The sequence below is a fragment of the Roseomonas marmotae genome (assembly GCF_017654485.1).
GTDB classification, from domain to species: Bacteria; Pseudomonadota; Alphaproteobacteria; order Acetobacterales; family Acetobacteraceae; genus Pseudoroseomonas; species Pseudoroseomonas marmotae.
Genome location: NZ_CP061091.1, coordinates 757,501 through 870,082, shown reverse-complemented (window position 1 = coordinate 870,082; position 112,582 = coordinate 757,501). Strand labels below are relative to the sequence as shown.

Annotated in this window: 99 protein-coding genes, 1 tRNA gene, 3 rRNA genes and 2 pseudogenes (2 of these 105 running past the window's edge); 45 read left to right on the top strand and 60 right to left on the bottom strand. The window is 68.7% G+C overall.

The genetic code is table 11. The annotated features are described in order from the left end of the window. Window positions 1-2,093: the 3' portion of a glucose/quinate/shikimate family membrane-bound PQQ-dependent dehydrogenase gene (locus tag IAI58_RS04075; protein WP_207446914.1), read on the top strand. The gene continues 409 nt to the left of window position 1, outside the view; only the last 2,093 of its 2,502 coding nucleotides appear in the window; its start codon lies off the left edge, out of view; the stop codon is at window positions 2,091-2,093. A gap of 6 nt (window positions 2,094-2,099) precedes the next feature. On the opposite strand, the gene IAI58_RS04070 is transcribed toward IAI58_RS04075, so the two are convergent. From IAI58_RS04070 to IAI58_RS04040, 7 genes are all read right to left on the bottom strand, one after another. Continuing rightward, entirely contained in the window at window positions 2,100-2,960 is an 861-nt protein-coding gene (locus IAI58_RS04070) for an HTD2 family dehydratase (RefSeq protein ID WP_207446915.1), read from the bottom strand. A gap of 10 nt (window positions 2,961-2,970) precedes the next feature. After that, on the bottom strand, window positions 2,971-4,140 hold the full coding sequence (locus IAI58_RS04065; protein WP_207446917.1) for an acyl-CoA dehydrogenase family protein: 1,170 nt from the start codon (window positions 4,138-4,140) through the stop codon (window positions 2,971-2,973). A 14-nt stretch (window positions 4,141-4,154) separates the two neighbouring features. Continuing rightward, window positions 4,155-5,549 (bottom strand): MmgE/PrpD family protein, encoded by a 1,395-nt coding sequence (locus IAI58_RS04060; protein ID WP_207446919.1) that lies wholly within the window; start codon window positions 5,547-5,549, stop codon window positions 4,155-4,157. A 12-nt stretch (window positions 5,550-5,561) separates the two neighbouring features. After that, a complete protein-coding gene (locus IAI58_RS04055) occupies window positions 5,562-6,746 on the bottom strand; it encodes a CaiB/BaiF CoA transferase family protein (protein WP_207446921.1) in 1,185 nt (394 codons plus the stop codon). A 91-nt stretch (window positions 6,747-6,837) separates the two neighbouring features. After that, entirely contained in the window at window positions 6,838-7,632 is a 795-nt protein-coding gene (locus IAI58_RS04050; protein ID WP_237182385.1) for an N-acyl homoserine lactonase family protein, read from the bottom strand. A 5-nt stretch (window positions 7,633-7,637) separates the two neighbouring features. Then, window positions 7,638-8,558, bottom strand: coding sequence for an NAD(P)-dependent oxidoreductase (locus tag IAI58_RS04045; protein WP_207446923.1), 921 nt, complete (start codon window positions 8,556-8,558; stop codon window positions 7,638-7,640). Beyond that, window positions 8,555-8,956, bottom strand: a complete 402-nt coding sequence (locus tag IAI58_RS04040) for a carboxymuconolactone decarboxylase family protein (RefSeq protein WP_207446924.1) — start codon at window positions 8,954-8,956, stop codon at window positions 8,555-8,557. Before IAI58_RS04040 ends, IAI58_RS04045 begins: the two co-directional genes overlap by 4 nt. A 161-nt stretch (window positions 8,957-9,117) precedes the next feature. On the opposite strand from IAI58_RS04040, the gene IAI58_RS04035 reads away from it, so the two are divergent. The 5 genes from IAI58_RS04035 to IAI58_RS04020 all read left to right on the top strand — a co-directional run bounded on the left by IAI58_RS04035 (window position 9,118) and on the right by IAI58_RS04020 (window position 13,713). After that, on the top strand, window positions 9,118-9,867 hold the full coding sequence (locus IAI58_RS04035; RefSeq protein WP_207446925.1) for an SDR family oxidoreductase: 750 nt from the start codon (window positions 9,118-9,120) through the stop codon (window positions 9,865-9,867). Between the two features lie 113 nt (window positions 9,868-9,980). Beyond that, a complete protein-coding gene (locus tag IAI58_RS04030; RefSeq protein ID WP_207446926.1) occupies window positions 9,981-10,685 on the top strand; it encodes a GntR family transcriptional regulator in 705 nt (234 codons plus the stop codon). A gap of 37 nt (window positions 10,686-10,722) precedes the next feature. After that, window positions 10,723-12,438, top strand: a complete 1,716-nt coding sequence (locus tag IAI58_RS04025) for a dihydroxy-acid dehydratase (protein WP_207446927.1) — start codon at window positions 10,723-10,725, stop codon at window positions 12,436-12,438. 184 nt (window positions 12,439-12,622) lie between these two features. After that, window positions 12,623-12,757 carry a hypothetical protein gene (locus tag IAI58_RS23255; protein WP_272874833.1) on the top strand — a complete coding sequence of 45 codons (135 nt, stop codon included), beginning with the start codon at window positions 12,623-12,625 and terminating at the stop codon, window positions 12,755-12,757. A gap of 77 nt (window positions 12,758-12,834) precedes the next feature. After that, the gene (locus tag IAI58_RS04020; protein ID WP_207446929.1) at window positions 12,835-13,713 is read left to right on the top strand and encodes a lytic transglycosylase domain-containing protein; all 879 of its coding nucleotides are present in this window, start codon (window positions 12,835-12,837) and stop codon (window positions 13,711-13,713) included. A gap of 16 nt (window positions 13,714-13,729) precedes the next feature. On the opposite strand, the gene IAI58_RS04015 is transcribed toward IAI58_RS04020, so the two are convergent. From IAI58_RS04015 to IAI58_RS03960, 12 genes are read right to left on the bottom strand one after another with little or no spacing between them, the layout of a single operon-like run. Next, the gene (locus tag IAI58_RS04015) at window positions 13,730-14,215 is read right to left on the bottom strand and encodes a hypothetical protein (protein ID WP_207446931.1); all 486 of its coding nucleotides are present in this window, start codon (window positions 14,213-14,215) and stop codon (window positions 13,730-13,732) included. Further along, window positions 14,212-14,769 (bottom strand): type II secretion system protein GspM, encoded by a 558-nt coding sequence (gene gspM / locus IAI58_RS04010; RefSeq protein WP_207446933.1) that lies wholly within the window; start codon window positions 14,767-14,769, stop codon window positions 14,212-14,214. The genes IAI58_RS04015 and gspM overlap by 4 nt, the downstream gene beginning before the upstream one ends. Further along, the gene (locus IAI58_RS04005) at window positions 14,766-15,857 is read right to left on the bottom strand and encodes a PilN domain-containing protein (RefSeq protein WP_207446935.1); all 1,092 of its coding nucleotides are present in this window, start codon (window positions 15,855-15,857) and stop codon (window positions 14,766-14,768) included. Before IAI58_RS04005 ends, gspM begins: the two co-directional genes overlap by 4 nt. Further along, on the bottom strand, window positions 15,854-16,456 hold the full coding sequence (locus IAI58_RS04000; protein ID WP_207446937.1) for a type II secretion system protein GspJ: 603 nt from the start codon (window positions 16,454-16,456) through the stop codon (window positions 15,854-15,856). The genes IAI58_RS04005 and IAI58_RS04000 overlap by 4 nt, the downstream gene beginning before the upstream one ends. After that, complete coding sequence (locus IAI58_RS03995; RefSeq protein ID WP_207446938.1) at window positions 16,453-16,827, bottom strand: prepilin-type N-terminal cleavage/methylation domain-containing protein; 375 nt, start codon at window positions 16,825-16,827, stop codon at window positions 16,453-16,455. Before IAI58_RS03995 ends, IAI58_RS04000 begins: the two co-directional genes overlap by 4 nt. Then, on the bottom strand, window positions 16,808-17,242 hold the full coding sequence (locus tag IAI58_RS03990; RefSeq protein WP_207447072.1) for a GspH/FimT family protein: 435 nt from the start codon (window positions 17,240-17,242) through the stop codon (window positions 16,808-16,810). The genes IAI58_RS03995 and IAI58_RS03990 overlap by 20 nt, the downstream gene beginning before the upstream one ends. A 4-nt stretch (window positions 17,243-17,246) precedes the next feature. After that, window positions 17,247-17,687, bottom strand: coding sequence for a type II secretion system major pseudopilin GspG (gene gspG, locus IAI58_RS03985; RefSeq protein ID WP_237182908.1), 441 nt, complete (start codon window positions 17,685-17,687; stop codon window positions 17,247-17,249). A gap of 13 nt (window positions 17,688-17,700) precedes the next feature. Then, window positions 17,701-19,134, bottom strand: coding sequence for a c-type cytochrome (locus IAI58_RS03980; protein ID WP_207446940.1), 1,434 nt, complete (start codon window positions 19,132-19,134; stop codon window positions 17,701-17,703). Beyond that, the gene (locus IAI58_RS03975; RefSeq protein ID WP_207446942.1) at window positions 19,122-19,739 is read right to left on the bottom strand and encodes an SCO family protein; all 618 of its coding nucleotides are present in this window, start codon (window positions 19,737-19,739) and stop codon (window positions 19,122-19,124) included. Before IAI58_RS03975 ends, IAI58_RS03980 begins: the two co-directional genes overlap by 13 nt. Window positions 19,740-19,742: 3 nt before the next feature. Next, window positions 19,743-20,366: an SCO family protein gene (locus tag IAI58_RS03970; protein ID WP_207446943.1), complete on the bottom strand. Its 624-nt coding sequence runs from the start codon at window positions 20,364-20,366 to the stop codon at window positions 19,743-19,745. Beyond that, on the bottom strand, window positions 20,363-22,237 hold the full coding sequence (locus IAI58_RS03965; protein ID WP_207446944.1) for a YncE family protein: 1,875 nt from the start codon (window positions 22,235-22,237) through the stop codon (window positions 20,363-20,365). Before IAI58_RS03965 ends, IAI58_RS03970 begins: the two co-directional genes overlap by 4 nt. A 35-nt stretch (window positions 22,238-22,272) precedes the next feature. Beyond that, window positions 22,273-27,489 (bottom strand): cupredoxin domain-containing protein, encoded by a 5,217-nt coding sequence (locus tag IAI58_RS03960; protein WP_207446945.1) that lies wholly within the window; start codon window positions 27,487-27,489, stop codon window positions 22,273-22,275. 415 nt (window positions 27,490-27,904) lie between these two features. Between IAI58_RS03960 and IAI58_RS23250 the strand changes: the two genes are divergently transcribed. From IAI58_RS23250 to IAI58_RS03925, 7 genes are all read left to right on the top strand, one after another. After that, complete coding sequence (locus IAI58_RS23250) at window positions 27,905-33,205, top strand: calcium-binding protein (protein WP_207446946.1); 5,301 nt, start codon at window positions 27,905-27,907, stop codon at window positions 33,203-33,205. Between the two features lie 268 nt (window positions 33,206-33,473). Further along, a complete protein-coding gene (locus IAI58_RS03950; protein WP_207446948.1) occupies window positions 33,474-34,031 on the top strand; it encodes a prepilin peptidase in 558 nt (185 codons plus the stop codon). Beyond that, window positions 34,016-35,722 (top strand): GspE/PulE family protein, encoded by a 1,707-nt coding sequence (locus tag IAI58_RS03945; protein ID WP_237182907.1) that lies wholly within the window; start codon window positions 34,016-34,018, stop codon window positions 35,720-35,722. The genes IAI58_RS03950 and IAI58_RS03945 overlap by 16 nt, the downstream gene beginning before the upstream one ends. 3 nt (window positions 35,723-35,725) lie before the next feature. Then, window positions 35,726-36,958, top strand: coding sequence for a type II secretion system F family protein (locus IAI58_RS03940; protein ID WP_207446950.1), 1,233 nt, complete (start codon window positions 35,726-35,728; stop codon window positions 36,956-36,958). Next, window positions 36,955-39,213 (top strand): type II secretion system secretin GspD, encoded by a 2,259-nt coding sequence (gspD, locus tag IAI58_RS03935; protein ID WP_207446953.1) that lies wholly within the window; start codon window positions 36,955-36,957, stop codon window positions 39,211-39,213. Before IAI58_RS03940 ends, gspD begins: the two co-directional genes overlap by 4 nt. After that, window positions 39,191-40,030: a type II secretion system protein GspK gene (locus IAI58_RS03930; protein ID WP_207446955.1), complete on the top strand. Its 840-nt coding sequence runs from the start codon at window positions 39,191-39,193 to the stop codon at window positions 40,028-40,030. Before gspD ends, IAI58_RS03930 begins: the two co-directional genes overlap by 23 nt. 195 nt (window positions 40,031-40,225) lie before the next feature. Beyond that, window positions 40,226-40,840 (top strand): PEP-CTERM sorting domain-containing protein, encoded by a 615-nt coding sequence (locus tag IAI58_RS03925; RefSeq protein ID WP_207446957.1) that lies wholly within the window; start codon window positions 40,226-40,228, stop codon window positions 40,838-40,840. Window positions 40,841-41,018: 178 nt separating this feature from the next. Here IAI58_RS03925 and IAI58_RS03920 read toward each other — a convergent pair whose 3' ends face one another. Continuing rightward, complete coding sequence (locus IAI58_RS03920; protein ID WP_207446959.1) at window positions 41,019-41,786, bottom strand: SDR family oxidoreductase; 768 nt, start codon at window positions 41,784-41,786, stop codon at window positions 41,019-41,021. 26 nt (window positions 41,787-41,812) lie between these two features. Beyond that, window positions 41,813-42,511 carry a GntR family transcriptional regulator gene (locus IAI58_RS03915; RefSeq protein ID WP_207446960.1) on the bottom strand — a complete coding sequence of 233 codons (699 nt, stop codon included), beginning with the start codon at window positions 42,509-42,511 and terminating at the stop codon, window positions 41,813-41,815. 102 nt (window positions 42,512-42,613) lie between these two features. On the opposite strand from IAI58_RS03915, the gene IAI58_RS03910 reads away from it, so the two are divergent. The 5 genes from IAI58_RS03910 to kce are packed head-to-tail and all read left to right on the top strand — an operon-like array spanning window position 42,614 to window position 49,187. Then, the gene (locus tag IAI58_RS03910) at window positions 42,614-43,852 is read left to right on the top strand and encodes an ABC transporter substrate-binding protein (protein ID WP_207446961.1); all 1,239 of its coding nucleotides are present in this window, start codon (window positions 42,614-42,616) and stop codon (window positions 43,850-43,852) included. Window positions 43,853-43,911: 59 nt separating this feature from the next. After that, window positions 43,912-44,787 (top strand): branched-chain amino acid ABC transporter permease, encoded by an 876-nt coding sequence (locus tag IAI58_RS03905; RefSeq protein WP_207446962.1) that lies wholly within the window; start codon window positions 43,912-43,914, stop codon window positions 44,785-44,787. Window positions 44,788-44,800: 13 nt separating this feature from the next. Then, the gene (locus IAI58_RS03900; RefSeq protein WP_207446963.1) at window positions 44,801-47,326 is read left to right on the top strand and encodes a branched-chain amino acid ABC transporter ATP-binding protein/permease; all 2,526 of its coding nucleotides are present in this window, start codon (window positions 44,801-44,803) and stop codon (window positions 47,324-47,326) included. Then, window positions 47,323-48,252 (top strand): 3-hydroxyacyl-CoA dehydrogenase, encoded by a 930-nt coding sequence (locus tag IAI58_RS03895; RefSeq protein ID WP_237182906.1) that lies wholly within the window; start codon window positions 47,323-47,325, stop codon window positions 48,250-48,252. Before IAI58_RS03900 ends, IAI58_RS03895 begins: the two co-directional genes overlap by 4 nt. 5 nt (window positions 48,253-48,257) lie before the next feature. Beyond that, window positions 48,258-49,187: a 3,5-dioxohexanoate:acetyl-CoA acetone transferase gene (kce, locus tag IAI58_RS03890; RefSeq protein WP_207446965.1), complete on the top strand. Its 930-nt coding sequence runs from the start codon at window positions 48,258-48,260 to the stop codon at window positions 49,185-49,187. A gap of 29 nt (window positions 49,188-49,216) precedes the next feature. Here kce and IAI58_RS03885 read toward each other — a convergent pair whose 3' ends face one another. Continuing rightward, window positions 49,217-49,564 (bottom strand): Mpo1-like protein, encoded by a 348-nt coding sequence (locus tag IAI58_RS03885; RefSeq protein WP_207446966.1) that lies wholly within the window; start codon window positions 49,562-49,564, stop codon window positions 49,217-49,219. Window positions 49,565-49,815: 251 nt separating this feature from the next. Here IAI58_RS03885 and IAI58_RS03880 point away from each other — a divergent pair, with 251 nt between their 5' ends. The 3 genes from IAI58_RS03880 to IAI58_RS03870 all read left to right on the top strand — a co-directional run bounded on the left by IAI58_RS03880 (window position 49,816) and on the right by IAI58_RS03870 (window position 52,769). Next, window positions 49,816-50,799 carry an MDR/zinc-dependent alcohol dehydrogenase-like family protein gene (locus tag IAI58_RS03880; RefSeq protein WP_237182905.1) on the top strand — a complete coding sequence of 328 codons (984 nt, stop codon included), beginning with the start codon at window positions 49,816-49,818 and terminating at the stop codon, window positions 50,797-50,799. Beyond that, window positions 50,796-51,812, top strand: a complete 1,017-nt coding sequence (locus tag IAI58_RS03875; RefSeq protein WP_207446967.1) for a Gfo/Idh/MocA family protein — start codon at window positions 50,796-50,798, stop codon at window positions 51,810-51,812. The genes IAI58_RS03880 and IAI58_RS03875 overlap by 4 nt, the downstream gene beginning before the upstream one ends. Before the next feature lie 351 nt (window positions 51,813-52,163). Continuing rightward, complete coding sequence (locus IAI58_RS03870; protein ID WP_207446969.1) at window positions 52,164-52,769, top strand: PEP-CTERM sorting domain-containing protein; 606 nt, start codon at window positions 52,164-52,166, stop codon at window positions 52,767-52,769. A gap of 39 nt (window positions 52,770-52,808) precedes the next feature. On the opposite strand, the gene IAI58_RS03865 is transcribed toward IAI58_RS03870, so the two are convergent. From IAI58_RS03865 to kdsA, 3 genes are read right to left on the bottom strand one after another with little or no spacing between them, the layout of a single operon-like run. Beyond that, window positions 52,809-53,795 (bottom strand): KpsF/GutQ family sugar-phosphate isomerase, encoded by a 987-nt coding sequence (locus IAI58_RS03865; RefSeq protein WP_207446971.1) that lies wholly within the window; start codon window positions 53,793-53,795, stop codon window positions 52,809-52,811. A gap of 46 nt (window positions 53,796-53,841) precedes the next feature. Beyond that, on the bottom strand, window positions 53,842-54,591 hold the full coding sequence (locus IAI58_RS03860) for a 3-deoxy-manno-octulosonate cytidylyltransferase (RefSeq protein WP_207446973.1): 750 nt from the start codon (window positions 54,589-54,591) through the stop codon (window positions 53,842-53,844). Window positions 54,592-54,601: 10 nt separating this feature from the next. Continuing rightward, window positions 54,602-55,459: a 3-deoxy-8-phosphooctulonate synthase gene (gene kdsA, locus IAI58_RS03855; protein ID WP_207446975.1), complete on the bottom strand. Its 858-nt coding sequence runs from the start codon at window positions 55,457-55,459 to the stop codon at window positions 54,602-54,604. A gap of 256 nt (window positions 55,460-55,715) precedes the next feature. On the opposite strand from kdsA, the gene IAI58_RS03850 reads away from it, so the two are divergent. Continuing rightward, entirely contained in the window at window positions 55,716-56,078 is a 363-nt protein-coding gene (locus tag IAI58_RS03850; protein WP_207446977.1) for a DUF6496 domain-containing protein, read from the top strand. Between the two features lie 44 nt (window positions 56,079-56,122). Next, window positions 56,123-56,728 carry a PadR family transcriptional regulator gene (locus IAI58_RS03845; RefSeq protein WP_237182386.1) on the top strand — a complete coding sequence of 202 codons (606 nt, stop codon included), beginning with the start codon at window positions 56,123-56,125 and terminating at the stop codon, window positions 56,726-56,728. Between the two features lie 58 nt (window positions 56,729-56,786). On the opposite strand, the gene IAI58_RS03840 is transcribed toward IAI58_RS03845, so the two are convergent. Both IAI58_RS03840 and IAI58_RS03835 read right to left on the bottom strand, forming a co-directional pair. Further along, on the bottom strand, window positions 56,787-57,218 hold the full coding sequence (locus IAI58_RS03840) for a DUF1810 domain-containing protein (protein ID WP_207446979.1): 432 nt from the start codon (window positions 57,216-57,218) through the stop codon (window positions 56,787-56,789). Between the two features lie 33 nt (window positions 57,219-57,251). Further along, on the bottom strand, window positions 57,252-57,551 hold the full coding sequence (locus IAI58_RS03835) for a hypothetical protein (protein ID WP_208776019.1): 300 nt from the start codon (window positions 57,549-57,551) through the stop codon (window positions 57,252-57,254). A gap of 27 nt (window positions 57,552-57,578) precedes the next feature. Here IAI58_RS03835 and IAI58_RS03830 point away from each other — a divergent pair, with 27 nt between their 5' ends. Continuing rightward, window positions 57,579-57,950 (top strand): hypothetical protein, encoded by a 372-nt coding sequence (locus IAI58_RS03830; protein ID WP_207446983.1) that lies wholly within the window; start codon window positions 57,579-57,581, stop codon window positions 57,948-57,950. Between the two features lie 489 nt (window positions 57,951-58,439). Beyond that, complete coding sequence (locus IAI58_RS03825) at window positions 58,440-60,386, top strand: hybrid sensor histidine kinase/response regulator (protein ID WP_207446985.1); 1,947 nt, start codon at window positions 58,440-58,442, stop codon at window positions 60,384-60,386. A 10-nt stretch (window positions 60,387-60,396) separates the two neighbouring features. Here the strand turns inward: IAI58_RS03825 and IAI58_RS03820 are convergent, their stop codons facing one another. The 6 genes from IAI58_RS03820 to IAI58_RS03795 form a co-directional block, all read right to left on the bottom strand. Beyond that, window positions 60,397-61,071: a GntR family transcriptional regulator gene (locus IAI58_RS03820; protein ID WP_207446986.1), complete on the bottom strand. Its 675-nt coding sequence runs from the start codon at window positions 61,069-61,071 to the stop codon at window positions 60,397-60,399. A 313-nt stretch (window positions 61,072-61,384) separates the two neighbouring features. Then, entirely contained in the window at window positions 61,385-61,522 is a 138-nt protein-coding gene (locus IAI58_RS23380) for a hypothetical protein (protein WP_336512358.1), read from the bottom strand. A gap of 185 nt (window positions 61,523-61,707) precedes the next feature. Next, entirely contained in the window at window positions 61,708-62,217 is a 510-nt protein-coding gene (locus IAI58_RS03810) for a MaoC family dehydratase (protein WP_207446988.1), read from the bottom strand. Window positions 62,218-62,219: 2 nt separating this feature from the next. Next, entirely contained in the window at window positions 62,220-62,660 is a 441-nt protein-coding gene (locus IAI58_RS03805) for a hypothetical protein (protein WP_207446990.1), read from the bottom strand. An 18-nt stretch (window positions 62,661-62,678) separates the two neighbouring features. Further along, on the bottom strand, window positions 62,679-63,452 hold the full coding sequence (locus IAI58_RS03800) for an enoyl-CoA hydratase/isomerase family protein (protein ID WP_207446992.1): 774 nt from the start codon (window positions 63,450-63,452) through the stop codon (window positions 62,679-62,681). A 5-nt stretch (window positions 63,453-63,457) separates the two neighbouring features. Next, a complete protein-coding gene (locus IAI58_RS03795; protein ID WP_207446994.1) occupies window positions 63,458-64,429 on the bottom strand; it encodes a Bug family tripartite tricarboxylate transporter substrate binding protein in 972 nt (323 codons plus the stop codon). A 250-nt stretch (window positions 64,430-64,679) separates the two neighbouring features. Here IAI58_RS03795 and IAI58_RS03790 point away from each other — a divergent pair, with 250 nt between their 5' ends. Beyond that, entirely contained in the window at window positions 64,680-65,600 is a 921-nt protein-coding gene (locus IAI58_RS03790) for a LysR family transcriptional regulator (RefSeq protein WP_237182904.1), read from the top strand. A 145-nt stretch (window positions 65,601-65,745) separates the two neighbouring features. Continuing rightward, window positions 65,746-66,726, top strand: coding sequence for a Bug family tripartite tricarboxylate transporter substrate binding protein (locus tag IAI58_RS03785; protein WP_207446996.1), 981 nt, complete (start codon window positions 65,746-65,748; stop codon window positions 66,724-66,726). Between the two features lie 16 nt (window positions 66,727-66,742). On the opposite strand, the gene IAI58_RS03780 is transcribed toward IAI58_RS03785, so the two are convergent. The 5 genes from IAI58_RS03780 to IAI58_RS03760 form a co-directional block, all read right to left on the bottom strand. Further along, entirely contained in the window at window positions 66,743-66,946 is a 204-nt protein-coding gene (locus tag IAI58_RS03780) for a hypothetical protein (protein ID WP_207446998.1), read from the bottom strand. 134 nt (window positions 66,947-67,080) lie between these two features. Continuing rightward, on the bottom strand, window positions 67,081-67,830 hold the full coding sequence (locus IAI58_RS03775) for an SDR family NAD(P)-dependent oxidoreductase (RefSeq protein ID WP_207447000.1): 750 nt from the start codon (window positions 67,828-67,830) through the stop codon (window positions 67,081-67,083). Between the two features lie 91 nt (window positions 67,831-67,921). Further along, the gene (locus IAI58_RS03770) at window positions 67,922-68,950 is read right to left on the bottom strand and encodes an ABC transporter permease (protein ID WP_207447003.1); all 1,029 of its coding nucleotides are present in this window, start codon (window positions 68,948-68,950) and stop codon (window positions 67,922-67,924) included. 10 nt (window positions 68,951-68,960) lie between these two features. After that, window positions 68,961-70,466 (bottom strand): sugar ABC transporter ATP-binding protein, encoded by a 1,506-nt coding sequence (locus IAI58_RS03765; protein ID WP_207447005.1) that lies wholly within the window; start codon window positions 70,464-70,466, stop codon window positions 68,961-68,963. A 13-nt stretch (window positions 70,467-70,479) separates the two neighbouring features. Continuing rightward, window positions 70,480-71,496 carry a sugar ABC transporter substrate-binding protein gene (locus IAI58_RS03760; RefSeq protein WP_207447007.1) on the bottom strand — a complete coding sequence of 339 codons (1,017 nt, stop codon included), beginning with the start codon at window positions 71,494-71,496 and terminating at the stop codon, window positions 70,480-70,482. 227 nt (window positions 71,497-71,723) lie between these two features. Between IAI58_RS03760 and IAI58_RS03755 the strand changes: the two genes are divergently transcribed. Next, on the top strand, window positions 71,724-71,918 hold the full coding sequence (locus IAI58_RS03755; RefSeq protein WP_207447009.1) for a hypothetical protein: 195 nt from the start codon (window positions 71,724-71,726) through the stop codon (window positions 71,916-71,918). Between the two features lie 12 nt (window positions 71,919-71,930). Here IAI58_RS03755 and IAI58_RS03750 read toward each other — a convergent pair whose 3' ends face one another. Continuing rightward, entirely contained in the window at window positions 71,931-72,911 is a 981-nt protein-coding gene (locus IAI58_RS03750) for a S1C family serine protease (protein ID WP_237182387.1), read from the bottom strand. Window positions 72,912-73,050: 139 nt separating this feature from the next. On the opposite strand from IAI58_RS03750, the gene IAI58_RS03745 reads away from it, so the two are divergent. The 4 genes from IAI58_RS03745 (at window position 73,051) to IAI58_RS03730 (ending at window position 76,674) form a co-directional block, all read left to right on the top strand. Further along, entirely contained in the window at window positions 73,051-74,163 is a 1,113-nt protein-coding gene (locus tag IAI58_RS03745) for a DNA glycosylase AlkZ-like family protein (RefSeq protein ID WP_207447011.1), read from the top strand. 901 nt (window positions 74,164-75,064) lie between these two features. Further along, the gene (gene radC / locus IAI58_RS03740) at window positions 75,065-75,862 is read left to right on the top strand and encodes a RadC family protein (RefSeq protein ID WP_419555849.1); all 798 of its coding nucleotides are present in this window, start codon (window positions 75,065-75,067) and stop codon (window positions 75,860-75,862) included. 325 nt (window positions 75,863-76,187) lie between these two features. Continuing rightward, window positions 76,188-76,403 carry a hypothetical protein gene (locus IAI58_RS03735; RefSeq protein ID WP_207447015.1) on the top strand — a complete coding sequence of 72 codons (216 nt, stop codon included), beginning with the start codon at window positions 76,188-76,190 and terminating at the stop codon, window positions 76,401-76,403. 79 nt (window positions 76,404-76,482) lie between these two features. Next, window positions 76,483-76,674 carry a hypothetical protein gene (locus tag IAI58_RS03730; RefSeq protein WP_207447017.1) on the top strand — a complete coding sequence of 64 codons (192 nt, stop codon included), beginning with the start codon at window positions 76,483-76,485 and terminating at the stop codon, window positions 76,672-76,674. 66 nt (window positions 76,675-76,740) lie between these two features. Here IAI58_RS03730 and IAI58_RS03725 read toward each other — a convergent pair whose 3' ends face one another. Beyond that, entirely contained in the window at window positions 76,741-77,184 is a 444-nt protein-coding gene (locus IAI58_RS03725) for a DUF6481 family protein (protein WP_237182903.1), read from the bottom strand. 51 nt (window positions 77,185-77,235) lie between these two features. After that, entirely contained in the window at window positions 77,236-78,858 is a 1,623-nt protein-coding gene (locus tag IAI58_RS03720; protein WP_207447019.1) for an ABC-F family ATP-binding cassette domain-containing protein, read from the bottom strand. A gap of 505 nt (window positions 78,859-79,363) precedes the next feature. Here IAI58_RS03720 and IAI58_RS03715 point away from each other — a divergent pair. The 9 genes from IAI58_RS03715 to IAI58_RS03675 all read left to right on the top strand — a co-directional run bounded on the left by IAI58_RS03715 (window position 79,364) and on the right by IAI58_RS03675 (window position 92,485). Next, the gene (locus IAI58_RS03715; RefSeq protein WP_207447021.1) at window positions 79,364-82,972 is read left to right on the top strand and encodes an indolepyruvate ferredoxin oxidoreductase family protein; all 3,609 of its coding nucleotides are present in this window, start codon (window positions 79,364-79,366) and stop codon (window positions 82,970-82,972) included. A gap of 5 nt (window positions 82,973-82,977) precedes the next feature. Then, a complete protein-coding gene (locus IAI58_RS03710; RefSeq protein ID WP_207447023.1) occupies window positions 82,978-84,135 on the top strand; it encodes an isovaleryl-CoA dehydrogenase in 1,158 nt (385 codons plus the stop codon). A gap of 92 nt (window positions 84,136-84,227) precedes the next feature. Then, a complete protein-coding gene (locus IAI58_RS03705; protein WP_207447025.1) occupies window positions 84,228-85,142 on the top strand; it encodes an ABC transporter permease subunit in 915 nt (304 codons plus the stop codon). Next, window positions 85,139-86,449 carry a high-affinity branched-chain amino acid ABC transporter permease LivM gene (livM, locus tag IAI58_RS03700; RefSeq protein WP_207447027.1) on the top strand — a complete coding sequence of 437 codons (1,311 nt, stop codon included), beginning with the start codon at window positions 85,139-85,141 and terminating at the stop codon, window positions 86,447-86,449. The genes IAI58_RS03705 and livM overlap by 4 nt, the downstream gene beginning before the upstream one ends. After that, window positions 86,449-87,276 (top strand): ABC transporter ATP-binding protein, encoded by an 828-nt coding sequence (locus tag IAI58_RS03695; RefSeq protein ID WP_272874835.1) that lies wholly within the window; start codon window positions 86,449-86,451, stop codon window positions 87,274-87,276. Before livM ends, IAI58_RS03695 begins: the two co-directional genes overlap by 1 nt. Then, the gene (locus IAI58_RS03690) at window positions 87,273-87,989 is read left to right on the top strand and encodes an ABC transporter ATP-binding protein (protein WP_207447029.1); all 717 of its coding nucleotides are present in this window, start codon (window positions 87,273-87,275) and stop codon (window positions 87,987-87,989) included. The genes IAI58_RS03695 and IAI58_RS03690 overlap by 4 nt, the downstream gene beginning before the upstream one ends. Before the next feature lie 100 nt (window positions 87,990-88,089). Next, window positions 88,090-89,220: a branched-chain amino acid ABC transporter substrate-binding protein gene (locus IAI58_RS03685; RefSeq protein WP_207447031.1), complete on the top strand. Its 1,131-nt coding sequence runs from the start codon at window positions 88,090-88,092 to the stop codon at window positions 89,218-89,220. Between the two features lie 587 nt (window positions 89,221-89,807). Beyond that, window positions 89,808-90,143: a hypothetical protein gene (locus IAI58_RS03680; protein WP_207447033.1), complete on the top strand. Its 336-nt coding sequence runs from the start codon at window positions 89,808-89,810 to the stop codon at window positions 90,141-90,143. A 509-nt stretch (window positions 90,144-90,652) separates the two neighbouring features. Next, entirely contained in the window at window positions 90,653-92,485 is a 1,833-nt protein-coding gene (locus IAI58_RS03675; protein ID WP_207447035.1) for an SLC13 family permease, read from the top strand. Between the two features lie 54 nt (window positions 92,486-92,539). Here the strand turns inward: IAI58_RS03675 and IAI58_RS03670 are convergent, their stop codons facing one another. The 6 genes from IAI58_RS03670 to IAI58_RS03645 all read right to left on the bottom strand — a co-directional run bounded on the left by IAI58_RS03670 (window position 92,540) and on the right by IAI58_RS03645 (window position 98,834). Next, window positions 92,540-93,775 carry an NADH-ubiquinone oxidoreductase-F iron-sulfur binding region domain-containing protein gene (locus IAI58_RS03670; RefSeq protein WP_207447036.1) on the bottom strand — a complete coding sequence of 412 codons (1,236 nt, stop codon included), beginning with the start codon at window positions 93,773-93,775 and terminating at the stop codon, window positions 92,540-92,542. Then, window positions 93,772-95,391 carry an FAD-binding protein gene (locus IAI58_RS03665; RefSeq protein ID WP_207447037.1) on the bottom strand — a complete coding sequence of 540 codons (1,620 nt, stop codon included), beginning with the start codon at window positions 95,389-95,391 and terminating at the stop codon, window positions 93,772-93,774. Before IAI58_RS03665 ends, IAI58_RS03670 begins: the two co-directional genes overlap by 4 nt. Then, window positions 95,388-96,062 (bottom strand): 2Fe-2S iron-sulfur cluster-binding protein, encoded by a 675-nt coding sequence (locus IAI58_RS03660; protein WP_237182388.1) that lies wholly within the window; start codon window positions 96,060-96,062, stop codon window positions 95,388-95,390. The genes IAI58_RS03665 and IAI58_RS03660 overlap by 4 nt, the downstream gene beginning before the upstream one ends. A gap of 501 nt (window positions 96,063-96,563) precedes the next feature. Beyond that, a complete protein-coding gene (locus IAI58_RS03655; RefSeq protein ID WP_207447038.1) occupies window positions 96,564-97,070 on the bottom strand; it encodes a GAF domain-containing protein in 507 nt (168 codons plus the stop codon). Between the two features lie 4 nt (window positions 97,071-97,074). Next, window positions 97,075-98,070 carry a Bug family tripartite tricarboxylate transporter substrate binding protein gene (locus IAI58_RS03650; RefSeq protein ID WP_207447039.1) on the bottom strand — a complete coding sequence of 332 codons (996 nt, stop codon included), beginning with the start codon at window positions 98,068-98,070 and terminating at the stop codon, window positions 97,075-97,077. 68 nt (window positions 98,071-98,138) lie between these two features. Then, window positions 98,139-98,834, bottom strand: coding sequence for a FadR/GntR family transcriptional regulator (locus IAI58_RS03645; protein ID WP_207447040.1), 696 nt, complete (start codon window positions 98,832-98,834; stop codon window positions 98,139-98,141). A 147-nt stretch (window positions 98,835-98,981) separates the two neighbouring features. Between IAI58_RS03645 and IAI58_RS03640 the strand changes: the two genes are divergently transcribed. Further along, window positions 98,982-100,763, top strand: coding sequence for a gamma-glutamyltransferase family protein (locus IAI58_RS03640; protein ID WP_207447041.1), 1,782 nt, complete (start codon window positions 98,982-98,984; stop codon window positions 100,761-100,763). A gap of 102 nt (window positions 100,764-100,865) precedes the next feature. On the opposite strand, the pseudogene IAI58_RS03635 reads toward IAI58_RS03640, so the two are convergent. From IAI58_RS03635 to tnpA (IAI58_RS03620), 4 genes and pseudogenes are all read right to left on the bottom strand, one after another. Further along, window positions 100,866-101,093: pseudogene (locus IAI58_RS03635) on the bottom strand (ATP-binding protein); the annotation flags it as partial. Window positions 101,094-101,134: 41 nt separating this feature from the next. Further along, window positions 101,135-102,306, bottom strand: a protein-coding gene (locus tag IAI58_RS03630; RefSeq protein ID WP_207451582.1) for an IS3 family transposase whose coding sequence is annotated in 2 segments (ribosomal slippage) — window positions 101,135-102,042 and window positions 102,042-102,306 — 1,173 coding nt in all. Because the reading frame shifts where the segments join, the coding sequence is not laid out codon by codon here. A gap of 63 nt (window positions 102,307-102,369) precedes the next feature. Further along, window positions 102,370-102,552 carry an IS66 family insertion sequence element accessory protein TnpB gene (gene tnpB / locus IAI58_RS03625; protein WP_207450346.1) on the bottom strand — a complete coding sequence of 61 codons (183 nt, stop codon included), beginning with the start codon at window positions 102,550-102,552 and terminating at the stop codon, window positions 102,370-102,372. After that, window positions 102,549-102,944: an IS66-like element accessory protein TnpA gene (gene tnpA, locus IAI58_RS03620; RefSeq protein WP_208776017.1), complete on the bottom strand. Its 396-nt coding sequence runs from the start codon at window positions 102,942-102,944 to the stop codon at window positions 102,549-102,551. The genes tnpB (IAI58_RS03625) and tnpA (IAI58_RS03620) overlap by 4 nt, the downstream gene beginning before the upstream one ends. 130 nt (window positions 102,945-103,074) lie before the next feature. Between tnpA (IAI58_RS03620) and IAI58_RS03615 the strand changes: the two genes are divergently transcribed. After that, window positions 103,075-103,272: a hypothetical protein gene (locus IAI58_RS03615; RefSeq protein WP_208776009.1), complete on the top strand. Its 198-nt coding sequence runs from the start codon at window positions 103,075-103,077 to the stop codon at window positions 103,270-103,272. Here IAI58_RS03615 and IAI58_RS03610 read toward each other — a convergent pair. Continuing rightward, window positions 103,253-104,473, bottom strand: coding sequence for an IS256 family transposase (locus IAI58_RS03610; protein ID WP_207451421.1), 1,221 nt, complete (start codon window positions 104,471-104,473; stop codon window positions 103,253-103,255). The genes IAI58_RS03615 and IAI58_RS03610 overlap by 20 nt on opposite strands. A gap of 136 nt (window positions 104,474-104,609) precedes the next feature. Here IAI58_RS03610 and IAI58_RS03605 point away from each other — a divergent pair, with 136 nt between their 5' ends. Then, entirely contained in the window at window positions 104,610-104,807 is a 198-nt protein-coding gene (locus IAI58_RS03605; protein ID WP_208776009.1) for a hypothetical protein, read from the top strand. Here the strand turns inward: IAI58_RS03605 and IAI58_RS03600 are convergent. Next, the gene (locus IAI58_RS03600) at window positions 104,788-106,008 is read right to left on the bottom strand and encodes an IS256 family transposase (RefSeq protein ID WP_207451421.1); all 1,221 of its coding nucleotides are present in this window, start codon (window positions 106,006-106,008) and stop codon (window positions 104,788-104,790) included. The genes IAI58_RS03605 and IAI58_RS03600 overlap by 20 nt on opposite strands. Before the next feature lie 99 nt (window positions 106,009-106,107). Here IAI58_RS03600 and IAI58_RS03595 point away from each other — a divergent pair, with 99 nt between their 5' ends. After that, window positions 106,108-106,377, top strand: coding sequence for a hypothetical protein (locus IAI58_RS03595; RefSeq protein ID WP_207451419.1), 270 nt, complete (start codon window positions 106,108-106,110; stop codon window positions 106,375-106,377). Window positions 106,378-106,380: 3 nt separating this feature from the next. Here IAI58_RS03595 and tnpC read toward each other — a convergent pair. The 7 genes and pseudogenes from tnpC to IAI58_RS03560 form a co-directional block, all read right to left on the bottom strand. Then, window positions 106,381-107,912 (bottom strand): annotated as a pseudogene (gene tnpC / locus IAI58_RS03590) (IS66 family transposase). A 46-nt stretch (window positions 107,913-107,958) separates the two neighbouring features. Continuing rightward, a complete protein-coding gene (gene tnpB / locus IAI58_RS03585; RefSeq protein WP_207451417.1) occupies window positions 107,959-108,303 on the bottom strand; it encodes an IS66 family insertion sequence element accessory protein TnpB in 345 nt (114 codons plus the stop codon). Continuing rightward, window positions 108,300-108,701, bottom strand: a complete 402-nt coding sequence (gene tnpA / locus IAI58_RS03580; RefSeq protein WP_207451415.1) for an IS66-like element accessory protein TnpA — start codon at window positions 108,699-108,701, stop codon at window positions 108,300-108,302. The genes tnpB (IAI58_RS03585) and tnpA (IAI58_RS03580) overlap by 4 nt, the downstream gene beginning before the upstream one ends. A gap of 303 nt (window positions 108,702-109,004) precedes the next feature. Continuing rightward, window positions 109,005-109,081: transfer RNA gene (locus tag IAI58_RS03575), tRNA-Met, on the bottom strand. A gap of 49 nt (window positions 109,082-109,130) precedes the next feature. Continuing rightward, window positions 109,131-109,245, bottom strand: a 5S ribosomal RNA gene (gene rrf, locus IAI58_RS03570). A 138-nt stretch (window positions 109,246-109,383) separates the two neighbouring features. Further along, window positions 109,384-112,122: ribosomal RNA gene (locus IAI58_RS03565) — 23S ribosomal RNA — on the bottom strand. Window positions 112,123-112,525: 403 nt separating this feature from the next. Then, window positions 112,526-112,582, bottom strand: a 16S ribosomal RNA gene (locus tag IAI58_RS03560); it runs 1,430 nt beyond the window's last position. The 16S, 23S and 5S rRNA genes sit together here with 1 tRNA gene alongside, the layout of an rRNA operon.

The window sequence follows — 112,582 nt, the reverse complement described above, 5'->3', positions numbered from 1 at the left end:
TGGTGGCCGCCGGCATGGCGCTGACGAACGACCCGGGCCGCATCGACGGCCGCCTGCCCGGCCCCCGCACCACGAATGTGGCGGAGGAGGCGATTCCGGAAGGTGAATGGCATGCCTATGGCCGCACCGGCCATGGCCAGCGCTACTCCCCTCTGGCGCAGATCACGCCGGAGAATATCAGCCGGCTGGAGGTGGCCTGGACCTACAACACCGGGGATCAGCGCGGCCGCCCCGGCGACCCGGAGGAGACGACCTTCCAGGTCACGCCGCTGAAGATCGGCGACCGCCTCTTCCTCTGCACGCCGCACCAGAACGTCATCGCCCTGGATGCGGATACGGGGCAGGAGGTCTGGCGCTACAGCCCACGCATCCAGAACGAGCTGGCCTTGCAGCACCTGACCTGCCGGGGCCTCTCCTACCACGAGGCCTCCGGCGATGCGCCGGCCCCGGCGGCCGCGCCCTCCGGCACGCCGCAGGCCCCGGGCGGTGCCCAGGTCGATGCCGCCCCGCAGCAGGCCGCGCCGCCCCTGCGCCTGCCCGCCGCGGCGGATGGCGCCCGCACCGTGGCCGATTGCCCGCGCAGGCTCTTCATGCCGACGGCCGACGGGCGGCTGATCGCGCTGGACCCGGAGAGCGGTGGCGTCTGCACCAGCTTCGGCGACGGTGGGCAAATCAACCTCTGGACCAACATGCCGAATGTGAAGCCGGGCGGCTATTACTCCACCTCGCCCGTCGTGGTGACGCGGAACCTGGTGATCGTCGGCGGCACGGTGCTGGATAATGTCTCCACCAACGAGACCTCCGGCGTCATCCGCGCCTTCGACGTCAATACGGGCGCGCTGGTCTGGAACTGGGATTCCGGCAACCCGGAGCAGACCGCGCCGCTGCCGCCCGGCCAGACCTATACTCCAAATTCCCCCAATAGCTGGTCCATCTCCGCCGTCGATGAAGATCTGGGCATGGTCTATGTGCCGCTGGGCAACCAGCCGCCGGACCAGTGGGGCGCCGACCGCAGCGAGGAGGTCGAGCGCTTCTCCTCCTCCGTCGTGGCGCTGGATCTCGCCACCGGGCAGGTGCGCTGGGTCTTCCAGACCGTGCATCACGATCTCTGGGACTATGACGTCCCATCCCAGCCCAGCCTGATCGACCTCACACTCGATGGGCAGCGCGTGCCGGCGCTGGTCCAGCCCACCAAGCAGGGCGAGATCTACGTGCTGAACCGTGAGACCGGGCAGCCGGTGCTGCCGGTCACGGAGACGCCGGTGCCGCAGGGCGCCGTGGAGGGCGACCGCACGGCGCCGACGCAGCCGGTCTCCAGGCTCTCCTACGAGCCGCCGCCGCTGACGGAGGCGGATATGTGGGGTGCCACGCTCCTCGACCAGATGGCCTGCCGCATCGCCCTGAAGCGTCTGCGCTACGAAGGGCGCTACACGCCCCCCTCGCTGCAGGGCACGCTGGTCTATCCCGGCAATTTCGGCGTCTTCAACTGGGGCTCGGTGGCCGTGGACCCGCGGCGGGAGGTGGCCTTCACCACCCCCACCTATCTCGCCTTCGTCTCCCGCCTGGTGCCGCGCCCGGATGCCACCAGCCTGATGGTGCAGGGGGGCGAGCGGCCCGAGGGCAGCCTGCCGGCGCTGAACGAGAATTTCGGCGCGCCCTACGCCGTGCAGCTCTATCCCTTCACCTCGGTGCTGGGCCTGCCCTGCCAGCAGCCGCCCTGGGGCTATGTGGCCGGGGCCGACCTGCGCACGGGCGAGATCCTGTGGCGGCGCAAGAACGGCACCACGCGCGATGCCGCGCCCGTGCCGCTGCCCTTCCCGATGGGCGTGCCCAATCTGGGCGGCCCGATCATGACGGCGGGGGGCGTCGCCTTCCTCTCCGGCACCATCGACAACTATGTGCGCGGCTATGACGTGACGGATGGACGGGAGTTATGGCGGGCCCGCCTGCCGGCCGGCGGGCAGGCCACGCCCATGACCTATGCCGGCCGTGACGGACGGCAATACCTGCTGGTCGTGGCCGGCGGCCATGGCTCGCTGGGCACCAAGGCCGGCGATGCCGTCATCGCCTATGCCCTGCCGTCCGGTGGATGACGGGCGTCAGCCGATGCGGGCCTCGGCCCGCATCGCCAGCCCGCCCGCCGGGTTGGTGGCCCAGAGCATGATGCGCCCTTCCGCATCCGGCGGCGTGCCGTGCAGCGTCACGGGCGCGCCGTCAAACAAGGGCGAGAGCGCGCGGAAGGAGAAGTGGGAGACGCCGGCCTCCGGCATCCGCCGGCGCAGCAGGTCCAGCAGCAGGGTCGCCACCAGGGGCCCATGCACGATAAGCCCGGGATAGCCTTCCTCCCGCGTCACATAGTCCCGGTCGTAATGGATGCGGTGGCCGTTGAAGGTCAGCGCCGAATAGCGGAAGAGCATCACCGCATCAGGCACCAGGCTGCGCTGCCAGGCGCCGGGCGGCGGGGCCTCCGGCGCGGCTTTCACGGCCGCGGCCTCGCCCGAGCGGTAGACGATGTCATGCTCCTCCGCCAGCAGCACGGCATCCTGGCCATCCTCGCGGATCTCATGCCGCACCGTCACGAAGACCAGCTCTCCCGATGCGCCCGCGCGGCGGGAGACATCGGCGATGGTGGAGCTGCGCGTGACGGCCATGCCGACGCGCAGCGGCGCGTGGAAGGACAGGCGCCCGCCGGCCCACATGCGGCGCGGCAGGTGATGCACCGGCGGCAGGAAGCCGCCGCGCGCCGGATGCCCGTCCAGCCCCAGGCTGGATTGCCGCGCATCCGGCAGGAACATGATCCAGTGGGAGAGAGGCGGCGCCGCGTCGCCCGCCGTGGCGGGCGGGTCCTCGCGGTCCAGGGTGGCGGCGAGGCGGTCCAGGGGGCCGGCGGCGACGATGTCCCGCTGCTGCTCCCGCCGGCCGATCCAGGCGGCGTAATCGCCTTCGGTCTGCTGGCTCATGCCGCCGCCCTCAATAGGAACGCGGCATGCCCAGGACATGCTCGCCGAGATAGGAGAGGATGAGGTTGGTGCTGATCGGCGCCACCTGATAGAGCCGCGTCTCGCGGAACTTGCGCTCGATATCGTATTCCTCGGCGAAGCCGAAGCCGCCATGGGTCTGGATGCATGCCTCGCCGGCGGCCCAACTGGCCTCGGCGGCCAGCATCTTGCCCATATTGGCTTCCTCGCCGCAGTTCTCGCCGCGCTCGAATTTCTGCAGGCCCTTCTGCACGATGGCCTCCGCCGCGCGCATCTGGGCATAGGCGCGGGCGATGGGGAACTGCACGCCCTGGTTCTGGCCGATCGGACGGCCGAAGAGCACGCGCTCCTTCGCGTAGTCCACCGCCTTCCGGATGAACCACTTGGCATCGCCGATGCATTCGCTGGCGATCAGCAGCCGCTCGGCATTCATGCCGTCGAGCACATAGCGGAAGCCCCTGCCCTCCTCGCCCACCAGATTCGCGGCCGGCACCTCCATGTTGTCGAAGAAGACCTCGCAGGAATTGTGGTTCATCATGGTGCGGATGGGCCTGATGGTCAGGCCCTTGCCCAGCACGCTCCGCATGTCGACGATGAAGGTCGAGAGGCCCTCGGTCTTCTTCGCCACCTGGTCGCGCGGCGTGGTGCGGGCCAGCAGCAGCATCAGGTCCGAATGCTCGGCCCGGCTGGTCCAGATCTTCTGGCCATTGACGATGTATTTGTCGCCCTCGCGCCGCGCGGTGGTGCGGAGCGCGGTGGTATCGGTGCCGCTGGTCGGCTCGGTCACGCCGAAGGCCTGGAGGCGCAGCTCGCCGCTGGCGATCTTCGGCAGGTATTCCTGCTTCTGCGCCGCGCTGCCATGCCGGAGGATGGTGCCCATGATGTACATCTGCGCGTGGCAGGCGGCGCCGTTGCAGCCCTGGCGCTGCACTTCCTCCAGGATCGCCGCCGCCGCCGAGAGGCCGAGGCCGGCACCGCCATATTCCTCGGGGATCAGCGCGCCGAGATAGCCGGCCTCCGTCAGTGCCCGCACGAAATCGGTCGGATAGCCGCGCACCTCATCCAGCCTGCGCCAGTATTCGCCAGGAAAACGGGCACAGAGCTTGGCGACCTCCGCGCGCAGGTCGGCATAGGGATCGGCGGCGGCCGTGGTCTCGTCCATCTTCGTCTTCCTGTTCAGGCTGCGGCGCGCCCGGCGCCACCGGGCACCGCGCGGCGGAGCAGCGTGGCGGCCTCGTTCAGATGATCGAGCCGCAGCACCTCCTCGGCCAGCGCGGCGGCGGGGCCGGCGCCCAGCACGGCATCGGCCAGGCCGGCGAACTTGGCGCGCAGCTCGGCGTCGGTCGGGAAATTGGAGGGCTCGCCCTTCGGCACCACCACCTTGCGGGTGAAGCTCTGCCCGCGCGCGCGCAGCGTCAGCTTGCCGGACATGTTGGCAGGGAACTCGGCCTCGATCTCCTCGTCATGCACGCAGGCTATGCGCGGCAGCAGGGCGCGGATGCCGGGGTCCCGCAACAGGGCGTAGCTGTCCCAGTCCATCCGCCCCGTGGCCAGGGCGGCCGCGATGACGAAGGGGCCGCTGAACTGCCCGTCCACGACATTCTGCGGGTCGGCCTTGCGCGCCGCCGGCTCCCCCACCAGCAGCAGCGCGGCGCGGGAGAGGCCGAGCGTCGCGCCCTCGATCTCCTCCGGCTTCAGATCCAGCTCGGCCCGCAGCGCCAGGGCGGCATCGATGCCGGCATGGCCCCAGCGGCAGGAGGGATAGGGCTTCACGCCCGTCGCCATCAGCTCGTAGAACTGGCCGAGATCCCGCAACACGCGCCCTGGCTGAGGCGCGGGGGCATAGGCGTTGAGGAAGCCGTGCTTGCCCTCGATGGCATCGGAAGCGCCCTTGAAGCCCTCCCGCGCCAGGGTGGCGGCGGTGAGCCCGGCCATGCCGGCCCAGCCCACCTGGAAGCGCTTGGTCCAGGCGCCATTGGCCAGGAACTGAAGGCTGCCCGCGCTCTGGCTGAGCGCGATGCCCAGCGCCGAGGCGATGCCGGCGCCATCCAGCCCGAAGACCCGCCCCGCCGCCGCCGCCGCGCCGAAGACACCGCAGGTGGCGGAAGGATGGAAGCCCCGGTCGTAATGCGCCCCCGCCGGCAGGGCCAGCGCCAGCCGCAGCGCCACCTCATACCCCGCGACGATGCCGGCCAGCGCCTCGGCGCCCGAGGCCCCGGCCATTTCGGCGGCGGCCAGGGCGGCGGGAATGACGGGGGCGCCGGGATGCAGCACCGCCTCGGCATGGGTGTCGTCGAAGTCCAGCGAATGGCCGAGCGTGGCATTGACCAGCGCGGCCCCGGCGGGGGCGTAGCCGGCCTCGTCGCCGAAGACGCGGGCTTCGCCCTGGGCCAGCCCCAGGGCCCGCACCGCGGCCAGCAGGGCGGGCGTGCTCTCCGCGTCCCGCCGGGCCCGCAGGGCGTTGCCGACGAGGTCCAGCACCAGCAGCCGGGCGCGGTCCAGGACCTCCGGCGGCAGGGCCTCGGTCCGCAATCCCGCGACGAAGGCGGAGAGATCCGTGGTGATGCTCATGGGGGCGTCTCCTCAGGCGGCCTGCGGAACGGCGAATTCGGCGCGGATCAGCGCGTCATGCTCGCCGATCCCGGGCACCGGGCCCAGCACCGGCGCGGCGCCGTCATGGATGGCGGGTGGCGCGACGATGGAGGCCAGGCCGCCGGGCGTGGCGACCTCCACCCGCCGCAGCGCCGGATGGTTCACCAGGTCAGCCACCTCGTTGACGAAGCCATAGGCGGTGCCGGCGGCATCCAGCCGCGCGGCCGCCTGCTGCCGCGTGAGCGTGGCGAAGAGGCGTGCGACGCGCGCATCCACCTCCGCCCGGTTGGCGACGCGGGCCGTGTTGCTCTCGTAGCCGGGCGCGCGCGGCAGCTCGGGCGCCTCCAGCACGGAGGCGCAGAACCTCGCCCATTCCCGCTCGTTCTGGATGGAGAGCAGGACCAGCGCGCCGTCCGAAGTCTCGAAGGCCCCGTAAGGGCAGATGGAAGGATGCGCGAGGCCGACGCGCTGCGGCGCCTTGCCCGTGCCCTCGAAATAGAGCAGCGGCACATTCATCCAGTCGGCCATGCCGTCGAAGAGGCTGACCTCCAGCCGGCGTCCCTCGCCGTTGATGGAGCGGGCGATCAGCGCCTCCAGCACCGCCGCGTAGGCGGACATGCCGCAGGCGATGTCGCAGACCGAGACACCGACGCGCCCCGGACCCGCCGGATGCCCGGTGATGGCGGCCAGCCCGCTTTCCGCCTGCACCAGCAGGTCATAGGCCTTCATGCCCGCATAGGCATGGCCCGACCCATAGCCCGACACATCGACGGTGATGAGGCGGGGATAGCGCCGCCGCAATTCCTCCGCGCCGAAGCCCGCTCGCGCGGCGGCACCGGGGGCGAGGTTCTGGATGAAGACATCCGCCTTCTCCAGCATCCGGTGCAGCAGCGCCGCGTCATCGGGGCTCTTGATATCGGCCACCAGGCTCTGCTTGCCGCGGTTGAGCCAGACGAAATAGCTGGAGAGGCCGTGCACTGCGGCGTCGTAACCGCGCGCGAAATCGCCTTCCGGTCGCTCGATCTTGATAACGCGCGCACCGGCATCGGCCAGCCGGCTGCTGCAATAGGGCGCCGCCACCGCCTGTTCCAGCGACACCACCAACAGGCCTTCCAGCGGCCTCCGGGCGTCGCGGCTCCGGCTGGCGGTGGACTCCGCTGGGCTGGATGGCGTCATGCGCGAGATCCTCCGAACATCGTGCCGCTTCAGCGGCTTTGCCGGAAGTCTGGCACCGATCGGGCCGCCGGTCCAATCGGTGCCGGGCCGTTCATGCCAGGGGCGGCAGGTGCAGGCAGGCGACCTCGCCTCCGCTGCCGGGCAGTTTCGGAAAGCGGCGCAGCACCTCCGGGTCATGGCCCGGGATGATCAGGCTCTCATCCCCCTCCGCCAGCCGCCGCGCGCGGCGCCAGCCCTGCGTCATCTCGCCGAGATCGAAGACGATGGGAAAGGGGTTCCCCCGCTGCATATTGGCATAGTAATGCGCGGCGTCGCTGGCCAGCACCAGCGGCCCGCGCTCCGTCCGCACCCGCACCATCTGCAGGCCCGGCGTATGGCCGCCGACGCGGTGCACCGTCACGCCCGGCGCCACCTCTCCATCGCCCTCATGGAACTCCACGCGGTCGGCATAGAGCGCGCGCACCATGGCGACGACATCCTCCACCTCGAAGGTCGCGCGGAGGCAGCCGGCGCACATATGGCGGCCGGTGGCGAAGCCCATCTCCTGCTCTTGCAGATGGAAGCGCGCTTTGGGAAAGAGCCCGATATTGCCGGCATGGTCGTAATGCAGATGAGTCAGGATGATATCGCCGACCGTAGCGGGGTCGGTGCCCATCGCGTTCAGCACCTCCGGCACCGTGCGGGTCAACCCGCGCTGCCGCGCGGCGCTCACCTCGGGCGAGAAGCCGGTATCCACCACGATCTCCCGCCCCGCCGCGTCGCGCAGCAGCCAGACGAAGTAATCCATCGGCATCGGTGCGTCATGCGGGTCGGTTGGCTGCAGGAAATTCATCCGCGCCGGCCGGTCCTCGTGATGCGCGTAGCGGAGCGCGAAAACCTCCCACATCACCGTCACTCCGCCCCGCCCTGATTGCCGCCGCCCAGCGCCTGCCCGCCGAGCTGCTCCACCAGCTGCGCCACCGCCGTATGGTCCTGGCCCGGTCCCAGCAGCACGCCCGCGCTGCTCCAGAGTTCCCGGCAGAGCGCGGCGAAGGGCGTGGGCGTGCCGGTCTCCCGTCCCACTTCCATTGCAATGGAAAGGTCCTTGATCATGAGATCGAGGCCGAAGCCGGAATCGAAGCGGCGCGACAGCACGAACTGTTTGAACTTCTTCTGCGTGCTGTTGTTCATGCCGGTCGAGGCATTCAGCACATCGACCATCAGCGCCGGGTCCAGGCCGAATTTCTGGCCGATCAGCAGTGCCTCGACGCCGATCAGGAAGCCGCCTGCGGAGACGAGGTTGTTCAGTGCCTTCATGGCCTGGGCATTGCCGATGCCGCCGCAGCGGTGGATGGCATTGCCCATCGCCCGCAGCACCGGATCGACGCGCGCCAGCGCGGCATCCTCGCCGCCCACCATGATCGACAGCTCGCCGGTCCTGGCACGCGGCACGCCGCCGGAGACCGGGCAATCCACCATGGCGCAGCCCAGCTTCGCCAGATCCTCCGCCAGCTGCCGCGTGACGCCGGGCACGCCAGAGGACATCTCGACGACGACGGCGCCCGCCGTCAGGGCGGGGGCGATCTCCGCCACCACCTCGGCGACATGCCTGCTGGTGGGCAGGATGGTGATGACGGCATCGGCCCCGCGCGCGGCATCGCCGGCATCCGCGGCGGCACCTCCGCCCACCTCCCTCGCGAACCGGCCGGCGCGGCCGGGCGCCGCATCGGCCACCACCACTTCGAAGCCGGCCTTCAACAGATTGGCCGCCATGGGCCAGCCCATATTGCCGATGCCGATGAAGCCGATGCGCCGGATGACCCCGCCGCTCATTCGGCGGGTTTCTCCGCCAGCGCGCCCTCGGCCTGCAGCACCTCATGCGCGGCCTTGAAGGCATCGAGCCCGGCGGGGATGCCGCAATAGACGGTGGCGTGCAGCAGGATCTCCTTGATCTCCTCCACCGTCAGGCCGTTGTTCAGCGCGCCCTTCACGTGCAATTTGATTTCCGGCGTGCGGCCCAGCGCCGTCAGCATCGCCAGGTTCAGCATGCTGCGCGTCCTCGGGTCGAGTCCCGGGCGGTTCCAGGCATAGCCCCAGCACCATTCCGTGGTGATGCGCTGGAAGGCCATCATGAAGTCATCGGCCCTGGCGAGGCTGCCATCGACATAGTCACTGCCGAGCACCTTGCGGCGCATCTCCAGGCCTTTCTGGAACATCTCGCTCTCGGCCATGGCCCGCTTCCCCTTTTGATCTTATGGCCGGCAGCTTGCGGCACTCCGCCGGCGCCGGTCAATCGAGCAGGCTTGCGTTCCTCGCTGGGAGGACCATGATCTTCCTGCACGGCCAGGCCGGGCACGTCGGGAATGAAAAGAACAGAAGGGAGGCAACAGGCATGCGTCTCGCAGGCAAATCCGCGCTCGTCACGGGCGGCGCCTCGGGTTTCGGGGCCGGCATCGCCCGCCTTTTCGCGGAGCAGGGCGCCAAGGTGACCATCATGGACCTGAATGGCCCGGGCGCCGGGGAGGTGGCGGAATCCATCGGCCCCGCCGTCACCGCCATCCAGGGCGACATCACCTCCCGCGCCGCGACGGATGCGGCGGTCCAGCGCGCCATCGCGCATGGCGGCAGGCTGGATATCGTCGTTAACAATGCCGGCTGGACGCATCGCAACAAGCCGATGCTGGAGGTGACGGAGGAGGAATTCGACCGCGTCTATGCCATCAATGTGAAGTCGCTCTTCCACATGACGAATGCGGTGGTGCCGGTGATGCGCGGACAGGGCGGCGGCGTCATCATCAATATCGGCTCCACCGCCGGCATCCGCCCACGCCCGGGCCTGACCTGGTACAACGGCACCAAGGGCGCGGTGAACCTGCTCTCCCGCTCCATGGCGGTGGAACTGGCGCCCGACAGGATCCGCGTCAATTGCGTGGCGCCGGTGATGGGTGCGACCGGGCTTCTGGAATCCTTCATGGGCCTGCCGGATACGCCGGAGAACCGTGCGAAATTCCTGGCCACCATTCCGCTCGGCCGCCTCTCCAGGGCGGAGGATATCGCCGGGGCCTGCCTCTACCTCGCTTCGGACGAGGCCAATTTCGTCACGGGCGTGGTGCTGGAGGTGGATGGCGGCAGGACGATCTGACGCCGGCACCGCACCCCGGGACAGGGCGGCGGGATTGTCGACAATCCTGTCGAAAATCCCTGGACAGGCATGGACGAGGGCTGGATGCTGGTTCCCGAGGGACAGGACCCGCCATGCCCAAGCCCGCGCGAGCGGCCAGCACCGAGAGCCCAGAGAGCGGCGGAAGGCTTGCGGAGGACAGTCCGGCCTCCGTCGCCGCCATGGTCGCGGCGCTGGAGGAGGATATCGTCCTCGGCCGCCTGCACCCGCGTGAGCGGCTGATCGAGGAAGAGCTGATCCTGCGCTTCCGCGCCTCGCGCCACGCCATCCGGCAGGCGCTGGCGGAGCTGGACCGCATGGGCATCGTCGCGCGGATTCCCAATCGCGGCGCCCTGGTCCGCAGCTATACCCGCGCGGAAGTCGAGCAGCTCTATGCCTTGCGGGAGCTTCTGGAGACCGAGGCCGCCCGGCTGATCCCCCTGCCCCCGCCTGCCCAGGCCCTGGCCGAGCTGAAGGCCGTGCAGACCCGGCACGACGCGGCCGTGGCGGCAGAGGACATGGCCGCCATCTTCCGCGCCAACCTGGCCTTCCACCGCGGGCTCTTCGGCCTCTGCGGCAATGCTTTCCTGGCCGATGCCATCGAGGCGGCGGCGCAGCGCGCGCATGGCATCCGCTTCCTGGCCCTCGGCGGCGCGGAGGAACGGGAGAAGGCCCGCCGCGAGCACCACGCGATCATCGAGGCGATCGGGCGTCGCGACCGCGACGGACTGATCCGGCTCTGCCGGGACCACCTGCCCGCCTCGAAGGCCGCCTATCTGCGCGCCTTCGGGCATCGATAACCAAGACAGCACCGGCACACGGCAGCGGAGGAACACCATGAGCGACGCAGATCAACCAGTCGGCCTCTCCCGCGGACTGACCAATTACGGCGACCCCGATTTCGCGCGCTATCTGCGCCTCTCCATGGCACGGGCCATGGGCTATTCCACCGATCTGCTGCGCAAGCCGGTGGTGGGCATCGCCAGCACCTACAGCGAATTCAACAACTGCCATCGCGGCGTGCCGGAACTGGTGACCGCCGTGAAGCGCGGCGTGCTGGCCGCCGGGGGCCTGCCCCTGGAATTCCCGACCATCTCGCTGGGCGAGGTCTTCCTCAACCCCACCAGCCTCTTCTTCCGCAACCTCATGTCCATGGACACGGAGGAGATGATCCGTGGCCAGCCGATGGATGCCGTCGTGCTGGTGGGCGGCTGCGACAAGACCGTGCCGGCGCAGCTGATGGGCGCCGTCTCCGCCGGGCTGCCGGCAGTGCAGGTGGTGACGGGGCCGATGATGACCAGCCGCTGGCGTGGCGAGCGGCTGGGCGCCTGCACGGATTGCCGCCGCTTCTGGGCCAAGTACCGGGCGGGCGAGATCGATGACGGGACCGTCGAGGAGGTGGAGGGCAACCTGGCCACCACCGCCGGCACCTGCGCCGTGATGGGCACCGCCAGCACCATGGCCTCGATCGCCGAGGCGCTGGGCATGATGCTGCCCGGCACCGCCGCCATCCCCGCCGTGCATGCCGACCGCATCCGCGCCGCCGAGGCCTCGGGCGCCGCCGCGCTGGCGCTGGCGCGGGCGGGCACCACCATCCGCGACATCGTCACGCCGGAATCGGTCGAGAATGCGATGCGCGTGTTGCTGGCCATCGGCGGCTCCACCAATGCCATCATCCACCTGACGGCCATCGCCGGCCGCGCGGGGATCGAGATCGACCTGAAGCGGCTGAACGAGCTGTCGGACACCACGCCCGTGCTGGTGGACCTGAAGCCGACCGGCCCCTTCTACATGGAGGACCTGCACGCCGCCGGCGGCATCGGCGCCGTGCTGCGGGAGCTGAAGCCGCTGCTGCACCTGGACTGCAAGACCGTGGCCGGCCAGACCCTGGGCGAGCGGCTGGACGCCGAGCCCGGCTATGTCGACCGCAGCGTGGTGCGGCCGCTGAACGAGCCGCTGCAGCCGCAGGGCGGGCTGGTGGCGCTGTTCGGCAGCCTGGCGCCGCGCGGCGCCATCCTCAAGCGTGCCGCCGCCGACCCCAAGCTCTTCGAGCAGGAAGGGCGCGCGGTGGTCTTCAATTCGCTGGAGGACCTGTCCAGCCGGATCGATGATCCGGACCTGGATGTGCGGCCCGAGGATTTCCTGGTGCTGCAGAATTCCGGCCCGCTCAGCCCCTCCGGCATGCCGGAGTCCGGCTATCTGCCGATTCCGCAGAAGCTGGCGCGGGCGGGGGTGAAGGACATGGTCCGCATTTCCGACGCGCGGATGAGCGGCACGGCCTATGGCACCATCATCCTGCATGTCAGCCCCGACGCGGCCTCCGGCGGCCCGCTGGGCCTGGTGCGGAATGGCGACCGCATCCGCCTTTCCGTGCGGGATCGCCGCATCGACCTGCTGGTGGATGAGGCGGAGCTGGAAAAGCGCCGGGCGGGGCAGCCCTCGACGGCGGTGAAACCGGCGCGCGGCTATGCCCGGCTCTACAGCCGCGAGGTGCTGCAGGCCGACCAGGGCTGCGATTTCGACTTCCTGCGCGCCAATCCGCAGAAGGAATAGCCCTGTGCGGCGCGGGGCGGCCTTCCCCGCGCCGCCGGCTGGCAGGCGTCACGCCGCCGTCGCCCCGGTGCCGGGCGCAGGATGGCGGGGATCATCCCGCCCGCGCGGATCAGCGAGACCTCCCGCGCCGTCTCCAGCAGCGCATCCGCCGTGCCCCTACCGGCAGGCGCGCGAGCATCTGGCCATGCTCGACCTGCTGCAGGCCGGGCGGAATGCCGAGGCGGCCGAGGCGATGCGGGCGCATCTGGGCGCGGTGGTGATGAGCCTGCGGCGGGTGCGCGGCCTGCTGGAATCAGGGGAAGGCAGGAACGGCGGGTAACGACTCCGGATTATCTTCTTCCAGGCCGTTACCGCCATCTTTAAGCTTTCCTCCGGCATCGCCGGAGGCCGTGACGCATGGGGCGATGGCCTCTTCTCCTCGCCATCGCGCTCATGCTGCCCGGCGGCAGGCTACAGGCGCAGCCGGCGGGGGGAGAGGATCGGGCCGCCTGCCGCCAGGCCATCGAGGCGGCGGAACCGGCATCGGGCCTTCCCCCCGGCCTGCTCCGTGCCATCGCCCTGGTGGAGAGCGGCCGGCGGGACAGCAGCAGCGGCCGCACGGAACCCTGGCCCTGGTCCTACAACGCCGCCGGCGAAGGCCGCGCCGCCCCCAGCAAACAGGCCGCCATCGCCGAGGTCTCGGCCCTGCTGGCGCGCGGCCTGCGTTCCGTCGATATCGGCTGCATGCAGGTCAATCTGCTGCACCACCCGGGGGCCTTCGCGAGTCTCGACGAAGCCTTCGATCCCCGGGCCAATCTTCGCTATGCCATCCGCTTCCTGAAAGAATTGCGGGAGCGCCACGGGGACTGGGGGCAGGCCATCGCCCATTACCACTCCGGCGAGCCGGAACGCGGGCGCGCCTATGCCCGCCGCGTCGCCACCATCGGGGCCGGGGGCGCCGGCATGACACGGGCGGCGCCCCCGGCGCCGGCGCCACCCGCGCCCGACAGGGTCGAACGGGTGCCGGGGCTGACGGCGGCGGAGCAGCGGATGCTGGAGCGTTACGCCCGGGGCCAGGACGAATGGACCGCCCTCCGCGCCCTGGCCGCCACCGACCCCGCCGCCGCCCTGCGGGCCCTGTCGGACCCGCGCCTCTACCGCAACCTCATGACGGAGCAGCGGGAGGCCATCACCGGCCTCGCCCGGCTGCGGGTGGAGATGCAGGAGATGCGCCTCCAGGCGCGGTCCAGGCTGGCGCGGCCTTCCGCCGGTGGCCGCACGGCCCTGCCGGAATAAGCACCGTTCCGGAGCGTCACTCCGAACGCAGCAGGCCATCCGCCATGGGTACCCGCGCGGCCAGCATGACGCTGCGGTCGCCCAGCGTCATTTCCACGCCCTCCGCGCTGATCCGCCCGACTCGCCATCCATCCACCTCGTCGCCGGTGGCGGCGCGCACGGACTGGCCATTCGCCAAGCGCAGCAGCGCCAGGGCATGGCCGTTCCGCAGCACCACGCCGGAGGCCGCCACCGGCGGCAGCGGCTCCGGCGCGGCGGCGGCGGCGGTTTCCGTCACCTCCTCCTCCGGCGGGCGGCGCGTGACGGCGAAGAGCGGGCGCCCCGTCTGTTCCACCCAGGGCCCGGAAGGCGGCGCGGGCGGCGGCTGGATGGCGGCGGCCGGCTTCGGCCCGGTCTGCGCGTCGCGCGTCAGCGGGCCCGGTACCATCACCTCCGCCTCCCGCAGCGAGGCATAGGCCAGCACGGCGCAGGCGGCCAGCAGCAGCGGCAGGCGGATCATCATCGCGCGGCCTCCTCCCGCCGGGGGCCGCGCAGGTCGAGCTGCACATCCAGCAGCCGGCTTCGGCTGATGCCCACCGATGCCAGTGACAGGGAATGCACCTGCAGCAGCGCCTTGCCGGTCTCCAGTTCCGCCAGCAGCCGCTGCAAACCCTCGGCATCCGTCTGCAGCCGGGCGCGGACGCCGACCATGCCATCGCCGGCCCGGCCCTCCGGCATGGTCTCGATGCTGCTGAGGCTGCCGCGCGCGCGCCCGGCGGCCTCCCGCAGCCGGCGCTGCAATTCCGCGCCGGCCAGGGCATAGCTGCCCGAGGCCGGCAGGTCGGCCACGCCCGAGAGCGCCTGCCGCAGCGCCCCCCCCTCCTGCCGGAACTCCAGCTCGCGCCCCGCGAGGGACAGCGCGCGCATCTCCACGGCCAGGGCGCGCTCCATGCGCTCGGAAAGCCGGGCATGCTCATCCATCCAGGGCTCGGCCAGGAACATCCAGAGCAGGGCAGGCGGCAGGGCCAGGAGCACGAGTGCCAGCAGGCGCCGCACTGGCCGCGAGAGCGTGTTCATGGCCGCGCCACATGCGCGGAGGCCTGCTGCGGCTTTCCGGCCGGGGCGACGCGCAGCGCGATCTGGAAACGGTCCGCCGGGTCGCGCGCCCCGCGCGTCACCGGCGCCGTGAAGCGCGCCTGATGGAAGTTTCCGGCGCCGTCGAGCATTTCCAGAAGGCGGTCGGACCGGACGGCGAAGCCCGACAGCAGCAGCTGGTCCTCCGACAGGCGCAACTCCGTCAGCCAGACATCGTCCGGCAGCCGCTGGGCGAGTTCCTCCAGGATGGCCACGGCGGGCGGGCGGGCACCGCGCAACTCGGTCGCCGCGGCCAGCCGCGCGCGCAGGCCCGCCGTCTCGCTCTCCAGTGCCAGGACACGCTCGGCGGCGTCCCGCGCCCGCGCCGCCCGGGCCTCGACCGCCGCCACCGCCTCCTCCTGCCGCCGCAGCTCGGCCTGCCCGAGTTGCAGGCCCAGCAGCAGCGCGGCCAGCGCGAGGCCCAGTTCGATGCGCCGGCGCCAGCGGGTTCGGGGGGGTGCCAGGAGATCAACCGGCACTTCCGGCCATTCCGCGTCCAGATCCGCCCGCGCGACGAGATGCGCCGTACCCGCCACCCGCCGGAGCTGCGCCGCCAGCGGCGCGACCACCGCGCGCGGCAGCACCGCGACTTCCACCTCGATCCGCTGCGCCTCCGGCAGGCGGCGCAGCAGGCGCGTGCTCCAGACCATCTCCTCGGCCGGGAAGGGCAGATGCTGCTCCAGCTCGAAGCCCAGCACCGCGGCCAGGCGCGGCTCGGCGGCGGCGGGCAGTTGCAGCACCCGGCGCAGGATCCAGGAAGACGGGACCAGCAGCACGATCTCGCGCTGCGCCGCCAGCGCCCGCAGCGCCCGCCCCTGCCCCGCCAGGTCCCGCACCGCGAAGGTTACGATATCCTGAAGGCCGGAGCGGGAAGGTTTCGCGATGCTCGCCGTCTGCCCATCCAGGCGGAGGACGCTGCGCGGGCGGCGGCGCAGGCGCCGGGGCAGCAGGCCGCGCAGCTCCTCCCGCCACCAGTGCAGAAAGCCGGTGGCGTGCAGGCCCAGGGCCGGCAGGCTTGGCAGGGCCGTCATTCCGCAGATCCTTCCCTGGAGGCGGCGAGCCGGGGCGCGACCACCAGAGGCGGCCAGCGGCGCGGATCGCCCTCATGGAACAGCACGGTCATCTCGATGGCGGCGGGCAGCGCCGCCGCATCGGACCAGTTATCGCGCCAGCCTACGACATCGGCCGAGCGGGGCGCGCCGAAATAGCGCAGGCGCAGGGCGGCGACGCGGTCGAGCAGCAGGCGCCCCGCCCCGCCCTCGCCCCCCGCGGCCCCGAAGAGCGGGCGCCAGAGCAGCCGCAGCCCCTCCTCCTGCCGCCGCAGTTCCACCAGCGCGGGGCCCGGGACGCCGAAGCGCGCCGGCAGTTCCGCCACGAAGACCATCCGCTCCCCCTGCCCCTCGAAGACGACGGCGGGGCGGCCGGCCTGGCCTTCCATCACCACGGGCATGGTGCCGAGCAGCCGCAGTCGTATCAGGTCCTGGACCGTGACCATCGCCGCCGGGTCGCCCGCCGCCGCCGTGCCCGCGCGGGTGACGAGATGCAGGGAGGACAGGCCGATGGTCATGACGAGGCCCGTCACCACCAGCGCCAGCAGCGTCTCCACCAGGGTCATGCCGGGGCGGCTCATCGCGCCGGCTCCTCGGCCGGGCCGGGGCGCAGCGCCTCCAGCGTCACGGCGCGCAGCACCACGCGCACGGGGCGCAGCGCCACGCCCGGCGCGCCGGCCTCACCGGGGCCGATCTCGATGCTCCAGGGGCCAGCGGGCGAGTTGCCCTGCCAGCGCCCCGGCCGCGCCGCGCCGGGCGGCGCATAGGCTTCCAGCAGCGACTGCGCCATCAGCACGCCGGCGAGGTTCGCCTCCCGCTCTGCCTTGGCGCGCAACATGGTTCCGAGCAGGGGCGTCACCGCGCTGGCGGCGCCTGCGACGACGACCAGCGCGACCAGCGCCTCGACCAGCGTGAAGCCGGGGGCCTGGGCGCTACCGGGCCGTGCGGACATGGCCGGTCATCCAGTCCACTTCCACCAGATAGACGCTGCGCCCCTGTGCCACGCGCAGCCGCCCGCCGGTGGAACCGCCCTCGCCATCGAAGCGGATGGCCACCCGCCCCGCCTCATCGGCCTCGGTCGCCACGCCCTCCACCGCCAGCACGGCGCCGGAGGGCAACCGCCCCGTGCGGCCGCCCCGGGCGGCGCGATAGGTGCCGAGCGCGGTATCGAAGACCACCCGCGTATCGCGCCCCGTGCGCCGCGCCTCGGCCCGGGCCTCGCGCAGCATGGCGGCGGCGTCATTGGCGGCGGCGCGCAGCAGCCCGGACTGCCCCGCCCCCCAGAGGCGCGGCACCGCCATGGCGGCGAGGCCGAGGATCAGCAGCACCACCAGCACCTCCATCAGGGTGAAGCCGGGGCGGTGCATGGCGCTACCAGCTCGTCACGTCGCGATCCTCCCCCGCGCCGCCGGAACGGTCGTCGGCGCCGAGGGTGAAGAGATCGAAGGCGCTGTGCTCGCCGGGCGCGCGGTAGCGGTAGGAGCGGCCCCAGGGATCGACCAGCTGCTCCGCCTTGCGGACGTAAGGGCCGTTCCAGCGCTCCAGCCCGCCCGGCGCCTGCAGCAGCGCGCCCAGCCCCTCGTCGCGCGAGGGATAGCGGCCGACATCCAGGCGGAAGAGATCGACGGCCGTGATGAGCCCCTGCAGTTGCAGCTTGGCCGCGTCATGCTTGGCGCTGCCGAGATAGCGCATGGCCTGCGGCGCGGCGATGGAGGCGATCAGCCCCAGGATCACCAGCACCACCAGCAGTTCCACCAGCGTAAACCCCGGCCGGCTGCCGCGCCGGGTCCGGCCTCCTTTTTGAAGTCGCACGGCGTCCTCCATCCTACTCGGCAGTCGCTGTCCCGGCCGCGCGCGTGACGGTGCCGGCGCCATCCATCCGCAGGATGGCGATCCGGCCCGCATCGGCCCGCGCTGCCCCGGACAGGCGTTGCTGCGGCAGGGATCCCGTTTCGAAAGCCTCCGGCCCCTCCAGCACGGAGGCCAGCCGTTCACGCGTCAGGCGGCGGCCGCTGCGGCGCATCGCCTCGACGAAAACCTCGCCCGCCGCATGGCCCAGGCGGCCCGGCAGGCCCAAGCGGGCGGCGCCGCTGGCAGCGAAGCGCCGCGCGGCCATGCCTTCCCCCGCCTCCAGCGGCACGCCGAGCGCGACCACGACGGGCTGGCCCGCCGCTGCGGCGGCGGCCTGGATGCCGGCGCCCCCCACCGCCCCCGGCACGAAGAGGCTGATCTGGCCCTGCCGCAGCGTGGCCGCGATCTCGCCCAGGCGGGACGGCGGCAGCAGGAGCAGGATGCCCGTGCTGCCGGCCATGGCGCCCGGCAGCACGGCGGGCGTGACGATGCGCGGATCGGCCTCGGCCGTCTGGCCGACACGCCCGGCGATGGCCTCGGCCAGCCGCTGCTCCGCCGCCGCGCCGGAGACGAGGATCAGCGTGCGGCCGGGCTCGGGCGCCAGCCGCAGCGCCGCCACGCCTTCCTCCACCGCGCCGGGCAGCAGGGCGAAGGAGAGCGGCGAGGAGGCCAGCCCCGCCCGCGCCGAAAGGATGGGCACCCGCGCCCCGGCCGCGACGGCCAGCGCACCCTCATTCGCCTCCCCCGGCAGGGCGGAGGCCAGGGCCAGCACGCCGTCATCCAGCAGCCGGCGCGTGGCGGCGGGCGCCTCGCGCCAATCCGCCACTTCCATCTGGCGCAGCGTGATGCGGCGGCCGAAGACACCCTCCGGCGCGGCGGCGGAAAGTGCCTGCCCGAAGGCGGCGGCGAAGCCCTGCCCCAGCGGCCCGGCGGGGACCAGCAGGCCCAGGCTGACGAGGTCCTCCTCCACCCCCGGCACGCCGCGCGCATCCAGGGCGCGGAGATAAGCCAGCAGCGCCTGCCCGTCCTGCATAGTCAGCGCGTAGCGGGGCATGACGGGGTCCAGGCCCCGCCCGTCCGGCGCCAGCCCCTGCGAGACGGCCCGCAGCACCGAGGGCGCGTCATAGGCCGGGCGCCCCGGCGCGGGCCGGGAGAGGCTGGACCAGAGGACGGGCGGCGGCGTCACCCCGGCCTCAATCCGCCCGCCGCCGCCATCCGCCCCATGGCAGCCGGAGCATGGCAGGGCCGTGGCCGGCATGGTGGCGCCGCGGGATGCCGTGGCCCGCGGGGCCGGGGCGCCGGGGCGCGCGCCGGCGGTGAACAGCGCCTCCCCTTCCTCCGCCGGTCCGGCCTGCACAGGCCCGGCGAGAGGCAGCAGAAGCAACGGGAGAGCCGTCAGCCTGTGCATGCCCGGGCATCCGACACCACCGGCGCGGCCGCCAGATCCGCCAGCTGCAGCCCGGCCGCCTCCGCCTGCATGTCCGGGCGCAGCTTGACCCAGCGGCGCGCCGGGACATTGCCGGCCAGCATCAGCGTGGTGTGGCGGTCCGGGCGCGCCTCATCCACCGTCTGGCCCAGCCGCTGCGCGACATGCCGCAGATCGCCGGGCGTGCCGGTCAGCAGCACCCAGTCGGCGTAATCCCCGAACTTCGCCGCCCAGCTCTTCAGCTTCGCCGGCTGGTCGCGGTTCGGGTCGGTGGTGAGATGCACGATGCGCGGCGATCCGCCGGCCTGCGCCGCCTGTTCCGCGATCGCCAGGCTGCGCGCCGCCAGCAGCGGGCAGGCATCCGGGCAACTGGTGAAGATCCAGCCGATCAGCACGGAATGGCCACGCAGCACATCGTCGTAGAAGCGGCGCTTCGCGCCCTCCTGGTCCGTCAGCACGCGGTTGCTGAAGTATTCCCGCTCCCGGTCGTCGCAATCCAGCGCGGCGGCGGGCGCCGCGCGCAGGCCGAGCAACAGGGCCGGCGCGGCCAGCAGCAGGGCACGTCTCGCGGGAAGGATGCTGTTCATGGCTCAGGCTTTCCGGGCCGCCAGCGCGGCCTCCATGGTGCTGACGATGGCTTCCGGCGCGGGCATGCCGAAGAGGCGGCGGATCTCGCCGCCACGGGAATCCAGCACCACGACCATGGGCGCGTGGTCGCTGCCGGCCACTGGCCCGCCCAGCCCCCGCAGAACCTGTTCCAGGGGCTCCTGCGGCATGCTGAGGAAGCTCCAGTCCGGGCGGGCGCCGAAGCGGGCGGCATAGTCGCGGAGCTGCTCCGGCGTGCCGCCGACCGGGTCCAGCGCCAGGCTGACCAGCCCGGCCTGCTCCCGCAGGCGCGGGCCCATCAGCTCCTGCGCCCCGGCCATGGCGGCGGAGATGACGGCGCAGAAGGTCGTGCAGTCCGTGAGCACGAAGTCGATGGCGACCACCCGGCCCGCCAGTACCTCCGAGACGAGGCGGCGGCGGCGGCGCTGCGCATCCGTCACCCGCACATCCGGCAGCGGCGACTTCAGGCGCGTGACGGCATCCGCCTGCGGCACCCTGGGGGGATGAGCATGGCCATCATGCGCCATGCCCCGGCGCGGCATGAAAGCGGCGGCGGCGGCCAGCCCGAGAAGGCCGCGCCGGCCCGGCGGCGGGAGGATGCGGCTCATGGCGCGACGGCCCTCAGCGTGATGTGGGGAAGCGTGCCGGGCTCCAGCCCGAGCGAGCGGGATTCGACATAGAGTTGCAGGATGCCGTCGCGGGGCGGCGTAACCTGCTCGGTTTCATAGAGGCCATTGCCGAGGGGCTTCAGCGGCACCATCGCCTGCCAATGCCCGACAAACTGCACGAGCCGGGCCGAGAGGTCGCCCGCCGCGCGCCAGGCCCCGACATCCTCCGGCCCGTGCAGCTGCACCCGCAGCGCGGTGGGCTGGCCGGCGGGCAGGCTGCGCGTCGCGGAGGCCGGCCATTCCAGGCTGAGGCGGCTGCTCAGCAGCACCGGCCCGTCGCCGCCGACATCGACCTCGAAGCAATGCAGGAAGCCGGCACCCTGCAACATGACCGGGAAGACATAGCGCCCCGCGCCCGGGAAGGTGACCTGGGTCTGGTAGACGCCCGGCTCCGTCTCGCGCAGGCCGTTATCGACGGCGGTGATGGCCAGCGGCCGGCCTCGCGGCGCGCGCAGCACGCCGGAGGGCGCGGCCATGCCCTCCATGTAGACATGCACCATCCGCTCGGACGGGGAGGCGATCAGCATGGCCTCGTCACCCGGCGCGGCGGCCACCATCGGGCCCAGCGCCTCGCCCGGGGTCAGCCCGCCCTCGCCGACGGCGATGCCCGTCACCGCCGGCGTGGCGCCCTCGGCCAGGCTGCCCAGCGCGATCAGTGAGACGGTGGAACCCGCGGCCGACTGCACATAGGCCTGGGTGCCGCTGAAGCCGACGCGCAGCGGCGCGCCGCCCAGGGTGACGCGATGCGCCACCACCCCGCGCCCGAGGTCGATGACGGTGACGCGGCCTTCCGCCGGCTCCGGCACGAAGAGAAGCCTGCCGCCGGGACCGGGGAACAGCCCCGCGGCGCCCGGCGCCACCGGCCATTGCCCGACCACCCGGCCATCCGCGGCCCGGGCGAGCACGCGGCCTCCGGCGGCATCCAGCAGCAGCGCCACATCGGCCAGCGCGGAATACGCGACATCCGTGAAGCCGCCGCCCAGGGCGGGCAGCGGCCACGCTTCATCCGCCGTCAGGGCCACCGCCCCCCGTGACGTCGCGGCGACGACCTTGCCGGCGCCGACCGGCGCCAGCGCATGCGGCCCCGGCCCGGCCGGCAGCCGCGCCTGGACCTCGCCCGTCGCGCGCCCGACCAGGGTGATCTCCTGGGTCGCGCCCTCCGTGCCATCCTGGCCGACCCAGAGGTTTCCACCGGCATCGAGCACGATCCGCGCGGGGCGGCCACCGACCTGCAGCCGGCGGCGCTCGGCCCAGCGCGCCGTATCGATCTCCACCACCTCGCCCTTGTCGGAGACGGAGATGAAGAGCGCGTGGCGGGCGGGATCCTCGGCCCAGCCGCCCGGATGGCCCGCGAGGTTGAGGGCGGCCAGCAGGCGGGTGCGCGAAGTGCCGCCCACGGGGTCCAGCACCTGCACCGCGCCATTGTCCCCGACATAGGCGACATGCCAGGCATTGAGATCGACCTCCGCCTTACGGCCGAGGCGGTTCTCCAACAGGCTGCGGACGCGGTCCCGGCAGGACATGGCCTGCCCGCCACCGCGCTCGGCCCAGGCGGCGGGCTTCAGCCCGCGCACCGGCGCGCCATCCTCCCCGTTGAAGCGCAGCCGGATTCCGGCGGTCTGGCCGGCGAGGAGCGCCCCGGCGGACCGGGGCCGGATTTCCAGCAGCGCTTCCACGCCGGCGGCGGCATGCCGGCCGGTGAAGGCCGGTGCTTCCGCCCGCGCGCCCTGCCAACTGGCCGCGAGGGCGAGCAGCGAGGCGGAGAGAAGCCCGGCCCGGCCGCGCGGCGGGCGGCGGGAAGGCACCGGCATCGCTGCCGGCATCCCCCGCCCGATGCCCGTCACGGTCATGGCGTCACCCGCAGGATGCCCCAGACCCCGCTGTCGAAGGCGTCCGGCATCTGGTTGCGGAAGAGGTAGTCCCCGACGACCTTGGCAGGGCCGCCGGCCTGCTCGACCACGATGTTGTAGTGCATGCCAGGGCCGATGGCGTCGCGCGTGCCGGTCGCCGGCGAAGGCCGGTAGGCGGCATCGGCGCGCCGTCCCTCAATCCGCTGCGACGGCACGGTGCCGGAGGTGTAAGGCAGGATCGACCAGTTATGCCCATGCAGGTTGAACACGCCGGAGCGTCCATGCCCGCCGGCCTGGAGCAGCCGGAAGCGGATCTCCTGGCCGGCCTTGGTGGTGAAGACCGGCGTCTGCGGGTCACGCCCCACCTGGGTGTTGGAGAGCACATTCGCGAAGTTCAGGCGGCGGGTGATCTCCGGGTTCTCGCCGGGGGGATGGCCAAGGCGGAACCAGAAGGGCTCCGCCCGGTAGTTCACCGCCATGTTGCCGGCATCGATGGAATCCTGGATGCCCTTGCAGCCGGTCTCGGTGATGCTGCGCGGGGTCCCGCCTTCCTCCTCCGGCGTCGCGGCCTCACCGGCGCCCACGGGGCAGACCGGCTTGCCGCTGGCCCGCAGGTTCAGGTCGTCCTGGAACATCAGGGTGAAGTCGCGGAACTGGCGGCCGCCCGGCAGGGTCACGGTCGCCGCCATGCGGGTCGCCGTATCGGTGACCCAGGTCGCGCCCTGCGGCAGCACCACCATGCCGGCGATCAGCCCCTTGCTGCTGTGCCGCAGCTTGTCGGACGGCATCAGGTTGAGGGCACCGAATTCCACCGGCGTCGCCACCAGGTCATTGGCGGAGGTGAGCGTCAGCAGGCCGGCATACCAGCGATAGGTCGTGCTCTGCCCGGGCGGCACAGTCTGCTTCACCGGGCGCACCGCATTCGGCGGCACGCGATTGAGGCCGACATTCAGCCCGTCGTTGCGCGTGACATCCGTGGCGAGCAGCTGCGGGTTGAGCCCGACCTCCATCGAGGGCTTCAGCTGGTTGGCATTGAAGCGCTGCACCACCATCGGCAGCATGTAGAAGCCCTGGTTGGCCGGGGCCACCACCTGGTCGGCCCAGTTGGCCGGCAGGCGGTTGGTCAGTGTGACCTCGATGCAGTCGCCGGCCGCGGCCCGCAGCATCAACGGCTCCACCGGCACGCCGGCCTTCAGCTTGCCGGCGGTCAGGTCGCTGTCCAGCACATACATGGCGCCGCTTGGGTCTGTGATCGGGCCGCGCTGGGCAGCGTAGTTGCCGGTTTCCTTGTTGTAGACGATGCCCTGCGCGCCGATGGCCTGGCTGGCCGCGACCGCCGAGACGGCGTAGCGCCGCATGGGCGCGCCCACCGGGCAGACGCCGTTGAAGTTCGGCAGGTTCTTCACATTCCCCGTCACACCCAGCTGCACCACCTGCCCGTCGCTGAGCTGCTGATTGCGGGGATTGGTGGGCGGGGTGTTGTTGGGCAGGGCCTTCAGGTCGTTGCGCGCATATTCATAGGCGCGCAGCAGGCCCCAGACGCCGTGCCAATAGCCTTCGGCGCTGGCGGAGACGGAGTAGAGATGATCCGTATGCGGGCCGATATCGCCCTCCGGCGCCACGACCGGCACCTCGAACTCGAAATGCTCGGAGATCGCCTGCATATGCGACGACCGCCAGCCCGAGTTCGGGTCGGTGTTGTTCATCAGCCAGCGCATGCCGCTCATATGGACGGGATGCGGCTCCTCATGCGCGCCGACCATCATGCGGACCTGCACGCGGTCACGCCGGTAGGTCCGCAGCATCGGTGTCCAGGGATCGCCCGCCTGCAGGCCCTTGGTGAGATCGGGAAGATCGGTGGGCTGCGCGTTGAACTCCGGCATCGCGCGGGTCACGTCGGAGCGGAAGGCATAAGCCGGGTCGCCCGCTTTGCCAGTGGCCTGCGCGCCCTTGCCGCTGCCATCCGCCCGCGGCGCGTTCGGATCGTAGAGGCGGAGTGCCAGCGGTTCATTGCGGTAGTTCACGACGAAGGTGCCGGTATCCGCGGCCGAGACAGCCTCCGGGCAGGGCGGCGCGCCGCCACCGGGGCAGGTATTCGGCAGTTCCTGCAGGTACGGAAGGCCGATGCGCTTGCGATACGGCGGGTTGATGACGCGCGACGGGTCCGGGATCATCGCCCCGCCCGTATCCATGCCACCGCCGGCCTGATAGGCGCTGGCGAAATCAGCGACCTGCATCACGAATTCCCGGTAGGATTCCGCGGGATTGGGCGTGATCACACTCGCCATCCAGCTGGTGGGGCCGCCATCGCCCCGGGCAGCGTTGTTGATGGCCCTGCCGGTCTCGGGATGCGCCCAGGTCGTGCCCTTCGGCGCGATCACCAGCGCCCCATAGAGGCCGTTCTGCTGATGCGTCGATGGCCCGAAATGGTCATGGGTGAAGACGGTGCGGAGGGTATTGTCCTTGCCGGACTGCGTGGTGACGGGGTCGGCGTACCAGCGCTGGACCGTCGCCTGCGCGCCGACCCAAGCGCCATTGGGCCCTTCCCCGAAAAAGGGATGCGCACGCGCCACCGGGCAGTTGCCGCCTTCGGCCGCCTCGGCGCAGGCATAGCGCTTGCGGATGGCATGCACGCGCTCCCGCACCTCGGTCGGCCCCATGGTGCCGTCCTCGTAGTTCCAGCCATTGGAGGAGCCGTCGGCGCTGGTGACGTCGAACTTCACGAGGTGAATATGCTGGCCGACAATATCGGTGGGCGTCCGCACCTGGTAGTCGTCCAGCGAGCTGACGGATTCGATCAGGTTCGCATGGTGATACTCGATGCATTCACCCGAGTTCGCGCGCATCACCAGTGGCTCCGGCGCGCGCGTGCCGCCGATCGTGGCCTGCACGTCATTCCAGAGGGCAAGCAGGCGTCCCTGCGGATAATGCCAGCCCGCGCGGTTCAACTTCAGGCGCATCTGGAAGGCGGCGCCCTTGTAGACGCGCGGCGTATCGGCCCCCGGCACGGCCTGGCCGTCATCCAGCACGCAGGGGTCAGCGAAAGGCGCACCGCGCACTGGCGGCCGGCCATTCGTGATGAAGCTGCGCGTCTTGCCTTCCGGCGTCACGCTCGTATGGGTGCGAAGCGAATGATAGGCCATGGCGGCCAACTCGGACGGCACGCCATCCTCGGCCAGCCAGCGGATCTCCAGCTGATCGCTGACCTTATCCAGGTCATGGCGGGTCAGCTGCGCCACCCCCTCGCCCCCCGTCACGACATGGCGGCGCAGGCCGCCGTTGAAGATCGTATCCAATGGCGGCCGCGGCGGACGGTGCCCGGCCTGACCCGGGATGAAGAAGGGGAAGCCGGGATTATCTGCCGCCGTGCTGCCGGCCGCCATCTCCACCTTGCCGGTCGCGGCATCGACATGCACGGGCGCCGGCAGCGGCGCCAGGGCCATGGTCGGCATCGGCACGATGGCGGGAATGGCCGTGCCGGCCTTGATCTCGCCATCCGGGAGCGCGCGGTTGCCCTCGGCCTGGCTGAAGTTCTGATCCACCCGCCCGGAGGCGTCGAGCTTCGTGCCCTGCTCGAAGACGTCGTGCACCCGCCACAGGCCCCACATCCCCTGCGCGAAATGCGGATAGAGGTGACAGTGAAAGATGCTGTCGCCCACCGTCTGGTTGCGGTTGCCCGAACCATTGAAGGCGATCTCATAGGTATAGCCGGAACCTGGCGCGATCAGCTGGCTGTCCAGATAGGCAGAGCCTTCCTGTTCCGGATTGTAGAGCCACTGATGCGCGTGCAGGTGGAAGATATGCGCTTCCTTGCCGAAAGACAGGTTACGCAGCATCACCCGGTCACCCAGGTAGCTGCCAAAGGTATTCGAGGGGTCGTCCGGGTAGAGTGCCCGGGTCGAGATGGGCGCATCCGGCGCGCGGCTCTGGTTGTCGGAGCCAAGCTGCGCATTGGCGGGCACATCCACCACCAGCGCCGGATCGCCGCCGGCCCAGGCGGTCAGGAAGAATTCCTCGTATTTGCACTCCGCGCATTGCGCGGTGGGGCCCAGGCCGAAGCGATTGGCCAGGATCTGCGAGCCCGCGCCCGTGATGCCGTAATTGATGCCGAAGCCATCGCGCACGCTGTGCAATGTGTGGCCGAGCGCCGCTTCCTCGAACTGAGGAAAGGCCTGGATCGACTTCACCTCGTCATGGAAGGCGAGGACGAATTCACGATAGGGGTCCCGCCGGTCGCGCGTACCGGCCTCCGGCCCCTGCTCCGTATTGCGGTTCGGCTCCAGCACCGGGTTCGGCACGAAGCTGCCCTCGGCGAAGCGGCCGCGATTGGGATCGTTAACAGGGGCGCTCAAATAAGGGCCGGTGATGATGGCGCGGGTATCGCCATGCATGATCCGGTTGCCCTGCAGAATCGCCAGGATCGGCCGCCCCGCCCGCGGATGCCCCGACGGATAGACCGCGCCGTAGTTGATCCTGGGATGACCGGTGGGCAGGGTGCCTTCCGTCGCGAGGTCCAGATCGGCCCGGCTGACCTGGCTGCGATACCATTCCGCGCCCTTCGGCTGCACCGCGACGGCACCGAACATGCCGAAGGCCAGGGAGCCGATATTGCTCTCGCCCCCGGACTGCGAGGCCGGATTGTACATGCCGAAGATACCCTCACGCGGGGCATGCAGCCGATAGGTCGTCTTGCCGCCGGAAGGGACGGTGCTGGCGGCATTGGCGCCGACGGCGGCGCCGTCATCCGCGATCGAGCCGACATAATTCAGCCCGGCGACATGCAGGCCTGCGGCACGCGTGGCCGGCTGGTCAACCGAGATTCCGGGAACCGAAATGGGCCTGCTGTTCAGCAGGTTCTCGAAATTGACCGTCAGGCAGTCGCCGGCATTCATCCGCAGCACGAGCGGCCGCGGGCGCTTGTCGTCCCTTAGCCTGACCTGACCGGCGGAAAGCGCGGCACCGCCATTCATGCCGACCACGTCGTCCCGCAGGGCATAGATCATGTAGCCGGGATGATGCGAGCCATAGCGGTTGAACTGCACCGCCTGATCCAGCGCGACCACATCGGCGGTCAGTTCGCGGGCACAGGACAACCCCTGCGCTTCCACAGGTCCAGACATGGCGAAACTCGCCAGCATGCCCAGGGAGAGCAGCGCGCCTAGTCCACCTGCTTTGGGACGCAAGCCACCAGGATTTGACACCGTCTCGCTCATCTTTCCCTCCGGCTCTACTGGTGAATAACCAATCCATATCCCGGAATAATAACTTTACTTTCTGATCAGAAAACAACGCAGGCGCGTTCAATCACACCGTTGAATTCATTGATCTTTTTTCATGATCGTTTGTATTCAAAAACGTTTGAACGTTTTCTTTGGTTTGGTAAACCTGCACGAAGGCTTACAGGAATCCAAGCCGTAAAATCAGGTTAAACTGTTGATTGACCGATATGTATTCGGCGTTTCTATTAGTAAGTATTCGCGCTGCCCAGGCAGCACAGTTGTTTCTTTCATGTGTTTAGACCCGGGAGGAGCCGGAACCATGGTTCCGTCACAAGAGGCTGATCACGAAAAACTGAACTTCAGGACCCGCAACCATCCACGCATTACCGTCGAGGGGGAGATCTGAGTCATGGCGACACCAAGCGCATGGGGCCGTATGCCTTACGAGGTAACGAACGGCTTCAAGATTCACGCCAATACCGCTGACATTCTGGAAAGTGCCCCGGCGGTCGCCGATAACTCGGGCGAGAATTTCGGGATCGCCTATCGCTCCACCACCGTGCCGGTGGCGGGGCAGCCAGCGGTGCAGAGCATCCGCTTCCAGGCCTTCGACCATGTCCTTGGCCCTCTCGACGAAATTCTTCCTGGCCCTGTCACCATGGATGACGGGCGAGGGAATATTCTAAGCGGTCCCTCCATCACCGGCTGGGGCGATGGCTTTGCAGCGGTCTGGCAGGAACAGGCAGCCGCGGGCGAACCCATTCTGCTGAAGGCGCGCGTCACTGGCCCGGTTGGGCTGGTGGGTGGCGAATTCGCGCTTTCAATTCCGGCAGGCAGCCTGCCGAATTTCCGGCAGCACAGCGTCACCCTGACGCCCCATGAGAAGATCCTCGGCCCCGATCCCGCGGACCCGGACCGTGACCTCACGGCGATCGGCTTCACGGCCGTCTGGGTCGAGGAGGCGGACGGCCTGCCTCCCACGATCCGGATGCAGCGCTTCGAACTGGTGCCGAACGCCCTGGGGGAGCCCACGGCCGTCGCCGCGGCCGGCGCGGATGCCGAGGCGGGCACCACCAATGATAACGGTACCACCACCATTGGGCAGGGCATCAATCCTTCCGCTGTGATGCTCCATGACGGCGAGATGGCGATCATCTGGACCAGCGCGGATGGCCAGAGGCTGCACGGCCAGGTCCGCAGCGCGACCGATGGCCAGCCCATGCCCCCGCCTGCCCTGCAACTGGACGCAGCCCTTGCCGGGCATCAGATCGTCCCCGGCCATGCGCCGCATCTGGTGTCGCTGGGCGCCGGCAATTTCGGCGTTTTCTGGGTGGCGGTGAAGGATGGTGCAGCCGCGCCGACGGACCTCGTCATCAAAGGCCAGACCTACGTCCTCGCCGATGGCGCGGCCACATGGGTGCCCGGCGTCATCCGCACCATCGTGGACCTGCCTGAAGGCAGCTACAATGGCCAGTTCAATGTCACCGGCCTCGGTGAGGCCAATGAGGGTGGCGTGGTGTCCTTCGGCACCACCGACGGCCGCATCCTCATGCAGAGCTTCGACGGCAATGGCGTCCCGCCGGCCACCCCGGCCTATGAATCGGTACTGGACGCCGCCGGCGGCAACGGGCAGCACAGCCTCGCCACGCTGGTCAGCGACCGCGCCGTGGTCGTCACGCAGAATGAGTTCGGCGACCTTGTCGCGCAGATGGTCGATACGCGAACGCCTGGCCAGAAGATCGTCGGCGACCGCGTCAGGCCGGACGGGAGGGTGGATGAACGCCCTGACCTGATCGTCGGCACGATCGGCGATGACACGGTCGTCGCGGACCGCGGTGACACGCGCAACGGCAGAAGCGACACGGACACTGTCCATGCCGGCATGGGCAATGACATCCTCTATGGCGGCGGCGACAACGACCTGTTGGATGGCGGCGATGGGGCGGATGTCGCAGCCTATCGCACCTCCCGGGAACGCTACTCCGTCACCCTCAATGGCGATGGCAGCTATACCGTCAGGGACATGCGCCTGACGAATGGCGGCCGCGATCCCGGCCCCGATGGCGAGGACAGGATCAACGCCGTCGAGCAGCTGGCTTTCGGCGCCACCATCGGCACCGCCCCCGCGGGCGATGCGCTGAGCCTCCAGAACACCGTCCGGGTCTCCATGGACCTGTTCTATCAGGCCCTTCCCCTCCCGACCCCTTCGGTACCCGAGGGCACTCCGCAACCCTGGGGCCTCGATTCAACCGGGGGCTTCACGGTCAATGTCGGGCCTGGCCTGGGCGATCCCACGGTGGGCGCGCAGACCTCGCCCATCGCCGTGGCCATGGAGGAAAGCTTCGGTTTCGTCTGGCAGAGCGGGAACAACGTCTACCTGAAGGCCTATAATCCGCTTGGGCGGCATGACCCTGAATTCGGCGACGCGCAGCAGATCTTCAAGCTGGATATCGACCCGCAGGACGTCGTGGAGAAGCAGATCTCCGGCGTGGCGGCCAGCATGGCTGGCGATCTCGGGGTCGTCGCCGTCTGGCAGCAGACAGATGCCGACGGTACAGCCGTCATCAAAGGACGGCATACCGCCGCCGTCGGCGGCCTGAGCAATTCCGGGGCCGAGTTCCAGGTGGAGCTGACGCCCGGCCTGTTGCAGCGCGATGCCGCGGTGGTGGGCTACGAGATCGTGGATGCCGCCAACGACACGGTCGAGTTCGGCTTCAACGTCGTCTATACTGCGGTATCCGGAAGCGGTGCGTCCGGGCAGATCCTGCTGGACCGCTTCGTCATCCCCGTGGATGCCAACGGGCTTGAGCAGGCCCCCGTCTCCCGCCCCGTCAATGATGACGACACCGGCCATTTCGTCATCGCCGAGGACGGGCGGGACGCGGCCGTGACCTCGCTGCATGATGGCGAACTCATCATCAGCTATGTCAGCGGCAATCAGGTCAAGGCGGCCGTTCTGAACCCCGTCACCACAGGCAACGTGACCACCTTCGAGGACATGGTGACGGTGGATCTGGCCAACCCGATCAAGGCCGGGACGAAGGTGCAGGTGGCCGGGCTGACCACGGGCTTCCTGGTCGCCTATCAGGGCGAGGACGGGCGCGTCCAGGCCCATGTCATGACGCCCGGCGGCGAGAACGGCTGGACCGCCACGGCCAGCATCGCGCAGCTCACGCTGCCGGCCAATGCGACCGGCGTCTTCCATGTCAGCCCGACGGCGGAGGACGACCTCGGCACCGGCTTCGTCATCTACTACGAGGTCCCGGCCGGCGCGGGCACCAGCACCGTGCGCGGCCAAGTCTATGGCCATGATGGTCAGCCGATCGGCGGTGACTTCAACGTCTTCATGGAGGACGGCTCGGCACTCTCCGGCGCCGGCTTCTCCGCCGCCGGCCTCGGCGACGGGCGGCTGGTGATCGCCGGCGCCGGCCAGAGCACCGATGGCCTGGATACCGATGGCGCGATCGTCGCCCGCGTGCTCGATACGCGCATCCCCGGCGAGCAGATCATCGGCCCGCGCGACGGCGCGCCACGCGACCTTCTCGTCGGCACGGCGGGGGCGGATGCCCTGGATGGCCGCGAGAATGACGACGAGGTGCATGGCGGGCTCGGGAACGACTTCGTCATCGGCGGCAGCGGCAACGACGCCCTTTTCGGTGAGGACGGCAGCGACACGCTGATCGGCGGCAGCGAGAATGACACGCTGGACGGCGGTGCCGGCGACGACGTGCTGATGGGCGGCTTCGGGGTCGATATCATGGCAGGCGGCGAGGACACCGATACCGTGTCCTATCAGGGCGAGTTCGCCAGCTTCAGCATCAACCTGCTGGAGGGCAATACCCGCAGCAACCGCAACCCAGCCAACGGCCTGACCACCGCGACCCTGGCCATTGAGGATACCTTCACCGGCATTGAGAATGTCATCGGCGGCGAGGTCAATGACACCATCACCGGCGATGCCGCCAGCAACAGCCTGTCCGGCCGGGGGGGCAACGACACGATCGATGGCGGCAATGGCGACGACGCGCTGGACGGGGGCGATGGCAACGACACGCTGAACGGCGGCGGCGGAACCGACACCATCAGCGGCGGCGGTGGCAACGACACGATCGATGGTGGCGAAGGCACGGCTGACAGGGTGCAGTTCAGCGGCACCCGCGCGGCCTACAACGTGACCTACAATGCGCAGACCACCGTCTTCACCATCGCCCATCTCGGTGGTGGCGAGGATGGCACGGATCTGGTCAGGGGCGTCGAGTTCTTCGACTTCGCCGATGGCCCGGTCACGGCGGCGGCGCTACGGAACAATACCAACCCGACGCCGGGGACCCCCCAGACGATCGTCGGCACCGCCGGCGCCGACAACCTGCGTGGCACCGCGGGAAACGACAAGATCATCGGCCTCGGCGGCAATGATATCCTGTCTGGCCTTGGCGGCGACGACATCATTGATGGTGGCGCCGGCGCCGACACTCTGGATGGCGGTGCGGGCGATGATTTCCTGAATGGCGGCAGCGGCCAGGATACGCTGCTCGGCGGTGGCGGCAACGACACGCTGAATGGCGGCCTGGCCGTCGATACCCTCTTCGGTGGTGCCGGGGTGGATATCCTGAATGGTGAGGACGGCAACGACAGGATGTTCGGCGAGGCCGGCAACGACACCCTCGACGGCGGGCTGGGCGCCGATACCATGTCGGGCGGACTCGGCAATGACATCTATATCGTCGACCGCGCGGCCGATATCGTCAGCGAGTTCCCTGACGAGGGCACGGATACGGTCCGCAGCACCGTCACCTACACGCTGTCTGCCAATGTGGAGAATCTGCAACTCCAGGGCGACCTGAACCTGAATGGAACGGGCAATGCCCTCGCCAACAGCATCACCGGCAATGCCGGCGATAACGTGCTGAACGGCGGCGCCGGCAACGATACGCTGACGGGCGACGCGGGCAACGATACGCTGAATGGCGGCGCCGGCGCCGACCGGATGGTGGGCGGCACCGGCGACGACCTCTATGTCGTGGACAATATCGGTGACACGGTCGTGGAGGCGCTGGGCGAGGGCACCGATACCATCCGGGTCTCGGTCACCGTGGCCGGCACCACCTTCGCCCTGGCCAATACGGTGGAGAACCTGACACTGGTCGGCAGCGCCGCGCTGAATGGCACGGGCAATGCCTCCGCCAATGTCATGATCGGAAATGCCGGGGCCAACACGCTGCTCGGCCTGGGCGGCAACGACGAGATCCATGGCGGCGGCGGCGCCGACCGGCTGGAAGGCGGCGCCGGCAATGACGTGCTGGGCGGCGACAATGGCAATGACGTCATCTTCGGTGATGCCGGAAGCGACATCATCATCGGCGGCCAGGGCGCCGATACGCTGACCGGCGGCGATGGCGCGGATTTCTTCACCTATACCGCCTTCGTGGCGGGGCGCGACACCATCGCTGACTTCATTATCGGGACGGACAAGATCGACCTCTCGGCGATCGATGCCACGCTGGATGGCTTCAATCCGGTCCTGGACGGAACCGACGGCGCCTTCCGCTTCATGGGAACCCAGGGCTTCGCCGGCAATGGCCAGGGTTCGGTTCGTTATGTGGCCAATACAGGCATTGTCCAGATCGATGCCGGCGATGGCGGGCCGGCGGAGATGAGCATTCAGGTCGCGGCCGGGACTGCGCTCGGCCTCACCGACTTCATACTTTAACGGCGCCTGAGGCGGCCGCCCGGATCTCCGCCGGACGGTCGCTTACTATCTGGACAATACAGCCATGATCTCAGCTTTTTTCGCCGCAGCCCAGGATTTGCGGCGCGTGGAAGCCTTCCCCCGGCCGCTCCGATTTACTTTGCCTTCGGTGAGGCGGCCCCCCACTCTTGCGGGGCGATTCAATGGTCAGGCACTGCTCCATGCATATGGCCGGGCATCATGTTCCTGTCTTTTCCTGCGGCGCCACCCAGGCAGGGGTGATGGCTTCATGTTGAGCATTTCCCGCCAGAATGCCGGGCGCCGGGCCATCCCCCTGCTCTGCGCGATGCTCCTCGCCCCCCTGGCGGCGCTGCTGCCGCCGGCCGCCTGGCCGGCCGCTGCCGTCTTCGGCGCGCTGCTGCTGGCCCTCGGCTGGATCGACCTGCGCTCCGGCCTGGTCCATGCCGCGCTGGTCCTGCCCCTCGTGCTGGCGGGCCTCGCCAGCGCCGCCCTGCTGGGCCCGGAGCGGCTGCTGGCCGCCACCGCCGGCGCGGCGCTGGGCTACCTGGCCTTCCGGCTGATCGAAAGCGTCTTCCGGCGGCTGCGCGGCCATGACGGACTCGGGCGCGGCGATGCCTGGATGCTGGGCGCGGCCGGGGCCTGGGTGGGGCCGGGCGGGCTCGCCCCCCTGGTCACGGCCGCGGCCGCGCTGGCCCTGCTGCTGGTCTGGTTGCGGGACCGGCGTCTGGCTCAGGACGCCGAAATCCCCTTCGTGCCCGCGCTGTCCGCTGCCGCCTGGGTCAGCTGGATCCTGGCCGGAGGTGCGCCATCGTGGATGCCGCTCTGACCACCGGGATTTCACAGGCGGAACAGCGCCTGACGCAGCGGCTGCTGGAGCGCAACCTCCTCACCCCACCCGCCCTGGCACGGGCCGAGGAAGCGCGGCGCTCGGCCGATGAATCCCTCATCCCCGCCCTGCTTGCCCTCGGGCTGGTCGGCGAGGAAGCCCTCGCGGCCACGGCGGCCGAGGCGCTGGACCTGCCCCTTCTATCGCGCGATGAATTGCCGCTGGAGGCGCCGCTGCTGGACCGCCTGCCGCTGCGCTTCCTGCGCCGCAGCCACGCCTTCCCGGCCCGGTTGCAGGGCGAGGAGCTGCTGCTGGCCCTGGCTGACCCCCTGGACCCCTTCGTTGTGCAGGCGGCGGCCCTGGCCACGGGCCTGACCATCGCCGTCGCGGTCGCCACCCCGGCCTCCATCGAGGCGGCGCTGGCACGGCTGGAGGAGGCCGCGGCGCCCGCGCCCGCCGTAGCGCTGGACGCCACCGCCGGCACGCCCGAGGACACCGCGCGCCTGCGCGACCAGGCCAGCGAGGCGCCGGTCGTCAGGCATGTGAACGCGATGATCCTGGGTGCCGTGGAGAGCGGCGCCTCCGACATCCATCTGGAGCCCACCGAGAGCGGGCTGCGCACCCGCTTCCGGGTGGATGGCGTGCTGCGGGAGACCGGCATCGTGGCGCCGGCGCTGGGCACGGGCGTCATCTCCCGCATCAAGATCATGGCGCGGCTCGACGTGGCGGAGCGCCGGCTGCCGCAGGACGGGCGGATGCGGCTGGCCGTGCGCGGGCGGGATGTCGATCTGCGCGTCTCCGTCATCCCGGCCCTGGATGGCGAGGGCGTGGTGCTGCGCATCCTCGACCGCGGCGCCGTCGCGCTGGATTTCGAGGCGCTGGGCTTCGCGCCGGAGGAAATCGGGGCGCTGCGCGAACTGCTGGCGCAGACCAGCCGCATGGTGCTGGTCACCGGTCCCACCGGCAGCGGCAAGACCACCACGCTCTATGCCGCGCTGGGCTCGCTCGATCGCGGCCGGATGAAGGTCTGCACCATCGAGGACCCGGTGGAGTACCGGCTCGATGGCGTCAGCCAGGTGCAGGTGCGGCCGCAGATCGGCCTGACCTTCCCTCATGCGCTGCGCGCCATGCTGCGCCACGACCCCGATGTGATGCTGGTGGGCGAGATCCGCGACCCCGAGACGGCGGAAGTGGCGGTGCAGGCGGCGCTGACCGGCCACCTGGTGCTGGCGACGCTGCATACCAATGACGGCCCCTCGGCGGTGACGCGGCTGATGGACCTGGGGGTGCCGGATTACCTGATCGCCTCCGTGCTGCGCGGCGTGCTGGCGCAGCGGCTGGTCCGCACCCTCTGCCCGCATTGCCGGGAGGGCTTCGAGGCACCGCTTCCGCTGGTGGAGAGCCTCGGCCTCGCCCGGCTGTCCCCGGGGCCGCGCCCCATCCTGCTCTACCGCCCCCAGGGCTGCGGCAGCTGCGGCGGGACGGGATACCGGGGCCGCACCACGGTCATGCAGGTCATGAATCTCAGCCCCGCCCTGCGCGGGCTGGTGCTGCGCCGGGCCGATGCCGGCACCCTGGCCGAGGCGGCGGCGGCCGAGGGCATGCCGAGCCTGCAGGAAGCCGGGCTTCGCAAGGCCCTGGCCGGCATCACCTCGGTCGAGGAGGTCATGCGCGTGGTGGGTGGTGCCTGACGGATGGCTGCCCTGCACTCCTTCGACTATGTCGCCATCGCCCCGGACGGCCGCACCCTGCGCGGCCGGGTGGAGGCCGAGGACCAGCGTGCCGCCGCCCGGCGCCTGCAGGAGAGCGGCCACCTGCCCATGGAGGTGCGCCCGGCCGGCGAGGGTTCCGCCATCGCCGGCTTCCGCATGGCCGGCGACCTGCGGCTGCGCCCGCGGGAGCTGGCGCGGCTGACACGCGGGCTCAGCCTGCTGCTCTCGGCGGGCCTGCAGCTCGATCTGGCGCTGGAGGCCCTGGCGGGGTCGGAAGCCGCCACGGCGCCCCGGCGCATCCTGCAGGGGCTGCATGACACCATCCGCACGGGCACCCCGCTCTCGGTGGCCGTGGCGGCGCGGCCGCAGGCCTTTCCGGGCTGGTACGGCGCCGCCGTCGCCACCGCCGAGGGCACCGGCAAGCTGCCGGCGGTGCTCGACCGGCTGGCGACCGAGACCCTGCGGCTGGAACGCATCGCCGAGCGCATCCGCGCCAGCCTGGTCTATCCGGCGGTGGTGCTGGCGCTCTCCCTGGCGGTGATGGCGGTGCTGGTCACGGTGGTGCTGCCGGCGCTGGAGCCGCTGTTCTCGGCGGCGGGCGGGCAGTTGCCGGCCTCCACGCGCTTCATGCTGGACGCCTCGGCCTGGCTGCGGGAATGGGGCGCCCTCGGCTTTGCCATCCTGCTCGGCCTCGGGCTGCTGGCGCTGCGCGCCCTCTCCTCCAGCGAGGGGCGGCACTGGCGGGACACGCGGCTGCTGCGCCTGCCGCTGATCGGCCCCCTCGCCTGGCGCGCCGCCACCGCCCGCTTCACGCGGCTGCTGGGCGTCCTGCTCAGCGCCGGCGTGCCGCTGACGGAGGCGCTGCAACACGCGGGCGCCGCCGCCGGCAATGCCGCCATGGCCGCCGGGCTGAAGCGCGCGGGCCAGCACCTCTCCGCCGGTGCCGGCTTCGCCGCCGCCCTGGCGCGGGAGGCGGTGCTGCCGCGCCTGGCCATCACCCTCATCGGCATCGGCGAGGAAGGCGGACGCCTGCGCGAGATGCTGGAGGAGGTCGCCGTCATCCATGAGGAGGAGGCCGAGCGCGCGACGGAGCGCCTCCTCGTCCTGCTCGTCCCCGGCATTACCCTGATCCTCGGAGGTCTTGTTGCAGGCATGGTGCTCACCACGCTGAATGCCATTCTCGGCGCGAATTCCGCCGCCCTCGGTGGCCCGTGAAGAAGCTGATCCTGACACTGGCGACCACCCTGGCACTGGGGGCCTGCAAGGAACCCGAACTGCGGGGTGGCACCGCCTTCGACGATGCCATGCGCCGCCTGCAGCAGGCAGGGCAGCGCCCGCCCGCCTACCAGTCCGCCGCGACCGGCGCCACCATGACAGCCGCGACGGCTGCGGGACCGACCTTCGCCCGGCCGACGGTGATCGACTCCGGCACGCAGCCGCGCGGCCCGGCGCAGCTGACAGCGCCTTCAGGCGCCGTCTCCTCCGGCACCGGGACAGTCACGCTGAACTTCGTGGATGCCGGGCTGGCGCAGGCCGTGCAGGCGGTGCTGGGTGACCTGCTGCGGCTGGACTATACCATCGACCCGCGCGTGACAGGCAGCATCACCTTGCAGACGCAGCGCCCGGTGCCGGAGGCCGCGGCGCTTTCCCTGCTGGAAGCGGCGCTGGAGGCGAATGGCGCCGCGCTGCTGCGTGGCCCCACGGGCTACCGGGTCGTGCCGCTGGAAGCTGCCCTGCAATCCGGCCCACCGGTCAGCCTGGGCATGTCGGGTGTCCGCGCCGGGCCTGGCTTCGGCATCGTGGCGCTGCCCCTCACCCATGCCCGCGCAGCCGACCTGCAACGGGTGCTGCAACCCCTGGCGCCGCGCGGCGGCTCCATCACCGCGGATGAGGCGCGCAACATCCTGCTGCTGGCAGGCACCGGCCCGCAGCTGGCGACGCTGCTGGAAACCGCGCAGAGCTTCGATGTCGGCTGGATCCGGAACCAGTCCATCGCGCTGCTGCCGCTCGATTCCGCGCCCGCCGCGACGGTGGCGCAGGAACTGACCGCCCTTTTCGGCGGCGAGAGCAATGGGCGGGAGGCGCTGCGCGTCATGCCGGTGGCGCGGATGAATGCGGTGCTGATCATGGCATCCCAGCCGCAGCAGCTGGAACGCGTGCGCCGCTGGGTCCGCAACCTGGACGCGGCCGGCCTGGGCAATACGCCGCAGCTTTTCGTCCACCATGTGCAGTATGTGCGCGCGACGGACCTGGCGACGACCTTGCGGCAATTGCTGCAGGGGGGCGGCCGTGGCGCGGAAGGCGGCTCCCTGCTCGCGCCGGGGCAGCCCGGCGTGCAGATGGCGGCGGGTGCCATTTCGCCCATCATGGATGCGCCGGTGGGCGGCACAGGCAGCGCCACGATCCAGGCTGCCCAGGGCGGCGGCGGCGCGGGCGCGGCAGGTGGGGCTGGCAGCGGCGGTATGCCGGCAGGGGCTCCGGCCATCCCCGGCCTCTCCTCGCCTTTTCCGCCGGAAGGCGGTGGTGGTGGGGCCGCCGCCGGGCTGCCGGTCGCGCCGATCCGCATCGTGGCCGATGAGACGCAGAACGCGCTGATCGTCTATGCCAGCCAGTCCGACTGGCGGTTGGTGGAGCGCGCCGTGCTGGTGCTGGACCGCCCGCCCAGCCAGGTCGCCATCGACGCGGTGATCGCAGAAGTGACGCTGAACCAGGGACTGGAATACGGCCTTTCCTGGTTCTTCCGCTCCGGCCGCTTCAGCTTCAACCTCGCGAACAATGCCGCCGGCACGCCGGCACCGCTCTTTCCCGGCTTCAACATCCTCTATTCCGGCGGCGCCGACGCGGGCACGGTGCTGCAGGCGCTGGCGAGCCTGACGGATGTGCGCGTCATCTCCTCTCCACAGGTCATGGTGCTGTCCAACCAGACGGCGCGGCTGCGCGTCGGTGATTCCGTGCCGATCGTGACGCAGCAGGCCACCGGCACCGAAGGCGACGACCGCATCGTCAATTCCGTGACCATGCGCGATACCGGCGTGGCGCTGGACGTGACCCCACGGGTGAATTCCGTCGGCGGCGTGCTGCTCGATGTCGACCAGGATGTCTCCGACGCCGTGCAGACAACGACAAGTGGCATCGACAGCCCCACCATCCAGCAGCGCCGCCTGCGGACCGTGGTATCGGTCCCCTCGGGGGAGACGGTGGCCCTGGGCGGGCTGATCCGGGAAGCGGATTCCGAGACGCGCTCGGGCATTCCCTTCCTCGTCAATATCCCCGTGCTGCGCGAGCTGACGGGTGTCAGGAGCCGTGACCGGCGCCGGACCGAGTTGCTGGTGCTGCTCACGCCCCGCGTCGTGCAGAATACCGAGGAACTGCGCCGCTCGACGGAGGAACTGCGGCTGCGCATGCTCAACATGGCGCCTCGTGAGGAGAGGCGCGCGGTCCGCCACAATGCGACGCCCCCTCTCCGTTAGTCGCAGAGGGTCGGCGCTCGTCTTCGCGCTCTGGATCGCGCTGCTGATCGGCGTGCTGGGAACGGTCGCTTTGCGGCTGGCCGCCCATGGCGCGGGCGCGGCGCAGATCGAGGCCGATCTGGCACAGGCCCGCAGCGCGGCCGAAAGCGGCGTCTGGTTCGCCGCGCATCGAATGGCGACGCTCGACCCTGGCCTGCGCCCGCCGCAGGCCAGCTTCCGCCTGGAACTTGGCGGTAGCCAGGTTGCAGTCCAGGCCACGGACGAGGATGGCCGCCTGGATATCAATGCGGCGCCGGAGCCTCTTCTGACCGCCATGTTCCGTGTCGCCGGCGTGGCGGAGCAGGATGCGGCGGCGCTGGCGGCAAGGGTGGTGGAGTGGCGCGACCCGAATACCGGGCTTCGTATCCGCCAAGTCGGTTCCATGAATGATTCGCAGAACCGCGCCCGCTTCCGCACCGCCGGCGATATCGGTTCCGTCCCGGGCGTAGGCATGGCGCTGGCGGAACGGTTGCGGGACGGCATGACCGTGCATACCGGCAACCCCTGGCCCGCCCGCCTCTCGGCGCCGCCTCTGACCCAGACCATCCTGGCGCAGTTCATGCAGGATCAGGGGCTGGCGCCTTTGCGGCAGGACGGCTTCCGCACCCCTGCCCCGGCACAATCCGGCGCAGGGCGGCGCATGATCCTGCGGATCACGGCCCATGCGCGCCGAGGCATGGTGGACGCCTATGTGACGGCCGTCATCCACGCCACCGCCTGGAAGGGCATGCCCGGCCGCGTACTGGAATGGGATGCCGCATCCCGCCCATCACAATAGCCAAGCTGTCTCAAGGCGGCTTTGAGGATCGATACTGTCCTGATCCGACAGTCCATCTGTCATGGACCTTCCACTCAATACAGAAATTCCCACAAAATCCTTACAAAATCAGCCGCAAAGCCAATTCTACTCGTTGATAAGTCGATATGATGCATGCTCTTCTGTTCTTGCCATTCCGTATCAGGAGCGATTCCGATGCATTGGAAAGCATCAGCTCTGCTCGCTGGAATTCTGATCAGCAGCACAGCCCCATTATCATCAACACAGGCCGCCCTGGCCCTGACATCCTGCCCGGCCAGCTGGGTCGTCAATGGAGCGGCTCTGGTCTATGACGGTCCGGCCAAGCCCGGCGTGATCACCGCCGCCAGCGCCTGCCAGACCCTGACCTCCACCAACGCCACGGAACTGAAGGCGAATATCCCCCGCATCAATTCCACCGCCTTCTTCGGCTTCGATGACTGGGAGACCAATACCCAGATGATGCTGACGAACGACAATTCCACGGGCGTTGACGGCACATGGAGGATCAGGAGCCCCGAATTCGGCCTGTTCGACTACGTCATGGTGTTCAAGTCAAAGGCAGACAATGCCCTGACAGCCTTCCTGATGAATGAGATGTTCGAGAACGGCCGCTGGAACTCGCCGTTCTTCGACAACCACGGCAGGCCTGACGATGTCGAGCACCTGACCATCGCCCGGCGCCCAAGCGGGCCGTATGAGGTGCCTGAGCCCATGAGCCTCGCGCTCTTCGGCGCGGGGCTGGCCGGCCTGGTAGCGATGCGGCGGCGCAGGCGGCATCCGGCGGATTGAGGGCTGGAGCGCCCGCTTCAGCGCCGGCGCTCCTCCTCCCGCGGGCGGTTCTGGGCCCCCGCCGGGAAATGGTCGCATCCAGCCGGGCGGTGCGGCTTCAGCCAAAGCCATGGAGGCCAACCGCGCGTCGCGCGCCGGCCAGGAAAAGCCGGCCGGAGCCGAAAGAACCCCAGCCAGATCAGGCCAGCATCCGCATGTCGCCATCGATGGAGATGGCCTGGCCGGAGATGGTGCGGCCACGCGGGCTGCAGAGGAACAGGATCTGATCCGCCAGTTGCTGCGGCGTCACGTAATCCTTGATGGAGGTATAGGAGAAGGCAGCACTTTCCACCTCGGCGAAGGAAAGGCCGCGCTGCTGCGCCTTGGCTTCCAGCACCCGCCGCTGCCGGTCGCCGGCCACCAGCCCCGGCAGGATGGCGTTGACGCGGATGCCGGCGTCGCCCAGCTCGATCGCCAGGGACTTGGTAAAGCCGATCACGCCCCATTTGGCGGCGGAATAGGGGCTGCGCAGCGCGAAGCCGAATTTCCCGGCGGCAGAAGAAAGATTGACGATCGAGGGATTGCCGCTGGCGCGCAGATGCGGCACCGCCAGCCGGGCGCAGTTGAACTGGCTGGTCAGGCAGACCTCCAGGCAGCGGTCCCAGTCCTCGGGCGCGATCTCCTCCACCTTGCCGGTCGGGCCGGCGATGCCGGCATTGTTCACCAACACGTCCAGACCGCCGAGATGCGCGACCGCATCCTCGAACAGCGCACCTACCTGGGCGCGGTCGGCCACATCCGCCACGCGGTGGCCCACTTCCGGTGGCAACGTCTTCAGTCCGGCGGCGTCCAGGTCGCAGGTGAAGACCCGCGCGCCCTCTGCATGGAAGGCCTCGACAATGCCACGGCCGATGCCCGCGGCGCCGGCGGTGACCAGGACACGAAGTCCCGCAATATCCAGATCCATCTTTATGTTTCCTCCATTTTTTGATCTCACGCCGAGGCAGGCAGCACGCCGCGGGCGATGATGAACCGCGCCGCCTCATCGATATCCCCGGCGATCGCCGCCTCGGCCGCCGCCGCGTCACCGGCGATGATCGCCGCTAGCGCCTCCGCATGGCAGCGGCGGGCATGGCCCAGCTTCAACCGGTCGGGGCCGGCGCGCAGATCCAGGTTGATCACAGGCCCGGCCTTCAGCCAGAGGCCGACGATCACGTTGCGAAGGGTCGGCAGGCCGCAGGCGTCGTAGATGGAAAAATGCAGGTCGCGGTTCAGCGCTACCGAAAGGCCGGGATCGGGACTGTCCTGATCGATCAGCGCGCGGAAGGCGGCCTCAGCCCGACGGATCGCGGCCATCTGCCGCGGCGTGCGGCAGCGCGCCGCGCGCGCGGCGGCCAGCCCTTCGATCGCCATGCGCGTATCCGCCAGCTCACGGAAGCCCTCCGTCGTCATCACCGGTACACGCACAGCGCGGTTCGGCGCCACTTCCAGCGCGCCATCCGCCACCAGCCGGCTGACCGCCTCCCGCACGGGCATCACGGAGACGCCGAGCGCGGCGGCGCTGTCCCGCAGCGAAAGTCGCTCACCCGGCGCCAGGCGGCCTGAGGTCAGCAGGCCTGAGAGATGGCCGTAGATGCTGTCGCCGAGCGTGCGGCGTTCCAGCGGTGCGAGATCGGCAACGGCGGGGTTCATATTGCGATGACTATAGACAGGCGCGCCGGGCTTTGCGATGGTATCTGTGATCTCAGATCGCACTAAAAAAAGTCCTGTCAACGGGACCAAAGGGAACGCCGAATGATCAAGAAACTGAACACGACCCGTCGTGCGCTGCTCGCTGGCGGCGCCGCGCTGCTGGCCGCGCCCTCCATCTCCTACGGCCAGTCCGATGTACTGCGGATCGGCCACCTGACGCCGCGCACCGGCTTCCTCGGCCCCTTGGGCGAATTCGCCGTGCAGGCGGCGCAGCTGGCGATGGAGGAGATCAATGCCTCCGGCGGCATCGCCGGCCGCAAGGTGGAGATCATGTTCGAGGACAGCGTGAATCCGCAGACCGCCTCGGCCAAGGCCGAGCGCTATACGCAGCGCGACAAGGTCGCCTGCATCGTCGGTGAGATCAATTCTGCCTCGGCGCTCGCCATCGGCCAGGTGGTGCAGCGGGAGAAGGTGCTGTTCATCAATACCGGCGCCAATTCCGACGCGCTGCGCGGCTCCGACTGCCGCCGCTACATGTTCCATACCGAGTCGCAGAACTCGATGATGGTGAAGACCGCCGGCCGCGCCATCCTCGACCAGGGGCTGGTGAAGGGGAAGAAATACTACGCCCTGACCGCCGACTATGCCTTCGGCCACGACCTGCTGAAGGTCGCCAAGAAGTATCTGGGCGAGCATGGCGCGACGGTGGCCGGCGAGGACCTGGTGCCGACCGAGCTGACCGATTTCTCGCCCTTCCTGCTGAAGATCCGCCAGGCGCGGCCGGATATCGTCATCGGCAACCTGGCCGGCGCGCAGGTGACGAACTTCCTCAAGCAGTACAGTGAATTCGGCCTGCGCTTCCCGGTGGCGGGCTTCGGCTTCGACATCGCCCTGGCCTGGGGCGCCGGCCCCGGCAACTTCCTCGGCACCTGGCCGGTGGTCTGGCACCACATGCTGGAGGCGCCCTCCGCCAAGAAGTTCACCGAGGCCTTCCGCGGTAAGTTCGGCCGCCCGCCGGAGAACCAGGGCTGGAGCGACTACACGGCCGTGAAGGTCATCGGTCAGGCCATGAACGAATTGAAGAGCGTTGACCCCACCAAGGTGGTCGAGCATCTGGAGAAGGGCGCGAAATTCGATATCTCGAAGTCGCGCGAAGGCTACTTCCGGGCACGCGACCACCAGCTGATGATGGAGATGTACGCCATCACCGCACTGCCGCCCGGCCAGGCCAAGAACCAGTACGACATCTTCAGCTCGTCCGCCCCCATCCCCGCCCCGGGAGAGGATCTGGAGCTGGTCGCCTCCACGCCTGAGGAGAACAGCTGCACCTTCCCGAGCTGAACCGCCATCCGCGCCCGTCCTGACCGGGACGGGCGCCCGCGATTTCGGGAGTGTCCGACTTGGAACTCGTCTTCATCCTGGAGCAGGTGCTGAACGGCCTGCTCATCGGGGCCAATTACCTGCTCATCGCGCTGGGTCTGTCGCTGATCTTCAGCCTGGGCGGCGTGGTCAATCTGGCGCATGGGGCCTTCTACGCCATCGGCGCCTATCTCACCGTCGCACTCTCCCCCACCATCGGCTTCGGTGGCGCGATGATCGCCTCGCCGGTCGCGGTGGCGCTGCTGGGCCTGGTGATCGAGCGCTTCCTGCTCAGCCGCTTCTATCGCGGTGACCCCATCCTCAGCCTGCTGCTGACCTTCGGCCTGGCGATGGTGGCGGAACAGACGCTGCGGATGACCTTCGGCGCCGCGCCGGTGCCTTTCTCCATCCCGCTCTGGCTGCGCGGGCAGGTCTTCGTGGGCGACTTCATCTATTCCAAATACCGGCTGCTGATCCTGCTGGTAGCCGTGCTCTGCGTCGGCGGGCTCTGGCTGCTGCTGAAGCGCACGGCCTTCGGCCGCGTGGTGCGCGCCGGCGTGCAGAACCCGGACATGGTGGCCGCGCTCGGCATCTCGCTGAAGCCCTATATGACGGCCGTGGTGATGATCGCCGTGGGCCTCGCCGCGCTGGCCGGCACCATGATGGCACCCGTCACTGGCGTCACCCCCACCATGGGGGCGGAGATCCTGACCTTCGCCTTCGTCGTCGTCGTCATCGGCGGGCTCGGCTCCTTCTGGGGCGTGGTGCTGGCGGCGCTGATCGTGGGCGTGGTGCGCGGCCTGGCCGCCTATGCCTTTCCCCCGGCCACCGAGGCCGCCGTCTATCTGCTGATGGTGCTCGTCCTGCTGCTGCGTCCGCGCGGCCTGTTCGGCGAACGCATCCAGCGCTTCGAATAGGGCACCCGCCGCAATGACGCGTGACTCCCTGACGCATGAACTGCGCCCGCTGCTGATCGGGCTGGCGGCCCTGGTGGTGCTGCCCTTCGCGCTGGACGCGCTGGGCCTGACCATGACCACCGCCACCGATGTGGTGGTCTTCGCCGTGGCGGTGATGGGGCTGAACATCCTGGTGGGCTGGACCGGCCTTGTCTCCTTCGGCCATGGCGCCTGGTTCGGCATCGGTGCCTATGCCGCGGCGCTGCTGCAACGCCACTACCTGCCCGGCGACATGGTGCTGCCCGCCATTGGCGCGCTGATCATCGTCGCCGCCTTCTCCGCCGTCGCGGGCGCGCTGATCCTGCGCCGGCGCGGGGTCTATTTCTCGCTGCTGACCCTGGCCTTCACGGCCATGCTCTTCTCCATCGCCTTCCGCTGGACAAGCCTGACGGGCGGCGAGGATGGCCTGGGCAATGTCACGCGCTGGGAATCCCTGCAGAACTCCAATAACTACTACATGGTGGTCTGCGCGGTGGCGCTGGTGGTGCTCTGGGCGCTCTGGCGCCTGCGCCGCTCCCCCGTCGGCACCGTGCTGGTGGCGATCCGGGAGAATGAGGGCCGCACCGGCTTCCTGGGCTATGACAGCAACCGCTACAAGCTGCTGGCCTTCACCATCTCCGCCACCATTACCGGCCTGGCGGGCGTGCTGAGCGTCTTCAACCACCGCTTCGCCTCGGCCGACCCGATCAATATCGCCTTCTCCGGCGAGCTGCTGGCCATGGTCGTCATCGGCGGCATGCGCAGCTTCATGGGCCCGGCGCTGGGCGCGCTCTTCTACATCCTCTTCCGCGAATTCCTCTCGATGTACACAGCCAACTGGCTGCTGATCTTCGGGTTGCTCTTCGTCGGCTTCATCGTCTTCTCGCCGGATGGACTGGTGGGCATCGGCCGGCGCGTGCTGGGCCTGGTGCGGCCCAAGCCGCCGGCCGAGGGCGCCGCCATGGCCGCCCGCAAGGCCGGGGCCAGCGGCCGCATCCCCGCCCGCTTCATCCGTGAGGGCAGCGCCAGGGGCCCCGTCCTGGTCGCCGAGGACATGAAGAAATCCTTCGGCAGCGTGCGGGCGGTGCGCGGCGTCTCCTTCGCCGTGGAGGACAAGCGCCTGCATGCGCTGATCGGCCCCAACGGCGCCGGCAAGACCACGGCCTTCAACCTGCTCTCCGGCATGTTCCCGCTGGATGAGGGCCATGTGATGCTGGACGGACAGCGGGTGGACGGCATGGCGCCGCATGCCATCACCCGTGCCGGGCTGGGGCGCTCCTTCCAGATCACCAATCTCTTCCCCGGCCTTTCGGTGGAGGAGAATATCCGGCTGGCCGTGCAGGCCCGGCATCCCGCGCGCTTCAGCCTCCTGCGCGATGCCCGCGGCTTCGATGACCTGAATGCCGACACGACCGAACTGCTGCGCTGGACCGGCATGGCCGGCGTCGAGCAGGCCGAGGCCGGCAGCCTGTCCTATGGCGGGCAGCGGCTGCTGGACATGGGCCTGGCGCTGGCCACACGCCCGCGCATCCTGCTGCTGGACGAGCCGCTCGCCGGCCTCGCCGCCGCCGAGCGCGAGCGGGTGGGCGACCTGATCAAAACGCTCTCCGCCGATATCCCGGTGCTGCTGGTGGAGCACGACATCGACCGCGTCTTCCGCATGGCCGACCGCGTGACGGTCATGGCGGATGGCGAGGTGCTGGTGGATGGCAGCGTGGCCGATGCGCGCGACGACGCGCGGGTGCAGGCCGTCTATCTCGGCTCCGGCTCCCATGCCCTGGCCGAGAAGCCGCGCCCCAGCGCGGCGCGGGAAGCGCCGCTGCTGGAGCTGGAGAAGGTGAACACCTTCTACGGCAAGTCCCACATCCTCAGCGACATCACGCTGACCGTGCGGCAGAACGAGGTGGTGGCGCTGCTCGGCCGCAACGGCGCCGGCAAATCCACCCTGCTGAAGACGCTGATCGGCACGGCCCGTCCGGCCTCCGGCAGCATCAGGCTGGCGGGGGACGAGATCGCCGGCCTTGCGCCGGACAAGGTGGCGCGTCGTGGCGTCGGCTTCGTGCCGCAGGGCCGCGCGCTCTTCGCCGGCATGACGGTGGGCGAGAATCTGGGCCTCGGCCGCCTGAAGCGCCTGACCGGCGCCGGCACGCATTGGGAAGAGGAGCGCGTGCTGGAATTCTTCCCCCGGCTGCGCGAACGCTGGAACGTGGCGGCGGACCGCCTCTCCGGCGGCGAGCAGCAGATGGTGGCCGTGGCGCGCGCCCTCTCCGGCGATACCCGGCTGCTGCTGCTGGACGAGCCTTTCGAGGGCCTCTCCCCCGCCGTGACCGAGGAACTCTTCGAGACCTTCGACAAGCTGCGGCAGGAGGTATCGATCATCATCGTGGACCATCACCTCGACCTGGCGCTGGCCATCTCCGACCGCACCGTGGCGCTGGAGCGCGGCACGGTGCAGTGGATGGGCGAGTCCCGGCTGCTGCGTGAGGATGAAGAACTTCGCAGGAAGGTGCTGTGGCTGTGAGCGAAACTGTCGCCATCATCGGTAGCGGCCTGATCGGCCGCGCCTGGGCCATGATCTTCGCCAGAGCCGGATGGGATGTCCGGCTCTGGGACCCGGCGGAGGGCGTGGCGCAGGCGGCGGTCGGCCTCTGCGCCCAGGGGCTGCGGGACCTGGAGGCCCACGGGCTCTGCCAGGACCCCGCCGGCGCCGCCGCCCGCATCTCGGCCTCCGCGACGCTGGAGGAAGCGGCGGCCGGGGCCGATTTCGTGCAGGAGAACGGGCCGGAGACGCTGGAGGTCAAGCGCGACCTCTTCGCCCGGCTGGACCGGGCGGCGCCGCCTAAGGCGATCATCGCCTCCTCCTCCTCCGCCATCCGCTGCTCCCTCTTCACCCAGGATCTGCCGGGGCGGGCGCGCTGCCTGATCGGCCATCCCGTCAACCCGCCGCACCTCATCCCGCTGGTCGAGCTGAGTGGCGCGGAATGGACGGCGCCCGAGATCCTCACCCGCGCGCGCGGCATCTATGAGGCCATCGGCCAGGTGCCCATCACCGTGCTGAAGGAGATCGAGGGTTTCATCCTCAACCGCCTCCAGGGCGCCCTGCTGGCGGAGGCCTTCCGGCTGACATCGGAAGGCTACGTGACCCCCGGCGACCTCGACCTCACGATGTCCGACGGGCTGGGCCTGCGCTGGAGCTTCCTCGGCCCCTTCGGCACCATCGAGATGAACGCCCCCGGCGGTATCCCCGATTACTGCGCGCGCTACACGGGCTTCTATCGCCGTCTGGCGGCCGACCCGCCATCGCCCGAGGTCTATGGCGAGGAAGCCGTCTCCACCATCATGGCGCAATGGCGCGCCGCGACAGATCTGCCGGCGAAGATGCGCTGGCGTGACCGCCGCCTGGCGGCATTGTGGGCGCATAAGGCGTCCGCCGAGAAGGAAGGCTGAGGCAGATGGCCAGCAAGCGGAAAGTCATCATCACCTGTGCCGTGACGGGCGCGATCCATACCCCCTCCATGTCGCCGCATCTGCCGGTGACACCGGAGGAGATCGCGGATGCGGCGCTGGGCGCGGCCGAGGCCGGCGCGGCCATCGTGCACCTGCATGCCCGCAACCCCGAGACCGGCCAGCCCGACCAGTCGCCGGAGGCCTTCGCCAAGTTCCTGCCGGTGATCAAGCAGCGTTCCAACGTGGTGGTGAACCTGACCACCGGCGGCGCCCCCACCATGAGCATCCAGGAGCGCGTGCGCCCCGCCGCCACCTTCAAGCCGGAAGTGGCCTCGCTGAACCTGGGCTCAATGAATTTCGGCCTCTTCGGCATGCTGGACCGCTTCAAGGACCTGAAGCACCAGTGGGAACGTGACTACCTCGGCAACAAGGACATCATCTTCCGCAATACCTTCGGCGATATCGAGCATATCCTGACGACCTGCGCCGGCAACGACACGCGCTTCGAATTCGAGTGCTACGACACCGCGCATCTGCACAACCTGAAATACTTCTACGACCGCGGGCTGGTGAAGGCGCCGCTTTTCATCCAGACGGTCTTCGGGCTGCAGGGCGGCATCGGCGCCCATCCGGAAGAGGTGCAGCACATGAAGCGCACCGCCGACCGGCTCTTCGGCGACAACTACCGCTGGTCCGTGCTCGGCGCCGGGCGCAACCAGCTGCCCATCGCCGCCATGGCCGCCGCCATGGGCGGCAATGTCCGCGTGGGGCTGGAGGACAGCCTCTGGGCCGGCCCCGGCCGCCTGGCCCAGACCAATGCCGAGCAGGTGCGCGCCGTGCGCCAGATCATCGAGGGCCTGGGCATGGAAGTCGCGACGCCGGATGAGGCGCGCGAGATGCTGTCCCTCAAGGGCGGCGACAAGGTCGGCTTCTGACCGCCGGGCGGGGCCAGCGCGCCCCGCCCCTACCGGCCGGCGGCCTGGCCATGACGCGGCGGTGGCGCCACGCCCGCCGCGCGCAGATGCGGCTCCAGCCGCCCGCCGAGCCAGAGGAAGAGCATGCGAAAGTCGCTGCGGAGCGACCAGAAGGGATGCCCGAAGGTCTCGGGACGATTGCCCTCGATCACCAGATGCGCCACCCAGGCGAAGCCATAGCCGATGACGGGCGCGGCGATCAGCCAGCGCCAGTCCAGCAGCACCACCGCCAGCAGCAGCGCGAGAAGCGCCAGCAGGCTGCCGGCGAAATGCGTCAGCCGCGTCGCCGGCTGCGCATGGGCCCTGAGGTAGCGGTGCCAGAACTCCGCATAGGTCATGCCACGATCCTCCCTCGGCGGCAGGGCAGCACGGAACGGCCTTCCGCCGCAACGCGGGCGGCGCGGGGCGCGCGACATTGTTCCCGCTGCCCGCCGCGGAGATGCTTCCGCCTGGAAGAATGTCCCGGCCGGGCCGCCATGGCTGGAGGCGGGATTCTTTCCACATTCCTGAAACGGCCATGGCCCAGTTGCGTTGGCAGCCATTGCCACAATGGAGAAGGGCCAGTGATGGCTGGGGGGAACCTGCGACCGTGAGCGCCACCGCCGAAACCCGCACCATGCGGGCCGCCATTCTGACCGGACCGGGGCAGATCCGCCTGGAGGAGGCCGCACTGCCGCAGCCAGGCCCGGGACAATTGCGTATCCGCCTGGAAGGCTGTGGCGTCTGCGCCTCCAACCTCACGCCCTGGGCGGGCCCGGAATGGATGCGCTTCCCGACCGAGCCCGGCGCCCTCGGCCATGAAGGCTGGGGCGTGGTGGATGCGGTAGGGGAAGGGGTGACCGGCTTTTCCGTCGGCGAGCGCGTCGCCGCCCTCACTTACAAGAGCTATGCCGAGTACGACCTGGCCGAAGCGGATGCCGTGCTGCGCCTGCCGGATTCGCTGGCCGGCCAGCCCTTCCCTGGCGAGCCGCTGGGCTGCGCCATGAACATCTTCCGCCGCAGCGGGATCGAGGCCGGGCAGACCGTCGCCATCATCGGCATCGGCTTCCTCGGCGCCATCCTGACCAGGCTGGCCAGCGATGCGGGGGCGAGGGTGATCGCCATCTCCCGCCGTCCCTTCTCCCTCGATCTCGCCCGGCGCATGGGCGCGGCTGAGGTGATCCCGATGGAGGATCACCATGCCATCATCGGGCAGATGAAGGACCTGACCGGCGGCCGCTTCTGCGACCGTGTCATCGAGGCCGTGGGCAAGCAATGGCCGCTGGACCTGGCAGGGGAACTGACCAGGGAACGCGGCAGGCTGATCGTCGCCGGCTATCACCAGGACGGCCCGCGTCAGGTGAATATGTGGCTCTGGAACTGGCGCGGGATCGACGTGATCAACGCGCATGAGCGCGATCCCAAGGTCTATCTGGAGGGGATGCGCGAGGCGATCGAGGCCGTGGCCTCCGGCCGGCTGGACCCCGGCCCGCTCTATACCCACCGCTACCCGCTGGAGCGGCTGGGCGAGGCGCTGAATGCCACGCGCGACCGCCCCGATGGCTTCCTCAAGGCGCTGGTGACCTACCGATGAGCGGGAGCTTGGCGGACGAGGCACGGCGGGCCCGCCCGCGCCTCGGTTTCCTGGGTGTCGGCTGGATCGGCCGCCACCGCATGCAGGCCATCCTGGAATCCGGCGCGGCGGAGGCCGCGGTCATCGCCGATGCCTCGCCGGAGATGGCGGCGGAGGCGCTGAAGCTGGCGCCGGATGCGCGGCAGGTGGCCTCGCTCGATGAGATGCTGGATGCGGGCGTGGAAGGGGTGGTGATCGCCACCCCCAGCGCCCTCCATGCCGAACAGTCCATCCGCGCGCTGGAACGCGGCGTGGCCGTCTTCTGCCAGAAGCCGCTGGGCCGCACGGCCGCCGAGGCGCGGGCGGTGGTGGCGGCGGCCCGCGAGGCAGACCGGCTGCTGGCGGTCGACCTCTCCTACCGCTTCACCGAAGGAATGCGCCGCATCCGCGACGTGGTGCGGTCGGGCGGGCTGGGCCGCGTCTATGCGGTCGATCTGGTCTTCCATAATGCCTATGGGCCGGACAAGTCCTGGTTCTACGACCCCGCCCTTTCCGGCGGCGGCTGCGTCATGGATCTCGGCGTGCATCTGGTGGACCTCGCCCTCTGGACGCTGGATTTCCCCGCCGTCGCCAGCGTCGACGGCACACTCCTCGCGGCCGGGGAGCCGCTGGGCGGGCGGCAGGACCGGGTCGAGGATTACGCCATCGCCACCCTGGGGCTGGAGGGCGGGGCGGCGGTGCGGCTGGCCTGTTCCTGGCGGCTGCAGGCGGGATGCGACGCCATCATCTCCGCGGCCTTCTACGGCACCGGGGGCGGCGCCGCGCTGCGGAACGTCAACGGCTCCTTCTACGACTTCACCGCCGAACGCTTCCGCGGCACCGCGCGCGAGACCCTGGCGGCGGCGCCGGATGCCTGGGGCGGGCGTGCCGCCGCGGACTGGGCCAGGCGGCTGGCAGGCGGGGCGCGCTTCGATCCCGCGGCGGAGCGGCTGGTAGAGGTTTCGGCGGTGCTGGACCGCATCTACGGCCGCTGAGTCACCACGAACGGGGCGCAGCGCAGCTGTCGGAAAACCCGACACCATGCCTGCGCATGGCCAGCAGGCGGTCCGGCGGCCTGCAACTCCTGACCACCATGAACCCGTGACAACCTTTATTTTTGCCTGAAAGGCACGGCGCGCCCCTCCCTTTGCCATCGCCGGACCAAGTTCCTCGCCCTGACGGGGATGCCAACGCAGGCGTCAAATATTCCAACACAAATTAAACCGCTGATTTTGAAATCAAATCTGATCTTCTGCGGCTTCAAAGGCCGCTCGTAATGCGGCATGAATATTGCTTCTTTCCGGAGAACGGCCCAGCCCGGGCCACAATTTCCGGAGGACTCCGTGATGACGACGCATCTGCCCTTGAAGGCTCTGCTGGCAGCCGTGCTGCTCAGCATGGGGGCGCTGGCCTCGACCGCCGCATCGGCTGCCGTGCTCGACTTCGACACCCTCTCCGGCGCGAATAACCCGCCCTTCACAAGCTATTCCCAGGACGGTTTCACGCTCGTGAACACGGCGGGCCAGTTCTATGTCGGCGGCGTCTTCGGCAACCCCGCCCCAAGCATCTTCTCCGGCCGTCTCTACGGATCCCCCTCGGCGGCCGTTACCCTGACCGCGGCCGGAGGCGCCGACTTCATCTTCTCCGCCTTCGACTTCGCCTCGAATAACGGAGCGACCTCCTATGTCCTGACCGGCTTCCAGGACGGGGCAGAGATCTTCAACATTTCCGCCACAAGCAGCGTGACCAGCGGCTTCATCACGCTCACGCCCGGCACGGCCAGCAGCGTCGTGGACCTCGTCACGCTCTCCTTCACCGGCTCGGGCACGTCCTTCAACCTCGATAATATCGTGGTCAATGCCGCCACCGTGCCGGTGCCCGAGCCCGCTTCCCTGGCCCTGTTCAGCATGGGTCTGCTCGGCCTCGGCCTGACGCGGGCTCGGCGGGCCTGATCCTGCGGGCTGGCCGGGGAGCATCCCCGGCCGGGCCTCTCAGGCCACGCCGGCGCGCAACAGGTCGTGCACATGCACGACACCGAGCAGCCGGTCCTGCTCCACCACGAAAAGGCTGGTGATGCGCGCCTTGTGCATCACCGCCAGCGCCTCCTGCGCCAGCAGGTCGGGCTCGATGCAGCGGGGGTTGCGCGTCATCACCGCCTCCACCGGCCGGTCCACGAAGCCGCCTTCCATGGCCACGCGCACATCGCCATCGGTGATGACGCCGCGCAGCCGCCCAGCCTCATCCACCACCGCCGTCACGCCCAGCCGCTTGCTGCTGATCTCCACCACGGCCTGGGAGAGCATGGCGGTATCCGGCACGGCTGGCACCTCGGCGCCCGCATGCATCAGCTCCCGCACCTTCAGCAGCTGGGAACCGAGCTTGCCGCCGGGGTGGAACTGCCGGAAATCCTGCGCCGAGAAACCCTTCAGGGACAGCAAGGCCACCGCCAGCATATCGCCCATCACCAACTGCATGGTGGTGGAGGTGGTGGGGGCCAGGCCATTCGGGCAGGCTTCCGGCATGGCCGGCAGCAGCAGCGGAATATCGGCCGCGCTGCCCAGCGCGCCCCGGGGGCGGGAGGTAATGGCCACCAGCCGCACGCCGAAGCGGCGGGTATAGGCGATGATATCCGCCAGTTCCGGCGCTTCCCCGGACCAGGAGAGCGCCAGCACCACGTCGGTGGCATGGATCATGCCGAGATCGCCGTGGCTGGCCTCGGCCGGATGCACGAAATAGGCGGGGGTGCCGGTGGAGGCCAGGGTGGCGGCGATCTTGCGCCCCACATGCCCCGACTTGCCCATGCCCGTGACGATGACCCGACCACCGCAGTCGCGGATGCAGGTCACGGCCTCGACCAACCGGTCCCCCAGGGGCCCGTCCAGCGCGGCGTGGAGCGCGCGGATGCCCTCGGCCTCGGCAAGGCCCGTACGGCGGGCCGAGGTCAGGATATCTCCTCGGATGGTCTGCGGCAGATCCATGGCGGGGCCTCTCAGAACTCTCGGATACCGGAAGCAGTCAGGCAGCTTAGACGCCGGTGGTTTTTGGGCTACGCAACATCGCGCGCGCGCGCTCCAGATCCTCCGGCGTATCCACGCCCAGCGGCACCTCGCCCACTTCCATCGCGTCGATCCGCATGCCCGCCTCCAGCGCCCGCAGCTGCTCCAGCTTCTCCCGCTGCTCCAGCGGAGAGGGCGGCAGGCCGACGAAACGCGCCAGGGCCTCGCGCCGCCAGGCATAGAGGCCGATATGATGGTGCAGCGGCCCCTCGCCCCAGGGCGCGGTGGCGCGGGTGAAATAGAGCGCGCGGTAACGGCCGCCGCCCAGCGGCGTGCCCACCATCTTCACCACGCTGGGGGCGCTCCGCTCCTCCTCCCGCCGGATGACGGCGACGGGGGTGCCGATCGCCACCTCAGGGTCTTCCAGCGGCAGCGCGGCGGCGCGGATGGTGTGGGGGGAGACGGTGGGAAGGTCGCCCTGCACATTGATCACGGCGTCATAATGCCCGTCCGGGTCGATGCGCGTCACCGCCTCGAAAACCCGGTCGGAGCCGGAGGGGTGGTGCGTGCCGGTCATCACCGCCTGCCCGCCCACGGCGCGCACGGCCTCCGCGATCTCCTCGGCATCGGTGGCGATCCAGACCGGCGCGACGTCAGCCTCCATGGCGCGGCGCCAGACGGCCACGATCATCGGCTCCCCGGCGATATCGGCCATGGGCTTGCCGGGCAGGCGGGAGGCGGCCAGGCGGGCGGGGATCAGGATGACGGGGTTCTTCATGCCGGCACCCTCACGCTTCCGCGGCGTGGCGGGCGGCCTGCGCCTTGGCCAGGCGGTCCAGCTCCAGCAGATCCCGCAGCAGCGGCTCGAATTCCCGCAGCGGCACCATGTTGGGGCCATCGGACGGCGCGTGGTCGGGGTCCGGATGCGTCTCGATGAAAAGCCCCGCGACGCCCACGGCCACCGCCGCACGCGACAGCACCGGCACGAATTCCCGCTGCCCGCCCGAGCTGCCGCCCAGCGCCCCGGGCTGCTGCACGGAATGGGTGGCATCGAAGATCACCGGCGCGCCGGTCTGCGCCATGATCGGCAGGCCCCGGAAGTCGGAGACCAGCGTATTATAGCCGAAGCTGGTGCCACGGTCGGTCAGCAGGATGTCGCGGGCGCCGCCGCTCATCAGCTTCTCGACGATATTGCCCATCTCCCAGGGCGCCAGGAACTGGCCCTTCTTGACATTGACCGCGCGGCCGGTGGCGGCGGCGGCCAGCAGCAGGTCGGTCTGCCGGCAGAGGAAGGCCGGGATCTGCAGCACATCGACCGCCTCGGCCACGGGCGCGCATTGCTCGGCATTATGCACATCCGTCAGCACCGGCAGGCCGAGCCTCTCCCGGATCTCGGCGAAGATCGGCAGGGCGGCGGCCAGGCCGATGCCCCGTGCCGCCCTGGCGCTGCTGCGGTTGGCCTTGTCGAAGGAGGTCTTGAAAACCAGCCCGAAGCCCAGGCGGGCCGCGATCTCCTTCAGCGCCGAGGCGACCTCCAGCGCGTGCTCCCGGCTTTCCAGCTGACAGGGGCCGGCGATGATGGAGAGGGGCAGTGCGTTTCCGAACTGGACCCGGCCGACAGTCACGGCTGGATGAGGGGCGGCCATCTAGATTTCCACGTCTTTTCAACGGCGGCGCCATTGGGCGCCGGAGGGCGGAGGCGAAAGGCTGGGGCGGAGGGCCGTCAGGCCCTCGGCCCTTGCCGGCTCGCGGCAGGGGATATCACGGATGGCACACCGGGGGCAAAGCCCGCCCGGCATGGCTGACGCGCCAGCCGTCCGTGGTGGCCGCCCGTGCCGAAACCGCCGCCCGGCGCGGGGGTTGAGAGGATATCCACAGCCCCAGCCCATGGAGTGGGTGCCGATGCCCAGCACGCAGGCCAAGTCGCAGAAAGAAACCGTCGACCGTGTCATGCATGAATTCAAACATGGCGAGCTGAAGCGCGGCCGCGCCGGCAAGGTGAAGAATCCGAAACAGGCGATCGCTATCGCGCTGAGCGAGGCTGGCGCCTCCAACCAGCAATCGCCGCAGGAGAACCGGAGCAAGCTGCGCCAGACCAAGGCCAAGGAGCGGCAGGCCGGGGCCGCCCGGGACGGAAGCAGGACCGGCGGGGGCGGTACCACGCGTGCCGAACTCTATGAGCGCGCGAAGAAGGCGGGGATCCCCGGCCGTTCCAGGATGGATAAGGCCGGGCTGGAACAGGCGCTACGCCGGCACCGGAGTTAGGGTCCGGCAGGAAACCGGTTCGACATAGTCGAGATACATCTTGAATGGCGATATATCTTGACCATATCGGCGGCATGAGAAACCACCATATCAGCGGCATGGACCGCTTCTTCACCGCCCCCGACGGAGCTGACGGACGCTGCCACGGGGGCCCGCATCATCATCATCGCGGCCGCCACGGCGGGCGTCATGGCGGCCGGCTTTTCGATCATGGGGAGCTGCGCCTGCTGGTGCTGGCGATGATGGCCGAGCAGCCACGCTACGGTTACGAGCTCATCAAGGCGATCGAGGAACGCATGGGCGGCTCCTACAGCCCAAGCCCCGGCGTCATCTATCCCCTGCTCTCCTGGCTTGAGGAGGTGGGCTATGCCGCGCAGGAGGCGGAGGAGGGTGGCCGCAAGCGCTACCGCCTGACGCCTGAGGGGGAGGCCTTCGTCGCCGCCAACCGCCCTGCCCTGGAAAGCCTCTTCGCCCGCATCGGCGGCTATGGCTCGCAGCGCGCCGCCGTGCCGGACACCGTGATTCGCGCGATGGAGAACCTGAAGCTCGCCCTGCGCCTGCGGCTCCGGCAGGGCGCGCTGGAACCGGCGGCGGCCGAGAGCATCGCTGCGGCCCTCGATACGGCAGCCAGTGCGGTGGAGCGCAGCTGAGCTCCGGCATACCTCGGGATGCGGGAATGGCCGCCCCGCATCCCTGGGGCACCCTTCCCTATCCTTCCGGAGCCCGCAGCATCTCGACTGTCCGCGGGTCCGGTGTGCCCCCGAAATACCGCGCCAGCGCCTCGCGGAAGACAGACTCCTCCGGCGCCACGGCGGCGAAGAGGCTCATGCAGGAATGGAATTTCAGGTCGTCCGGGCTGCCCAGCATCTGCCGCAGCGGGCGGCCGGCGGCCAGCACCAGCGCCGTGCACTCCCGCAGCCTCGGCCCCAGCAGCGGGTGCTCCAGATAGACCCGCGCCTCCTCCCGCGACGCGATGCCGTAGCGCCAGGCCATCTCACTCTGCCCGAGGCCACGAAGTTGCGGGAAGATGAACCACATCCAATGGCTGCGCTTCTGTCCTTCCCGCAGCTCACGCCGCACCTGCTCCAGCACCGGCTCCTGCGCCCGCAGGAAACGGCCGAGATCGAAGGCTTCGCTCATGGCATGCCGCTCCAGGCCGCCGGCGGCGCGGGTTCAGTGAGAGGGGGCATCCATTTCCGCCAGCCACACTTCCGCTGCATCGGCCGCGGCTTCGTTGGGGGCAGTGATCGTTACCTGGCCCGGCTGCTCAGGGGACATCACGATCCGTACGCCCTTAACCGCACAATCTTGGAGGATTCCGGGGCTGGCAGCGATGGCGACCGGGCAACGGACGGCACGGGTGATCATGGCGACGTCTTCCTCCTGTCGCCGGAAGAATGCCGGGGCTTCCTCCTGGTTTCGTGACAGGCAAGCGCCGATGCTTGCCTGATTTTCGCCCCGCGCGATGTTCACATTCCCAGGGTTCATCAGGAGGCAGCCATGCTGATCCGCGATTTCCTGAGTATTCTGCTCGATGACACGCTGGAGGATGCACGCCTGCGTCACTGCTGGCCCAGCGGGGCCTTGGCTTTCCTTGGTGCCGAGCAGGCCGTGGCGGATTGCCGTCAGGCCATGACAGGAAGCCAGATCACCGACAATCTGCGCGCGCTTCTGGCAGAGGCCCGCGTCACCTCCACCCAGGCCAGCGGCGAGCCGGACGAAGCCTTCTGGTTCTCTCGCGAGCTTTATATCGAGTGGATCGCCAAGGTCGTCAGCGTGGTGCTGCTGACCGTGCGGGCGGAGGCGATCCTGCCGCCCTCCCGCGAAGCCGCGATGGAGGCCGCGCGGTTGATCGGCCTCTCCGGCAACTGAGCCACGCTCCACGGACTGGCCGCGGCGGCAGCCGGAACAGCGTGGCAGCGACGAGGATCACGGAGCGCCACCCCCACCCGCCATCATCCACGAGGCCATCCAGCCAAAGACATCCTCCGCACCGGGCGAGCAGCCGGCGATGCTGCCCCATGGACCGCATCGTCACGCGTGCTTCCGGCCAGCGCGGCCCGGCCGTCGCGGCACAGGGCACTCACGCGGCGCGGCGCTTCTGCCTGCCGCGGCCGGCAGCTGCCGCCAGTTCCGCATCAGGCACGCGCGGGGCCCGCATGGCCGGCCTCCGGCGCCGCTTCCCTGAGCGTGGACCATGACGCCAAAGGCAAGGACGCAGGGCCCGCCATTCCGGGCGCGGGCAGGACGCCCGGAATCCGGCACGCGGGGCGGGGCAGGGCCATATGCTTGAAGCCTCTGCCCAAAGGTGCTGAAACGGCGCCTTAGCCGAAGGTCAGGCCCTTCAATCCTGGTGGTGAAATGAACAAATCCGCTTCGATGGGCGCCACCAATGCCTATGAACTGCTGGTCCAGGCGGTGGTGGATTATGCCATCTTCATGCTGGACCCGGACGGGCGGGTGGTGAGCTGGAATCCAGGCGCCCACCGAATCAAGGGTTATTCGGCCGGGGAGATTATCGGGGAACATTTCTCGCGATTCTACACGCCCGAGGATCGGGAGGCCGGCCTGCCGGCCAGGGCGCTGAAGGCCGCCACCGAAGATGGGCGCGCCAGCGCCGAGGCCTGGCGCGTCCGCAAGGATGGCACCCGCTTCTGGGCCAGCGTGGTGATCGACGCCATCCATGAGAATGGCAGGCTGATCGGCTTCGCGAAAGTCACCCGCGACATGACCGAGCAGCGCAACGCCCAGATCGCGGCACTGGAGAGCGAGCGCCGCTTCCGCCTGCTGGTGCAGGGCGTGACGGACTACGCCATCTTCATGCTCAACCCCGACGGCCGCGTGACCAATTGGAACACCGGGGCCGAGCGCATCAAGGGCTATACGGCCGAGGAGATCATCGGCCACCACTTCTCCCGCTTCTACACGCCGGAGGATGTCGCTGACGGCCTGCCCTTCCGGGCGCTGGAGACCGCGCGCCGCGAGGGACGCTACGAGGCCGAAGGCTGGCGCATGCGTAAGGAAGGCACGCGCTTCTGGGCCGGCGTGGTGATCGACGCCATCTATGAGCATGGCACGCTGATCGGCTTCGCCAAGATCACCCGCGACCTGACCGAGCGGCGCAATGCCGAACTGGAGCTGGAAGCATCGCGCGAGCAGTTGCTGCAGGCCCAGAAGATGGAGGCGATCGGCCAGCTCACCGGCGGCCTCGCGCATGACTTCAACAATATGCTGACGGGTATCACCGGCAGCCTGGAACTGCTGAAGACGCGGGTGATGCAGGGCCGGACGGAGGATCTGGAACGCTATATCGGCGCCGCCCAGGGTGCCGCCAGCCGCGCGGCGGCGCTGACGCACCGGCTGCTGGCCTTCGCCCGCCGCCAGACGCTGGACCCCAAGCCGACCGACCCGAACCGGCTGATCCTGGGGATGAAGGAGCTGGTCGAACGTACGGTGGGGCCGGCGATCATGCTGGAGACGGAATTGGCGCCCGACCTCTGGGCGATCCTCTGTGACCCGAGCCAGCTTGAGAATGCACTGCTGAACCTCTGCATCAATGCCCGCGATGCCATGCCGGATGGCGGGCGGCTGACCATCGCGACCTCCAATCTCCTGCTGGATGGCGCGTCCGTGCGGGACCAGGATATGGGCCCCGGCTACTACGTGGCCATCGACGTGGCGGATACCGGCACGGGCATGGAGCCGGAAGTCGTGGCCCGTGCCTTCGACCCCTTCTTCACGACGAAGCCCTTCGGCATGGGCACCGGGCTCGGCCTCTCCATGATCTATGGCTTCGCGCGCCAGTCCGGCGGGCAGGTGAAGATCCGGACGGAGCCGGGCCGCGGCACCACCATGCGTCTCTATCTGCCCCGCCACTGGGGCCCGGCGGAGGCGAAGGAAGACACGGTTGGCCTGCTGGACGTGCCGCGTGCCGAGGCCAATGAGACGGTGGCCATCATCGACGACGAGCCGACGGTGCGCATGCTTGTGATGGAAGTGCTGGAGGAGCTTGGCTACTCGGCCATCGAGGCGCCGGACGGCGCCTCCGGGCTGAAGATGCTGCAATCGGACCAGCGGATAGACCTGCTGATCACCGATGTCGGCCTGCCGGGCGGCATGAACGGGCGGCAGCTGGCCGATGCGGCGCGACAGATGCGGCCGGGCCTGAAGGTGCTTTTCATCACCGGCTATGCCGAGAATGTGGTGGCCAGCCAGGGCCAGATGGAGCCGGGCATGCAGGTGCTGACCAAGCCCTTCGCCATGCAAACCCTGGCCAACCGCATCAAGTCCATGATCACCGCGAGCTGAGCCCCTCCCCTCAGGCCGCGCCGTCTTTCTCGGCGTCCTCGCGCTGCATGCTGGCCAGCAGGTTCTCCTTGGCGGCATGGCAATGTTTCTGGACCAGGCTTGCGGCCAGCGCCGGGTTCCGCGCCCGGATCGCCGCGACCAGCTCCCGGTGCTGCCGGATGATCTCGGCGATCTGCGCCTCGGCGAAGCCGAAGCGGTTGCGGATGGCGATCACCAGTTCCCAGCCGCGGTCTAAGATGGACGCCGCCTCGGGGTTGTCGGCGATGCGGGCCATGAAGCGATGGAAGCGCAGATTGGCCTCCACCATATCCGGCGCCGCCCGCCGGGCCGCTGCCGCCTCATAGGCATGGGCCAGCCGGTCCAGCTCCCTCAGCTGGGGTTCCCTGGCATTGATGGCGGCGTTATGCACCAGCAGGGCTTCGATGGCCGCGCGGGTATCATGCATATCCGCCACGAATTTCCGGCTCACGCTCCGCAGCACCGCTCCCTTATGGGACTCGATGATGACGAGGCGGTCCCCTTCCAGCTGCCGCAATGCATCCCGCACGGGAATATGGCTGACGCCATAGCGCGTGCTGAGATCAGCCACGCGCAGCCTCTCCCCCGGCAGAAGCGCGCCGCTCAGGATGTCCTTGCGGATGGCACGTTCGATCCGCGCGGACATGGTGCCCGCGATCTCATCCACCGATGTGAATCTCATGATCAGACCCCCGCTGCCTTGCCGGATTCCAGCGGCGCAGACACCGTGCTCGCAGTCGCCTTCATTCCGCCAATGCAAATAAACAGTAATTTTTACCAGTAAATAAGTTTGAGTTCTTCAGGCACGAACCAACGACACCATCCCGATCAATTGCGACAAAAAAATGCCGCGGCAGAAACCTTCACCTCAACAAAGCGAAACATCCTGGGGAACGCAACCCGCCGCGGCTCTGCATGCCGGCACCGGGCGGGCGGCTACCGCTTCCATGCCGCCTGCGGGAGCGCCGCTGCCCACGCCCTCACTCTGCGTCGTAGAGCGCGCGCTCGAACCTCTCCAGCAGGGCCAGGGCGGCTGGATCGGCGAAGGGATGGAACTGCATCATGATCAGCCCGGACAGGCCGCTGGCCGGGTCCACCCAGCCATAACAGTTGCTCAATCCCGCCCAGCCGAAGCTTCCGGCACGGCGCCGGCCCGGTAGATCCGCCAGCGCCAGCGGAAGGCCGAGCCCTGTCCTGATAGATCCTCCGACACGTCAGGGAGAACCGCATCGCCGTCAGGTTGCGCCGCGACCGCCTGCCCCGGCACCCCGGCTTGTGGCCGGGGTGCCGGGGCGCGGGTGCCTTATGCCCGGACCTCGAAGCGCGGGGCCGTCGCGCGGGCGGTGACGGAACCGCTGGCGCGGATGCTGGCCTGTCCCACGGTCAGCATCTTGCCCGCCGCATCCTCGCACCAGACATCCAGGCTGTAGCGCAGGATGCCACCAGCCTCTTCCGCCACCGCCGTGACGCGGGCAGCGGCGGTGACCATCACATCCTCATAGACCGGCGCGATATAGCGGGTTCGCAGCCCGCCGGGGCTCAGGGCATCCTCGCCGAAGGCATCCATCAGCAGACTGAGCAGCCAGTTGGTGGAGAGCATGCCATCGGCGATGATGCCCGGCAGGCCCTGAGAGCGGGCGAATTCGTCATCGTCATGGATGGTCGGCTCGGCCTGATGGACGCGGCCGTCATCGGCCTCCACCGTCGGCAGCAGGTCGACGTACCAGCGCATCCGCTCCCGCGTCATGCGGCGGGGATGGGCGCGCAACTCGGTGCCGGGGGCCAGGCGCTCAGGGGCGGGTATCGCGCTCATGCTCAGGCCTCCGCCTCGCCGGGCTTGTAGGAGATGATGACGGTATCGCGGTAGGTGATCAGCGGGCGGCCATCCTCCACCGCGCGCAGGTCGATCTCGATCTGCACATAGGTCCGGCCGCGCTTGACGTAGCGCTGCGCCACGCGGCCGGTGGCGCGCAGCATCTCGCCGGCATAGGCGGGCGCGTGGCAATCGGCATCGTATTCCACATGCACACGCGCCGTCGGGCCGGTGCCGGCCGGGCAGGCACGGGTATAGAGGCGCAGCTTCTGCAGATGCACCATGGTGGGCGGCACCATCGGCCGGTCGGTATCCTGGAACCAGGGATGGTGCATCTCGTTGCCGTGGCAGTATTCGCGCACGACGAAGGGGCTCAGCACGAATTCCACGGGGCCCAGCACATCGCCGGCCTCCAGATCGGTGGTGTATCGGCCGGTGGCCATGGCGTTCCTCCTGTTGCGTCAGCAGCCGCGGAAGACGGGCGCGCGCTTCTCGACGAAGGCGCGCTGCGCCTCCCGCGCATCCTCGGTCCGCGAGAGTTCGACGGTCACGCCCTGCTCGTAGCGATAGCCATCGCGGAAGGGCATGGTCTCCACCGTGCCGAAGGCGTGCTTGGCCTTGCTGACAGCGACAGGGCTTTTGGCCGCGATTTCCCGCGCCATCTCCAGCGCCGCCGGCAGCAGCTGATCGCCCGGAAGGCAGGCCTCGATGATGCCGCGGCGATAGAGTTCCCGGGCCGGCACGCGGCGTCCGGTGAAGAACATCATCCGCGCCGTGGAGGGCGAGAAATGCCGCAGCAGGAAGGCGGCGCCGCCGGCCAGGCCCACATCCAGCTCCGGCATCTGCACGAAGGCGTCCTCGGCCATCAGCAGGATGTCGCAGCAGCTCATCAGCGCGAAGCCGGCACCGATGGCCGCGCCATTGACGGCGCAGATCACGGGCTTGGCGCAATCGGCCACGCAATGGAAGAATTCCCGCGTCAGCCGGTTGTGCCGGAGGTAGTCGCCGGGCTCCTGCACCAGGCCGACGCGCTCCTTGATGTCGGCGCCGGCCGAAAAATTCTTGCCGGCGCCGGTCAGTACGATGGCGCGCACATCCTCCCGGTCGCTCAGCGTGTCGAAGAGCCAGAGCAGCTCCTCCCGCAGCCGGCGGTTCTGGGCATTCACCGGCGGCCGGTTCAGCGTCACGGCGGCCACGCCTTCCGCGACCTCCAGCTGGATTGTCGTCAGTTCCATCCTGCTCACTCCACGCGCGCGCCCGAGATCTCGATCACCCGCTTCCATTTCCTCGTCTGTGTGACGATGATGTCCTGCAATTCCTCCGGCCTGCCGCCGGTCGGCACCATGCCCAGCTCGCGGAAACGGTCGCGGATGCGCTGGATCTTCAGGGCCTCGTTGAAGGCGGCATTCAGCCGCTGCACCACCGGCGCGGGCATCCCGGCAGGCCCGGCGATATAGAGCAGGGTGGAGGCCTCATAGCCCGGCAGGGCCTCGGCGATGGCGGGGACATCCGGCGCTTCCGGCCGCCGCGCCTCGGTGGAGATGCCGAGCGCGCGCAACTGCCCCGCGCGCGCCACCGGCATCATGGCGGAGAAGCTGTCCACCGCCATCTGCACGCGGCCCGCCACCAGGTCGATCAGCGCGGGGCCGGAGCCGCGATAGGGAACATGCGTGATCTCCACCTGCGCCATGGATTTGAAAAGCTCGGCGGCCAGATGGGAGGAGGAGCCGGGGCCGCTGGAGGCGAAATTCACCTTGCCCGGGTTCTTCTTCAGGTAGGCGATCAGCTCCGCCGTGCTCCGCGCGGGCACGGAGGGATGCACCACCAGCAGGTTCGGCAGCTCCGCCAGATGGATGATGGGCGTGAAATCCTTCTCCGCATCATAGGGCAGAGCGGGATAGAGGAAGGGATTGGTCATCTGCACGCCGGGGGTGCAGATGACGATGCTGGTGCCGTCCGGCGGCGACTTCGCCACGCTGTCGGCGCCGAGGGAGCCCGCCATGCCCGGCCGGTTGTCGATCACGACCGGCGCGCCGAGCGCCCTGGACAGATCCTCGGTGAAGAGCCGGGCCACCACATCCGAGCCACCACCCGCCGCGAAGGGCACGACGAAGCGGATGGCGCGGCCGCCAGTCTGCGCCCGGGCGGTCCCCAGGCCAAGCGCGGGTGCGGCGAGAGCGGCGGCCTGCAACAGCCGGCGGCGAGTGGTCATGGACGTTGTCCTCGCATCCCGGGGCGTCGCGATGCGCCCCTTCCGGGAACTGACTGCTAACATCCGCCATTCCCCGGGCGGAATGCACGGGAAGCGAGCGGCATCCTTCCGCCAGACGTAAAGATCGAGGGGAAAAGCGCCTGGAACCGCCGTGGTTTGCTGATTACCACCCTGCGGCTGGTGGCTCGTCCCGGCAGACCGCCGCATAATTTCCGCCACACGGCGCGAAGCCGGCAAAAAGGAGGGAAGCGTGGAATCGCTGCGGGCCATGCGCGTCTTCGTCAGCGTCGTGCAGAGCGGCAGCCTCTCCGCGGCCGGGCGGCTTCTGGGGCTTTCGCCCGCCTCCGTCTCCCGCCAGTTGCAAAGCCTGGAGGAAGGGCTGGGGGCGCGGCTGATCCATCGCACCAGCCGCCGCCTGACGCTGACCGAGGCCGGCGAGCTCTATGCCCGCCAGGCCGAGCAGATCCTGCATCAGGTGGAGGAGGCGAATGCCAGCGTCTCCAGCCTGGAGCTGAAGCCGCGCGGCATGCTCAGGGTGCATTCGCGCATGCTGGTGGGGCAGCATTATATCGTCCCGGCCCTGCCGCGCTTTCTGGCCGAGTATCCCGATGTGGAGCTGGACATCTCCCTTTCGAACGAGCTGGTGGACCTGATCGAGCGGAATGTCGATATCGACATCCGCATCGGCAAGCTGGAGGATTCGGCGCTGATGGTGCGCAAGCTGGCCAGCAGCGAGCGGATCGTCTGCGCCACGCCGGACTACCTGGCCCGCCACCCGGCGCCGCGCGAGCCGATGGAGCTGATGCGGCATAATTGCCTGATCTACCGGGTGAACATGGCGCGCACCATCTGGCGCTTCCTGGACCGGGACGGTGCGCTGACCGAGGTTCCGGTGCATGGCAGCATCCGTAGCGACAATGGCCCGGCCGTGGTGGCGGCAGCCAAGGCCGGGATCGGCATCGCCCTGCTGCCGGACTGGTCGATCCACCGGGAACTGGCGGATGGCCGGCTGGTGCGGCTTTTCGCCTCCCATACCGTCAGCCATACGGAATTCGAGAACGGCATCTATGCCGTCTATCTTCGCACGCCGCATATGCCGGCCCGGCTGCGCGCCTTCCTGGACTTCCTGGTGGCGCAGTTCCGCGAGGCCCTGCCGGAGCGCCCAACCTGAACGCCGATCTTTACGCCTGCCGTAAGGATGGCATGCAGGACGCGCGGTTTCCGGAAGACCGGCGGGATCGCTAGCCTGTGCGGGTCGCGCTGTTACGCCGGCGGAGAACAGAACAAGCCGTCGGCGAGAGAGGAAGGAACGATCCATGCGGATGACGCGCCGCGCGCTCTCGCGCGCGCTGTTGCTGGCCCCGGCCGCTTCGCTGCTCCCCGCCCCGGCCATCGCCGCGGGCTTTCCCGACCGGCCCATCAAGCTGGTCGTGCCCTATCCCCCCGGCGGCTCGACCGATCCCGTGGCACGGCTGCTGGCGGCGCAGATGCAAAGCCTGCTTGGCCAGCCGATGATCGTCGAGAACCGTTCGGGCGCCGCCGGCGCCATCGGCACGGAAAGCGTCGCCCGCGCGGAGCCGGATGGCTACACGCTGCTGCTGCACACCACCGCCATCGCCACCGAGCCCTCGCTGAAGAGCAACCTGCCCTACCGCGCGGAGACGGACCTCCTGCCGCTGACCGAGGCCGTGCGCGGCCCCTATCTGCTGGTGGCCAATCCCAGGCTGCCCGCGCAGGACCTGGACGGGCTGATCGCCCATGCCCGTGCCCATCCGGGCAAGCTGCTCTACGGCTCGGCCGGCATCGGCTCCTCCGGCCATCTGATCGGCGCGCTCTTCGCCCAGCAGGCCGGGATCGAGGTGACGCATGTGCCCTATCGTGGCGGCGGCCCTTCCATCACGGGACTGCTCGCCAACGAGATCCAGTATGTCTTCGACACGATCCAGGGCTCCCGCTCCCTGGTACAGGACGGGCAGCTGCGCGGGCTGGCCGTCACGGGCAGCGGGCGCTCCCCCCTGCTGCCGCAGGTGCCGACGGCGGTGGAGAGCGGGATGAAGGATTTCGATATCGGCTACTGGCTCGGCATCTTCGCGCCCGCCCGCATCCCGGCACCGGTCGCGGAGCGGCTGAACGCCGCCTTCCGCCAGGCGCTGGGGCAGGAGAATGTGCGGACGCGCCTGACGGAGCTGGGGCTGACGCCGGTCGGCAGCTCGCTGGAGGAATTCGGCCAGACGGTGCGGGGAGACATGGCCTCCTGGCACGAGGTGATCCGGAAGGCGGATATCAGGCTGGAGTAGCGCGCCGGGCGCCGCCTCAGTCCCTGGGCGGCCATTTCGCCACGCGCACCAGCACGGCGGTGGAGAGCAGGATCGCCGAGACCAGCCCCCCGATGGCGAGCAGGCCAGCCGGCGTGGCGCGGGCCGTGGCGTTCAGCGTGACGCCATGGCCCAGGCGCAGATCCACCGTGGCATTCATCTCGCTGGATCGCGCCAGGGTGGCGAGGGGCTGTTCCATCATTCCGCGGCTGTCCTCCTTGCATCAGGCCGCCATGCGCGGCGGCCCTGGTCCAACCTCGCAGGCGCCGCCAGGTTGCCGCCGCCCAGGCCCGCCTTCAGGCGAGGGCCACGAGGTCGCGCCTCATGCCCTTGCTCCTAACGCCCTCCGTCCACCGAAAGGACCTGCCCCGTCACGTATTCCGCCAGCGGCGAGGCGAAGAAGAGGCATGCCGAGGCGATATCCTCGGCGCGCCCCAACCGCCGCAGCGCGATGCGTCCGACCATTGCCGCCTGCCCGTCTTCCCCATAACCCTGCCACTGCTGTTCCGATGCGGGATTGGTACGGAAGAAGCCGGGCGCGATGCAGTTCACGGTGATGCCGGAGGGGCCGAATTCCATCGCCAGCTGCCGGGTGAGCCCGGTCAGGGCGTGTTTCGCCGCCGTATAGGCCTGGATGCCCGTCAGCGATGGACGCAGCCCGGCATTGGAGCCGATATTGACAATGCAGCCGCGCTGCTGCCGCTTCATGCCCGGCGCCACGGCGCGGCAGAGCGCGAAGCAGGCATGGATGTTGATGTCGAAGACCGCGTCCCACTCGGCATCCGACACATCCTCCAGCGGATGATGCACCTGCCCGGCCACGCCACCGGCATTGTTCACCAGGATGTCCACGGCATGGCCGGTCTCGGCCTCGATATCCGCCACCCAGGCGGCGGCGGCGGCGCGGTCGGCCAGGTTCACCGGCTGGAAGCGGATCGGCAGCTCCGTCGCCGGTGCGGCCTGTCCCGGCATCAAAGTGCCGAAGACGCGCGCGCCATCGCGGGCGAAAGCCTCGGCGATGGCCAGGCCGAAGCCATGGCCGGCGCCGCTGACTGCGACCAGCTGGTCGTCGAACCGGATTTCCATGCTGCCGTTCCGCTCCTTCTCCAGGCACGCCACCCCGGCCGGGGCGACCGCGGCAGTCTGGCCCCGGACGGCGTGCCTGGGAAGTGCCCGCTCAGCCCACGCTGCGCTGCTGGTTCCGCAGCCGCTGGGCATAGACATTGATGACCAGCGCCAGCAGCAGCACCAGCCCGCGGATCAGGATCTTCAGGAAGCTGTCCATGCGGACATGGTCAAGGCCATTGTTCAGCACCCCCAGCACCAGCACGCCAACGATGGTATTGCCGATGCCGCCCTGCCCGCCGAAGAGGCTGGTGCCGCCGACCACCACGGCGGAAATGGCATCCAGCAGGTAGTTGTCGAACTGGTTCTGCTGCGCGCTGCCGAAATAGGCGACGCCCAGCATGCCGGCGATGCCCGAGCAGAGCGCCGAGATCATCATCACCGCCGCCACCACGGCCTTGACGTTGACGCCGGAATGCTCGGCCGCCTCGCGGTTGCCGCCGACCATGTAGACGTAGCGGCCGAAGCGCGTATAGGTCAGCACCAGGTGCCCCACCAGCAGCACCAGCGCCGCCACCAGCACGATCCAGGGCACGGGCCCGATTGAGCCGCTGCCGAGCTTCGTGATCAGCTCTGGCACCGTGTAGGCGATCTGCCCGCGCACCAGCAGCGCGCCGATGCCATTGCCGATCTGCAGCATGGCCAGCGTCATGATGAAGGAAGGGATGCCGATCCAGGTCACGCCGACGGCGGTGATGGCCCCCAGCGCCATGCAGCCCGCCAGCGCCAGCAGGATCGCCAGCGGCCCCGGCAGCGGGATATTGGCGATATTGACGCTGGCATCCTGCAACGTGAAGAAGGCCAGCAGGATGCCCGCGGCATTGGCGATGCTGGCGACGCTGAGGTCGATCTCGGCGCAGAGGATCACATAGGTCAGGCCCACCGCGATGATGGCGGTGATGGAGACCTGCTGCAGGATATTGCCGAGATTGCCCAGCGTCGCGAAGGAGGGGCTGAGCAGGCTGAACAGCGCCACCAGCAGGATCAGGGTAACGAAGGGCGCGAGGTTGCGGAGCTGCCCGCCGAGGCGGTGCCACAGGGGCTCGCGCATCGGCACGGGATCGGTCAGGGGTGCGGACATCGGGCTTCCTTCAAGCGGCGGCCAGCAGGCGGTCCTTGCCCACCGCTTCGCCGGCGAATTCCTGCGCGAGACTGCCGCGCCGCATCACCAGGATGCGGTCGGCGAGGGAAAGGACGGTCTCCGGCTCGGAGGAGACCACGACGATGCCGATGCCCTCCGCGCGCAGCGCGCGCACGATCCGCACCACATCGTCCTTGGCGCCGACATCCATGCCGCGCGTCGGCTCGCTCAGCAGCAGGATGCGCGGCAGATGCGTCAGCCAGCGGGCCAGCGCCACCTTCTGCTGGTTGCCGCCGGAGAGCTGGCCTACCGGCAGATCCACCCGCGCGGGACGCACGCCCAGGCGCCGGACATGTCCCTCGGCGATGCCGCGCTCGACGCGCGGATGCAGCAGGATGCGGCCGATCCGCTCCAGCACGGAGATGCTGATATTGCGATAGACAGGCTCCGGCGCGAAGAGCATGGCGCGGCGGCTTTCGGGCACGAAGGCGATGCCCGCGCGCTTGGCGGCCGGCGTGCCGCCGCGCAGCCGGGCCGGGCGGCCATCCACGCGCACCATGCCGTGGTCCAGCCGCAGCTTGCCGGACAGGGCGCGCGCCAGTTCCAGCTGGCCTGAGCCCATGAAGCCATAGATGCCCAGCACCTCCCCCGCATGCACCTGCAGGGACGCGCCTTCGAACAGCCCGGACACGCCGAGATCCTCCGCCTCCAGCACCGGCGGGGTGGAGGGGCGGGGCGGCAGCACCACCTCGTCGGTATAACTCTCCTCGAGCCGTTCATGCCCGCCGCCGATCATGCGCTCGATCAGCCAGGGTTTGGTCAAGTCCCGCGTCGCGGCGCCGCCGACGCGCCGCCCGTTGCGGAAGACCGTGACCTGGTCGGAAATACGGAGCACATCGTCGAGGAAGTGCGAGATGAAGACGACGCTGCGGCCGGTGGCGCGCAGCCGCTCCAGCAGCGCGAAGAGTTTTTCCACCTCGGGCGGGGAAAGGGCCGAGGTCGGCTCATCCAGAATCAGGATGCGCGCGCCGGAGAGCAGCACGCGCGCCAGCTCGATCATCTGCTGGAGCCCGAGCGGCAGGGAGCCCGCCGGCACCGTCGGGTCCACCGTGATGCCAAGCATCTCCAGCTGCTGCCGGGCCTGTTCCCGCATCCGCCCCCATGAGACCAGGCCCAGGCGGTTGGTTGGCTGGGCGCCCAGCAGCACATTCTCCGCCGCCGAGAGCGCCGGCACGATGGAAAGCTCCTGATGCACCATGCCGATACCGGCATCGCGCGCGTCGCGCGGCGAGCGGAAGCGGACGGGATGCCCGTCCAGCCGCATCTCGCCGTCATATTCGGCATGCACGCCGGCGATGATCTTCATCAGCGTGCTCTTGCCTGCGCCATTCTCGCCGACGAGGCCGTGGATCTCGCCCTGACCGAGGATGAAATCCACGCCGCTCAGCGCCGCCACGCTGGCGAAGCGCTTGGAGACATCGCGCAACTCCAGCAGCGGCGGCACGTCCGGTGTCATGCGGGGAACCCCGTCAGATCAGGTAGTGCTTCTGCATCCAGGCCATGCCCGCGGCATTGGCCTTGGTGACCACCGGGCCGTCGGTGATGACGTGTTTTGGGATACCCTCCGCGCCCGACTTCTCGCCCGCCACCACCGCGGCCACGCCGGCCATGACGGCACCGCCATGGATGCGGCCGGAGGGGTTGCGTACGGTGGCATGCATGCGCCCATCCGCCACCGCCGCCAGGGCCGGCGGCATGGCATCGCAGCCGCCGATCTTGATATCGGTGCGGCCCTTGGCGCGCATGACGTTGTAAGCGGCCAGCGCCATGTCGTCGTTGTGGAAGTAGGCCGCGCTGATCTTGGGGAATTTGGTCAGATGCGTATCCCAGATGCGCGCTACCTTGGTCACGTCCCAGTCGCCGGGCGTGGTGTCCAGCACCTCAACCTTGGGATAGCGCTTCACCACGGAATCGAAGCCGCGCGCGCGGCCCTGCGCGCCGGTATGGCCCAGCGCGCCCTGGGTCATGATGATGGTGCCCTCCCCGCCGATGGCCTGCATCAGCGCCTCGGTCACGGAAGCGCCCATGAACTCATTGTCCGGCGCCAGGAAGCTATGGACATTGATCTGGTCGAGCGGCGCGATCAGCGTGTCCATGTCGATCACAGGCACGCCGGCATCGATCATCTTCCGCACAGGCGCGGTCAGAGTGCCGATGCCGAAGGCCTGGATGGCCACGAAATCCCAGCGCTGCGAGGCCATGTTGTCGATGGCGCCGCGCTGGCGGGTGGCGTTCAGCTCACCATCGAACCAGGTGACATCGACATTGAACAGCTTGCCCCAGTATTCGGCGGCGGCCTTGCCCTGGGCGCACCAGGTGGCCTGCAGCCCGGCATTGGAGAAGGCGGCGCGCAGCGGCTTCTGGGAGCGTCCCATTTCCTGCGCCAGGGCGGCCGGGCTGATGCTCAGGCCACCCAGAAGCGGCGCCGCCGCAGCGGCGGCCAGCAGGGCGCGGCGACCACCCTGCGGCGGGTCTTGCTGATCCATGGAATCCTTCCCTTCCCCCGGGCGATCATGAGCGCCGCCGCGTGGGGCTTACCAAGCTTGCACTACGGAGAAGCGGAATTGCAATTGCTAGAAGGCTGTGTGGAAGGCCCGATAACGGCCAAGCCGATGCCGAAACGGTGAGCATCCCTTCCCCGGCGTGGGCGCGGCATGCTGGTTCTGTCCGGAGGGTATTGGACTTCGGGCGCCATGCCGGTGTTTCCTGCCGCATGGACCCGCTGACGAGATTGTCGATCTTCCTGTTTCAGGTGTGGCGGAACCCGCCGTCACGCCGGACCGCCCTGTTCATGCTGGCGGCGCTGGCCATCGCCGTGCTCATCGTCGTCGTGGAACATTTCGGCTACTGGCCGGCCAGCTGGCAGGTCAATCCACGCATCACGCGCCCGGGCATCAGCCGGGTCTAGCGCCGCCCGCAGTCAGTGCAGCGGCGCCGATTTCAGGAAGCGCTGGCGATCGCCGGAGGTGACCCTGACCTCGAAGCGGTCTCCCTCGCGCTCGACGACCAGGGGGATGTCCACACCCGCCTCGCCCAGCGACCAGATGCCGCGCAGGAAGGCGGCGAGATCGTTCACCGGCTCCTGCGCCACCGCCAGGATGACATCTCCCTCCCGCAGACCGGCCCGTGCCGCCGGGCCGCGCCGGGTGACACCGGCCAGGACGACCTGCCCGTCGTCCGAACTGGCCGAGACGCCCAGCCAGGGCCGCGGCGGACGGTTGGCGCGGCCCCGCATCAGCATCTCCTCCAGGATCGGCTTCAGCAGGTCCGTGGGCACGCTCATGTTGAGGATCCTCACCCGCCCGTCCCCGGGGTCATGCCCGAGTTGCAGCGAGCCGATGCCGATGAGGTCGCCCTTCGGGCCGATCAGCGCCGCGCCGCCCCAGTGCGGATGCGCGGGCGCGGTGAAGATCGCTTCATCCAGCAGGTATTCCCAGTAGCCGGCGAATTCCTGCCGGGCGATGATCCGCCCCGCCAGCGCCGCCGGCCGCCCCCCCGCGCCGGCGAAGACGATGCGCGCGCCGACCTCGATCCGGCCGGATTCGCCCAGCGCCAGCGCCGGGATTCCGAGCGGCCCCAGCGCCTGCACCAAGCCGAAGCCCGTCACCTGGTCATAGGCCATGACATGCCCCGCCACGACGCGGCCCCCGGCGGTGGTCAGCCAGATTTCCTCCGCCTCGGTGACGAGGTAGCCGATGGTGAGCAGCAGCCCGCTCTCGCGGATCAGGACGGCATTGCCGAGCCGTTCCGTCCCCAGGGTGCCGGCGGTGAAGGCATCCTCCGGCACGCGGGCATGCAGCGTGACCACGGCGGACAGCGCATGGTCCAGGTCATAGGCGTAATCGCCCGGCTGCGGCTGCAAGGCCACCGGCACCATTTCGTCCTCGTCAGGTTTCGCCATGGCCCATACCCCGGCTGCCGCGATGTTCCACATCGCCATTACGACACGTCCTTAACACGCCAGGGCGCCTTGCGGCGTCATCCCGGAGAAGGCGGCCCATTGCCCGCCTCAGGCATCGCTGCCAGTCTGGAGCGAGACCATGACCACCAGCACGGCCCTCCGGCGGCTGAGGGCGCAGGCCCGCCTGAGCACCCTCCACGCCCCCACTGGCCTCGCGGAGGCCCTCCACCGGCTGGGCTTCGTGCAGGCGGACCCGATCCGCGCGCCCGCCCGCGCGCAGGACCTGATCCTGCGCCACCGGGTCAGGGGCTACCGCGCCGGGGATCTGGAACGCCGCTTCACCCGCCTGGGGCTGGAGGAGGATTTCCTCTACGCCTATGGCGTCATGCCGCCGGAAACCCGGCAATGGCTCCACCCGCGGCCGGACCCGGCGGGCAGTGCCCATCTGCCGGCGGGGCTGGCGCGGGAGGTGCTGGATTTCGTGCGGGGCCATGGCCTCACCCATCCCCGGGACCTGGAGGCGCGCTTCGGCCGCGACCGCGCCGTGAATGGCTGGGGCGGCTTTTCCAAGGCCACCACGCGGGCGCTGGAGAGTCTGCATCACTACGGGCTGCTGCGCGTGGCCCGGCGCCAGAACGGCATCCGCCTCTACGAGGCCGCCCTGCCCGTGGCGGCACCGGGCGAGGTGCGGGAGCGGGCGCATCGCCTCGTGATGCTGGTGGCGCGCATCCTCGCCCCGGTGCCGCTGGTCAGCCTGCGGGGCGCCCTGGCCCTGATGGCCCGCCGCAATCCCGGCCTTGGCCCTTTATCGCCCGTGGTGGTGGCCGCGCTCCGTAGCGGGGAGCTGGAGCGGGGCGAGATCGAGGGCGAGACCTATCTCTGGCCGGCGGCCGAGACCGGCTGGCGGCATCGGACGGTGCCGCGCGATGTCCGCCTGCTGGCGCCCTTCGACCCGCTCGTCTGGGACCGCCGCCGCTTCGAGCATCTCTGGGGATGGGCCTATCGCTTCGAGGCTTATACGCCCCCGTCCCGGCGGCGTTTCGGCTACTACGCCCTGCCGATGCTCTGGGGCGATGCGGTGATCGGCTGGGCCAATATCAGCGTCACCGGGGGCGGGATGCAGGTGACGCCGGATTATGTCCAGGACCGCCCGAGGAGCCGCGATTTCCACCGTGCCCTGGAGGCCGAACTGGCCCGGATGGAGCGATTCCTGGCCATCCGGGCCGGAGCACCAGGGGAAGGCGGGGCATGAAGCCAGTCCCGCCTTCCCCTGGCTCAGGCGGCTTTTCACTGCCACCAGGCGGGTCAGCGACTGCCTGGCATCGCCGAAGACCGTCGGGGCCTTCGGGTCGACGAAAAGGTCGTTCTCGATCGGCATACCATAGATGGGCGAGGCCGGGTTGGTACGCGCGGCCGGGCGTCGATGCAGACAACGTGCTGCTGGAATTCCTCAAGCAGGTTCTCGATGGTCGCGATGGCCTTCGATGTGAAGGCTGCCATGCCCTTCCTGGCGGCGGCAGGGAGGGTTTTAAGGAATATCCTTGAAGAAACTCTACCGCAGAAAAACGTCCAGAAGCATTGTGCCGGGATCATGCACTTCTTGAAGATGATTACCCCACCTATCGCGGGGCGAGAGGCATGGGTCACGCTCCAGGCTTCTGGAGGGAAGTTCCGAGGGCCCAAGGCGAAGCCCGCGGCATCTCAGGGCCGGCCGATGCAATAGCGCGGCTGTGGAAGTGGCATCACACTGCCCATAGCCGGTGGAAATGCCTGGATCGCCTCCCGAGCCGCTTATCGGTGATCGACGAATGTCAGCATGTCTCTGCCATCTAACTCCGCGCCGGGTGGCTCAGCCGGCCACTGCGCCGCGGCTCGCACGATGCGTCAGGAGGAGGGTGGAGGCATGAGCTTGCACTGACGTTAAATTCACGAAAACGTGATTTTTGCGGTTGAAGGTTTATTACGAAGGACGAAGAATGCCCTGCCACCGCTGGATGGCGACGCTGCCACAGGAGGGAGACGCGGGGATCATGTGGTTGAAGCAGCTGGGCAAGATGGTTGGCTGGCATAAGCAGCCAAGGTCCGGGCAGCAGGCTTATCGCGACACCTTGCAACGCCAGGCCCGGCAAGGCTTCGCAGAGGACAGCGCCGCGATCCACATCAGCCAGGATCTGCTCGGATCAGGCCGGCAGCGCCCGCATGCTCAAGGCGGGCCCCGCCGTTACGCTCGTCAGCATCCCGGGGCAGCGGCGGAGGTTCCTTTTCCCGAAGGCGACGGTCCTCACGGGCATCGCGGACGCATGCGTGAGAAGCTTCTGACGCGGGGCCCTGGGGCGCTGGCGGATTACGAATTGCTGGAGATGCTGCTGTTCTTCGCCTTCAAGAAAGGCGACACCAAGCCGCTGGCGAAGCGCCTGATTAACCGTTACGGCTCCTTCGCCGGCGTGCTGACGGCCTCTCAGCAGGATCTTCTGGATACGCCGGGCTTGGGCGAGCACAGCGTGGCGGCGCTGAAGCTGGTGCAGGACTCAGCCCTGCGCCTGGCGCGGGCCGAGGTGATGGAAAAACCGCTCCTGAACAACTGGGAACGGCTGCTGGATTACCTGAATGCCGCCCTGGCCCGGGAAAAGATCGAGCAGTTCCGTATCTTGTTCCTCGACAGCAAGAACCGGCTGATCGCGGATGAGGCGCAGGCCCGCGGTACGGTGAACCACACGCCCGTCTATCCACGTGAGGTCGTCAAGCGCGCGCTGGAGCTACATGCCACCGCCCTGATCCTGGTCCACGACCACCCGAGCGGCGACCCGACGCCCAGCCGTGCCGATATCGACATGACGGCGGAGATCCGTGACGCCGGCGCCTTTCTGTCGATCGTGGTGCATGACCACATCATCGTCGGCAACGGGCGGCATCTCTCCTTCCGACGGGAAGGACTTTTGCGGCCGGCGTAACCTGGGCAGCGTCACATTCCCTGCTCAGGGGCGACGCCCGCCACAAGGCCAGCCCAAAGCGGCTCCATCCCGATCCTTGAAGCCCCGGCCTGCTGCCTTAAGCGTCCAGCTTCCGGTTGATCCGTGCCAGAATCTTCGCGGCATGAATTCTGGCGCAACCAATGACTGCCGCCCGCCTTCAGGTCACGCGGCAGACAACACAAAGCCACAGAACCTTCAGCGTTGCCGTGGGGTATTCCCGTGCTATCCCGAATACAGGCTGGCATTATGCCGGCTTCCGACATAACTGATTATTCCTGACGGGCGCCGGCGAAAGGACTGTGCTATGAGTGATGGCTACATGAAGGACCAAGCTGAGGCGTTGGCACATCACCTCAAGCTTAACGACGGAAAGTCCGGCTATGTGGAGGCCACGGCCGAGGGCTTCCATGTCTATATCCGCAGGAAGTGGTCAGGGAAGCAGTTCTCTACCTGGGACGGCCTGCCCGTCGAATGGCATGAGAATGTCGGCACGAACAAAGCGGCCAACCGCTCAGCCTGACGGCCCCGGATGAGGCACCTTCAGGTTGGCGCAGTGAAGCGGCTCTGCACAGAGCAGAGCCTAATGACAGGAATAAAAAGTGGTACAGAACAACGCGAAGGCCGAGAGCGACAGCCTGGCTTCCAACCCCGATATTGAGGCGGAAGTGCTCTACCTCGCGAAGCGTCACCGCGTCTCGGCGGCGATCATCAGGGAAATCATCCGCCGTGCCGGCTCGAGCGAGCGTGGAGCGGTGGAGCGGGAGCTGCAGAAAGGAAAAGCCCGGCGGTAGCCGTCTCTCCCCCGGACACGCCCCATCGGCCATGCTTTGTCGCATGGCCGATGGGGCTGGTCTTGTTCAGCGACGGCGAGCCTGACGCGCCGCGTAACGGGCGTCACGCGCCGCCTTCTGCAGGGCGGGCAGAGCTGCCGCGCGCTGAGCGGCGGCCTCAGCCTCCGCCGCCTGCTCGGCGGCCAGAACCTTCTGACGCTCGGCATCGGCAGCCTTCTCGGCGGCCAGGCGCGCGGCTTCGGCGTCGCGGAGGATCTTCTTCGCGGCATTGCGGGCGTCGCGCGCCTCACTCACGGCCTTGCGCTGAGCCTGCTGCTCCAGCAGAGCAGGATCATTCGGCCCCGGCCGCGCGCGAAAACGCTGCAGCATAGCCTCCTTCGCCTTGGAGGCCGCAGCCAGCCGGTCGTTGAAGCTATCGCTTTTGTGGGAAATCATGCGGGCATCATAACCGAGAATGGCGTCGGTGCCTAACGAAGTTTGGCCGCGGCGAAGATGCGGGCCTCCGGCCACGCGGGCTTCCCTCCCCGGGCATGGGAGAGAAGAGCCCGTTTCAGCAAAGATTCAACTCCGCAGCCCCGGCGCTTCCTGGCCCGTCCGCGCGACATATTCCGTATAGCCGCCGCCGTATTGGTGAATGCCTTCCGGCGTCAGCTCCAGCACCCGGTTGGACAGCGCGGCGAGGAAGTGCCGGTCATGCGAGACGAAGAGCATGGTGCCCTCGTATTGCGCCAACGCCGTGATCAGCATCTCCTTCGTCGCCATGTCCAGGTGGTTGGTCGGCTCGTCCAGCACCAGGAGGTTCGGCGGGTCATAGAGCATCCGCGCCATGACCAGCCGCGCCTTCTCGCCGCCGGAGAGCACTCGGCACTTCTTCTCCACCTCGTCACCCGAGAAGCCGAAGCAGCCCGCCAGCGCCCGCAGCGATCCCTGCCCGGCCTGGGGGAAGGCATCTTCCAGCGACTGGAAGACCGTGCGCTCCCCATCGAGCAGTTCCATGGCGTGCTGCGCGAAGTAGCCCATCTTCACGCTGCCGCCCAGCGAGACCGTTCCCTGGTCCGGCCGGGTCGTGCCGGCGACCAGCTTCAGCAGCGTGGACTTGCCGGCGCCATTGGTGCCCAGCACGCAGCAGCGCTCCTTGCGGCGCAGCAGGAAGTCCAGCCCCTCGTAGATGACCTTGCTGCCATAGCGCTTATGGACGCTCTTCAGGTTCACGACATCGTCGCCGGAGCGCGGCGCCGGCTGGAACTCGAAGGTGACGGTCTGACGGCGCTTCGGCGGCTCGACCCGGTCGATCTTCTCCAGCTTCTTCACCCGGCTCTGCACCTGCGAGGCATGCGAGGCGCGCGCCTTGAAGCGCTCGATGAACTTGATCTCCTTGGCCAGCATCGCCTGCTGGCGCTCGAACTGCGCCTGCTGCTGCTTCTCGGCCATCGCACGCTGCTGCTCGTAGAACTCGTAATCGCCTGAATAGGAAGTCAGGCTGCCGCCATCGATCTCGATGATCTTGTTGATGATGCGGTTCATGAAGGCGCGGTCGTGCGAGGTCATCAGCAGCGCACCGTCATAACCCTTGAGGAACTGCTCCAGCCAGATCAGGCTTTCCAGGTCGAGGTGGTTGCTCGGTTCATCCAGCAGCATGACATCGGGGCGCATCAGCAGGATACGGGCCAGGGCCACGCGCATCTTCCAGCCGCCGGAGAGGGCGCCGACATCGCCATCCATCATCTCCTGGCTGAAGCCAAGGCCCGCCAGCACCTCACGCGCCCGGCCCTCCAGCGCATAGCCGCCCAGTTCCTCGAAACGGCCCTGCACCTCGCCGAAGCGCTCGATCAGCGCCTCCATCTCATCCGCCCGGTCCGGGTCCGCCAGGGCGGCTTCCAGGGCCTGCAACTCGGCGGCCACGGCGCTCACGTCCCCCGCCCCGTCCATCACCTCGGAAGCGGCGCTGCGGCCGGACATCTCGCCCACATCCTGGCTGAAGAATCCGATGCTGACGCCCCGGTCCACCAGGACCAAGCCCTCATCGGGCTGCTCCTGGCCGGTGATCATCCGGAAGAGTGTCGTCTTACCCGCCCCGTTGGGGCCGACGAGGCCGATCTTCTCCCCCCTCTGGAGTGCCGCCGAAGCCTCGATGAAGAGGAGCTGCTGACCGTTCTGCTTACCGATATTATCGAGGCGAATCATCTATACTTCGGACCTGAAAAATTTCTGGCGGCTGATGCCATCTCGCCTGTTCGAGACCACGGCAGATGGCACAGGTCAACAGGCGAAACCTGGAACAAGCCCTGCCCAGGGCCGAAAGAGGCGCTCCTACAGGGCGCCCCCTGGCCTGACGCAGAGCCGAAGCCCAGCGGCCATCCCCGGAATCAAGGTCGGACTGAAATGCCAAGTCCAAGCCATCGGGACAAATGGCGAAGCCTCCGCCGCGACCTGGCACTTCACATATGCATGTATTCTCGATCCGGCGTTTCGTTTCGCCCTGCTTCCTCGCCATGATGGCACTGCTCGCAGCGTCAGCGCGCAGCCCAGCCGGCGCAGATCCGGCCAAGGAGGGGAGGCCAGCGATGCCCGTCATGCCTCGCCGCACCATCCGCGGCCTCACGGAGGCCATTCCGGACGTCTCAGGTCCGGCCGATGCGCCAGGCCCGCAGGCATGCCGCGCCGGGCCGGGCCTCCGGAGCCAGCGAGAATGAGACACGGCGCGCCCCCGGCGGAGCCAGGCCCGACGGCCGATGCTCCCCTCCCCGGCACCCAGGCCTCCGGCCCTGATCCGGAGCGGGCTTATCTGTCCGGCATCCAGGCGCTGGTGCGGCTGCCGATGCTGCAACGGCTCCGCGACGCGGCGGCGGGGCTGGATACCGCCGGCTTCATTTCAGGCTATCGCGGCTCGCCGCTCGGCGGCCTCGACCAGGCGTTGTGGAAGGCCGGGAAGCCACTCGCTGAACACCGCATCCACTTCCAGCCCGGGATCAACGAGGATCTGGCGGCCACCGCTGTCTGGGGCAGCCAGCAGGTCAATCTGTTTCCGGGCGCGAAGCATGATGGCGTCTTCGCGCTGTGGTACGGCAAGGGCCCTGGCGCCGACCGCAGCGTGGATGTCTTCAAGCATGCCAATGCCGCCGGCACCTCGCGCCATGGCGGCGTGCTGGCGGTGGTCGGCGACGACCACGGCGCCAAATCCTCCTCTCTGCCACATCAGAGCGACCATGTCTTCGCCGCCTCGATGATCCCTGTGCTGAACCCGGCGGGTGTGCAGGATCTGCTGGATTTTGGCCTGCACGGCTGGGCCATGTCCCGTTTCTCCGGCTGCTGGGTGGGGCTGCGCGCCCTGAGCGATATCGTCGAGACCTCCACTGGCGTCATACTGGACCCGCACCGCGTCGAGACGCGCCTGCCGCTCGATTTCCAGATGCCACCAGGTGGCCTGTCCATCCGCTGGCCCGATCCGCCCCTGGAGCAGGAATACCGGCTGCAGCACTGGAAGGTCTATGCGGCCATGGCCTATGCACGGGCCAACCACCTGAACCGGGTGGTGATTGACAGCCCGCAGGCGCGCTTCGGCATCATCAGCAGCGGCAAATCCTATCTGGACCTGCTCCAGGCCCTCGATGCCCTCGGCATCGACGAGAGGCTGGCGGCGAAGATCGGCCTGCGCGTCTACAAGGTCGGCATGACCTGGCCGCTGGATGGCGAGGGCGTGCGCCACTTCGCCGAGGGGCTGGAAGAGATCCTCGTCGTCGAGGAGAAGCGCCAGGTCATCGAGTATCAACTCAAGGAACAGCTCTACAACTGGCGCGAGGATGTGCGCCCCAAAGTCACCGGAAAATATGATGAGAAGGGCGAATGGGGACTCCCTGGCGGCGACTGGCAGCTTCCCGCCGCCGGCGAGCTGACGCCGGCTCTGATCGCCCGCGTCATCGCCCGCCGCATCGCGCCGTTCCATACCAGCGCGCGGATCCGCGAATGCCTGGACTTCCTCGCCGCGAAGGAAGCGGCGCTGGCGCGGCCGCATCCGGTGGTGCCGCGCGCGCCGCATTACTGTTCCGGCTGCCCGCACAATACCTCCACCCGCGTGCCGGAAGGGAGCCGGGCGCTGGCCGGCATCGGCTGCCACTACATGGCGCTCTGGCTGAACCCCGACCAGACCAGGACCTTCAGCCAGATGGGTGGAGAGGGCGTGCCCTGGATCGGCCAGGCCCCCTTCACGGAAACCCGCCATGTCTTCGCCAATCTTGGTGATGGCACCTATTCCCATTCGGGCCTGCTGGCGATCCGTCAGGCGGTGGTGGCGAAGGTGCCGATCACCTATAAGATTCTGGTCAACGACGCCGTGGCGATGACCGGCGGCCAACCGGTCGAGGGCACGCTGACGGTGCCGCAGATCGTGCGGCAGGTCGCCGCCGAAGGGGTCGGGCGCATCGTCGTGGTGACGGATGACCCGGCGCGGCATCCCGCCAGCGCCCTGCCGGCCGGAGTGCCGGTGCGGCACCGGCGGGACCTCGACGCCGTGCAGCGCGAATTGCGCGACGATCCCGGCGTTTCCGTCCTCGTCTACGACCAGACCTGCGCCGCCGAGAAGCGCCGCCGCCGCAAGCGCGGGCTGATGCCGGACCCGGCACGGCGCGTCGTCATCAACGATCGTGTCTGCGAAGGCTGCGGCGACTGCTCGGCCAAGTCGAACTGCATGTCTGTGGTGCCGGTCGAGACCGAGTTCGGCCGGAAGCGCGCGATCGACCAATCCTCCTGCAACAAGGATTTCTCCTGCCTTGAAGGCTTCTGCCCGAGCTTCGTCACCGTCGAAGGCGGGCGGCTGCGCAAAGGACAGGCCGCCGCACCGGCGGGCGATGATGCCGCCGGACTGCCGGAGCCGCCCGCGCGGCCGCTCGGGCAGCCCTATGGCATCCTGGTGGCGGGGGTCGGCGGTACCGGGGTGGTGACCATCGGCGCCCTGCTCGGCACCGCCGCCGCATTGGAAGGCAAGGGCGTCTCGGTCCTGGACATGGCAGGCCTGGCGCAGAAAGGCGGCCCGGTCTGGTCGCATATCCGTCTCGCTGCCCGGCAGGATATGCTGCATGCCTCGCGCATCGCCTCGGGCGAGGCCGATCTTCTCCTGGGCTGCGACATCGTCGTGGCCGTGGCGGATGAATCCCTCTCCAAACTGCATTCGGGCACGGCGCGCGCCGTGGTCAACCGCGACTTCTCGGTCACCAGCGACTTCGTCCGCGGCTTCGCGGCACAGGCCAGGACCGGCGATGTCGCCACGCAGCGCGACCCGCATTTCCCGGTGGACACGCTCGAGGAACAGATCACCGAGGCGGTCGGCCCCGGCCGTGCCGACTTCATCGCCGGCACGCGACTGGCGACGGCGCTGCAAGGCGACTCCATCGCCACCAATCTTTTCATGGTGGGCTATGCCTATCAGAAAGGGCTGCTGCCCATCTCAGCCTCCTCGCTCCTGCGAGCCATCGAATTGAACGGCGCGGCGGTGGAGATGAACAAGGGCGCCTTTCACTGGGGGCGGCGTGCTGCGCTCGATCTCGCGGCGGTGGAACGTGTGGCCATGCCGCCCGAGGCGCTTCCCGCGCATCGCCGGCTTTCCGCCAGCCTGGACGAGGTGATCGCCCGGCGCGTCACGGAACTGACCGCCTACCAGGATGCCCGCTACGCCCGCCGCTATGCCGATCTCGTCCGGCGGGTGCGGGAGGCGGAGGCCGCGAGGACGCCAGGCCGCGGCGAACTCACCGAGGCCGTGGCGAAGGGACACTACAAGCTCCTCGCCACCAAGGACGAATACGAGGTCGCCCGCCTCTATACCCAAACCGGCTTCCTGGAGCTGCTGGAAAGAAGCTTTGAGGGCGACACCAGACTGGTCTTCCACCTGGCACCGCCGCTCTGGGCCAGGATCGACCCGGCCACGGGTGAGCCGCGCAAGCGCGCCTTCGGCCCCTGGATGCTGCATGCCCTCCGGGTGCTGGCGCGGCTCCGGCGGTTGCGGGGTACCGCCTTCGACCCCTTCCGCTTCAGCGAGGACCGGAAACTGGACCGGCGCCTGCTGGCCGAATACGAACATCTGGTGGATGAGCTGATCGCCACGCTTCACGCGAGCAACCACGCCCTGGCCGTGGAACTGGCATCCCTGCCGGAGCAGATCCGCGGCTACGGCCCGGTCCGCAGGCGGCATGCCGAGCACGCGAAGCGCCAGGAAGCCAGGCTGCTCAAGGAATTCCGCCGCGGGGACGCGGGTCCGGACGAAAGCGGCGAACGGGTGCCGGAAGCGCCCGTGCTGATGCGGGGGTGACAGACATGTCCGGCCTGAACTTCGACCTTGGCGACACAGCGGATGCGCTGCGCGCCGCGGTCGCGCGCTTCGCCGCCGCCGAGATCGCGCCGCGCGCGGCCGAAATCGATGCGCGCAACGAGTTTCCGGCCGATCTCTGGAGGAAGTTCGGCGACCTCGGCCTGCTCGGCATCACCGTCGAGGAAGACTATGGCGGGGCGGGCATGGGCTATCTCGAGCATGTCGTGGCGATGGAGGAGATCAGCCGCGCCTCGGCCTCAGTCGGGCTTTCCTATGGCGCGCATTCCAATCTCTGCGTCAACCAGATCCGCCGGAACGGCAGTGCGGAGCAGAAGCGCCGTTACCTGCCGCGGCTAATCTCCGGCGAGCATGTCGGCGCGCTGGCGATGAGCGAGACGGGCGCCGGCTCCGATGTCGTCGGCATGCGCCTGCGCGCGGACCGGCGCGGCGACCGCTACGTGCTGAATGGCAACAAGATGTGGATCACCAATGGCCCCGACGCGGATGTGCTGGTGGTCTATGCCAAGACGGACCCGCAGGCCGGCGCTCGCGGCATCACCGCCTTTCTGGTCGAGAAGGGTTTCGCGGGTTTCTCCACCGCGCAGAAACTCGACAAGCTCGGCATGCGCGGCTCCAATACCTGCGAACTGGTCTTCCGCGATTGCGAAGTGCCGGAGGAGAATGTGCTTGGCGAGCCCGGCGGCGGCGTCAAGGTATTGATGAGCGGCCTGGACTATGAGCGGGCCGTGCTGGCGGGCGGCCCTCTCGGCATCATGCAGGCCTGCCTGGACGTGGTGCTGCCCTATGTGCGCGAGCGCCGGCAGTTCGGCCAGCCGATCGGCGAGTTCCAGCTGATGCAGGCCAAGGTCGCCGATCTCTACACCGTGGCGAATGCCGCGCGGGCCTATGTCTATGCCGTGGCCCGCTCCTGCGACCGGGGCCAGGTGACGCGCAGGGATGCCGCGGGAGCGATTCTCTTCGCCGCCGAGAAGGCGACCTGGAGCGCGTTGGAGGCGATCCAGGCCCTGGGCGGCAACGGCTATATCAACGACTACCCGACGGGGCGGCTGCTGCGCGATGCCAAGCTCTACGAGATCGGGGCCGGCACTTCCGAGATCCGGCGCATGCTGATCGGCCGGGAGTTGTTCAACGAGGGCTCCTGAGACTCCCTGGACGCGATCTTCCTTCCCAAGAGGCAATGGCACGGACTAGGCTTTCCGCGAGAGGCTTCAACCTGCAAGGGGAGACGTGTCGCTTGGCCTACGCGCTGCAGCAGCTCATCAACGGCATCTCGCTCGGCATGATCTACGGGCTCATCGCCATCGGCTACACCATGGTCTATGGCATCATCGGCATGATCAATTTCGCCCATGGTGATATTTTCATGGTGGGCGCCTTTCTCTCCCTCATCGGCCTGTTGCTGATCACCTCCGGTGGATTTCTGGACGGGGCGGCGGCCATCCTGCTGGTCCTGGCCCTGTCCATGGCCTTTACCGCCCTCTATGGCTGGACGGTGGAGCGGATCGCCTACCGTCCCCTGCGCGGGTCCTTCCGCCTGGCACCGCTGATCTCGGCCATCGGCATGTCCATCGTGCTGCAGAACTACGTGCAGGTCGCCCAGGGCGCACGCGTGAAGCCGATCGAGCCCGTGGTGCACGGCGGCTTCACGCTGATGCAGGACGGCAGCTTCGCCGTGCAGCTCTCCACCATGCAGATCCTGATCGTGACCACGACCCTGGCAATGCTGGCGATCTTCACCTGGCTGGTGACGCGGACGCCGCTCGGCCGTGCCATGCGTGCCTGCGAGCAGGACCGGCGGATGGCGAGCCTGCTGGGCATCGACACGGACCGCACCATCAGCATCACCTTCGTCATCGGCGCGGCGCTGGCGGCGGTCGCCGGCACCATGTACCTTCTGCGCTACGGTGTCATCGACTTCTATATCGGCTTCCTGGTGGGGGTGAAGGCCTTCACCGCCGCCGTGCTGGGAGGCATCGGCAGCCTGCCCGGCGCGGTGTTGGGCGGGCTGCTGATCGGGCTGATCGAGACCTTCTGGTCCGCCTATTTCAGCGTGCAGTACAAGGACGTCGCCGCCTTCTCCATCCTGATCATGACGCTGGTCTTCATGCCCACCGGCCTGCTGGGCCGGGCGGAGGTCGAGAAGGTATGAGCCTGGCCCGGAGGCGGCGTCCCGCCCTCGGCGCCGCACTGAAGGATGCAGGACTGGCCGCGTTGGTCGCCGCCGGCCTCTTCCTTCCCATGGTCGGGCTGCGCACGGATGTCAGCCCCAGCGGCGCCCTCTTCCTCCGCACCCGCTGGACGGATGTGCTGCTGCTGGTGGCCATCGTCTTCGCCGGCCGGTTCCTGCTGCGGCTCTGGCAGGAATGGAAAGCGGAGCGGCATGGCCCTTCCCTGCAACGGCGCCTCGCCCGGCCATTGTCGCATGCCGGGCGCTTCGTGGCGCCGGTGCTGCTGCTCTTCGCGCTGCTGCTGCCGCTCATCCCGGGCATCGGCCGCTACGAACTCGACCTCGGCATCCTCGTGCTGACCTATGTGATGCTGGGCTGGGGGCTGAACATCGTCGTCGGCCTCGCCGGCCTGCTGGACCTCGGCTATGTCGCCTTCTACGCGGTGGGTGCCTATTCCTACGCGCTGCTGGCCCAGAATTTCGGATTCTCCTTCTGGGTCTGCCTGCCGCTGGCAGGAATCCTGGCGGCTTTCTGGGGCATCCTGCTGGGCTTTCCGGTGCTGCGCCTGCGCGGGGACTATCTCGCCATCGTCACGCTCGGCTTCGGCGAGATCATCCGCCTGATCCTGCTGAACTGGGTCAGCCTGACCGGCGGGCCCAATGGCATCTCCGGCATCCCCCGTCCCAGCTTCTTCGGCCTGGCCTTCACCGCCGGCGGCGGCCCCGGCTCCTTCGCCGATTTCTTCGGGCTGGAGCCCAGCCCGACGCATCGCGTCGTCTTCCTCTACTACCTCATCCTGGCATTGGCGCTGCTGACCAACTGGGTCACGCTGCGCCTGCGCCGCCAGCCGCTCGGCCGCGCCTGGGAGGCGATGCGGGAGGATGAGATCGCCTGCCGCAGCCTGGGCATCAACATCACCACCACCAAGCTGACCGCCTTCGCGCTCGGCGCCATGTTCGGCGGCTTCGCCGGCGCCTTCTTCGCCACGCGGCAGGCCTTCATCAGCCCGGAATCCTTCACCTTCATCGAAAGCGCCATCATCCTGGCCATCGTCGTGCTGGGGGGCCTCGGCAGTCAGCTCGGAGTCGCCATCGCGGCGCTGGTGCTGATCGGCGGCTTCGAGGTGTTCCGCGACTTGCAGGAATGGCGCATGCTGGTCTTCGGTGGCGCCATGGTGCTGATCATGATCTGGAAGCCGCGCGGGCTGGTCGGCAGCCGCCCCCCCTCCGTCGCCCTGGGTAAGAAGCGGACCATCAGCGCCGCCATGGTGGCCGAGGGCCGTGGCTGATGGCGCCGATCCTGACGGTCGAGAGGCTGACCATGCGCTTCGGCGGCCTGACCGCGGTGAAGGAGGTCTCCTTTGCCGCCGCGCAGGGCGCCATCACCGCCGTCATCGGCCCGAATGGCGCCGGCAAGACGACGATGTTCAACTGCATCACCGGCTTCTACCGGCCGACCTCCGGCAGCCTGCTGCTGCACCATGCCGGGCAGGATGTGGCGCTGCACCGCCTGGCCGGGCACCGCATCGCGGGCGCGGGCGTGGCGCGCACCTTCCAGAACGTCCGCCTCTTCGGCGGCATGACGGTGCTGGAGAACCTGCTGGTGGCGCAGCACCGCAGGCTGATGGCGGCGACGGGCTTCGGCATCGGCGCCGTGCTGGGCCTTTCCGGCTACAAGGCAGCGGAACGGGCGGCGATCGGCCGCGCCACCGCCTGGCTGGAGGCCTGCGCGCTGATCGACCGGGCCGATGACCCCGCCGGCAGCCTGCCCTATGGCGCGCAGCGGCGGCTGGAGATCGCGCGCGCCATGTGCACGGAACCCGCGCTGCTCTGCCTCGATGAACCGGCGGCGGGCCTCAATCCACGTGAATCCCTGGCGCTCGGCCAGTTGCTCTGCGCCATCCGCGACGGCCGGGCGGCGGAAGGCGCGGCACCTTGCTCCATCCTGCTGATCGAGCATGACATGGGCGTGGTGATGGGCATCTCCGACCACATCGTGGTGCTCGACCACGGCAGCAAGATCGCCGACGGCGCCCCCGCCGAGATCCGTGCTGACGACAAGGTCATCGCCGCCTATCTGGGCGAGGGCGACGAGGACGAGGACAGCGCGGCATGAGCAGGCCTCTGCTGGAGATTGACGATGTCCACACCTTCTATGGCGCGATTGAGGCACTGAAAGGCGTTTCCATCGCCGTGGCGCCCGGCGAGATCGTCACGCTGATCGGTGCCAACGGCGCCGGGAAATCGACGCTGCTGATGACCATCTGTGGCGATCCGCGCGCCCGCTCCGGCCGCGTCATCTTCGACGGGCAGGACATCACGGAACAGCCCACACATCACATCATGCGCGGTGGGATTGCCCAGTCGCCGGAAGGACGGCGTGTCTTCCCGCGCATGAGCGTGCGTGAAAATCTGCTGATGGGCGCGCAGAGTTCCGGGATTCCCGCCGGCCCGGGACTGGAACAGGCTTTTGCGTTATTCCCACGGTTGCAGGAGCGTGAGGCGCAACGCGCGGGCACGCTGTCGGGCGGTGAGCAGCAGATGCTGGCCATCGCCCGCGCACTGATGTCGCGCCCGCGCCTGCTGCTGCTGGACGAGCCCTCCCTCGGCCTCGCGCCGCTGGTATCGCGGCAGATCTTTCAGGCCATCCGCAGGCTGAATGCCGAGACGGGGCTGACCGTGCTGCTGGTTGAGCAGAATGCAAACCAGGCGCTGCGGCTGGCCCATCGCGGCTATGTCCTGGTCACCGGGCGAATCACCATGTCCGGCACGGGGCGGGAGCTCCTCGCGCGGCCGGAGATACGCGACGCCTATCTGGGCAGTCATTAAGCTTGCAGATCATGCTGGCGGAGCCGCGTGAAGGTTCATTAGGCTGTGCCTGCAACACCGGCCGGCGATCGGTGCCGGCGGCTGAACAGCGGAGGCTCTGATGATGCAACGCAGACAGCTTCTTGGCACCGTGGCCGGGATGGCGGCAGCCGGAATGGCGGGCACAGGCGGCAGCCGTGACGCTGCGGCGCAGTCGGGCACCCTGCGGATCGCCTGCGTCGGGCCCATGACCGGGCAATACGCCACCTTCGGCACGCAGCTTCGCGCCGGCGCGGAACAGGCCGTGGCCGATATCAATGCGGCGGGCGGCGTGCTGGGCCAGCAGATCGCGATGGAACTGGGCGACGATGCCTGTGACCCGCGCCAGGCGGTCTCGGTCGCCAACCAGATGGCCAGCCGGCAGGTGAAGCTGATCGCCGGGCATTTCTGCTCCGGCTCCTCGATTCCCGCCAGCAAGGTCTATGCGGAAGAGGGCGTGTTGCAGATCAGCCCGGCTTCCACCAACCCGCAATATACCGATGCCGGCGGCTGGAACACCTTCCGCACCTGCGGGCGCGACGATCAACAAGGGAAGGTGGCCGGCGCCTTCATCGCCAAGACCTATCCTGGCAAGAAGGTCGCCATCCTTCACGACAACTCGGCCTATGGCAAAGGCCTGGCTGACGAGACCAAGAAATCACTGAACGCGGCCGGCGCGACCGAGGCTGTCTATGCCGCCTATACGCCGGGCGAGCGTGACTATTCCGCCCTGGTGTCCCGCCTGAAGTCCGCGGGCGTCGAGATCATCTATGTCGGCGGCTATCACACCGAGGCCGGGCTGATCCTGCGGCAGGCGAAGGAGCAGGGCATGCCGGTCACCCTGATCGGCGGCGACGCGCTGGTGACGAGCGAGTTCTGGCAGATCACCGGTGCCGCCGGCGAGGGCACGCTGATGACCTTCGCCTCCGACCCGCGCAAGCGCCCCACCGCCGCTGAGGTCGTGGAACGCTTCCGCGCCAGGAATGTCGATCCAGAGGGTTATGTCCTCTACACCTATGCCGCCGTGCAGATCTGGGCGGACGCGGCGAAGAAGGCTGGTAGCACCGACCCCCGGAAGGTCTCTGAGACACTGAAATCCGGCGGCCCCTGGAACAGCGTCCTCGGTCCCATCACCTTCGACCCCAAGGGCGACGTGACTGTCCCTGACTATGTCTTCTATGTCTGGAAGAACGGCTCCTACGCCGAGGTCTGAGGTCCGCCGACGCCGGTGGCGTCATCCACGCCGCTGGTCCCCGGCCACTCTTCCAGGCAATGCCGGGCGGCCGCAGAGACATCCCGGTTCGCGCGGCAGCGCCCCGGTTCCAGGATGATCGCCGGGCCCGGAGCCATCCGGCCGTCCTTGAGCATCCGCGATGAATGGCGTACGTCGCCATGTGGCGGATGCGCCGGTGAGCCTCCGTCATTCGCCCGCCATCCGGATGTGGAGGCGTGATTTCCCGGCATGAGCGGAGGCCGGGTTCATCCTCGGGCCCGGCCGCGATGCCGGAATGCTGTTGAATGAGAGGGGATGGACTTTGCCGTTGAGTCAGGCGCTTGAGTATATCGCGCAGAACCGGACCGCAGTCATCATCATGGTGGCCGTCGCCTTCCTGACGCTGTGGCTGCGGAACCGCCGGTAGCGGCCCTGACGCCCCCCGCCATGCCCTCTGGCCATGACTTCGGCGATCTGGCGAAGAATAGCTCCGCGCCGCCTTGTTCGGTTTTTGTTCTTACATTATAGTGAGCGGTTCCCCCGTGATGCCGGCTGAGCAGCCGACGTCTGAGAGCCAGAGGTCCGCCGTGCGAAAGCGTGCATCCAACCCGACCGCCCGTTCCCCGGCTCCGCTCTCCAGCCGGTCGGCCCTGTCCCGCATCGCCGAGCTGGTGGGGCGGGGCCACGATGCCGCCCGGCTCCGCCGTGAAGCCGAGGCCCTGATCGCCGCCCTTCGGCAGATCCATGAGCCGGATCAACTGCGCGAGCTGCTGGACGAGATGCGGGAGCAGCTCGACGCCGGCATCGAGGCCGCGGAAGACACGATGGCCGAAGCTGACGGCGATGGAGCAGCCAAGGCGGCGACCCGCTCGCTGGCCGCCCTGGCCGCCGCCCGCGACACCTTCGCCCGGGGCGCGTCGTGACGGGGAGGCGGAACGCCCACCCGCGCCCATATCGCCGCCGCACCGGGTAGCCGGCCGGCCTGGAAACCCCCAGGGCGTAACCAAGGCGGGGCGCGGGCCAGACGCCCCGCGCCCGGACCAGTCTCTGGCACCCGCATATGGCCGTCCGGAAGCACCCGCTGCGTGAGGCGGGGCGCCCCGGCCGCCGGCCCGGCCCAGTTCCAGATACCAACCGGGAGACCTCTTGCGGTCAGGGCTGCCGAGGCCGTGTGCGCGCTTCGTGTCCTGCCTGCCAGGCCCGCCCGCCGGTAACGGCCGCGCTGCCATTCGTCCTTCCCGCTGCCCCGATCAAATCGGCCGTCCCGCCTCCGGCGGATGCGGCGCATCATGGATGCCGGCCGTTATAGGCTCGCCAGGGTGGAAGCAGCCTTGCCTGTCGTGAGCGGTGACGCGCGCACTCCAATGGCCCCGGCAATGGTGCTTCTCTATGGCAGCCCAGGAATATGGCGCCATCGGCCCGGAGTGTAGTTGTGTCCCTTGATCTAGCCATCGTGCTTGGCTTGCTTGCGATCGCGGTCGTCATGTTTGCCCTGGGCCGGCCGCGCATGGATGTCGTCGCGATAGCCATGCTCGTCGCTCTGCCCATGACCGGCATTCTCACGGTTCAGGAGGCCCTGGCTGGTTTCAGCGACCCCAGCGTGGTGCTGATCGCGGCCCTTTTCGTCATCGGTGAGGGCCTGGTCCAGACCGGTATCGCCTCCCGCCTCGGGGATTGGCTGGCATCCCGCACGGGCGGCAGCAGTGTCAGGCTCATGGCGATGCTGATGCTGGCCGTCGCGACGCTGGGCTCGGTGATGAGTTCCACCGGGGTGGTTGCCATCTTCATCCCGGTCGTGTTGCGCATCACCATGCGGCTCCGGATCCCGCCGAGCCAGATGATGATGCCGCTGAGTTTTGCGGCACTCATCAGCGGCATGATGACGCTTGTTGGCACGCCGCCCAACCTGATCGTGAACAGCGAACTGGTGCGGAGCGGCCATGAGGGCTTCAACTTCTTCAGCTTCACCCCTTTCGGCGTGCCCATCCTGTTGCTGGGCATCGTCTATATGGCCATGGCACGTCATTCACTGACGGGTACGGAGCCGAAGGAGACAACCCAACACGGCCACATAACCCTGGCGCAGCTCATCCGGGATTACGGGCTGACCGGATGCTCGTGGCGTCTCCGCATCGGCCCCGACTCACCCCTGGTCGGACATAACCTCGCGGCACTGCGCCTGCGCGCCAGGCATGGCCTGAATATCATGGCCATTGAGCGCCCGCAGCGCTTTGCCCCCGCCTTCCTGAACGCGACGGCAGAGACGGTTCTGCGCCCGGGCGATGTGCTGATCGCCCATTTCGCCGGCCCCGAGGAGCAGTTGAGGGCGATCGCAGCCCCGCTGGCTCTGCGGCCTTCGCCGCTCGCGGATCTCGACCCCGTCCGCGAGCCACGCCCCATCGGCTTGGCGGAGGTGATCATCCCCCCCGATTCCCCCCTCTGCGGCAGGTCGGTGCTGGAGGCGGAATTCCGCTCCACCTATGGGCTGACGGTGGTCGGTCTGCGCCGTGGCCGGAACATCTGGGGAGAGGGATTACTGGAAGAGGAGTTGCAGGCGGGGGACACGCTGCTGCTGGTCGGTCCCTGGAAGGCCCTGCACCGTTCCCAGCGCGGAAAGAGAAGCTTCGTGCTGCTCCATCAGCCGGCGGATCTGGAGGAGCTGTCCCCCGCCGCCGATCGTGCTCCCCAGGCCTTGCTCAGCCTGGCCGTCGTTATCCTGCTGATGGTCAGCAATACATTGCCCCATGTGCAGGCGGCTTTGATCGGCTGCCTCATGATGCTGGGCTTCCGCTGCATCGACGTGGATAGCGCCTACCGCGCCATCCATTGGCAGACCGTCATCCTGATCGGCGGCATGCTGCCCTTCGCCCTGGCCTTGCAGAAGACCGGCGGCATCGCGCTGGCGGCGGATGGGCTGATCGGGCTGGCGGGGGATGCCGGGCCCTACGCCCTGCTGGCCAGCCTGTTCGTGGCGACAGCCCTGACCGGCATGTTCATCTCCAATACCGCCACGGCCGTGCTGATGGCACCGGTTGCCATGGCCACGGCACGGGACATGGGGCTCTCGCCCTATCCCTTCGCCATGATCGTCGCGCTGGCGGCCTCGGCGGCCTTCATGACACCGGTATCCTCACCGGTGAACATGCTGGTGATGGGGCCGGGCCGCTACCGCTTCGGCGACTTCGTACGCATCGGCGTGCCCTTCACCCTGCTGGTGATGGCGGTGAGCCTGGCCCTCGTGCCCTGGCTGCTGCCGGTGCGTTAGGCCCCGGCGTCACGGATGGCACTCCGCACTGGGCCGCGCGGCTGGAGCGGGCACTCAGCCTTGCCCCAGTGCCCGCTCATACTCCGCCCGGAAGGTCTTCAGCGAGGAGGCCAGCACCGTCGCCGCCCCGTCCACCAGCCCGCAGCGCCCGCTGCCCGGCAACAGCTCCGCCAGGTTCTCCAGCGCCTGGAGGTCACTGGGCCGCCCCGCGCCCGCCTCCACCCGCTCCAGGATGCGGGAGACCTGATGGGTGCCGATCTTGCAGGGCGGGCACTGGCCGCAGGAATTGGCGGCGAAGAAGGCGACATATTCCGCCGTCTTGCGCAGGATGCTCGTGCCCTCCCCCACCACGATCATCGCCCCCGTGCCGAGGCGGGAGCCCCGCGCGCGCAGGCTGTCGAAATCGAGCGGCGCGTCGAGGTCGTCCGCCGTCAGCAGGGTGTTGGAGGGGCCGCCGGTGAAGACCGCCTTGAAGGCCTTGCCGGCCAGCATGCCGCCGCCCTGCCCGAAGACCAGGCTGCGGAGCGGGGTACCCATGGGCAGCTCGTGCAGCCCAGGGCGCAGCACGTCGCCGGAGAGCGAGAAGAGCTTGGTGCCCGGTGCGCCGCCAAGGCCGAGGCCGCGATACCATTCCGCCCCATGGCTCAGAATCTGCCCGGAATGGGCCAGGGTCTCGACATTGTTCAGCAGGGTCGGCGCGCCGTTCACGCCCTTCTCCGCCGGAAAGGGTGGCTTCAGCGTGGGGAAGGGGAAGCCGCCCATGACGCTCGCCACCGCCGCCGTCTCCTCGCCCCCGACATAGAGGCCGGAGCCGGTGACGACGAGGAGGTGCAACTCCTCCCCGATGGCCTCGGCCAGCCGCGCGAGGAGCGGATGCGCCTCCCATTGCGTCACCGCCTCACGCAACACCCGCACAGCGGCAGCCTCGCGCGGGTTGACGTAGAGGACGATGCTGGCGGCCTTCACCGCCAGGGCCGCGACCAGCGCCCCCTCGATCACCTGATGCGGCGTGCGGGAGAGCAGGAAGCGGTCCTTGAAGGTGCCCGGCTCGTCCTCGTTGCCGTTGCAGACCACCCATTTGCCGGGGCCGGGCTGCGCCGCCACGGCGGCCCATTTGCGGTGGGTGGGAAAGCCCGCGCCGCCCAGGCCGCGCAGGCCGGCGGCCTCGATGGCCGGGATGATGCCGGACGGGTCGGCCAGGGCGTTCTCCAGCCCGGCGCCGCCGCCCACCGCCATCCAGGCGGCGAGATCGGCGCCGACGCAAATGCGCTCATCGGTCAGGACCTTCATGCCGCCCTCCCCCGCTCGGTCGCCATGTTGAAATTGCCGTAGGGCGGAAAGATCATCGGCGCCTTGAGGCTCAGCGGCATGCCCTGGGCGATCAGGGCGCGGCGCCAGTCCGCCAGATGGTTCAGCCCGATATTGCGCGGGCGCTCCACCCGCGCATCGGCGGCGGCGGCGCGCCCGGCGCGGCGGCCGAAGGCCACCAGTTCCAGCAGGGCATTGCCCATCATGCGGTTGCGGCCATGCAGCCCGCCCGTCACCTCGCCCGCGCAAAGCAGGCCGGGCACGCCGCTCCATCCATCCGGGTCGATGACGATGCCGCCATTCTGGTAGTGCAGCGTCGGGTGGATCAGGAAGGGCTCCTCCGCTGCGTCGAAGCCGCCGCGATGGGCGAGATGCGCGAGCGTCGTCAGGCTCTTGCCGAGGATGCCGGGCTTCTCCCGCTCAAGCCCCGGCGTGTCGAGGAAGACACCGGGGCGGCCGTCACGGAGGATGCCGCGCCCTTCGGCGATCTCGCGCAGGATGGCGGCGGATACCACGTCGCGCGGGCCCAGCTCATCGACGAAGCGCTCGCCCAGCCCGTTGACCAGGGCAGCGCCGGAGGCACGGGCGGCTTCGCTGACCAGCTGGCCCTGCATGCGCGGCGGCCAGGCGATGCCGGTGGGGTGGTACTGGAAGCTGTCCACCTCGCGCAGCGTGGCGCCGAGGCGATAGGCCAGCACCAGCCCATCCGCCGTGGCGCCATAGTGGTTGGAAGTGGGGAAGCCCGCGATGTGCAGCCGCCCGGCCCCGCCCGTGGCCAGCACCGTGGCGCCGGCGCGGGCCAGCACGGCGCGTCCCAGGCCGAGGTCGTGCAACGCGGCGCCGGCGCAGCGCCCGCGGTCATCGGTCAGCAGCTCCAGCGCCGGATGGCGGTCCAGCAGGGTGATGCCGGGCTGCAGCAGCACGGCCTCCCGCAGCACCCGCATCATCTCAAGGCCGGTGAAGTCCCGGTAGGAAAGCAGGCGTGCCGCCGTGGCGCCGCCGGGCTTCTTGCACAGCAGGCTGCCGCCCATGCGCTCGCTGCCCTCGGCCAGGTCGAAGCTCATGCCCTCCTGGATCAGCCAGCGGATCACCGCCGGGCCGTCCGAGACCAGCGCCGCCACCAGCGCCTTGTCGGCGATGAAATGGCCAGCGCGCAGCGTGTCCTCGAAATGGCGCTGCAGGCTGTCCTCGGCCCCCACGGCGGCCTGGATGCCGCCCTCCGCCATCACCGTGTTGCTGTCGCCGAAGCGCAGCTTGGTGGTCAGGATCACCCGCGCCCCGGCGCGCGCCGCCGTCAGCGCGGCGACGCAGCCCGCGCCGCCGCCGCCGATCACCAGCACATCCGCATCCAGCATGGGCGCGGCGGCGATGTCCACATCCTCGATCAGGGAGTCGGATTGCAGCAGCGCGGCCAGCTCCACCCGGCAGGGCAGGCCGGCACTGGCGCCGACGCGGAGCGGTACCATGGCGCCGGGCCGGCGGTCGGGATGGAAGCGCTCGAGCAATTCCGGCACCGGCAGGGCCAGGGCCTTCGGCGGGGCTGGCATCCGGGCGCGCCAGGATGCCAGGGCCTCGGCATGGGGAATGCCGCCGCTCATGGCTGCACCGGCGGATTGGCGCCGGGCGCATCCGGGTCGATGGGCTGCCGACCCTGCTCGATCTCTCGCAGCCGGCCGATCAGATCGGCGGGGCGCAGCGTGAGCGAGGCATTCATGCGCCGCACGAACTGACCCAGATGCGCCGGGTCGATATTCTCGGGGCAGGCGGCGACGCAGAGGTTGCACATCACGCATTGATCGAAGAGCGCCGCCGCGGTGAAGGCCTCCCCCGCCGCGGAGAGGTTCACCATGCGCTGCACCTCGATTCCCTTGGGGCAGGCGCGGTCGCAGCCACTGCAATGGCGGCAGTTCTTGGCCTCGGGGAAGACGGCGTCGATCTGGTCCAGCGCGGTCCAGCTGTCGGTCAGGGCGTGGAGGTCGTAGGCATGCGGGCGTCGTGCCGGAAAATGATCCACGAAGGAGACCTGCATTCCCTCCTCCACCTCCGTCTCGCAGGCCAGCGCGGTGCCGGCGAGGCGCTCGCCCTGCCGCCGCACCAGGACGCGGCAGGCACCGCAGACGCCCTGGCCCATGCAGCCGACATTCTCGGTCAGCGGCAGGCCGGCCGCGATCCAGGCCTGCAACAGGGATGCCCCGGCTTCCGCCAGCAGGGGATTCCCGTCAAAGATGAAGCTTATCTTTGTTTTTGCCGCGATTTCGCTTCCGCTCAAAAGAGCCTCCCCGAGATACTCATTTCATGAAGTCATATGCTGCTCCGCTTATTCAAGCCTTCCAGAAAACCCCTCTCTCTGCGGCGGCAAGATACTGGTGGAATACCGCTTCAGAAATTCGGCATCGCGATAATCCAGGCCACGGCCTTCCCTTATCCTTGCCCCCGCAGCGCGGAATATGCCTCGCCAGGCGATGACGGCTCCGACGTCGCAATTCATGGCAGCCGGGATGACCGGCCAAGGCAGGGAAGCCTGGATGCCGGCCCTGGATCGCGGCAACGCGGGTTGAGCTTGCGGTGGCCGGCCCCAAGCGCCGGTCGTGGATGAAGGCGCAATGTCCGCGCTGGCCTGCGACGCCGGGCATGGCCCGGCGCTCTTTATCCGCCCGGCACCCACGCCGGATCAGGAAACCGCCCGGCGCGGGCTTTCAGGAGCGGCCATGATCGTCACGGGTGCGGGCCGCGCTACCGCTTCACGACGCATGGCGCGCCTCTGGAGGGATCAGGCAGCCGTGCCGGGATCCCGCCCCCTGGGGCCTCCGCCACTGATCCAGTCGGGCGTGGCCAGCAGCGCCAGGAGGCGCGCCGCCGCGATATGCGCGGGATCGAGGCTCTCCTCCGGCCAGAGCAGGTTGAGCGTGCCGAGGCACTCTCCGGCCACGAGGATGGGAAGATTCACGATGCTCCGCAGGCCGAGGCCAAGAATCACCTCATGATCCGCGAAATGCGCACGGATCGCGGCCTCACCCTCACCTTCGAAACGGCGGCCCTCCAGCAGCACCTGCCGCCCCCAGTCGGTGTCCCGCTTCGGCTTGCGTCCGCCGACCGGATATTCGGACGGCCGCGAGCTGAAGATGCGCTGCACCGTCATGGCCTGCCGGTCGAAGACCATGGCGGTGCAGAGCTGTTGCCCCGTCAGTTTCCGCGCCAGCCGGTCGGCGGCGCGGATCCGCGGCAGCGGGTCGCCGTCACGGGAAGCCTCCTCAAAAGCCGCAGCGAGATCAGGCAAGTTCTCAGGCATCGGTCTTGTCGATGCCGAGGTCCCGGATCACCTTGTGCCACTTCGCCGCGTCCAGGCGCAGCCGCTCGGCGAAGGCGGCCGGGGTCTCGTTCACCACCTCGACGCCAATCGACGCCATCTTGCCCTTCACGTCGGGCAGCATCAGCGCCTTGTTCATCTCGGCGTTCAGGCGGTTCGTCAGCGCGGGCGCCATGCCTTTCGGGCCGAGCGCGCCATACCACACCGCCATCTCGAAGCCCGGCAGGCTCTCGCCCACCGTCGGCACATCCGGCAGCAGGGCGGAGCGCTTCTCCTCCGTCACCGCCAGCAGCTTCAGCCGCCCGTTGTTCACGTGTTCCAGTGTCTGGGTGCCCGCGGAGAAGAAGAGCTGCGTCTGGCCCGCCACCGTGTCCAGCGTCGCCGGAGCGCCGCCGCGATAAGGCACATGCACCATGTCCAGTCCCGCCATCTGCGCGAACATCGCCGCGCAGAGATGGTTGGTCGAGCCCGCGCCCGCGGAGGCATAGGCGATCTTGCCCGGGTTCGCCTTTGCATAGGCGATGAACTCCGGCACCGTGTTGGCGGGGACCGAGGGATGCACCACCATGGTGTTCAGCACATAGGCCAGCAGCGCGACAGGGGTGAAATCCTCCGCGCCATTGAAGGGCATGTTGCTGAACAGTGCATCGTTCATGGCATGCGTGCTCATCGAGCCGACGAGCAGCGTCTGCCCGTCCGGCGCGGAACGCGCGACGAAGGACGAGCCGATATTGCCGGACGCGCCGGAACGGTTCTCCACCACGAAGGGCTGACCGAAGGCCAGCCGCAGTGGTTCCGCCAGCACCCGCGCCAGGATGTCGGTGGACCCACCCGGCGCCCAGGGCACGATCATGCTGACCGGGCGGCTGGGATAGGCGTCCTGCGCCCGGGCGGCAGGAGCAAAGGTCGTGACGGCCGGCGCGGCGAGCAGGGAGAGCGCGGCGCGGCGCGACAGGCGGGGTTGGGTCATGGTCTTGTTATCCTGCGAGGCACTGCTCGCTTAGTGGTTGCACCCGTGTCGGCGTCATGGCCCGCGTGTTAGTTCCGCGGTTCCAATGGATCGTCCCAGCCGGCGCCCTCGCTCTGGATGGCGAGATGGACCGATTGAAGATGGGCGCGCATGGCGCGCTGCGCCGCTGCGGCATCGCGTCCGGCGATGGCGGCGGAGATCGCCTGGTGCTCCAGCGCCGAGGCCTGGCGCATGGGCGGCGTGGTGATGGCGGCGCGCAGCCGTCCCCAGTCCGTCATGGCGCGGCTGGCCTCGACTTCCTCGAAGGCCGCCAGCAGAAGCGGATTATGGCAGGCATGGGCGATGGCGCCGTGGAAGGCGCCATCCCACAACCCCCAGCTCTCCTGGTCCCGGGTCTCGGCGCCACGCCTGACAGCGCGGGCAATGGCTTCCACATCCTCCGCCGTGGCCTTCATGGCGGCCAGCGCGGCCAGCGCGGGCTCCAGCGTCAGGCGCGCTTCCATGATGGTCAGGGGTGTGCTGGCCTGGGCGCGTGGCTCCGGCCGCGCCATCCCGGCGGGCTTCGGCCCCAGGAAGGTGCCCTGGCCCACGCCACGCCAGATGCGGCCATGCAGTTCCAACTCGCTCAGCGCCTCACGCAGGGCGCGGCGGCTGACACCGAGCAGGGCGGTGAGTTGGCGTTCGGGCAGCAGCCGGTCACCCGGCATCAACCCTGCCTCCCGGAGGTAGGTCTCGAGCCGGTCGGGCGCGTGGCGGGCAGACATGGGACCTTTACTAGATTAGTCCGAATTTCTGGGCAAGATATTCCGGCTTCTCCTTCGACCTTTACTGCCGTAAACAATAGCAGCGCCCGAATGGCGCGATATCGATTGGGACCAATCGTGATTGGTTCCAGGTTGGGAGCCGCGCGCATGTTCACCACCCGTCCTGAGATCCGCGGCACCTTCGGGGCCGTGGCCACCACCCACTGGCTCGCCAGCGCCGTGGGGATGTCCGTGCTTGAGCGGGGCGGCAATGCCTTCGATGCCGCCGCCGCCGCAGGCTTCGTGCTGCAGATCGTGGAGCCGCACCTGAACGGGCCGGGCGGCGAGGTGCCCATCATCCTGAAGCGCCATGGAGCGCCGGAACCCCTGGTGATCTGCGGCCAGGGCCCCTTCCCCATGGCCGCCACGCCGGAGCGCTTCGCGGAACTCGGGCTGCGGCAGGTCCCCGGCACCGGCCTGCTGCCCTCCGTCGTCCCCGGCGCCTTCGACGCCTGGATGCTGCTGCTGCGCGACCACGGCACCTGGACCCCGCGCGCCGTGCTGGAAGCCGCGATCGGCTATGCCGAGGATGGCTTCCCCGTCCTGCCCCGGGTCTCGGCCTCGATCCTGCCCGCGCGCGAATTCTTCCCGGCCGAATGGCCCAGCTCGGCCGAGATATGGCTGCCCGGCGGCGAGGTGCCGCGCCCCCGCGCGCGCTTCCGCACCCCGGCCATCGCCGCCACCTACCGCCGTATCCTGGCCGAGGCCGAGGCCGCCGGCGCGGACCGTGAGCGACAGATCGAGGCGGCGCGCGACGCCTTCTACCGCGGCTTCGTGGCCGAGGCCGTGGACCGCTTCTACCGCACGGCGGAGCTGATGGATTCCAGCGGCCGCCGCCATGGCGGCCTGCTGCGCGCCGAGGATTTCGCGCGCTACCAGGCGCGGGTGGAGCCGACCGTGTCCCGCAACTATGCGGGGGTGACGGTGCACAAGACCGGCCCCTGGGGCCAGGGCCCCGTCCTGCTGCAGACCCTGCGGCTGCTGGAAGGCTACGACCTCGCCGGCATGGACCCCGCGGGGGAGCAGTTCGTGCATACGGTGGTGGAGTGCATGAAGCTCTCCTACGCCGACCGGGAGGTCTTCTACGGCGACCCCGACGCCTCGGACATCCCGCTGGAGACACTGCTGTCGCGCGAATACGCCGACCGCCGCCGCGCCCTGGTGGGCGAAGCCGCGTCTCTCGACCTGACGCCGGGCGACCTGCCCGGCGCCGCCGATGCCATGCGCCGCATCCTGGCTATGGCCGGGGCGGAAACGCCGGTCGGCATCGGCTTCGGCGAACCCACCTTCGCGCCGCTCCCCGTGGAATGGGGGGACACGGTGCATCTGGATGTCGTGGACCGCTGGGGCAACATGGTCTCCGCCACGCCCTCCGGCGGCTGGCTGCAATCCTCCCCCGCCGTGCCGGGCCTGGGCTTCTCCATCTCCACGCGCGGGCAGATGGGCTGGCTAAAAGCCGGACTGCCCAGCGATGTGCGGCCGGGCACGCGCCCCCGCACCACGCTGACGCCCACCCTGGTGACGCGCGACGGCGAGGGATATCTGGCCATGGGCACCCCGGGCGGCGACCAGCAGGACCAGTGGACGCTCGCCGTGCTGCTGCGGCGGCTGCACCACAAGCTCGACCTGCAGGCGGCCATCGACCTGCCGCTCTTCACCAGCAAGCATTTCCCGCAGTCATTCTATCCCCGCACCTTCGAGCCCGGCCGCCTGCTGGTGGAAGACCGCTTCGGGCCTGGCGTCATCGCAGCACTGGAACGCCGCGGCCACCGCGTGAAGGTGGAAGCCCCATGGTCGCTCGGGCGCGTCTGCGCGGTGGGGCGGGAGGACGGCTTCGTTATCGCTGCGGCCACGCCGCGCCTGATGCAGGCCTATGCCATCGGCCGCTGAGGCGGCCGGGAAGATCGCTGCCGCATTCATGAACCATCCCGTTTCTGGAATCCGTCCAGAACGGCGCTCAGGAATGCGCCGACTGGGATGACCCCGGGAATGGCCCTCCGCTTCAGCCGGCGAGAGGATATTGACTAATTCCACTGTGGAGAAGAACCGCACGCGCTTGCGGTGATGCTCGACCGCCTGGACACCGAGCGCGGTTGCGACATGGGTCTTGCCGGTGCCTAGCCCACCAACCAGCACGATGTTGTCGGCGCTGTCCATGAAGGCACCGGCATGCAGCTGGCGCACCAGGGCCTCATTGAGCTGGCTGCTGGCGAAGTCGAAAAAAGCCTGACCAGCCCCCATCGACTGGTCCGGGCAAGATTTTAGTGGATCATGGGCAGTGGCGGGGTCGATGAACCGCTGGAACCGGGATGGGACATGGGCCCGGCTTCTCCTGGCATGATCACCTCCGGGGCGGGTGGTCTGTAGCCGAGCGAGGAATGAGGGCGAGCGGTGTTGTAGTGCACCCGCCACTGCTCGATCAGCACCCTGGCTTCGGCCAGCGAGTTGAACACCTCGCCGTTGAGCAGCTCATCGCGCAGCTTGCCGTTGAAACTCTCCACGTAGCCGTTCTCCCAGGGGCTGCCGGGATCGATGAAGGCGGTCTTCGCGCCCACGCCGTGTATCCAGCTCTGCACGGCCTTGGCCACGAGCTCAGGGCCGTTGTCCGACCGAACATGCGCGGGCGTGCCGCGGGCGATGAACAGGTCCGTCAGCACGTCGATGACGTCGAAGGAGTTCAGCTTGCGCGCCACCCGGATCGCCAGGCATTCGCGGGTAAACTCGTCCACCACGTTCAGCATACGGAGCTTGCGCCCGTCGCGCGTCCGGTCCTCCACGAAGTCGTAGGCCCAGACATGCTGCGGACGCTCGGGGCGCAGCCGAATGCAGGAGCCGTCGTTCAGCCAGAGCCGTCCGCGTTTGGGCTGCCGGCCCGGCACCCTCAGTCCCTCACGGCGCCAGATGCGCTCCACCCGCTTGTGGTTGCAGCACCAGCCCTCCACCCGCAGCAGCGCCGTGATCCGCCGGTAGCCGTAGCGGCCGTACTGCCGGGCCAGGCCAGTGATCGCCGCCGTCAGCGTCGCCTCGTCGTCCGGCAGACCTGGCGCCTGCCGCTGCGTCGAGCGATGCTGGCCCAGCACGCGGCAGGCGAAGCGCTCCGAGACGCCCAACGCCGCCCTGACATGCCCCACCGCCGCCCGACGACGCGCGGCGCTCAGAAGTTTCCCGAGGCGGCTTCCTTCAGCACCAGCTTCTCCAGCGTCAGATCCGCCACGGCCTTGCGCAGGCGGCCGTTCTCCTGCTCCAGCTGCTTCAGGCGCTTCACCTGGTCCAGCTTCAGGCCCCCATACTCCGACCGCCAGCGGTAGTACGTCGCCTCCGTGACCCCGATCACCCGGGCACCCTCGGCCACCGTCTTGCCCTGCGCCACCAGAACCTCGACCTGGCGCAGCTTGGCCACGATCTCTTCCGGCTTGTGCTGCTTCTTCGCCATCTCCGGCCCCTCTCCGCGTCCACCAATCTCACATCATTGGCGGTCCACTTCTAAGGGGGCAGGTCAGTCGTGCCAGACGATCTTTATCAGGTCGCCTCGGCGGCCCCGGAAAACGTAGAGATCGCCGGCATGAGGGTCACGCCCGAGCGCCTGCTGTACCTGCAGCGCCAGGCCGTTCATGCCGCGCCGCATGTCCGTATGGCCCACCGCCAGCCAGACCCGGACACCAGAGGAAACCGGGATCATCCGCGCAATGCCGCCATTACGCGCCGCAACGCGGTGGAGCTGATCGCCTCGCTGACGCGGATGACCGTGCCGTCCGGCAGGGCTATTTCGATCCGGCCGGCGGCGATTGTGTCGAGCACCGCCGGTGCAGCCGCCGGTACCACACCGACCTTGGAGGACGGCGCCGGCAGATCCGTCGTGACCTGCAGCGGCATGAACATGGGGGCAGGCTCGGCCACCAGCATTCCCTGGCGCGCCTGCTTGCGCCAAGCCCACAGCACGCTGCGGCTGACCTCGTGCTGGCGTGCCACTACGGCAAAGCACGCCCCGGGACGTTCAGCCTCCGCCACGATCCGGAGCTTGTCCTCCACCCGCCATTGCCGCCGCCGCTCGACGCCGCTGATGATCTCCATGCTCCAAACCGCCCCCGTCCTTAACAATGGTAACCGTCGTCTGATCCCCATCCAGCTCAGCGCTTGACGTGCCCTGCTGCCCTGGCGGTCTGTACCGGTTATCCTGCATGCCGGTTGGAGGTTGAGGGGGATGGCGGGCGAAGACGATCTCCGGGAGCGGCTCCGCAAGATCGAGGCGTTGATTGCGGGTGCAGGAACGGCGGGTGAGCGGGAGGCGGCCGGGGCGGCGCTGGAGCGGGTCAAGGCACGCCTGGCCGAGCAAGCGGGACTGTCAGGAATTTCGTGTGCGGCGGAGCGGTTGAACATGCTCAGGCCATGGCGCGAGTGAAGCGCTCGCCGAACAGAACGGCGAACTGCGCCTTAGCCATGGACCATTCCCGCGGCGGCATGGTCCACTCCTTCTCCGCCCGGTGCAAGACCAGAAACAGCAGCTTCAGGGCGGCCTCATCCGTGGGGAAGTGCCCTCGGCTTCGAACTGCACGGCGCAGCTTCGCGTTCAGCGCCTCAATGGCATTGGTGGTGTAGAGGAACCGTCTGATTTCGACGCTGAATGCGTAGAACGGCACGACCTCGGTCCAGGCGCGGCGCCAGCTCTGGCCAATGGCGGGATATTTCTGGCCCCAGAATTCTGCTTCAAAGGCAGTCAGGGCCGCTTCGGCGGCGGCGGCATCCACGGCCTGGTAGATCGCCTTCAGCGCCGCGGCCACGGGCTTGCGGTCCTTGTAGGCGACGAAGTCCAGGCTCTGGCGCAGGAGGTGAACAATGCAAGTCTGCACCACGGCCTCCGGGAACACTGCCAGGATGGCCTCAGGGAAGCCCTTCAGCCCGTCTACCACCGCCAGCAGCAGGTCCTCGACACCGCGGCCGCGCAGCTCGTTCATCACCCGCAGCCAGAACTTCGCACCCTCATTCTGCTCCAGCCACAGGCCCAGGATCTCCTTGCCACCGTCGGCCCGGACGCCCAGCGCGATGTGCACCGCCTTGTTGCGGACAAGGCCCTCATCCCGGATCTTCACCCGCAGGGCATCGAAGAACACCACCGGGTAGACGGGCTCCAGCGGCCGGTTCTGCCAGGCGCTGATCTCGTCGAGCACGGCATCCGTGACAGCGCTGATCAGGTCGGGCGAGACCTCGATGCCGTAGAGTTCGCGCAGGTGGCCCACGATCTCCCGCGCGCTCATGCCGCGGGCGTACATCGAGATGACCTTGTCATCGAAGCCAGGGAAGCGCCGCTGGTACTTGGCGATCAGCTGCGGATCGAAGCTCGCCTGCCGGTCGCGTGGGATCTCCAGCGCCAGCTTGCCACTGTCAGTGACCACCGACTTCCGGCCATAGCCGTTGCGGCTGTTGCCTTCACCACCCTCTCCGGCCAAGTGGTGGTCCATCTCGGCGTTCAGCGCCCGCTCGGTGAACGCCTTCTTCAGCTCATCCAGCAGGCCGCCCTGCTCGAAGGCCGTTCTGGCGTCCGCACCGGCCAGCAACTGGTCCAGGATCGCATCCGGGATCCGCGGCTCTTTCCGTCGGGCCATAGGGGGTCTCCTTCTTCCCTACTATGCCCCGCCACGTAACCGTCGTCTGATCCCCATCCAGCTCAGCGCTTGACGTGCCCTGCTGCCCTGGCGGTCTGTACCGGTTATCCTGCATGCCGGTTGGAGGTTGAGGGGGATGGCGGGCGAAGACGATCTCCGGGAGCGGCTCCGCAAGATCGAGGCGTTGATTGCGGGTGCAGGAACGGCGGGTGAGCGGGAGGCGGCCGGGGCGGCGCTGGAGCGGGTCAAGGCACGCCTGGCCGAGCAAGCGGGACTGTCAGGAATTTCGTGTGCGGCGGAGCGGTTGAACATGCTCAGGCCATGGCGCGAGTGAAGCGCTCGCCGAACAGAACGGCGAACTGCGCCTTAGCCATGGACCATTCCCGCGGCGGCATGGTCCACTCCTTCTCCGCCCGGTGCAAGACCAGAAACAGCAGCTTCAGGGCGGCCTCATCCGTGGGGAAGTGCCCTCGGCTTCGAACTGCACGGCGCAGCTTCGCGTTCAGCGCCTCAATGGCATTGGTGGTGTAGAGGAACCGTCTGATTTCGACGCTGAATGCGTAGAACGGCACGACCTCGGTCCAGGCGCGGCGCCAGCTCTGGCCAATGGCGGGATATTTCTGGCCCCAGAATTCTGCTTCAAAGGCAGTCAGGGCCGCTTCGGCGGCGGCGGCATCCACGGCCTGGTAGATCGCCTTCAGCGCCGCGGCCACGGGCTTGCGGTCCTTGTAGGCGACGAAGTCCAGGCTCTGGCGCAGGAGGTGAACAATGCAAGTCTGCACCACGGCCTCCGGGAACACTGCCAGGATGGCCTCAGGGAAGCCCTTCAGCCCGTCTACCACCGCCAGCAGCAGGTCCTCGACACCGCGGCCGCGCAGCTCGTTCATCACCCGCAGCCAGAACTTCGCACCCTCATTCTGCTCCAGCCACAGGCCCAGGATCTCCTTGCCACCGTCGGCCCGGACGCCCAGCGCGATGTGCACCGCCTTGTTGCGGACAAGGCCCTCATCCCGGATCTTCACCCGCAGGGCATCGAAGAACACCACCGGGTAGACGGGCTCCAGCGGCCGGTTCTGCCAGGCGCTGATCTCGTCGAGCACGGCATCCGTGACAGCGCTGATCAGGTCGGGCGAGACCTCGATGCCGTAGAGTTCGCGCAGGTGGCCCACGATCTCCCGCGCGCTCATGCCGCGGGCGTACATCGAGATGACCTTGTCATCGAAGCCAGGGAAGCGCCGCTGGTACTTGGCGATCAGCTGCGGATCGAAGCTCGCCTGCCGGTCGCGTGGGATCTCCAGCGCCAGCTTGCCACTGTCAGTGACCACCGACTTCCGGCCATAGCCGTTGCGGCTGTTGCCTTCACCACCCTCTCCGGCCAAGTGGTGGTCCATCTCGGCGTTCAGCGCCCGCTCGGTGAACGCCTTCTTCAGCTCATCCAGCAGGCCGCCCTGCTCGAAGGCCGTTCTGGCGTCCGCACCGGCCAGCAACTGGTCCAGGATCGCATCCGGGATCCGCGGCTCTTTCCGTCGGGCCATAGGGGGTCTCCTTCTTCCCTACTATGCCCCGCCACACACGAAATTCCTGACAGTCCCGAGCAAGCCCGCCGTGACCCGGCCGTGGAGCAGCAGTTCTCAATGCCGGACAGCTGGTCCCGGCAGCTCTTCGTCGCCCTCTGCCGCCGCTACGGGCTGAGGCCCTATCGCTACCCTCGCCAGAAGCGCACGACGGTAATGCTGCGCGCGCCCAAGGGCTTCCTCGATACGGTCCTCTGGCCCGAGTTTCTGGAACTGGAGCGGGCGCTGCGGGCGCATCTGCAGGGCGTGACCACGCGCATCATCCACGACGCGGTCCATGCCGATACCAGCGACGCGGAGGAGGTAAACCCCGCCTTGCCGGGGCTCTGATGGCTACGCCGCTGCGGCGGTGTCCCGGCCCCAGGTCCAGGGGAGAAGGGCATCAAGCCCGTTCGAGCGCACGTCGCCGCGGACCATCCGCTGCAGCACGTCGGTCAGCCAGGCCTCGGGCTCAACGTCATTCATCAGGGCCGTCCGGATCAGCGTCGTCGCGATGGCCCAGTTCGCGCCGCCTGCCTCACTGCCTGCGAACAGCGCCGCCTTGCGGGTGACGGCCACGGGCCTGATCTGCCGCTCCACCGTGTTTGTATCCATCTCCAGCCTGCCGTCCTCAAGGAACCGCACGAGACCGCCCCAGTGGCGCAGGCCGTAGCGGATGTCCCCGGCGAGCTTGGAGCCCTGGCTGAGGCGATCCAGCTGCGCCCGCAGCCAGATCTCGAGGGCGGCGACCAGCGGCGCGCTCCTCTCGCGACGGATGGCGCGGCGCTGCTCCGCCGAGCGGCCCCGGATCTCGCGCTCGATCCGGTAGAGCTCCCCGATACGCAGCAAGGCCTCGGCGGCGATGGGCGACTTCGTGCCCGCATGGACCTCAAAGAACCGTCGGCGCAGGTGCGCCCAACAGAAGGCCAGCGTCACCGAGCCGTCGCGGCGCTCCCGCCGCATGGCCTTGAACCCGTCATAGCCGTCGACCTGCAGCACGCCTCGGAACCGGCCGAGATGAGCAGCGGGTCGCGCTCCCTTGCGGTCCGGCGCGTAGGCATAAGCGACCGCAGGAGGAGCCCGCCCAGCCAGGGGCGGTCGTCGACGGCATAGGCCCAGAGGGCCCCCTTGCGGGTTCGCCCGCGACCGCGCTCCAGGGTGGGAAGTGGCGTGTCGTCGGCGAACACCCGTCCCTGTTTCCTGACATGCTCCAGGACCCGCTCGTAGAGAGGCCGGAGCCACCAACAAGCTGCCCCGACCCAGTCGCAGAGGGTCGAGCGGTCGAGCCTCACCCCGCTGCGGCGGAGGATTGCCACCTGGCGGTACAGCGGCAGGCCGTCGCCGTATTTCGAGACGAGCACATGCGCCAGCAGCGCCTCGGTCGGCAGACCGCGCGTCACCGCGTGCTCCGGGGCAGGCGCCTGATGAACACCGCCCACGCAGCCACGACAGGCCAGGCGCGGGCGGACGGTCACCAGCACCCGCAGCCTCGCGGGCACGACGTCGAGCCGCTCTGACCGGTCCTCGCCGATGACGCGCATGTCGCTGCCGCAGCAAGAACAGGTCCGGCTGGCGGGTTCCAGCACGCGCTCCACTCTCTCGAGGTGCGGCGGCAAGGCGCCGCGGTTCCGGCGCGCCGATGGGCGTCCGCGAGGGCCATCCTCCCCCGGCGCATCGTTCGCGGGCGGCGGGGGTGGCACGTCGCGGCCAAGTGCAAGGACAAGCTGGCCGGGATCGATGCGCTCGGCACTCTGGCCGAAGCGTGCGCGGTTGAGCGCGTGGAGCATGCCCTCGAGTGCCGCGATCCTCGCCTCGGCGGCAGCCAGCGCAGCGCGCAGGAGAACCACCTCCGCGTCCGCCCCGTTCGTGTCATCGGCTGCTGTCACGCAGGAATCGTCGCAGGCCGCGCCGCGTCGGTGCAAGCGAAAGCTGCTACGTCGCGCTCGGCCGCCACACCCGCTGTGGGTTGCGCCAGTCCAGGCCCTCGAGCAGCATCGAAGTCTGCGCCACCGACAACGCAATCCTGCCGGTGTTCGTCACCGGCCACTGGAAGCGGCTCCGTTCCAAGCGCTTCTGGAAAAGGCACAGGCCTTGACCGTCATGCCAGAGGCATTTCACCAGATGGCCCCGGCGCCCACGGAAGAGATAGACCGCACCCGAGAACGGATCCTCGCCGAAGGTGGTCTGCACGAGAGCGGCAAGCCCGTCCATGCCACGCCGCATGTCCGTCACCCCGCAGGCGAGGAAGATGCGTGTGCCCGGCGCGGGACCGATCATCGCCTCTCCAGTGCCGCAAGGACGCGCCGAAGCGCCGCCTCGTCTACCCCGGCATCAACACGGACGACGACACCACCTGGAAGCGCGATCTCGATCCGTCCGTCACCAGGCAGCGAGGCGGCCTCAGCAATGACGGCAGGCGCATTCTCGCAGGGGGCTTCCTCCGCTGCGATCGCAGGGAGCCCTGGCGTGATCGGCGCCGGGGTGACCGCCATCAGCAGCTCGCGTCGCCATGTATAAAGCAGTCCCGTGCCGATCCCCCAGCGCCGTGCCACATCGACCGCGGTGACTGTGGGGTCCATCGCCTCGGCGACGATCCGCAGCTTTTGCTCGGGGCTCCAGCGGCGGCGCCGTTCACCGCGGGTCACCACTTCCACGAATTCCGTACGGGCACTCATACGATCACTCATAGGAGTGCTCGCCTCCGTGCTCCCGACCAGATCCCCGTCCACTGCCTGCCCTCTCTCCAGAAGGCTCAATCCTCCTCCCCAGAGCTGTGCACCTCAACCATGGGGGTCAGACGACGCTTACTAACAATGCTCCTACGAGCGTCGATAAGATCAGAAGACAGATTTGGCCCCCTGCCAGAAGGCAGGCCGCCACCGGAGGGCTACGAAGTCTCTATGTGCGGACTTTGGACATGGCAAATCCGCCCTGTGCGTGATGCACTGGGGCGGTTTGGTATGTTTGTTATTTGATGTTGGATGCGGGGACAGGATTTGAACCTGTGACCTTCAGGTTATGAGCCTGACGAGCTACCGGGCTGCTCCACCCCGCGGTGGTGTGTGTATTTGTGCTGTTTGTTGGATGAACGGTCCGGCTTGGTGGCCCGGCGGCGACCTACTCTCCCGTGCCTTGAGACACAGTACCATGGGCGCTGGGGCGTTTCACGGCCGAGTTCGGGATGGGATCGGGTGTAGCAGCCTCGCGATGGCCACCGGGCCACCGAGCCGGATCGTTCTCCATTGGCAGCACAGATGCTGATGAATGGGAGTTGGTGATATCTGTATTGAGTGTTGAGTGAGTGTGTCGCGGTTGGATGCTGCGTGCGGTGTCGTGTTGCCACGACAGCGGTGCAGATGAATGAGATCGATCGGGCTATTAGGACCGCTCGGCTGAGGCCATTACTGACCTTTCACCTGCGGCCTATCGACGTGATGGTCTATCACGGCCCTTAGGGAGACCTCGTTTAGAGGCTGGTTTCCCGCTTAGATGCCTTCAGCGGTTATCCGTTCCATACTTAGCTACCCAGCGATGCCGCGGGCGCGACAACTGGTACACCAGAGGTATGTCCATCCCGGTCCTCTCGTACTAGGGACAGATCCTCGCAAGTCTCCTACACCCATGGCAGATAGGGACCGAACTGTCTCACGACGTTCTAAACCCAGCTCACGTACCGCTTTAATCGGCGAACAGCCGAACCCTTGGGACCTGCTCCAGCCCCGGGATGCGATGAGCCGACATCGAGGTGCCAAACCTCCCCGTCGATGTGGACTCTTGGGGGAGATCAGCCTGTTATCCCTAGAGTACCTTTTATCCGTTGAGCGATGGCCCTTCCACGCGGGACCACCGGATCACTAAGGCCGACTTTCGTCTCTGTTCGCGCTGTCGCGCTCACAGTCAGGCGGGCTTATGCCTTTGCACTCAACAGCCGATGTCCGACCGGCTTGAGCCCACCATCGCGCGCCTCCGTTACACTTTAGGAGGCGACCGCCCCAGTCAAACTGCCCGCCACGCAGGGTCCCGACCCCAGATAAATGGGGCTCGGTTAGATGCCAGAAAGGCGCAGGGTGGTATTTCAAGGATGGCTCCACCAAAGCTGGCGCCCCGGTTTCATAGCCTCCCACCTATCCTACACAGCCCCTTCCTGGCACCACTGCGAAGTTGCAGTAAAGGTTCATAGGGTCTTTCCGTCTGACCACGGGTACCCCGCATCTTCACGGGGAATTCAATTTCGCTGAGCCCATGCTGGAGACAGTGGGGAGGTCGTTACGCCATTCGTGCAGGTCGGAACTTACCCGACAAGGAATTTCGCTACCTTAGGACCGTTATAGTTACGGCCGCCGTTTACCGGGGCTTCGGTTCGATGCTTGCACATCTCCCCTTAACCTTCCGGCACCGGGCAGGCGTCAGACCCTATACGTCATCTCTCGATTTCGCAGAGCCCTGTGTTTTTACTAAACAGTCGCCACCCCCTGGTCTGTGCCACCCCACCCTGGTTGCCCAAGATGGGGTCTCGCTTATCCCGAAGTTACGCGAGTAATTTGCCTAGTTCCTTCAGCATGGTTCTCTCAAGCGCCTCGGTATACTCAACCAGTCCACCTGTGTCGGTTTCGGGTACGGACCATATGCTAGAGCTATTTCCTGGACCGATCCGGCAGCCCCTCCAATCCAATAAGGAGGAACAACGGTTCACGGCCGTCACTTCTAGCGGGCTCAGGAATATTCACCTGATTTCCATCGGCTACGGCTGTCGCCCTCGCCTTAGGGACCGGCTCACCCTGCGCGGATTGGCCTTGCGCAGGAACCCTTGGACTTTCGGCGAGAGGGGTTCTCACCCTCTTTGTCGCTACTCATGTCCGCATTCGCACTTCCGATACCTCCAGGAGCCCTCACGGGTCTCCCTTCGCAGGCTTACGGAACGCTCCGCTACCACGCATCATTGCTGATGCATCCACAGCTTCGGTAAGTGGCTTGAGCCCCGTTACATTTTCGCCGCAAAACAGCTATTAGACCAGTGAGCTATTACGCTTTCTTTAAAGGATGGCTGCTTCTAAGCCAACCTCCTGGTTGTTTTGGCCGTCTCACATGCTTTCCCACTTAGCCACTATTTGGGGACCTTAGCTGGTGGTCTGGGCTGTTTCCCTCTCGACAATGGACCTTAGCACCCACTGTCTGTCTGCCAGGTAGCACTCACCGGCATTCGGAGTTCGGTAGGGTTTGGTAGGACTTTGGGTCCCCCTAGCCCTTCCGGTGCTCTACCTCCGGCGGTGTTCGCCTGACGATCTACCTCAATAGATTTCGCGGAGAACCAGCTATTTCCGAGTTTGATTGGCCTTTCACCCCTAGCCACAGCTCATCCCCGACTTTTTCAACAGGCGTGGGTTCGGCCCTCCAGTGGGTGTTACCCCACCTTCAGCCTGGCCATGGCTAGATCACTCGGTTTCGGGTCTTCTGCCAGCAACTCAGCGCCCTGTTCGGACTCGCTTTCGCTGCGCCTACACCTAACGGCTTAAGCTTGCTGCAAACAGAAACTCGCGGACCCATTATACAAAAGGTACGCCGTCACCCTTGCGGGCTCCGACTGCTTGTAGGCGCTCGGTTTCAGGTCTCTTTCACTCCCCTTGTCGGGGTGCTTTTCACCTTTCCCTCACGGTACTTGTGCACTATCGGTCACCAAGGAGTATTTAGGCTTAGAGGGTGGTCCCCCTACGTTCAGACAGGGTTTCACGTGCCCCGCCCTACTCAAGGATCCACACCAGCCATACGCCTACGGGGCTATCACCCACTCTGGCCGAGCTTTCCAGCTCGTTTGGCTTAACTGATGCAGACCACTGGCCTGGTCCCCTTTCGCTCGCCACTACTCGGGGAATCTCTGTTGATGTCTTTTCCTCCGGCTACTGAGATGTTTCAGTTCACCGGGTTCGCCTCCCACCCCTATGTATTCAGGATGGGATCTCCATAAAGGAGGGGTTTCCCCATTCGGACATCCGCGGATCAACGATCGCTCGCATCTCCCCGCGGCTTTTCGCAGCGTGCCACGTCCTTCATCGCCTCTTGGTGCCAAGGCATCCACCGAACGCCCTTCTCATACTCATTCACCACCGCCCGCACGCAGGATCCAGCCGCGCCACAAGGGCGCCCCCGAACTCCGCATGTCCAATCGGACAGCAGCAACACCGAGAACACTCACTATCCCGCAGAGTAGTCAGCCCTGCAGGACTACACTCGATATCACCAACTCTTCTTCACCATGAGAAACAACAACAACTCCGCAGGATCCATCCTGGCGGAGCCGTCTTCTGGAAGCGACCCGGGCACAGGGCCTCAGGTCTCTCTCGCGTGCGTCAGCCCATGCCCCCCCCCGCGCCAGAAGGCGCCGCTCAGGGCAAAAGCCATGCAACATCGAGAGTGGAGAACGGAGCCCGTCATCGGGCAGGTATCTTAAAGGAATGGTCACAACCCAGGAGCATCCGCCCCCAGCGTCATGACACGATCCTTGAAAGGAGGTGATCCAGCCGCAGGTTCCCCTACGGCTACCTTGTTACGACTTCACCCC

What these genes read in the sequence shown, in the direction of transcription:
- IAI58_RS04070 (WP_207446915.1), bottom strand. Translation starts at nt 2,960, where the DNA reads ATGAGCCAGCAGACCGAAGGCGATTACGCCGCCTGGATCGGCCGGCGG.
- IAI58_RS04065 (WP_207446917.1), bottom strand. Translation starts at nt 4,140, where the DNA reads ATGGACGAGACCACGGCCGCCGCCGATCCCTATGCCGACCTGCGCGCG.
- IAI58_RS04060 (WP_207446919.1), bottom strand. Translation starts at nt 5,549, where the DNA reads ATGAGCATCACCACGGATCTCTCCGCCTTCGTCGCGGGATTGCGGACC.
- IAI58_RS04055 (WP_207446921.1), bottom strand. Translation starts at nt 6,746, where the DNA reads ATGACGCCATCCAGCCCAGCGGAGTCCACCGCCAGCCGGAGCCGCGAC.
- IAI58_RS04050 (WP_237182385.1), bottom strand. Translation starts at nt 7,632, where the DNA reads ATGTGGGAGGTTTTCGCGCTCCGCTACGCGCATCACGAGGACCGGCCG.
- IAI58_RS04045 (WP_207446923.1), bottom strand. Translation starts at nt 8,558, where the DNA reads ATGAGCGGCGGGGTCATCCGGCGCATCGGCTTCATCGGCATCGGCAAT.
- IAI58_RS04040 (WP_207446924.1), bottom strand. Translation starts at nt 8,956, where the DNA reads ATGGCCGAGAGCGAGATGTTCCAGAAAGGCCTGGAGATGCGCCGCAAG.
- IAI58_RS04035 (WP_207446925.1), top strand. Translation starts at nt 9,118, where the DNA reads ATGCGTCTCGCAGGCAAATCCGCGCTCGTCACGGGCGGCGCCTCGGGT.
- IAI58_RS04030 (WP_207446926.1), top strand. Translation starts at nt 9,981, where the DNA reads ATGCCCAAGCCCGCGCGAGCGGCCAGCACCGAGAGCCCAGAGAGCGGC.
- IAI58_RS04025 (WP_207446927.1), top strand. Translation starts at nt 10,723, where the DNA reads ATGAGCGACGCAGATCAACCAGTCGGCCTCTCCCGCGGACTGACCAAT.
- IAI58_RS23255 (WP_272874833.1), top strand. Translation starts at nt 12,623, where the DNA reads ATGCTCGACCTGCTGCAGGCCGGGCGGAATGCCGAGGCGGCCGAGGCG.
- IAI58_RS04020 (WP_207446929.1), top strand. Translation starts at nt 12,835, where the DNA reads ATGGGGCGATGGCCTCTTCTCCTCGCCATCGCGCTCATGCTGCCCGGC.
- IAI58_RS04015 (WP_207446931.1), bottom strand. Translation starts at nt 14,215, where the DNA reads ATGATGATCCGCCTGCCGCTGCTGCTGGCCGCCTGCGCCGTGCTGGCC.
- gspM (WP_207446933.1), bottom strand. Translation starts at nt 14,769, where the DNA reads ATGAACACGCTCTCGCGGCCAGTGCGGCGCCTGCTGGCACTCGTGCTC.
- IAI58_RS04005 (WP_207446935.1), bottom strand. Translation starts at nt 15,857, where the DNA reads ATGACGGCCCTGCCAAGCCTGCCGGCCCTGGGCCTGCACGCCACCGGC.
- IAI58_RS04000 (WP_207446937.1), bottom strand. Translation starts at nt 16,456, where the DNA reads ATGAGCCGCCCCGGCATGACCCTGGTGGAGACGCTGCTGGCGCTGGTG.
- IAI58_RS03995 (WP_207446938.1), bottom strand. Translation starts at nt 16,827, where the DNA reads ATGTCCGCACGGCCCGGTAGCGCCCAGGCCCCCGGCTTCACGCTGGTC.
- IAI58_RS03990 (WP_207447072.1), bottom strand. Translation starts at nt 17,242, where the DNA reads ATGCACCGCCCCGGCTTCACCCTGATGGAGGTGCTGGTGGTGCTGCTG.
- IAI58_RS03980 (WP_207446940.1), bottom strand. Translation starts at nt 19,134, where the DNA reads ATGCACAGGCTGACGGCTCTCCCGTTGCTTCTGCTGCCTCTCGCCGGG.
- IAI58_RS03975 (WP_207446942.1), bottom strand. Translation starts at nt 19,739, where the DNA reads ATGAACAGCATCCTTCCCGCGAGACGTGCCCTGCTGCTGGCCGCGCCG.
- IAI58_RS03970 (WP_207446943.1), bottom strand. Translation starts at nt 20,366, where the DNA reads ATGAGCCGCATCCTCCCGCCGCCGGGCCGGCGCGGCCTTCTCGGGCTG.
- IAI58_RS03965 (WP_207446944.1), bottom strand. Translation starts at nt 22,237, where the DNA reads ATGCCGGTGCCTTCCCGCCGCCCGCCGCGCGGCCGGGCCGGGCTTCTC.
- IAI58_RS03960 (WP_207446945.1), bottom strand. Translation starts at nt 27,489, where the DNA reads ATGAGCGAGACGGTGTCAAATCCTGGTGGCTTGCGTCCCAAAGCAGGT.
- IAI58_RS23250 (WP_207446946.1), top strand. Translation starts at nt 27,905, where the DNA reads ATGGCGACACCAAGCGCATGGGGCCGTATGCCTTACGAGGTAACGAAC.
- IAI58_RS03950 (WP_207446948.1), top strand. Translation starts at nt 33,474, where the DNA reads ATGTTGAGCATTTCCCGCCAGAATGCCGGGCGCCGGGCCATCCCCCTG.
- IAI58_RS03940 (WP_207446950.1), top strand. Translation starts at nt 35,726, where the DNA reads ATGGCTGCCCTGCACTCCTTCGACTATGTCGCCATCGCCCCGGACGGC.
- IAI58_RS03930 (WP_207446955.1), top strand. Translation starts at nt 39,191, where the DNA reads ATGCGACGCCCCCTCTCCGTTAGTCGCAGAGGGTCGGCGCTCGTCTTC.
- IAI58_RS03925 (WP_207446957.1), top strand. Translation starts at nt 40,226, where the DNA reads ATGCATTGGAAAGCATCAGCTCTGCTCGCTGGAATTCTGATCAGCAGC.
- IAI58_RS03920 (WP_207446959.1), bottom strand. Translation starts at nt 41,786, where the DNA reads ATGGATCTGGATATTGCGGGACTTCGTGTCCTGGTCACCGCCGGCGCC.
- IAI58_RS03915 (WP_207446960.1), bottom strand. Translation starts at nt 42,511, where the DNA reads ATGAACCCCGCCGTTGCCGATCTCGCACCGCTGGAACGCCGCACGCTC.
- IAI58_RS03910 (WP_207446961.1), top strand. Translation starts at nt 42,614, where the DNA reads ATGATCAAGAAACTGAACACGACCCGTCGTGCGCTGCTCGCTGGCGGC.
- IAI58_RS03900 (WP_207446963.1), top strand. Translation starts at nt 44,801, where the DNA reads ATGACGCGTGACTCCCTGACGCATGAACTGCGCCCGCTGCTGATCGGG.
- kce (WP_207446965.1), top strand. Translation starts at nt 48,258, where the DNA reads ATGGCCAGCAAGCGGAAAGTCATCATCACCTGTGCCGTGACGGGCGCG.
- IAI58_RS03885 (WP_207446966.1), bottom strand. Translation starts at nt 49,564, where the DNA reads ATGACCTATGCGGAGTTCTGGCACCGCTACCTCAGGGCCCATGCGCAG.
- IAI58_RS03875 (WP_207446967.1), top strand. Translation starts at nt 50,796, where the DNA reads ATGAGCGGGAGCTTGGCGGACGAGGCACGGCGGGCCCGCCCGCGCCTC.
- IAI58_RS03870 (WP_207446969.1), top strand. Translation starts at nt 52,164, where the DNA reads ATGACGACGCATCTGCCCTTGAAGGCTCTGCTGGCAGCCGTGCTGCTC.
- IAI58_RS03865 (WP_207446971.1), bottom strand. Translation starts at nt 53,795, where the DNA reads ATGGATCTGCCGCAGACCATCCGAGGAGATATCCTGACCTCGGCCCGC.
- IAI58_RS03860 (WP_207446973.1), bottom strand. Translation starts at nt 54,591, where the DNA reads ATGAAGAACCCCGTCATCCTGATCCCCGCCCGCCTGGCCGCCTCCCGC.
- kdsA (WP_207446975.1), bottom strand. Translation starts at nt 55,459, where the DNA reads ATGGCCGCCCCTCATCCAGCCGTGACTGTCGGCCGGGTCCAGTTCGGA.
- IAI58_RS03850 (WP_207446977.1), top strand. Translation starts at nt 55,716, where the DNA reads ATGCCCAGCACGCAGGCCAAGTCGCAGAAAGAAACCGTCGACCGTGTC.
- IAI58_RS03845 (WP_237182386.1), top strand. Translation starts at nt 56,123, where the DNA reads ATGGCGATATATCTTGACCATATCGGCGGCATGAGAAACCACCATATC.
- IAI58_RS03840 (WP_207446979.1), bottom strand. Translation starts at nt 57,218, where the DNA reads ATGAGCGAAGCCTTCGATCTCGGCCGTTTCCTGCGGGCGCAGGAGCCG.
- IAI58_RS03830 (WP_207446983.1), top strand. Translation starts at nt 57,579, where the DNA reads ATGCTGATCCGCGATTTCCTGAGTATTCTGCTCGATGACACGCTGGAG.
- IAI58_RS03825 (WP_207446985.1), top strand. Translation starts at nt 58,440, where the DNA reads ATGAACAAATCCGCTTCGATGGGCGCCACCAATGCCTATGAACTGCTG.
- IAI58_RS03810 (WP_207446988.1), bottom strand. Translation starts at nt 62,217, where the DNA reads ATGAGCGCGATACCCGCCCCTGAGCGCCTGGCCCCCGGCACCGAGTTG.
- IAI58_RS03805 (WP_207446990.1), bottom strand. Translation starts at nt 62,660, where the DNA reads ATGGCCACCGGCCGATACACCACCGATCTGGAGGCCGGCGATGTGCTG.
- IAI58_RS03800 (WP_207446992.1), bottom strand. Translation starts at nt 63,452, where the DNA reads ATGGAACTGACGACAATCCAGCTGGAGGTCGCGGAAGGCGTGGCCGCC.
- IAI58_RS03795 (WP_207446994.1), bottom strand. Translation starts at nt 64,429, where the DNA reads ATGACCACTCGCCGCCGGCTGTTGCAGGCCGCCGCTCTCGCCGCACCC.
- IAI58_RS03785 (WP_207446996.1), top strand. Translation starts at nt 65,746, where the DNA reads ATGCGGATGACGCGCCGCGCGCTCTCGCGCGCGCTGTTGCTGGCCCCG.
- IAI58_RS03780 (WP_207446998.1), bottom strand. Translation starts at nt 66,946, where the DNA reads ATGATGGAACAGCCCCTCGCCACCCTGGCGCGATCCAGCGAGATGAAT.
- IAI58_RS03775 (WP_207447000.1), bottom strand. Translation starts at nt 67,830, where the DNA reads ATGGAAATCCGGTTCGACGACCAGCTGGTCGCAGTCAGCGGCGCCGGC.
- IAI58_RS03770 (WP_207447003.1), bottom strand. Translation starts at nt 68,950, where the DNA reads ATGTCCGCACCCCTGACCGATCCCGTGCCGATGCGCGAGCCCCTGTGG.
- IAI58_RS03765 (WP_207447005.1), bottom strand. Translation starts at nt 70,466, where the DNA reads ATGACACCGGACGTGCCGCCGCTGCTGGAGTTGCGCGATGTCTCCAAG.
- IAI58_RS03760 (WP_207447007.1), bottom strand. Translation starts at nt 71,496, where the DNA reads ATGGATCAGCAAGACCCGCCGCAGGGTGGTCGCCGCGCCCTGCTGGCC.
- IAI58_RS03755 (WP_207447009.1), top strand. Translation starts at nt 71,724, where the DNA reads ATGGACCCGCTGACGAGATTGTCGATCTTCCTGTTTCAGGTGTGGCGG.
- IAI58_RS03750 (WP_237182387.1), bottom strand. Translation starts at nt 72,911, where the DNA reads ATGGCGAAACCTGACGAGGACGAAATGGTGCCGGTGGCCTTGCAGCCG.
- IAI58_RS03745 (WP_207447011.1), top strand. Translation starts at nt 73,051, where the DNA reads ATGACCACCAGCACGGCCCTCCGGCGGCTGAGGGCGCAGGCCCGCCTG.
- IAI58_RS03735 (WP_207447015.1), top strand. Translation starts at nt 76,188, where the DNA reads ATGAGTGATGGCTACATGAAGGACCAAGCTGAGGCGTTGGCACATCAC.
- IAI58_RS03720 (WP_207447019.1), bottom strand. Translation starts at nt 78,858, where the DNA reads ATGATTCGCCTCGATAATATCGGTAAGCAGAACGGTCAGCAGCTCCTC.
- IAI58_RS03715 (WP_207447021.1), top strand. Translation starts at nt 79,364, where the DNA reads ATGAGACACGGCGCGCCCCCGGCGGAGCCAGGCCCGACGGCCGATGCT.
- IAI58_RS03710 (WP_207447023.1), top strand. Translation starts at nt 82,978, where the DNA reads ATGTCCGGCCTGAACTTCGACCTTGGCGACACAGCGGATGCGCTGCGC.
- livM (WP_207447027.1), top strand. Translation starts at nt 85,139, where the DNA reads ATGAGCCTGGCCCGGAGGCGGCGTCCCGCCCTCGGCGCCGCACTGAAG.
- IAI58_RS03695 (WP_272874835.1), top strand. Translation starts at nt 86,449, where the DNA reads ATGGCGCCGATCCTGACGGTCGAGAGGCTGACCATGCGCTTCGGCGGC.
- IAI58_RS03690 (WP_207447029.1), top strand. Translation starts at nt 87,273, where the DNA reads ATGAGCAGGCCTCTGCTGGAGATTGACGATGTCCACACCTTCTATGGC.
- IAI58_RS03685 (WP_207447031.1), top strand. Translation starts at nt 88,090, where the DNA reads ATGATGCAACGCAGACAGCTTCTTGGCACCGTGGCCGGGATGGCGGCA.
- IAI58_RS03670 (WP_207447036.1), bottom strand. Translation starts at nt 93,775, where the DNA reads ATGAAGGTCCTGACCGATGAGCGCATTTGCGTCGGCGCCGATCTCGCC.
- IAI58_RS03665 (WP_207447037.1), bottom strand. Translation starts at nt 95,391, where the DNA reads ATGAGCGGCGGCATTCCCCATGCCGAGGCCCTGGCATCCTGGCGCGCC.
- IAI58_RS03650 (WP_207447039.1), bottom strand. Translation starts at nt 98,070, where the DNA reads ATGACCCAACCCCGCCTGTCGCGCCGCGCCGCGCTCTCCCTGCTCGCC.
- IAI58_RS03645 (WP_207447040.1), bottom strand. Translation starts at nt 98,834, where the DNA reads ATGTCTGCCCGCCACGCGCCCGACCGGCTCGAGACCTACCTCCGGGAG.
- IAI58_RS03640 (WP_207447041.1), top strand. Translation starts at nt 98,982, where the DNA reads ATGTTCACCACCCGTCCTGAGATCCGCGGCACCTTCGGGGCCGTGGCC.
- tnpB (WP_207450346.1), bottom strand. Translation starts at nt 102,552, where the DNA reads ATGATCCCGGTTTCCTCTGGTGTCCGGGTCTGGCTGGCGGTGGGCCAT.
- tnpA (WP_208776017.1), bottom strand. Translation starts at nt 102,944, where the DNA reads ATGGAGATCATCAGCGGCGTCGAGCGGCGGCGGCAATGGCGGGTGGAG.
- IAI58_RS03615 (WP_208776009.1), top strand. Translation starts at nt 103,075, where the DNA reads ATGGCGGGCGAAGACGATCTCCGGGAGCGGCTCCGCAAGATCGAGGCG.
- IAI58_RS03610 (WP_207451421.1), bottom strand. Translation starts at nt 104,473, where the DNA reads ATGGCCCGACGGAAAGAGCCGCGGATCCCGGATGCGATCCTGGACCAG.
- IAI58_RS03605 (WP_208776009.1), top strand. Translation starts at nt 104,610, where the DNA reads ATGGCGGGCGAAGACGATCTCCGGGAGCGGCTCCGCAAGATCGAGGCG.
- IAI58_RS03600 (WP_207451421.1), bottom strand. Translation starts at nt 106,008, where the DNA reads ATGGCCCGACGGAAAGAGCCGCGGATCCCGGATGCGATCCTGGACCAG.
- IAI58_RS03595 (WP_207451419.1), top strand. Translation starts at nt 106,108, where the DNA reads ATGCCGGACAGCTGGTCCCGGCAGCTCTTCGTCGCCCTCTGCCGCCGC.
- tnpB (WP_207451417.1), bottom strand. Translation starts at nt 108,303, where the DNA reads ATGATCGGTCCCGCGCCGGGCACACGCATCTTCCTCGCCTGCGGGGTG.
- tnpA (WP_207451415.1), bottom strand. Translation starts at nt 108,701, where the DNA reads ATGAGTGCCCGTACGGAATTCGTGGAAGTGGTGACCCGCGGTGAACGG.